Genomic DNA, 113490 nt, shown 5'->3' with positions numbered 1-113490 from the left:
GCCCGCGCCGAGCCCGACGGTCACACCATGCTGTGCTCGATCTCGACCACTTACATCATGAACCGCGTGGTGATGAAGAATCCCGGCTACGACATGGACAAGGATCTGACGCTCGTCAGCGTCATTCCCGGCGCCGGCCTGTTGCTGGTGGCCAATCCGAAGACCGGGGTCAAGACGCTGGAGGATTTCGTCGCCTTCGCGCGCAAGAGCGGCAAGGTGAACTTCGGCACCTACAGCGCGGGCTCGGCCCCGCACATGACGATCAACGAGCTCAACAAGCAGTACGGCCTCAACATCGAGCCGATCCATTACCGCGGCGAGGCGCCGATGTGGACCGGGATGCTCGAAGGCACGCTCGATGTCGCGATGGGAAGCTACACGGCGGCACAGTCGGTCCTGCAAAGCGACCGCGGCACCGTGTTCGCGGTGCATTCGAAGAAGGTCGACGCGATCCCCACCGTCAAGACCCTCCCGGAACAGGGCGCGACCTCGAAATTCTTCACCGTGAGCGGCTTTTCGGGTTGGGCCGTGCCCAAGGCAACGCCGCAAGCCGTCGTCGACCGCCTGGCGGAGCTCTGCGTCGCGGCCAACAACGATCCGAAAGTGAAAGAGGTACTCGCCACCTTCGTGCTCGAGCCCGCCATCGGCTTCAAGGAGACCAACGAACTGTATCAGCGCGAACTGCCGGTCTGGATCGAGAGCGCGAAATCACTCGGCCTCGAACCGGCCTGAGCCTCGAGGCGCGGCGCGCAGGCCCTCCTTCCCGGCCGGCTTCCGACCAAAGCCTAGTGCCGGAAGTGCAATTTCACGCTATGATTGCGCGCCACCGCCGGAAGCCCCTCCTGGGGCGGACAATTAGGGCCGATCGCATGACACCGGATGCAGTCGCCGTCGCCGTTATGGTCATCCTGCTTTTTCCGATGGGCTATTTCACGCTGGCATCGCCCGCCTTCCTGCTGGTGAAGCTCGATATAAGGCCGGTCGCGCTGTTGCTGCGCGGCATGTTCAACGCCCATTTTCTGGTGATGCGCGTTGCCGGAATCGTCGCGACGCTGGCTTTGCTGCTCGACGGCCGCCCGCTCGCCGCGATCGGCGTCGGCCTGCTTGCAGCTCTTGCGATTGGCGGGCGCCGCTGGTTCATGCAGCGGATGGACGAGCAGCTCAACGCCGGCGAAGCCGGCGATACCGATGCCGCGGGTCGGCTGCGGCGGCTGCATTGGAGTGGAATGCTCTGCAACGCCGTGTTGCTTGCCGCCCTGCTGGTCAGCATTCCCTACATTGCGGCATCGGCGTAACCGGCATTTGGTCGCCGGAGCGGCGTGATCGCCAGGGCGGCTGCGGCGCCCGCCTAATGCTCGCCCGAACTCGCGACGCCCTGCTGCGCCTTGTGGATCGAGGACGGCACCACGCCAAAGTATTTCCGGAATACCCGGCTGAAATGCGATGAGCTGGAGAAGCCCCAGGAGAACGCGACGTCGGTGATGGTCTTGCCGGCGTGAGCCTCGAGCTCCTGGCGGCAGTTCTGCAAGCGCGCCTGCCAGATGTAGTCGCTCACCGTGGTGCCGCGTTCCGAGAACAACATGTGCAGATAGCGCTTGGAGCAGCCGAGTTCGGCGGAGATCTGGTCGATGCACAGATCCGGATCGCGCAGGTGCTCGCGGATGAAGAACTGCGCGCGCACATACATCGCTTCGGGCCCGACCCGGTCGAACATCGTGTCGGCTTCGCGCAGCGGCAGCAACAGCAGGTCAATCAGCGAATCGGCGACGCCGACCGCGCTGTTCGCCGACAGCTTTGCCGCTTCGTCGAAGGTCGCGTGGACGAAATCGTGGGCGATCCGCCCCGTGCCTGTCTTCGCCGACAGCTTGCATGCGGGCATCCGCTGCGACGGGAATCCGCGGTCTCGCAGCAGCGCCTTCGGCACGATCACCACGTCGTGACGGGTGAAGGCCGGGCTGATGATCGAATGCGGACAGGAGACGTCATAGGCGATGATGTCGCCGGGGTTGATCTCGATGTGGCGGCCTTCTTGTTCAAAATAGGACACGCCGTAGGTCTGGAAGTGAATCTTGATGTAGGGGTGCTCATTGGCCTTGGCGCGCGCCAGCGTGTGCGCGAGGCGATGCTGGCTCACCTCGATCTGACAGAGCTTGAGGCGCGAGACGCTCGTGTAGTCGATGCGGCCTTCGAGCGACGAGGCCTCCAGCGGATCGACGTCGAAATGCCCACACAGGCTCGTCAGCCCGTCGATCCAGCTCTGGATCTGGCGCTTCGGCGTCATGCCGGTCGTCGAGAGCGTGTGAATGGTGTCGGACATTAATCCAGCCACTGGTTGATCCGGAATTCGACGCGAATCGCGACCAGCGCTGTCGGAGCCCTCGGCCGTGATTGCGTGACGTTTACCTCGAATTTGAGCGGTCTTTTGGCACGAGCGCCATCGTTCCATTGCCACCCTTGAAAGTTAATCCTCCGCCTTAGTTGCAGCGCCGTCAAGGGGAACCTGAGCGTTGAGAGCGGCCGCGATGCCGCGCGGAAGCCGCTGAATTCGCTACTGCAAAATCAAATTCTTTTCCGCCGTGCGCTGTCGAGCAAACCGGCTTCTCTCTTGGGCAAGTTTCCCGGTGACGAAGTCGTTAGGGATTGCGGCAGGAACAACAAGAACGGGCCGCTCCTGCACGTGGACCCGTGGCTCTCATCAGGAGGAGGAAACAGCACAGCATCGTTTCTGGTCCCAATCGTGACCGCCCTGCACGAGCAGACGCCGGACGAAAAGCCCGGTGAATCGATATTGCTACGGAAACAATAAACGAGACCAACGGAGGAATGACTATGCGCAAGGTGCTACTGGCGACCTTACTCGGCTCAGCGGCGGCGCTCGCCGTCGGGAGCGCCTCAGCCAATGATGAAGTGCTCAAGATGTCGCAGAACCCGAAAGACTGGGTGATGCCGACCGGCGATTACGCCAATACCCGTTATTCCAAGCTCAACCAGATCAACGCACAAAACGTAGGCAAGCTCCAGGTGGCCTGGACCTTCTCGACCGGCGTGCTGCGCGGCCACGAAGGCGGCCCGCTGATCATCGGCAACATGATGTACGTCCACACGCCCTTCCCGAACAAGGTCTACGCCATTGACCTTTCGCAGGAGAACAAGATCGTCTGGAAGTACGAGCCGAAGCAGGACCCGAACGTCATCCCGGTGATGTGCTGCGACACGGTTAACCGCGGCCTTGCCTACGGCGACGGCAAGATCTTCCTGCATCAGGCCGACACCACCCTCGTCGCGCTCGATGTCAAGACCGGTCAGGTCGCATGGACCGCCAAGAACGGCGATCCCAGCAAGGGCGAGACCGGCACCTCGGCCCCGATGGTCATCAAGGACAAGGTGATGATCGGCATCTCGGGCGGCGAGTTCGGCGTGCAGGCCCATATGTCGGCCTACGACATCAAGACCGGCAAGCTGGCCTGGCGCGGCTATTCGGAAGGACCGGACGACCAGATCCTGGTCGACGCGGAGAAGACCACCGCGCTCGGCAAGCCTGTCGGCAAGGATTCGAGCCTCAAGACCTGGCAAGGCGATCAGTGGAAGATCGGCGGCGGCGCGACCTGGGGCTGGATCTCCTACGATCCCGAGCTGAACCTGCTCTATTACGGCTCGGGCAACCCCTCGACCTGGAATCCGAAGCAGCGTCCCGGCGACAACAAATGGTCGATGACGATCTGGGCGCGCAACCCGGACACCGGCCAGGCCAAGTGGGTCTATCAGATGACGCCCCACGACGAGTGGGACTATGACGGCGTCAACGAGATGATTCTCTCGGATCAGTCGATCAACGGCCAGCCGCGCAAGCTGCTGACGCACTTCGATCGTAACGGCCTCGGCTATACGCTCGACCGCGCCACCGGTGAGCTGCTGGTCGCCGAAAAGTACGATCCGAAGGTGAACTGGACCTCCGGCGTCGACATGGACAAGAACTCGCCGACCTATGGTCGTCCGAAGGTGCTCGACGCAGCTTCGACCGACAAGGCGGGCGAGGACCACAACGTGAAGGGCATCTGCCCGGCCGCGCTCGGCACGAAGGACGAGCAGCCGGCAGCCTACTCGCCGGACACGCAGCTGTTCTACGTTCCGACCAACCACGTCTGCATGGACTACGAGCCGTTCAAGGTGAGCTACACCGCGGGCCAGCCCTATGTGGGTGCGACGCTCTCGATGTATCCGCCGCAGGGTGAAAGCCACATGGGCAATTTCATCGCCTGGGACGGCAAGACCGGCAAGATCGTCTGGTCGAACAAGGAGCAGTTCTCGGTCTGGTCGGGTGCGCTCGCAACCGCCGGCGGCGTGGTGTTCTACGGCACGCTCGAAGGCTACCTGAAGGCGGTCGACGCCAAGACCGGCAAGGAGCTCTACAAGTTCAAGACTCCCTCCGGCATCATCGGCAACGTCACCACCTATGAGAACGGCGGCAAGCAATACGTCGCAGTGCTCTCCGGCGTCGGCGGCTGGGCCGGCATCGGTCTGGCGGCCGGTCTGACCGATCCGACCGCAGGTCTCGGCGCAGTCGGTGGCTACGCAGCCCTCAGCAACTACACGGCACTCGGCGGCACGCTGACCGTGTTCTCGCTGCCGAACTAGGCCCATCATCATCGCTCCGGCGCGTGGATCAAGTCCACGCGCCGGCTCGTCTCCCCCGGGCTCCTTCGAGGATAAATCTCTTGCGTAAAATCTGCTCTGTCATTGCTGCGACGATCTTGGTTGCGTCCGGAGGAATTGCGTTCGCGGACGGTCCGGGCGACCCGACCGCCGTGAAGAAGGAAGACGACGGAAAGTGGCTCGATAAAGAGGGAACACCGACCTACAAGATTTCGGCGGACGGCACCGTGGACTGGTTCACCTATTCCGGATACCGCCGCTATCACTCCGACTGCCACGTCTGCCACGGGCCCGACGGCATGGGCTCCACCTACGCGCCGGCGCTCAAGGATTCCGTGAAGTCGATGAGCTATGGCGACTTCCTCGGCGTGGTCGCCTCCGGTCGCAAGAACGTCTCGACCGCGCAGGAGAACGTCATGCCGGCCTTCGGCGATAACCCGAACGTCGCCTGCTACATGGACGATCTGTACGTCTATCTGCGCGCCCGCTCCACTGAAGCGTGGGGCCGGCAGCGCCCCTCCAAGAAGGAGGAGAAGACAGAGGCCTACACCAAGGCGGAAGACGCCTGCATGGGCAAGAAGTGAACGCTACTGGGATTGCCGAGACGACCTCTTGGCGCCCGATGAGAATCTGAGGAGTTTACGATGAAGACACGTGCCGCCGTCGCTTTCGAGGCCAAGAAGCCGCTCGAGATCGTCGAGCTCGATCTGGAAGGTCCGAAGGCCGGCGAAGTCCTGGTCGAGATCAAGGCGACGGGCATCTGCCATACCGACGCCTATACGCTCGACGGCTTCGACAGCGAGGGAATCTTCCCGTCGATCCTGGGCCACGAGGGCGCGGGCATCATCCGCGAGATCGGCCCCGGCGTGAGCTCGGTGAAGCCGGGTGACCACGTCATCCCGCTCTACACGCCGGAATGCCGGCAGTGCAAAAGCTGCCTCAGCCGGAAGACCAATCTCTGCACCGCGATCCGCGCGACGCAGGGCAAGGGCGTGATGCCCGACGGCACCAGCCGCTTCTCCTACAAGGGCAAGCCGGTCTACCACTACATGGGCTGCTCGACCTTCTCGAACTTCACCGTGCTGCCGGAGATCGCGGTCGCCAAGATCCGCGAGGATGCTCCCTTCGACAAGAGCTGCTACATCGGCTGCGGCGTCACGACCGGCGTCGGCGCCGTCGTCAACACCGCGAAAGTCGAGCCCGGCTCCAACGTGGTCGTGTTCGGCCTCGGCGGCATCGGCCTCAACGTGATTCAGGGCGCCAAGATGGCCGGCGCCGACAAGATCATCGGCGTCGACATCAACGATGCCAAGGAGGACTGGGGCCGCAGGTTCGGCATGACCGAATTCGTCAATCCCAAGAAGGTCACCGGCGACATCGTCCAGCATCTCGTCGGCCTCACCGACGGCGGCGCCGACTACACCTTCGATTGCACCGGCAACACCACGGTGATGCGCCAGGCGCTGGAAGCCTGTCATCGCGGCTGGGGCACCTCGATCATCATCGGCGTTGCCGAGTCCGGCAAGGAGATCGCCACCCGCCCGTTCCAGCTCGTCACCGGGCGCAACTGGCGCGGCACCGCCTTCGGCGGCGCGCGCGGCCGCACCGACGTGCCGAAGATCGTCGACTGGTACATGAACGGAAAGATCCAGATCGATCCGATGATCACCCACGTGCTCAAGCTCGAGGAGATCAACAAGGGCTTTGACCTCATGCACGAGGGCAAATCCATCCGTTCAGTCGTCGTGTTCTAGCTCGAAACCGTCACCCCAAGGAGGATCGACCCATGACTGTTGCACTCCATCCCTCGATCGACAACGGCCTCAAACAGGGCAGCGGCAGCTTTGCCGGCGGCACGCTCGTCTGCAAATGCAGCGATCATCCGGTCAAGGTCGGCATCAAGGGCGACGTCGCCCACAATCATGCCTGTGGCTGCACCAAATGCTGGAAGCCGCAGGGCGCGAACTTCTCGGTCGTTGCCGTGGTTCCGCGCCAGAACGTCACCGTGCTCGAGAACGGCGACAAGCTCCAGATCGTCGATCCTTCCGCAGTGATCCAGCGCCACGCCTGCAAGGCCTGCGGCACCCACATGTACGGCCGGATCGAGAACAAGGGCCACCCGTTCTACGGTCTCGATTTCGTCCATCCCGAGCTGTTCCAGGAGCAGGGCTCGCAGGCGCCGCAATTCGCCGCCTTCGTCTCCTCCGTGATCGAATCCGGCGTGAAGCCGGAGCAGATGGCGGGCATTCGTTCGCGGCTGAAGGAAATCGGGCTCGAGCCCTATGATTGCTTATCGCCGGCCCTGATGGATGCGATCGCGACCCACGTCGCCAAAGCCAAGGCCGCCTAGCAAGGCCCCCTGAGCTGGCCAGGCCACCGAGCTTCGGCCAGACCTCCCCGTGCTCGCTGGCGTCGACCTCCGCCAGCGAGCCGGATCGGTCCGCGCTTCAGGACCAATGCGGCGATGCCGCCGCCTCTGCAACCGACGCGTCGACGAGGGTGACGAGCTCCCTCAGTCCTGGTCTCTGAATGACTGCGCAGCGCCGCCAACTTCCCTCTCGAAGTTCCGGCCCCTGCGTTTCTCCCTCCCTCGACTGAGGCATCCTGCTTCGTCCGTGCAGTCTTTCTGGCGGACGAAGCCTTTTTCATCGCAGCCCCGTTTGCGAACGCGACTCCACGCAGCGCGCTGACGCGCCCTGCTTTTGACAAACCATCGATGCAGACTTTTCCCCGTGAGAACACTCGGCTGTGAACGCCGAGCAGGCGCGATCCCGTTACGATCGCGCCGTCACGATGCCGCGCGAATACAATCAATCAAGAACAAAGAACGGGAGGTATCGAACACATCCGATCAACGAGATTCGCCTTCCTGCCCGCTGCCGGGATCTGCCCGTGCAGGAGCGTGGGCCGGGATGCGACGCAACTGGCACTGCGCCGACAGGCGTCGGCGCGTTTTGAATTTGGCATGCTTATGAAGAGCGAGTGATGATCATGATCAAGGTGAAGATCAACGGCCAGGAACAGAGCTGGGACGGCGACCCGGATCTCCCGCTACTCTGGTTCCTGCGTGACGAGGCCGGGCTGACCGGCACCAAGTTCGGCTGCGGCCAGGCCCTGTGCGGCTCCTGCACCGTCATCGTCGACAAGGAGGCGGTGCGCTCCTGCATCACGTCGATCAACGACGTTGCCGGACGCGAGGTCACCACGATCGAGGGGCTGCATCCGAACGGCGACCATCCGGTGCAAAAGGCTTGGCGCCAGGTCAACGTGCCGCAATGCGGCTTCTGCCAGGCCGGCCAGATCATGCAGGCCGCCGCACTTCTGATGGACAACCCCAAGCCCTCGCACGACCAGATCCGCCAGGCGATGTCCGGCAACATCTGCCGGTGCGGCTGCTACCAGCGCATCGAGAACGCGGTCCATCTCGCATCGACGGGAGTGTGACATGAATTTCATCGACAATCCCCGCAAGCTTCGCGGTTTCGAGAAGCACGTCAGGGTCGAGAAGGTCTCGCGCCGCAGCATCCTGAAGGGGCTCGGCGTCACCGGCGGCTTCGTGCTCGCCGCCCCCGTGATGTCGCGCCAGGCGCTGGCCTATGAAACCGGTGCCGGCAAGATGCCGCACGGCGTCGTGGTCGATCCGCGCGTTTTCGTCTCGGTCGCCCCTGATGGTATCGTCACCATCGTCGGGCACCGCTCGGAAATGGGCACCGGCGTACGCACCAGCCTGCCGTTGATCGTGGCCGAGGAGATGGAAGCCGACTGGTCCAGGGTCAAGGTGCAGCAGGCCCATGGCGACGAGGTCAAGTTCGGCAACCAGGACACCGACGGCTCGCGCAGCACGCGTCACTATCTGATCCCGATGCGCCAGATCGGCGCCTCCGCCCGCACCATGCTGGAGCAGGCCGCGGCGAAGCGCTGGGGCGTGCCGGCGACCGAGGTCAAGGCCGTCAATCACGAGGTCGTCCACAGCGCCAGCGGCCGCAAGCTCGGTTTCGGCGAGCTCGCAACTGATGCCGCCAAGGAATCAGTGCCCGCACTCGAAGGCCTCAAGCTGAAGGACCCCAAGGATTTCCGCTACCTGACCAAAGGCCAGATCGGCATCGTCGATCTCCACGACATCACCACCGGCAAGGCGCGTTACGGCGCAGATGTGCGCCTGCCCGGCATGAAATATGCCGTGATCGCACGCCCGCCGGTGACCGGCGGCAAGCTCGTCTCGTTCGATCCGGACGCGGCACTCAAGGTCCCCGGCGTCGAGAAGGTGATGAAGGTTCAAGGCTGGCCGTGGCCGTCCAAGTTCCAGCCGCTCGGCGGCGTCGCCGTGATCGCGCGCAACACCGGCGCGGCGATCAAGGGCCGGGATGCGCTGAAGCTGACCTGGGACGACGGCGCCAACGCCAAATACGACTCGGTCGCCTACCGCAAGGAACTCGAGGAGGCCTCGCGCAAGCCGGGCCTCGTCGTGCGCAAGGAGGGCGATGCGGATGCCGCCCTGAAGAGCGCCGAGAAGGTGATCGTCGGCGAGTACTACATCCCGCATCTTGCCCATGTCAGCATGGAGCCGCCGGTGGCGGTCGCCGACGTCAAGGGCGACAAGGCCGAGATCTGGGCGCCGGTGCAGAGCCCCGGCGGCACCCGCGACGACGTCGCCAAGACGCTCGGCATTCCCGAGGGCAACGTCACCGTCAATGTCACCCTGCTCGGCGGCGGCTTCGGCCGCAAGTCGAAATGCGACTTTGCGCTCGAGGCTGCCCTGCTGTCGAAGGAGCTCGGCGCGCCGGTGAAGGTGCAATGGACGCGGGAGGACGACATTCGTAACGGCTTCCTGCATACGGTCTCGGCCGAGCGGATCGAGGCCGGCCTCGACAAGAACGGCAAGGTGATCGCATGGCGCCACCGCAGCGTGGCTCCCAGCATCGCCTCGACCTTCGCGGCCGGCACCGTGCACCAGGCACCGTTCGAGGTCGGCATGGGCCTCGCGGACATGCCGTTCGAGATCGCCAACATCTCCTGCGAGAATCCGGAAGCCGCCGCGCATACCCGCATCGGCTGGTTCCGCTCGGTCTCCAACATCCCGCGCGCCTTCGCGGTGCAGTCGATGGTCGGCGAGATCGCGCAGGCGACGGGGCGCGACCAGAAGGACATGCTGCTCGAGCTGATCGGCTCGCCCCGCATCGTCAAGCCGAACGTGAAGGACCTCTGGAACTACGGCGAGCCCCAGGACAGCTACCCGATCGACACCGCGCGCCTGCGCAAGGTGGTCGAGCTGGTCGCCGAGAAGGGCGAATGGGGCCGGAAGGTGCCGAAGGGCCACGGCCTCGGCATCGCCGTGCACCGCAGCTTCGTCAGCTACATCGCGACCATCGTCGAGGTCGCCGTCGACGACAAGGGCAAGCTGTCGGTGCCAAGGGTCGACACCGCGATCGATTGCGGCACCTATGTCAATCCCGAACGCATCGCCTCGCAGATCGAGGGCGCTGCGATCATGGGGCTGAGCCTCGCCAAATACGGTGAGATCAGCTTCAAGGACGGCAAGGTACAGCAGAAGAATTTTGACGACTTCCAGGTCGTCAGGATCGACGAATCGCCTGCGGTGACCAACGTCTACATCGTGCCGCCCGGACCCGACATGCCGCCGAGCGGCGTCGGCGAGCCCGGCGTTCCGCCATTCGCGCCGGCCCTGATCAACGCGATCTTCGCGGCGACGGGAAAACGTATCCGCTCGCTTCCGATCGGCAAGCAATTGGAGGCGTAAGACGAAAGAGAAGCGCGAGACGGAACACAAACCTTCTCGCGCCGTTTCCATCGATCTGACAGGAGCAGATCGATGACCAACATCTCAAGGGCGCTCGCAGTCTCGCTGTCGGGCGCCTTTCTTGTGACGGCCTCCGGCGCATTCGCCCAAGGCAATACGACGCCGCCGACCACGGCCACGCGCCCGACCACGCCCGACCAGAACTCGTTGCCAAACGCCAACGCCCCGCCCGCCTCGACCACCCAGACCACCGGACAGCACAATCCCGATCCAAAGGTTCAGGAGATGAACCAGAAGGAAAAGGACAAGGTCGATCGTCAGGGAAAGTAGGCTGCTCACGCGCCGTCATGGCCGGGCTCGCCCCGGCCATCCACGGCCTTCGCGGCGCTGAAGCGGCTTCGGCCGCGCAGGCGGGACAAGCCCGGACATGACGACGAGTACGCGCACGGGCAATCCATCCCGAACACTAGAATGCGGCGGACGCCGCCGTCCGCCGCATTCGCCACCCCCTGCTGCTCCGCTATCTTCGATCCGCCCGCGGAGCTACTTCTTCAGTGCGAACACCCAGATGACGCCGCCTTGCGGCACATTGGCTTCGATGCCGATGTTGTTGGTCACCAGCGCGTCCTGGATCCGTTGCGCGTCCACGCCCCATCCCGACTGAATCGCGATGTATTGGGTGCCGTCGATCTCATAGGACACCGGCATGCCCATGATGCCGGAGTTGGTCTTCTGCTCCCAGAGGAGCTCGCCGGTCTTGGCGTTGAAGGCGCGGAAGTTGCGGTCGTTGGTGCCACCGACGAAGATGAGATCGCCCGCAGTCGCCGTCACCGAGCCGAACAGCTGCGATTTCGGGAAGTTGTGCTGCCACACCTTCTTGCCCGTCGCGGGATCCCAAGCCTGCAGCTCGCCGAAATGATCCGCGCCCGGCTTCGTCTTCAGGCCGATGTCCTCCGGCTTGGTGCCGAGCCAGAGCTCGCCCGGCTTGAGCGCGACCTTCTCGCCGGTGAACCCGCCGCAGAAGTTCTCGTTGGCAGGCACATAGACGAGGCCGGTCTTCTGGCTGTAGGCCGCCGACGGCCAGTCCTTGCCGCCCCACAGCGACGGACAGAACTCGACGCGCTTGCCGATCACCGGCTTGTGCGCGGGATCGACGATGGGCTTGCCGCTCTCGGGTTCGATACCCTTCCAGACGTCGGTGGAGACGAACGGCCAGCCGGCGACATAGTTGATCTTGGTCGGTGTGCGTTCGAGCACCCAGAAGATCGCGTCGCGGCCCGGATGGACCAGGCTCTTGATGTTGCGGCCGTCGCGCTGCAGGTCGATCAGCATCGGCGCCTCGACCTCATCCCAGTCCCAGGAATCGTTCTGGTGATACTGGTGATGGGTCTTGATCTTGCCGGTGTTGGGATCGAGCGCGAGCACCGAGGAGGTGTAGAGATTGTCGCCGGGATGGGTCTCGCCGGGCCATGGCGCGGCGTTGCCGACGCCCCAATAGATCGTCTTGGTCTCCTTGTCGTAATTGCCAGTCATCCAGGCCGAACCGCCGCCGTTCTTCCAGTCGTCGCCCTGCCAGGTCTCATGGCCTGGCTCGCCTTCGCCCGGAATGGTGAAGGTGCGCCACAGCTCCTTGCCGTCCTTGGCGTCATAGGCGGCGACATAGCCGCGCACGCCGAACTCGCCGCCGGAGCCGCCGACGATCACCTTGCCGTCGACGATCAACGGCATCAGGGTCATGTACTGGCCCTTCTTGTAGTCCTGCACCTTGGTGTCCCACACCACCTTGCCGGTCTTGGCATCGAGCGCGACGACGTGGTCGTCCGTCGTGGCGAGGAAGAGCTTGTCCTCCCAGAGGCCGACGCCGCGGCTGGTCGGATGCAGCTGGAACAGATCGTCGGGGAGCTGCCGCTTGTAACGCCAGTATTCGTCGCCGGTCTTGGCATTCAGCGCGATGACCTGCCCCATCGGGGTCGCCACGAACATCACGCCGTTGTTGACGATCGGCGGCGCCTCGTGGCCTTCGACGACGCCGGTGGCGAAAGTCCAGACCGGCGTGAGGTTCTTCACGTTGGACGTATTGATCTGCTCGAGCGGGCTGTAGCCGTGGCCATCATAGGTGCGCCGATAGAGCATCCAGTTGCTCGGCTCCGGATTTTCCAGCCGCTGCGCCGTGACCGGCGAATAGCTCTCGATCGGGCCAGCCATTGCGGCGGTCGAAACGAGGCAGGTGAAGGCGACGAAGCCGGACAGGTAGAATTGCTTCCTGATCATGGAAGTGTTCATGGACGTTCCCCTTTTTTCATCCGTTTGAATTCTTGTGTTGAATTCTTGTCGTTCGTCCCGTCGTCCGCCGTCGGCGGATACGACCTCTCGTGACGCGGGCTTAGGGCCCGCACCGTCCGTCATCCTGGCTGCGCGCCACCTACCTTTCCGATGAAATTGCCGGCGACGCTGAGCGATCCGTCAGCGAGCGCGAGCGGCAGCGCCGCGAGCCGCCGCGGCGCCGGTCCGAACACGACCTGTGCGCCCGCGCGAGGATCGTATTCGGAGTTGTGGCACATGCACTTGAACACCTCCTTGTCGCCGACATCGCTCTTCACCCAGGCGGTGACGGGACAGCCGGCATGCGCGCAGATCGCGGAATAGGCGATGATGCCGTCGACGGCGCGCGCGGCGGTCTTCTCGTCGAGCTCGGCGGGATCGAGCCGGATGATCAGGATCTCGTTGAGCCGGGAGGCACTGCGCACCACCGATGTCTTGGGATCCTTTGGCCAGGCATGCACCGGCGGTCCGCCGGCCGGCAGGTCGGCCGCGGTGATCAGTTTTCCTTCCTTGTCGCCTTCGGAGAAGACGAGCACATCGCCCTTCTGGGGCCGTTCGTCGGAGCCGGGCGGATCCTCATCCGCGCGCGCCTGTGCGGAGCAACCGAGGCAGGCGGTGGCGGCGAGCGCGCCGAGCAGCACGGTTCGCCGCGTCTGCTCACTGCATGCATCAGCGTTTGGTTCCGTGGAGCTCGCGGACGATGAGGAGTCGGTCGTGAACGATGCGCGGGACATGTTCGCAAGCAGGCGCTGGAACTCTGCCAAAAACAAGGCGAAGAATTGGCGCCGCAATGCATCAATATGGCTTTGCTCGTTTTGATTGAGCAAGGCTGAATACAATCAAACGCGTTTTCGCGATTTCAACGTCACGCGGCGCGATCGGCATGATGATTTTGCAGATCAGACCGATGATGTCGGAATTGGTGCAGCGCGCTATTCGTCGCGCTGCGCAAACGCGACGCGATATGCTTGCACACTCTGCAGGCAGTCGGTCGGCATCAGGACCTGAGCACGTGACGCGGCGCGGCGATAGAACCGGCAACGGTTGCGGACGCCATCTCGAAGCTGTCGGCGATGCGGCGCGCCTTGTCGATGAACAATGCTGCGGCCGGCGGCGGGCAGACCTCGCGCGCGGTCTGCTCGAACAGATCGAGCCAGCGGTCGAAATGGCCGCCGACCAGACTCAGCGGCAGATGCGCCCGCATCGGCGAGCCGTGATAGCGGCCGCTCATCAGCACGACCGAGGACCAGAAATCCTTGAGCTTGGCGAGATGCTCGTCCCAGTTCTGCACGGCGGCGAACACCGGTCCCAGCTGGGCGTCTTCGCGTACCCGTCCGTAGAAGCGGGTGACGAGTTCCCCGATCATCTCCTCGGTGATCCCGGTGCGCTCGATCGCATCCTGGGTCAACAGGTTCCGCCGTGCGGCCGCCGCCTCGCGCTCGGCCTTCAGTCGATCCGACATATTTCTCTTCGCCCGTTTCGTCTTCCCCTCTCCCCCTGTGGAAGAGGGTGGCTCGCCGCATAGCGGCGAGACGGGTGAGGGGTATCTCTCCGCTCACGCCTCAAGCATTTGAGCCTGCGGAACCAACCCCTCATCCGGCGCTTCGCGCCACCTTCTCCCACAAGGGGGAGAAGGAAGGACACCTGCGTCCATGCTGAGACAATTCGCTACGTCCGTCTTTGTCGCAGCGCAAATGACAAGATCAGGCGCCGTAGCTGTAAAAGCCCTGCCCGGTCTTGCGGCCGAGATGGCCGGCATCGACCATTTCCTTCAGCAGCGGCGCTGGCCGATATTTAGGATCGTTGAAGCCCTTGTAAAAGACCTCCATCACCGAAAGCATGGTGTCGAGCCCGACGAGATCGGCCAGAGCCAGCGGCCCGATCGGATGGTTGCAGCCGAGCTTCATGCCGGCGTCGATCTCTTCCGCGGTCGCAATCCCCTCCTGGAGCGCGAAGATCGCCTCGTTGATCATCGGGCACAGGATGCGGTTGACGGCAAAGCCCGGGCTGTTCTTGGCGGTGATCGCCACCTTGCCGACGCGCTGGGCGAAATCGAGCGCCTTAGCGTGAGTGTCGTCCGAGGTCTGCAGGCCGCGGATCAGTTCCAGCAGTGCCATCACCGGCACCGGGTTGAAGAAGTGCATGCCGATGAAGCGGTCGGGACGGTCGGTCGCGGCAGCAAGCTTGGTGATGGAGATCGACGAGGTGTTGGTCGCGACCAGCGTGCGCGGCGACAAGCTGGCGCAGAGGTCCTTCAGGATCTTGACCTTGAGCTCCTCGTTCTCGGTCGCGGCCTCGATGACCAGGTCGCAATCCGACAGCTTCGCCCGGTCGGTGGTGCCGGTGATGCGCTTGAGCGTGGCGTCGCGATCGGCTGCCGACATCTTCTCCTTCTTGACCAGGCGCTCGAGGCTGCCGCCAACGGTCGAAAGCCCGCGGTTCACGGCCGCATCGGAAATGTCGACCATCACGACTGAGAGCCCGGCCGCCGCGCAGATCTGCGCGATGCCGTTCCCCATGGTCCCTGCCCCGATGATGCCAACGGTCTGGATCATTGCCTCTTATCCTTCATCCTTGCGAGCGTGCCAGGCCGGCCCCGCCCATTGTTCCTGCACCAGGGTCTAGCACCGCCGCCAGGCGGCAGCGACCCGATCCTTCCCCTTCCTTAAAGCATCCATGGCGGGAATAAAGCCGCCTTTCGGCCGCGAACGGGCCCCGTTTGGGCGTTTGGCAGGCGGTTCGCCCCTGAATTTGCTCCGGCTCTCTGCCGGTGCCCGCAACGAACGGCCGCCACCGGCGCGCTTCCGATCGCCATCGACCTACACCGATCGGACGATGCGGCCCCCACCGACGCGATGTAATTGATGCACCCAGCCCACCGCGAATGCCTCGCAGCTCTCTTGTGACATAGCCCACATCAGCAGCGGGGCTCGCCCGTTAGCATCGTGACCATGAAAAAACACATCAAGCTCCCCGTCATCCTCACCGCCCTCGTCGTCGCAACGCAGGGCCTGGCAGCGGAGATCAAGGGCGCCGGCTCGACCTTCGTTTCGCCCGTGATGGCGAAATGGACCGACGCGTACAAGGCGCAGACCGGAAACATCGTCAGCTATCAAGCGGTCGGCTCCGGCATCGGCCTCAACCTGATCAAGAAGGAAGCCGTCGATTTCGGCACCAGCGATATGCCGCTCGAGCCGAAGGAGCTCGACAGGCTCGGGCTGATGCAATTTCCGATCGTGATCGGAGGCGTCGTCCCGGTGGTCCATGTTGACGGCATCAAGCCCGGCCAGCTCCGCTTCACCGGCCAGCTGCTCGCCGACATCTACCTTGGCAAGCTCAAATCCTGGAACGATCCGGCCATTGGCGCGATCAACCCTGATATCAGCCTGCCCAACGCGCCGATCACGGTAATTCACCGGGTCGACGGCTCCGGCACGACGTTCAACTGGTCGAATTATCTGTCGAAGGTCAGCCCGCAATGGAAGGCGAGCGTGGGTGAAGGCACCTCGGTCGAGTGGCCGCTTGGCCTCGGCGGCCGAGGCAATGACGGCGTCGCCTCACTCGTCAGCCTGGTCCCCGGCGCGATCGGCTATCTCGAATACACCTACGCGCTGCAACGGCTCGACCGGATTTCCTTTGGGATCGTGCAGAACAGTGCCGGCAATTTCGTCGTGCCCGACGGCGCATCGTTCCAGGCCGCGGCCGCGAGCGCGGACTGGAAGGCGGAGAAGGATTTCCATCTCGTGCTCACCAACGCGCCCGGTCAAGACGCCTACCCGATCACGGCGACGACCTTCGTGCTGATGCCGAAGGCGCCGAAATATCCGGAGCGCTCCGCAGCCGCCATCGACTTCGTCCGCTGGTCGCTCGGGAGCGGCAAATCCCAGGCCGAGACGCTCAACTACGTCCCGCTCCCACACACCCTGGTCGATCAGGTCGAACGCTATTGGCAGCAGAGCCTTAGAGTCACCCCGACGGTCTCGGCTTCGACGAGCGTCGTCAAGCGCTGAAGCCGAACGCGACCAGGCTAAATTCAGTTTTCAAACCGCTCCATGTGAGTATGTTGTGATCGGCCTGCCGGCGGGAAACCTTCCCAAGCGGCAGGCGGAGCCACCAGGTGCTTTGCACCAGAATCCTCGCAGGGAATTTTTCGTGCATAGCCTTCGCAGTCCCGACCCCGACGCTCCCGAGGCACTCCCGCTGGCGCCGACGTCCCGACGCGGATGAACGACTTCGCCCGATCCATTGGCGCTGCGTTCACGCTGATCGGCGAAGCCGACGCCGAGCTGCTTGGCATCGTCGCATTGTCGGTTCGCGTCAGCCTGACCGCGAGCGTCATTGCCCTCATGATCGGCGCACCGATCGGGGCCCTGCTCGCGATCACGCGTTTCCGCGGGCGGCAGGTGATCATCGTGCTGACCAATGCGCTGCTCGGCCTTCCGCCGGTCGTGGTCGGGCTCGCGCTCTATCTTTTCCTGTCGCGGTCGGGCCCGCTCGGGGCGGCCGGACTGCTGTTCACGCCGGCCGCCATGATCATCGCGCAGACGCTGCTCGCCACGCCGATCGTGGTGGCGCTGGTGCACCGGCCCGCGAGCCTGCTGTGGGCGGAGTATGGCGACCTCGCACGGATCGACGGCCTGTCGGCCCTGCGCAGCATGGCGCTGCTGTTCGCGCTCGGCCGCACCTCGCTGCTGACGGCCTTTCTCGCGGCGTTCGGGCGCGCCATCGCGGAAGTCGGCGCCATCATCATCGTCGGCGGCAACATCCGCGGCTTCACCCGGACTATGACGACCGCGATTGCGCTGGAGACCAGCAAGGGCGACCTGCCGCTGGCGCTCGGACTCGGACTGATCCTGCTCGCGCTGAGCGTGGCGGTGTCGACGATCGCCTTCCTGCTAGTGGGACGCGTTGGGGAAAAATAGCTGCTCGCCCCCGACCTTGTAGCCGGCGATCGCCTCCTGCCCCTTCGACGAGACCAGCCAGTCGACGAAGGCCTGCCCGTCCTTCGCCTTCACGTTCGGGTGCTTTTCGGGATTCACCAGCATGACGCCGTATTGATTGAAAAGCCGCTTGTCCCCCTCGGTCAGGACGGCGAGCTCGCCGCGATTCTTGAACGACAGCCAGGTGCCGCGGTCCGACAACAGATAGGCGTTCGACGACGAGGCCATGTTCAGCGCCGGGCCCATGCCCTGGCCGATCTCGCGGTACCAGCTGTCCTTGCCGGCACCGAGATCAACGCCGGCCTCTTTCCACAACCTCAGCTCGGCCGCGTGCGTGCCGGACTTGTCGCCGCGCGAAATGAACGGCGCCTTCGCCGCCGCGATCTTGCGCAGCGCATCCGTGACGTCCTTGCCGCCGGCGATCTTGGCGGGATCGCTCTTTGGGCCGATGATGATGAAGTCGTTGTACATGACGTCGAAGCGCTTCACGCCCTGCCCTTCCGACATGAACTTGTCCTCGGCAGGCCTGTCATGGACGAAGACGACATCGGCATCGCCGCGCCGGCCGATGTCCAGCGCCTGGCCGGTGCCAACGGCGACGACCTTCACGCCGATGCCTTCGGCCTTCGTGAACAACGGCAGCAGATGGCCGAACAGGCCTGATTGTTCCGTCGAGGTGGTCGAAGCGACCGTGATGGTGCGATCCTGTGCGGACGCGACGGTGGACCAGAGCAGAAGCGCTCCGATGGCGATAATCTTCCTCATGCGGCATTCCCGGACAAACAATGACGGTCCTGAATAGCCCGTGGCGACGAAAACGGGAACCCCGACGTAAGGCCGCATAGAGTTGAGCGAGCGGCTACAAAGCGGCAGGAACGTCGCTGGCGCAGCCGGATTATCTGGGATGTAAAGTCAAGGAGAATCCAATGAAGAAGCTCATCTTGGCATCGGCATGCATCATGGCGCTGGCGACCGGTGGCGCCATCGCGCAGACACAACCGGCTCCCGGCGCCTCCAGCCAAAGCGACGTCGGCCCCTCGTCGCGAGGCCCCGCCACCAAGGGCATGACGACCGGACGTTCGTCGAACATGCAGAATGAGGCCAGCGACAGCAAGGGTGCGCAGCAACCATCGGCCGGCGGCACCAACACCAACAACATGGGCAGCCAGGCCGGCGGCAGCTCAGGCTCCGGCGGTGGTGCCGGCTCCGGCAAATAGTCGGAAGGTCGAGGATCCCGGGAGGGGACCGTCGTCCCCTCCCACGGACCGGCAGGGGTCGATCAACGGCCTGGACAATATCTCATCACGCGGCGGACGCCCTGCGACTCCGGTTCCTTCATCCAATCGATCTTCCAGGCCAGCCAAAGCTTGTCGTCGTCGACGACATAGGCAAACGTCGATGTCGAAAAGCCTCTGGGATTGCGAACCGTGACCTCACCGCAGACCACCTCGATCGCGCGGCCCTCGGGATCGGATGCAGGACTGGTCCAGGAGATGTGGATCTCCGCATTGGGCGGAATGAGGTGAGCGGCGATTTTCGGCGTGAGATCGTCCGCGAGCACCGGCGCGCCCATGCTAGCGGCGAAGACCGCGGCAAGACAAATCTTGTGGATCACGTTCACTCTCCTTCCGTTTCGGAAAGAGCGTGCCTGCTTCGGCGCGGCTGCACTGTGGTGGCGGTCACGTTGGTCGGCCAAACCGTGGCCTTTGCGACGATCGCCGCCTTGCCATGACGGCTGACACGTCACTCGCCGACTTACGCGACGAATGCGCGGATGTTCTGCAATTGATCTCACCTAGATTGACAGGGATGTGACGGCCGGGGCAGTTTTTCATATTGCTGGCGAATCAGCGATTGCCTCACGCCGAGTACCTCTTGGACAACTCCTAGTGCTTTCGAGACTGATATCGTTGCTGCGCCGCATCCCCGCGGTGAAATGGGCATTCACCCGGCTTCGGCCTGAGCCGCATAGCGGCAGCATCGACGTCACGCCGGTCGCCGCAGACGTCTCGCCCATCAACGCCGAAGCCCCTGTCGCCGAAGTCGTTGTCGCCGAAGACGTCGCGGAATCCGCTTCGACTCAACTTGCCGAAATCAGCACGACTTCGGCGCAGGACGAGGCCGGGGACGAGGTTCGCTCCACCCAGGATGATACCGCGATCTCCATCATCGCGGAGAGCCCGCCGGCAGCACCAACCGACGCCGTCGCCAGCGACAATGTCTCACGGGAGATCCCGTCCGACATCGCGCCGGTCGTCGAGGAGGCTTCGGCCGCCGAGATCGAAACTGCGGCCGAAGACGCTCACGAACCCGCGATCAGCCACGATCCTGTCGTTGAGACCCCGGCGAAAGTCGAGGCCGCCGACGCGGAGCCGGTCGCCGTCGAGGTTGTCGGCGAATCGGTGGACGCCGCCGAACTCGTGGTCGGCAGCGAGCCACCTCCCGCGCCCCCGACTGACGCCGAGCCCATTGTTGCGGAAGACGCACCGCCATCGTCCACCGATGTCGAGATCGCTCCGACTGACGTCCCTGCGCTCGTCGTCAGTGACAATCGCACCCCTGACATCATCGAGGATACTGAGCCAACCGCTGGCACGCCGCGCGTTACGTCCGCCGCTGCCGAAGTTCTGGTCGAGCCTGCCTCTGAGGATCATTTCGACGGCGATCCCTTGCCGAACGACGCGGTGGCCATCGAGCCGGCAGCCGCGGATGTTGCTGCGCCCGTCGCGGCGGTTGTCGTGGAGCAAGGTTCCACTGATGCGGCCAGCGTCGTCACGGACATCGCGCCGGTTCCGGCGCTGGTGTCGCCGGCTCCGGAAATCCGCAGCCCGCCGAAAGTTCGCGCGAGACCCGCGGAGCCTGCCGATCGCGCCGCGCTGATCCGGCAGCGCTGGGCGGAAAGCGGGATCAGGATGTGGAATCCTCGGCTTCACGGCACTGGCGAAGCCACCCTGAACATCCAGGGCAGCATCGGGCTGCTGCCGCCCGCGGCCGGCGAAACCATGCCGCGCTACGACAAGCTGGAATTCAAGATGCTCGGCGGACAGATCGTCTGCGAGGGCGTCATCGTCGAGGCCCCAGCGCAGGCGAGCAACCGCAGTTTCACGCAGCTCGCCGAGCCTGGGAAACTCGAGCGAGTCCGCGAACCGGCGCGGGAACGCCAGGCCGCTCTCGCCTGATCCTTTCGCCTGCAGCGACCGCCGCGACGTGCTAGGTTGACATCCCGACATGGGAGATCGCCTATGCGCACGAGCTCGTTGCTTCTGGTCGTGATCGCCGCCCTCTGTGTCTCGCAAGCCGCGGTTGCGGCGCCCGGCAAGCGGTCGCGCCACCCGCATGCGACGGCCCCCGCCACCGATCCGGCCGCGTCCTACAAGGCCGTCCGGCTGTCCTCCTCGCGCGGCGAGACGATCCTCAACACGCCCGGCCAGACCACCGTGCTGACGCGAGAGGTTCTCGACGACAAGAACGCGACGAGCCTCAGGGACGCCATGCACTCGACCGCCGGCGTGACGATCGGGCGCTAACGGTCCCGCGCGGCTTTCAGCCGACACGCCGTTGTTCCTGCAACACACCTGAAATTTTCCGCGCGCGAAGCAGTTGCCCGTAATGGCGGCCGCGACGTAACTTGCGCACCGGCCGGTGCCACATCCGTGCCTGATCAAAACGACAAGAACAATCCGGGAGACAAACTATGAAGAACCTGACGGCCGCGCTGTGCGCACTGGCCTTGTTCGCAACGGGCGCGCAAGCGCAGACCCTCAAGGATTTCCTCGCCACGGTCATGCAGAAGTGGACAGCGCCGTTCGAGCCGTTCCAGCTCATCGGCAACATCTACTATGTCGGGACCGAGGGTATCGCCGTCTACGTCATCAAGACATCGCAAGGCCTGATCCTGATGGACACGGCGATGCCCCAGTCCACCGGCACGATCAAGGACAGCATCACAAAGCTCGGCTTCAAGGTTGCCGATATCAAGATCATCCTGAACTCGCACGCGCATATCGATCACACCGGTGGTTTCGCCGAGCTCAAGAAGGAGACCGGTGCACAGCTCGTGGCCGGCGAGCGCGACAAGCCGCTGCTCGAAGGCGGCTACTATCCCGGCGACGAGAAAAACGAGGACCTGGCCTTCCCGCCGGTGAAGGTCGACCGTGTCGTGAAGGAGGGCGACACGGTGACGCTCGGCGACACCACGCTGATTGCACATGCAACGCCCGGCCATTCGCCGGGCTGCACGAGCTGGGAGATGACCGTCAAGGACGGCGATCAGAGCCGCGAGGTGCTGTTCTTCTGCAGCGGCACGGTGGCACTTAACAGGCTGGTCGGCCAGCCGACCTATCCCGGCATCATCGACGATTACCGCGCGACCTACGCCAAGGTGAAAGCGATGAAGGTCGACGTCCTGCTCGGGCCGCATCCTGAGGTCTATGGCATGCAGGCCAAGCGTGCACAGATGAAGGACGGCGCGCCGAACCCGTTCGTCAAACCGGGCGAGCTCGCAACCTACGCGTCCGGCCTGTCGGAGGAGTTCGACAAGCAACTCGCCAAGCAGACCGCGGCGCTGGAAAAGAAGTAGCGACCATCGGAGGCTGTCTTTCACCTCTCCCCATTGCATCGGGGAGAGGTGCGGCATGACGCTGCGCCGACGCGCATGGTTAGCAGAACGTGGCCAAGGCTTTGCAGGACTTTGCGGTCGATGCGCCCGCTTGCGCGACAGCTTATCGTTAACGCGGCCTCACCAGTGCGCGCGACCGGAGACATTTCCGGTCGCGCGCAATCTGCTCTGGCCTTCGGCGCGAGATCGATCTAACGCGCCCTTTACCCCCGCCGTGCAAGATCGCCCGCGTTTTTCAGGGGATCCGGGGCTCGTATTTCAATGCCTGTTGCCGATTTGAAGTCTCATCTTGCCGCCGCAATCCGGTTGTTTCGCGTTCCCGCAGATAACCCGGATCTGATGCGGGCGCAGTTCGACGCTTTCTCCAAGCAAGTCCCGCTGCTCTACTTCATCCTCATGAGCAACACGATCGCCGTCGCCTACACCTATGTGAACGTGGCGCCGAACTGGCTGACGATGATCGTGCCGACTGTGTTGACCGTGCTCGCAGGCTTGCGGACCTATTGGTGGCTGCGCCAGCGTCACCTCGTACGCAGCGACGCCGACATCCTGCGCAATCTGCGCGCCACCAACTGGCTGACGCTGCCGATCGGCGCCGGCTTCACAGCCTGGTCCTTCGCGCTCTACCCTTACGGCGATCCGTTCGCCAAGAGCCAGGTCGCCTTCTACATGGCGGTCACCGTGATCGGCTGCATCTTCTCGCTGATGCATCTGCGCTCCGCGGCGTTGATCGTGACGCTGATCGTCGACATACCCTATGTGCTGTTCTTCTTCGCGACGGGCGAGCCGACGCTGAAGGCGATCGCCGTCAACAACCTCCTGGTTTCCGGCGCGATGGTGACGGTGCTGTTCATCTATTACCGCGATTTCGCCGATCTCGTTGCCAGCCGCAAATCGCTGCTCGCGCAACAGGCGGCGACGCAGGCGCTCTCGGACGAGAACTTCCGCCTCGCCAATCTCGATTCCCTCACCGAGCTGCCGAACCGCCGCCGCTTCTTCGCCGAACTGTCGAGCGCCTTTGCCGACGCCGAGCGCAGGCATGTCCGCGTCGCGGTCGGAATCATCGACCTCGACGGCTTCAAGCCGATCAACGACAATTACGGCCACTCGGTCGGCGACCGGGTCCTGATCGAGGCCGGCCGGCGCATCCGCGAGGTTTGCGAGGGCTTTGGCCCGCAACGGGTGGAATTCGCCCGGCTTGGCGGTGACGAGTTCGGCCTCGTCGTCTGCGGTGACCCCGAGGATGCGGACCTCACGCGGCTCGGCGAGCGCATCGGGAGTAAGGTCAAGCTGCCCTACCAGCTCGACACCGCCCATACCGGGCTGTCCTGCTCGATCGGTTTCGCAGTTTTCCCGGACTCCGCGACGACGTCGGAAGCGCTCTACGAATGTGCCGACTACGCGCTGTACCATGCCAAGCGTCATCAGCGCGGCCGCACCGTGACCTTCTCCAGCGAGCTCGAGGCCGAGATCCGCAGTCGCGGCGTGATCGAAAACCTGTTGCGCACCTCCGATTTCGGCGCCGAGATGGAGCTGGTCTTCCAGCCGATCGTCGATGCCATGAGCGAGCACACCTCGGGTTTCGAGACGCTGGCGCGCTGGCACAGCCCCCGCCTCGGTTGGGTCTCTCCCGCCGACTTCATTCCCGCGGCCGAGCGCATCGGCCTGATCCGCCCTTTGACCCAGGCGCTGCTGGCGCGCGCGCTCGCCACGGCCAGGACCTGGCCCGACGACATCCGCCTGTCGTTCAACCTGTCCGCTCACGACGTCTGTGCCGCCGAGGGCATATTGCCGCTGATCTCGATCATCGAGAAAAGCGGTCTGTCGCCGCACCGGATTGACTTCGAGATCACCGAGACGGCCGTCACCTTCGATTTCGTTCGCGCGCAGCAGTCGATCGCAACGCTGAAGGCGATGGGCTGCGGCATTTCGCTGGACGATTTCGGCACCGGCTATTCGTCATTGAGCCACGTACACCGTTTGCCGCTCGACAAGATCAAGGTGGACCGCAGCTTCGTCGCCGAGATCAACGAAAATCCGGTGAGTCACAAGATCATCAAATCGCTTGCGGGCCTCTGCGACGACATGGAGATCGCCTGCGTCGCCGAGGGCGTCGAGACCCGCGCCCAGCTCGACAGCCTGCGCCGGCTCGGCTGCGATTTCATCCAGGGCTACTATTTCGCAAAGCCCATGCCGGCCGATGCGATCGCCGACTATCTGGCGGATGAACGCCAGCGCCTCGACGGCGGCGGAGCCAAGGTCGTGGCCTGAAGCGCGACGAAATTTAGTCATCGCGCTTTAGTCTATTTTCTGCGCACGATCTTTCCGGCAAACCGCTTCGCACTTTTCGGGATCATGCTTTCGTATCACACCGCGCAGTAGCGTTCCTGGACGTCCTTGTCCGCGAGCAGCGCCGCTGCGCTGCTCTGGTGCACGACCTCGCCCTGGTCGATGATCACGGCCCGGTCGGCGAGCCGCAGCGCCCATTCGACGTTCTGCTCGACCAGCAGCAGGGTCTTGCCCTCGTCGCGCAGGCGACGGAACAGCACGCCCATCTCCTCGACGAGCACGGGCATGATGCCCTCCGAGGGCTCGTCCAGCAGGATCATCTTGGGCTTTGCGATCAGCGCCCGCGCGATCGCCAGCATCTGCTGCTCGCCGCCGGAGAGCGTGACGCCCTCCTGGTCGAGCCGCTCCTTCAGGCGCGGGAAGGTTTCGGCGATCTCGTCAATCGCGGCTCGTTCCTCGATATCGCTGCCGGCCGCGACGAGGCCGAGCCGGAGGTTCTCGCGTACGGTCAGCCCGGGAACGATGCGCCGCTCCTCGGGCACGTAAGCGAGGCCAAGGTGGAAGCGCTGATGGGCGCGCAGCGGCAGAACCTGCTTGCCGGCAAAGCGCACGCGGCCCGTCGCCTTGGGCATCAGGCCCATCACGGCCCGCAAGGTCGTGGTCTTGCCGGCGCCATTGCGGCCGACCAGGGCGACCACCTCGCCCTCCTTCACATGCAGCGAGATGCCGTGCAGGACGTGGCTCGCGCCGTACCAGGCGTGCAGGTTCTCGATGTCGAGCAATGCCGTCTCAGCCATAGCCTTCACTCTGTCCGAGATAGACCCGGCGGACGTCCGGGTTGCTCCTGATTTCCTCCGGCGCGCCGTCCGCGAGCAGCCGGCCGTGGTGCAGCACCACGACACGCTTGGACAGGCCCAGCACCATCTTCATCTTGTGCTCGACCAGCAGCACGGTGCGCTTGTCGGCGAGCCGCTCCAGCAGCGCGACCATGTCCTTGGTCTCTTCCGGCCCCATGCCGGCGGTCGGCTCGTCCAGCAGCAGTAATTCCGGCTCCGAGACCAGGGCGATCGCGATCTCCAGGGCGCGCTGCTGGCCGTGCGCCAGGAATTTTGCCAGTTCGTTCCGCCTGCCGAGCAATCCGACCGCCTCGAGCGCAGCATCGGCACGCGCATGCAGCTCGGACAGCCGGGCGCGGTTGCGCCAGATGTCGTAACTCACGGTCAGCGCCTGCGCCGCGACCCGCACGTTCTCATGCACCGACAGGTCGGGAAAGATGTTCGTGATTTGGTAGGAGCGCGAGATGCCCTGGTGCACGAAGCGGTGCTGCGGCAGGCCGTTCAGCTCCCGGCCCCTGAAATGCAGCTTGCCGGACGTCGGCGTCAGCGCGCCGGAGAGGATGTTGAAGAACGTGCTCTTGCCGGCGCCGTTCGGCCCGATGATCGAGGTGAGCTGGCCGGCAGCGAACGACACGGTGATGCCTTCGAGCGCGACGAAACCGCCAAAGCGTTTGCCGATCCCTTCGGCGCGAAGCAGTTCACTGCTCATCGCCGCGCCTTTCCGATGCCGAGCACATCGAGCAGCGTGCCCCAGATGCCCTTGGGCAGGAACAGCACGAACAGCACGAAGATCGGGCCGACGAAGATCTGCCAATGCGGCGTCCACAGCGAGATGACATCCTCCAGGATCAGGAAGCTCGCCGCGCCGACGAAGGGTCCGAAGAAGCTGCGCGCACCGCCGAGCAGCACCATCATCACGATCATGCCGGAGGTCTGGTAATGCAGGATGTCGAGCGGCACGATCGACAGATGCAGCGCCAGCATGCAGCCGCCGAGCGAGGAGATCGCGCCCGACAGCATGAACACGACCAGCTTGCTGCGCTCGACGTCGTAGCCGCAGGCCCGCGCCCGCTGCTCGTTCTCGCGGATCGCCTCGATGACGGCGCCGAACGGCGAGTTCAGGATGCGCGACTGGACCCACATCGCCAAGCCTGCGAAGGCCATCAGCACGTAGTATTTGTTGACGGGATCGAGGAAGTTGACCTGCAGGCCGAACAGGTTGACGCGGTCGACGGTGAAGCCGCGCAGGCCGTTCTCGCCGCCGGTGAACGAGGCGGCCTGGAGCGCCACGTAATAGACGAGCTGAGCCAGCGCCAGCGTCACCATGGAGAAATAGATGCCGCGGGTGCGCGTCGAGACGATACCGATCAGGGCGGCAAGACAGGTGCTGAGCAGCACGGCGATCGGCACGGCCACAAACCAGGGCACGCCGTAGCGGCCGATCGCAATGCCGGTGAAGTAGGCCCCCGCGCCGAAGAACGCCGCCTGGCCGAACGACAGCAGGCCGGTGTAGCCGAACAGCAGATTGTAGCCCACCACCACGACGCCGTAGATCAGGACGTTGACCGCCAGCGCCTTGGACGGCAGCAGCCACGGCAATACAGCCAGCACGGCGATCGAGAGCAGTACGCGGTGATCGAGAATCCGGTCGAGCCCGCTCGTGGCAGGCCTGGCGAGAACCTCGCCGCTCGAAGGGCGCGTCACGCCGTCCTCCCTCTCACGCCGAACAGGCCTTGCGGGCGGATCAGCAGCACCACAGCCATCAGCGCGAACATGACGATGGTCGCCATTTCGGGCGCGAACAGCGCCACCAGGCTGATGGAAACGCCGACCATGAGCCCGGCCACAACCGCGCCGACGATCGAACCGAGGCCACCGATCACGGTGACGACGAAGGCCTCGGCGAGCACCAGCGACCCCATTTCCGGATTGACGCTGCGCATGGGCCCTGCGAGCACGCCACCCAGCGCGGCAAGGCCGACGCCGAGGCCGAAGATCGCGAGCCAGACCCGGCCGATGTCGACACCGAGCACCTGCATGATGGTGGGATCGCGCGCACCCGCACGCACGATCAGGCCGATCCGGGTCTTCTCCAGCGTCAGCCAGAGCGCCAGCAGCACCACAGCCACCAGCACGATGACGAACAGGCGGTAGCGCGGGAAGAAGCCGACGCCGAGATCCAGCACGCCGATCAGCTGCGGCGGGGTTGGAAAGGGAATGCCGTCGCTGCCGAACACGATGCGCACGCCCTCAACCAGGATGTAGCTGAGGCCGAAGGTGAGCAGCAGCGGATCGTCGATGGAACGTCCATAGAGCCTGCGGATCAGGACGAACTCGATCAGCATGCCGAAGGCGCCGATCAAAATAGGCGCAAGCAGCAGGCCCCACCAGAAGCTGCCGGTGAGCGAGGCCAGATAGAGCCCTGCATAGGCCCCGATCATGAACAGCGCGCCATGAGCGAAATTCACCACCCCGAGCATGCCGAACACGATCGTGAGGCCGAGCGCAGTGATCACCAGGACCGACCCAAGGGCGATCCCGGAGAGAAGCTGCATGATGATCAGCGACAGGTCCATCGTGCAGTCTTAAGTGGCGTGGCCGAGCTCGCTGCAGGTCCGCAGCATGTCGTCGGAGCCGGCCTCGTTGGCGAGAATGGCGAACAGATCGTTCTCGCCAGCCATCGCCGACTTCTTCTTGGACTCCAGCACCAGCACCGACTGCACCGACTGATGGTCGCATTTGCGGTAATGCTGCGGGCCCTTGGTCAGATCGTATTGCAGCTTCTCCAGGGCATCAACGACCTTGTCGGTATCCGTGCCGCCGGCCGTCTGCATGGCGGCCAGCAGGGATCCGACGCCGGAATAGCCGTAGGCGCCGTAATCGGTCGGGATCGCGCCGCCATTGGTGGCCTTGAACGCCGCGTTGAAGGCGGCCGCCGACTTGCTCTGCGCTTCCAAGCCCCAATAGTAATTGGCGCCGCCCACTACGCGTTCGAACACGTCGGGGCCGACCGCGAGGCGCTGGTTGTGCAGGATCACGGGCACGACGATCTTCATCTGCTGCTTCACACCGAAATCCACGGCTTGCTTGATCGCGTTGGCCTGGTCGCGGCCGAAATTGGAGATGCACAGCACGTCCGGCCGCATCGACATCAGGCGCGGCATGAACGTGGAGTAGTCGGCGGCGCCGAACGGATGCAGGATCTCGCCGACATTGTCAGCACCGATCGCCGCCTGCGCGCGCTTGAAGCCGCGCAGCATCTCGTGACCATAGGCATAGTCGGCAACGAGATGAGCGACCTTCATGCCCTTCTTCAGGGTCTGCCGCGCCACCGCTGCGGTCGTCATGTGCGGATTGAGCGCCTCATGGAAGGTGTATTTGCTGAAATCCTTGGCTTCGTTGATGGTGTCGGACTGGCTGATCGAGACGTAGATCACGCCGCGAGCGCGGGTGACCTCGTTGACCGCGAGCTGCACGGCGCTGGAGAGCGCGCCGACGACGGCATGGACCTTGTCCTTCTCGATCAGCTCCAGCGTGCGCGTCGCGGCCTCGCCGGCATTGAGCTTGTCGTCACGTACCAGGAGCTCGACCTTGCGGCCGCCGATGCCGCCCTTGTCGTTGACGAGCTTGACCGCGAGCTCGGCGCATTTGACCTGATCGCGCGCTTCCGCGGCGAACGGACCGGTCAGCGGCGTCGGAAAGCCGATGCGGATCGTCTCGTCGGCCGCGCGGCCAATCCGGGGCATGGCGAGCAGGGCTGCGCTGGCCGAGAGGCCGGCGAGCGCGCTGCGGCGGGTTATCTTCGACGTCGAACCGGATTTGGGCATGATGTCCTCCAATGTCTTTTTCAATTGTCTCTTCTAGAAGCGCTTCAGGGCTTTCAGGACTTTTGCGGGCGTGATCGGGATCGAATTGATCGTGGCATCGAACGGCGCGAGCGCGTCGTTGACGGCGTTGAGCACGCAAGCGGACGCCGCCGCGGTGCCGGCCTCGCCGACGCCCTTGGCGCCGAGCTCGGTGTCGGCGGTCGGCGTCTCGACATGGGCGATGACGATGTCGGGCATCTCCATCGGCATCGGCACGAGGTAATCGGCGAGCGAGCCGTTGATGAGCTGACCGGTGTCGCTGTAGCGGCATTCCTCGAACAGCGCCGCACCAAGCCCCTGCACGATACCGCCGCGGAGCTGCTCGTCCACCAGCATCGGATTGATGACGCGGCCGCAATCCTCGACGATGAAATGCTTCAGGAGCTTGATGAAGCCGGTCTCGACATCGACCTCCAGCGAACAGCCCTGGATGCCGTTGGTGAAGGCAAAGGGATAGCCCTGCGGCGCGAAATGGTGGCTGACGGTGAGCTGCGCCTGCGTGCCTGGCGGTAGCGTGTCGGAGCGGAAATAGGCGATGCGCGCGATCTCGGCGATCGGCAGGCGCGGCTTGCGCGTCGCGGCATCCACGACCTCGCCGTCGGCGATGTCGAGCGCGGGCGGCTGTTCCTGCAGAATGAGCGCCGCAATCTCCAGGATGTTGCGCTTGAGGGCGCGCGCGGCCTGCAGCGCGGTCTCGCCGCCGATGCCGGCGCCGCGGCAGGCCCAGGTGGCGCCGCCATGCGGGGTGACCTCGGTGTCGCCGGTGATGACCTTGACGTGGCCCTGCGCGATACCGAGTTGGTCGGCCACGATCTGGCTGATGATAGCTTCAGTACCCTGCCCCTGCTCGGTGACCGAAATCATGCAGCGAACTTCGCCGGAGGGTGTCAGGCTGAGAATCGCGCCATCCTGCGAGGAGATGCGCGCGCCGCCCACGCCGTAGAACGCCGGGCTCGGATTGGTGATCTCGACGAAAGTCGCAATGCCGATGCCGCGATAGATGCCGCGCTTGCGCAGCTCCGCCCGTTCGGCGCGCAGCGCGTCGTAATCCATCAGCTCGTGCAGGCGCTTCAGGCAGGCCTGATGCGACAACGCCTCAAAGCGGTAACCGGTCGGCGAGGTCTGAGGATAGGCATCGTCGGGGATGACGTTCTGCGCACGGATGGCAAAGGTATCGAGGCCGAGCTTGCTCGCTGCCATGTCCATCAGCCGCTCGGTAACGGCGCAGGCGATGGGATGGCCCACGGCTCGATACTGGCTGGTCTGCACCTTGTTCTGGAAGATCACCTCCAGCGTGGCGCGATAGTTCCTGAAGCGATAGGGCGCGCCGATCAGGCGGATCACCTGGTTGCCCTCGACCACGCTGGTGCGTGGATAGGTCGAGAACGCACCGATCGCGGTCATGTCAAGCACATCCATCGCCAGGATCTCACCCTTGGCATCGAGCGCCATGCGAGCGCGCACGCGATGGTCGCGGGCGTGGATATCGGAGACGAAGGACTCCATGCGATCGGCAACGTATTTCACGGGCCGGCCGAGCAGGATCGAGAGGCCGACCACCGCCATGTCCTCGTGATAGACATGCAGCTTCATCCCGAAGGAGCCGCCGATATCGGTCGCGATCACCCGGACGCGGGCCTCCGGAATGCCGTAATGGCGCGAATAGAGGTCCTGAAACTGATACGGGGTCTGCGTGGCGTGATGCACGGTGAGCGCGCCGGCGGCAGGATCGTAATCCGCGACGATCGCGCGCGGCTCGAGCGTCACCGCAGTATGGCGGCCGAACGTGAATTCTTCTTCCACGACGACGTGTGCGGCATGCGCAAAGGCATCGTCCACAGTGCCGCTGTCGAGCTGGCTTCGGAAGCAGGTGTTGTTGGCACTGCCGGGATTGACCAGTGGACCGCCCGCGACGCGCGCGCTGTCGATATCGACGACGACGGGGAGGTCTTCGTAATCGATCTCGATCAGCTCCAGCGCATCTTCGGCGATCGCCCGGCTCTCGGCGACGACCGCGACCACGGCCTGCCCGGCCCAGACCACGCGATCAAGCGGCAGCGGCCATTGCGGCGCGGAGATCATGCCCTTGAAATGGTCGAGCGTTCCTGTCCACGGCGTGCAGATCCTTGCGAGATCCTCGCCGGTGGCGACGAGGTGAACGCCTTCGACCGCGCGCGCCGGCTCAGTATTGATCGATACGATTTTCGCATGCGCATGCGGGCTGCGCAGGAACGCGGCATGGAGCATGCGGGGTAGCTTGAGATCGCTAACATAGCGCCCGCGCCCGGCCAGCAAGCGCTTGGCGTTCGGGCGCGGCACCGAACGGCCGATATAGGAATTCGGGCGATCGAGCGAGGTCAGCGCGCTCATGTCGCCCCTCCGCCTTCGCTGCGCGCCTTGGCGACGGCATCGATGGCATCGACGATCGCCTCGTAGCCGGTGCAGCGACAGTAATTGCCGGACAGCGCGTCGCGGATCTCGTCACGGCTCGGCTGCGTCATCCGCGACAGCAGCTCCTGCGCGTTGACCAGCATGCCCGGCGTGCAGAAGCCGCATTGCAGCGCATTGCGTCGGTGGAATTCGGCCTGGAGGTCGGCGAGCACACCGCTCTCGGTGAGCCCCTCGATCGTGTTGATCGTCGTGCCATCGGCCTGCACCGCGTAAACCAGGCAGGAATGCACGGCGCGGCCATCGATCTGCACCAGGCAGGCCCCGCAGGCGCCCATCTCGCAGCCGGCATGCGTGCCCGTCAGCTCGAGCTTGTCGCGCAGGCAATCGACCAGCGTGTCACGCGGCGCGACCTCGCAGGCGACCTTGCGCCCGTTGACGACGAAGCGCACCCGCACCGTCTCGTCGGCTTCGGTCAGCAGGCTATCGTCGAAGCCGCTCATGCGCCCGCCCCAAGACGTCCGAGCAGGCGGCCAAGCAAGACGCGGGCGAGATGCAGCCGCATCGCCGGTGGCACCTCGTCGCTCTCGGGCGGCACGAGATCACCTTCGAGCGCGCCTTGCGCGGCGGCGATACGCTCCGCATCGAGACGCGCGCCGATCAGGGCGCGCTCCGCCCCCTTCACTCGCGTCGGCGTATTGCCGACGGAGAAGAACGAGATGCGGATGTCGTCGACGCGCTCGCCCGTGCACGTCGCCATGATCCCGCAGCCGACCAGCGCGTAGTCGCCGCGCCGCCGTGCCAGTTCGTCGAAGGCAAAGCGCTGGTCGGCCTTGAGCAGTGGGACGTAGATTGCAGTGATCAGTTCACCCGGCTCCAACGCCGTCTCGAACAGGTCGATGAAAAAATCGTCGGCCTTGACGCGCCGGCGGCCTGAGGGGCCGACGATCTCGATCTCGGCATCCAGCGCCAAGGTCATCGCGGGAAATTCGGACGCCGGATCCGCCAGCGCGACGCTGCCGCCGAAGGTGCCACGGTTGCGGATCGCGGGATGGGCGACGAACGGCGCCGCGGCATGCAAGAGCGGCGCAAACTCGGCGATCAACGGCTCGCTCAGCATCTCGCAATGGCGCGTCAGGGCGCCGATGCGCAAATGGCCGCCTTCGCGCCTGACGCCGCGCAGCTCGTCGATGTGGGTGATGTCGATCAGGAGCCGCGGCGCCTGCAGCCGCAGCGACAGCGCCGGCACGAGGCTCTGGCCGCCGGCAATGAAACGCGCATCCTCCCCGGCGCGCGCATGAGTGTCCAACGCCTGGTCGATCGTCGCCGCACGAAAATAGCTGAAAGCCCTCGCCTTCACTGCCGTTTCCCCGAGATCCATCGGCGCATCAGCCGGGATGCCAGATTTGTAACCATCTGGTCTCAAAATCCTGACACGCCTCCCGAGGCCGGTCAACAGGAAATGACCATTTGGTCACAAAAGCGGCTTGGGCTATGAAGGCTTGAGACGTGCGATTCAGCGACGAGATGGCCCGAAAACCCCAGAAAACTTTGAGGCGACCGGTTCGCAAGCGAACCGAGACAGGTAGCAAGTCCGCGCCAAAGCGTCGCAACATGCGCGCGGCCGACCGCGAGCGCGCAATCGTGGAGGAAGCGATCCGCTTCTTCGCCGAGCGTGGCTTCGAAGGGCAGACCCGCGAGCTGGCCAAGCGCATGGGCATCACGCATTCGGCGATCTATCGCCACTTCCCCAGCAAGGAGGCGCTGATCGAGCGCGTCTACCAGGAGGTCTATCTCAGCCGCTGGTCGCCCGATTGGGGGCCGATGATCCGCGACCGCTCGCAATCGCTGGAAGGGCGGCTGACGCGCTTCTATCTCGACTATGTCGAGCGCGTGTTCGAGTACAATTGGGTGCGGATCTTCGTGTTCTCCGGCATGAAGTCGTTCGGCATCACCGGCCGCTATCTCGATATCGTCCGCCGCGAGATCATCGAGCCGGCGGCAGCCGAGCTGCGCCATGAGTTGAGGCTGCCCGACGCGAAGGCACACGCATTGAGTGAGCGCGAGACCGAGCTGTTCTGGGGCCTGCACGGCCGCATCTTCTATCTCGCCATCCGCAAGTTCATCTACGAAACACCGATCCCGCCCGATCTCGACGCCATCGTCCGTGACGCCGTCCAGACCTTCATGGACGGCGCGAAGACGACGATGCCGAAGCTCTTGGTGAGCGGCTAGCTACTTCGCAAGGCTCGGCAGATCGAGCCCCTTGTCGCGGGCGCAGTCGATCGCGATGTCGTAACCGGCATCCGCATGACGCATGACGCCGCTGGCGGGATCGTTCCAGAGCACGCGCTCGATGCGCTTCGCAGCCTCGGGCGTACCATCGGCGACGATGACCATGCCGGCATGCTGGGAATAGCCGATGCCGACGCCGCCGCCGTGATGCAGCGAGACCCAGGTCGCGCCGCTCGCGCAATTGAGCAGCGCGTTGAGCAAGGGCCAGTCCGACACCGCGTCCGATCCGTCCTTCATCGCCTCGGTCTCGCGGTTGGGGCTTGCGACCGAACCGCTGTCGAGATGATCGCGGCCGATCACGATGGGCGCCTTCAGCTCACCGCGCGCCACCATCTCGTTGAAGGCAAGGCCGAGGCGATGACGATCGCCGAGGCCGACCCAGCAGATCCGCGCGGGCAGGCCTTGGAACTTGATGCGCTCCTTGGCCATGTCGAGCCAGTTGTGCAGATGCTTGTCGTTGGGCATCAGCTCCTTGACCTTGGCGTCGGTCTTGAAGATGTCCTCGGAATCGCCTGACAGCGCGGCCCAGCGGAACGGCCCGACGCCACGGCAGAACAGGGGACGGATATAAGCGGGCACGAAGCCGGGGAAATCGAAGGCGTTCTTCAGGCCCATGTCCTGCGCCATCTGGCGAATGTTGTTGCCGTAGTCGAGCGTCGGGATGCCCTGCGCGTGGAAATCCAGCATCGCCTGGACATGCTCGACCATCGACATCTTCGAGGCGCGCTCGACCGCTTTCGGATCAGACGCGCGCTTGGCTTCCCACTCGGCGAGCGTCCAGCCCTTCGGCAAGTAGCCGTTGATCGGATCATGCGCGCTGGTCTGGTCGGTGACGATGTCGGGCTTGACGCCGCGGCGCACCAGCTCCGGGAAAATCTCGGCGGCGTTGCCGAGCAGGCCGACCGAGACGGCCTTCTTCGTCTTCGCGGCCTCCGCCATGATCGCGAGCGCCTCGTCGAGCGTTGCGGCCTGGCGGTCGAGATAGCCGGTGCGTAGCCGCATCTCGATGCGGCTCGGCTGGCATTCGACCGCGAGCATCGAAGCCCCCGCCATGGTCGCCGCCAGCGGCTGCGCGCCGCCCATGCCGCCGAGCCCTGCGGTCAGAATCCATTTGCCGGCGAGGCTGCCGCCATAATGGCGCCGCCCAACCTCGCCGAAGGTCTCATAGGTGCCCTGCACGATGCCCTGGCTGCCGATATAGATCCAGGAGCCCGCCGTCATCTGGCCGAACATCATCAGGCCCTGGCGATCGAGCTCGTTGAAATGATCGAGCGTCGCCCAATGCGGCACGATGTTGGAGTTCGCGATCAGCACGCGCGGCGCATCGGCATGGGTGCGGAATACGCCGACCGGCTTGCCGGACTGCACCAGCAGCGTCTGGTCGGCTTCGAGCTTGCGCAAGGCCGCAACGATCCGGTCAAAGCTCTCCCAATCGCGCGCGGCGCGGCCGATGCCGCCATAGACCACGAGCTCGCTCGGGCGCTCGGCAACATCAGGATCGAGGTTGTTCATCAGCATGCGCAAAGGCGCTTCCGTCAGCCAGCTCTTGGCGCTGATGTCGCTGCCGCGAGGGGCGCGGATGGTGCGGTCGTTGTCCAGTCGGCGGTTCATGCGGACCTCTCAATCAAGTCTCGGAAACGGATCGGATGGCAGCGCTGTGAGTGCGGCCGCCGGCAGCGCGTCGGCTTCGACCAGTGCGGCGGCCCTGGCGAGATCGCCGGCCATGTAACGGTCGGCGCCGAGTGCAGGCACCTGCTCGCGCAATGCGGCGATGACGGCAATGAGCGGCGCGCTGGTCGCATGCGGCGCGCGGAGCGTAATGCCTTGGGCGGCGACCAGCAGCTCGATGCCGAGGATGGCGGCGAGATTGTCGGCCATGTCGGAAAGGCGCCGCGCGGCGTGCGCCGCCATCGAGACGTGATCTTCCTGGTTGGCGCTGGTCGGCGTCGAGTCGATCGAGCAGGCGAGCGCCCGCTGCTTGTTCTCGGCATAGAGCGCGGCGGCCGTCACCTCGGCGATCATGAAGCCGGAATTGATGCCGGGATCGGGAGTGAGGAACGGCGGCAGGCCGAAATTGAGTGCGGGATCGACCAGCGTCGCAATGCGCCGCTCGCTAATCGCGCCGATCTCGGATAGCGCCAGCGCAATCGCATCGGCGGCAAACGCCACCGGCTCGGCGTGGAAATTGCCGCCGGAGACGATCTCACCGGTCTCGACCAGCACCAACGGATTGTCGGTGACCGCGTTGGCCTCGACGATCAGCGTGCGGGCAGCCTGCGTGATCAGATCGAGCGCCGCGCCCGCGACCTGCGGCTGGCAGCGCAGGCAATAAGGATCCTGCACGCGCTCGTCGCCATCGAGATGCGACAGGCGGATGTCGCTGCCCTCCAGCAACGCCGTAAGCGTCGCCGCCGCGGCGATCTGACCGGCATGGCCGCGCAGCGCCTGAATTTCAGGACGGAATGGCGCCGTCGAGGCCATCGCCGCATCGACCGACAGTGCACCGGTGACGAGCGCGGCACGCGCGAGGCCAAAGGCGCGCAGCACGCCTGATATTGCGTAGGCCGTCGAGAACTGCGTACCGTTGATCAGCGCGAGGCCTTCCTTGGGACCGAGCGTCAGCGGCACGAGGCGGGCCGCGGCGAGCGCCTCCTGGCCGGATACAATCTTGCCGTCAACGATCGCCTGCCCCTCGCCGATCATCACCGCGGTCATGTGCGCAAGCGGCGCGAGATCGCCGGAGGCGCCGACCGAGCCTTGCTGCGGCACCAGCGGATACACGCCTTGCGCCAACATGCCCTGCAACTGCTCGATCACCGCGCGGCGCACGCCGGAGGCGCCACGTCCGAGCGAGACGATCTTCAATGCCATCATCAGGCGGACGATCGGCTGCGGCGTCACAGGGCCGACGCCGCAGCAATGCGACACGATCAGGTTGCGTTGAAGCAGCGCGGTCTGGTCGGGTGGGATGCGCTTCGAGGCGAGCTTCCCGAACCCGGTGTTGATGCCGTAGACCGGAGCATCGGCTTGCGCAGCCTTCGCGACAATCGCCGCGGCTGCGTCCACGCGCGACCAGAACGAGGAATCGAGGACGACAGGCGCTCCTGCAAGCACACGCGCGAGATCGTCGAGGCTGACCGTTCCCGGCTTGACGACGATCGCTGCGCCCTGCTCCATCACTGGCCCCTCCACACCCGGCGATGCAGCGGATTGAAGCCGATGCGGTAAACCAGTTCAGCGGGCCGTTCGATGTCCCAGATCGCGAGGTCGCACCATTTGCCGGCTTCCAGCGTACCGGTCTCGTTCAGCACGCCGAGCGCCCGCGCGCCTTCACGGGTCACGCCGGCAAGGCACTCGGCCACATTCATCCGGAACAGCGTCGCGCCCATGTTCATGGTGAGCAGCAGCGAGGTCAGCGGCGAGCTGCCGGGATTGCAGTCGGTGGCGAGCGCCATGTGCACGCCATGCCTGCGAAATGCCTCGACCGGCGGCTTCTGCGTCTCGCGAATGAAGTAGAAGGCGCCGGGCAGCAGCACGGCCACAGTGCCGGCCTGCGCCATCGCGGCCGCGCCGGCGTCGTCGGTATGCTCCAAGTGATCGGCCGACAGCGCCGAGAATTTTGCGGCGAGCGCTGCGCCGCCGAGATTCGAGAGCTGGTCGGCATGCAGCTTGACCGGCAGGCCAAGCCCTCTCGCCGTCTCGAACACGCGCGCCGTCTGTTCGGCCGAGAACGCTATGCCCTCCATGAAGGCATCGACGGCATCGGCAAGGCCGGCCTTCGCGACCGCAGGCAGCATCTCTTTGCAGACGAGAGCGATGTAGCGCTCCTTGTCGCCATCAGCCTCCGGCGGCAGGGCGTGGGCTCCGAGAAACGACGTGCGGATTGCAACCGGCCGCTGACGACCGATGCTTCGCGCGGCTGAAAGCTGCCGCATCTCTGTCTCGGTATCCAGGCCATAGCCGGACTTAATCTCGACGGTGGTGGCACCCTCGCCGATCAGTGCATCGAGCCGCGGCAGCGCGCTGGCGACGAGTTCGGCCTCGCTTGCCTTGCGTGTCGCGGCCACCGTCGAGACGATGCCGCCGCCGGCGCGTGCGATCTCCTCGTAGCTTGCACCCTTGAGCCGCAGCTCGTATTCGTGCGCGCGGTTGCCGCCATAGACCAGATGGGTGTGGCAGTCGACGAGCCCCGGCGTGATCCAGCGCCCCTGGCAATCGATCCGCTCGACGGCGTCCGCATCCGCCGGGAAATCTGCTTCTGCTCCGGCGTGAACGATACGGCCGCCGCGCGCAGCGATCACACCCTGCTCGATCGCGCCGAAATCAGGACGATCCGCCCGCATCGTGGCGAGGCGGGCATTGTGCCAGATCCGGTCGAAGCGCTCTGCCATGCAACGGTCCCTTCGCGGATGTCCCTGCGCCCTGGGATGCTTGACTTATATGTCTAGACATATAATCGTAAGGCGGTTCTGTCCAGCCGGCGTGTCATCAATCATGTCCCGACTGCATTTCGCCTCCGCGCTCCTGCCCTCGGGCTGGGCCAATGACGTGCAGGTGGTAATCACCGCCGGCGCGATCGCGGAGGTGACTGCGGGCGTACAGCCTGCCGCCGGCGGCGAGCGTCACGCCATCGCGCTTCCGGGACTTGCGAGCCTGCACAGCCACGCCTTCCAGCGCGGCATGGCGGGCCTCGCCGAGCTGCGCGGGGACAACACCGATACGTTCTGGACCTGGCGCGAGACGATGTACCGCTTCGCGCTGGCGATGACGCCGGACGATGTCGCCGCCGTCGCCACCCTGCTTTATGTCGAGATGCTGGAGCAGGGTTTTACCCGCGTCGGCGAATTCCATTATCTGCATCACGATCGCGACGGCTCGCACTATTCCGATATCGCCGAGATGGCCGCGCGCATCGCGCAGGCGGCTGAGGCGTCCGGCATTGCGCTGACGCTGCTGCCGAGTTTCTACGCGCACGGCTCCTTTGGCGGCGCCGCGCCGCATGCCGGCCAGCGGCGCTTCATCTGCTCGGTCGATCAGTTCGCCGCGCTGATGACGGCCTCGCGCAAGGCGATCAGCACATTGCCCGGCGCGAATATCGGCATCGCGCCGCACAGCCTGCGCGCGGTGACGCCGGACGAGCTTGCGGCAATCATTCCGCTGGCGGAAGGCGGGCCGGTGCATATTCATGCCGCCGAGCAGGTCAGGGAAGTCGAGGATTGCCTGGCCTGGTCGGGACGACGGCCGGTGCAATGGCTGCTGCAGCACGCGCGGGTCGACCGGCGCTGGTGCCTCATTCACGCAACCCACATGACGGAAGCGGAAGTCGGCGCATTCGGCAAGGCCGGCGCGGTCGCCGGCCTCTGCCCCATCACCGAGGCAAGCCTCGGCGATGGCATCTTTCCCGCCCGTGAATTTCTCGCGGCCGGCGGCGCGTTCGGTGTCGGTACCGATTCCAACGTATTGGTCGGCGTCGCCGACGAATTGCGCCAGCTCGAATACGGCCAGCGGCTCAAGCACCGCGAGCGCAACGTGCTCTCCGCCGGCGCAGGCCGCTCGACCGGACGCACGCTGTACGATCACGCGCTCGCGGGCGGCGCACAGGCGCTGGCGCAGGAGATGGTCGGGCTCACGCCCGGCGCACGTGCCGACATCGTCACGCTCGACGCAGCGCATCCCTCGCTGGCGGGGCGTCGGGGCGATGCCACCATCGACGGCTGGATCTTTGCCGCGGGCAGCGGCGCGATCGATTGCGTCTGGGCCGGCGGCCGCAAGGTGGTCGAGGGCGGTCAGCATGGATTGCGCCAAGCCGCACGCGAGCACTTCAACGCGGCGGTACGGAGGCTCGTTGCATGAGCCTCGTCACCGATGCCGCCGACAAGCCGACACTCTACAAGCGCATTCGCGCCGATATCGAGCGGCGCATCCTCACCGGCGAATGGCCGCCCGGGCATCGCATTCCCTTCGAGCACGAGCTGGTCGCGCGTTACGGCTGCTCGCGCATGACCGTGAACAAGGCGCTGTCCGAGCTGGCGCAGGCCGATCTGATCGAGCGGCGGCGCCGCGCCGGCTCCTTCGTGCGCCGGCCGCAGCATCAGTCCGCCGTTCTGCAGATTACCGACATCCGCGCCGAGATCACCGCGCTCGGACGCGCTTACGGTTATGAGCTGATCCACCGCAAGCTGCGCACCGCCACCTCCGCCGACCGTGACCGGCTCGGCGTCAAAAAGGCCGGCAAGGTGGTCGCGATCACCTGCCGGCACAGCGCCGACAACGTGCCGTTCGCCGTCGAGGACAGGCTGATCGATCTGTCGTCCGTACCTGATGCCGCGACCGCGGACTTCTCGCGCGAGCCGCCCGGCTCGTGGCTGCTTCACCACGTCCCATGGACGGAGGCCGAGCACACGATCAGCGCCATCGTCGCGGACGATCACACGGCGGGCGCACTCGCGATCGCCGTCGGCGCGCCCTGTCTCGTGATCGACCGTTACACCTGGCGCAGCGCGCGCACGATCACCGCCGTGCGCCTGCTCTATCCCGGTGACTCTCACCGCCTTGTCGCGCGATTCAAGGGAGGCTGAGTGGCTATGTCGGCACAAATCGTGCAACGCTTCATGAAGAGACCAACAGGACGTCAATCCATCGATCGGCAGAGGACGACAATCATGCGTAGTTCGACGATATTTGCGACAATCATTGCTCTTGCGGCCGCCACTCCCGTGCTCGCCGACGACGTCAAGGTCGGTGTCGGCATCTCCGGATGGACCGGGTTTGCGCCGCTGACGCTGGCGAAGGAGGCGGGCATCTTCAAGAAGAACGGCCTCGACGTCACCATTAAGAAGATTCCGCAGAAGGACCGCCATCTCGCCGTCGCCTCCGGCGACATCCAGTGCGCGGCGACGACGGTCGAGACCTGGATTTCCTGGAACGCCAACGGCGTTGCGACCAAGCAGATCTTCCAGCTCGACAAGAGCTTCGGCGCCGACGGCATGGCCGTGCGCAACGACGTCGCCGCGATCAAGGACCTCAAGGGCAAGACCGTCGCCGCCTCAGCGCCCGGCACCTCGCCGTATTTCGCGCTGGCCTGGATGCTCAAGAAGAACGGCCTCACCGTGAAGGACGTCACCGTCGTCAACCTGGAGCCGGCCGCGGCCGCGCAGGCCTTCGTCTCCGGCCAGAACGATGCCGCCATGACCTATGAGCCCTATCTGTCGACGGTGCGCGCCGCGCCGGACAAAGGCAAGATCATCGCGACCACGCTCGACTATCCGATGGTGATGGACACCTTCGGCTGCACGCCGAAATTCCTGACCGAGAACCCGAAAGCCGCGAAGGCCCTCGCCGACAGCTATTTCGAGGCGCTCGACATGATCGCCAAGGACCAGGCCAAGGCCTATGAGATCATGGGTGCCGACGTGAAGCAGACCGGCGAGCAGTTCGCCAACTCGGCGAAATATCTGCGCTGGCAGGACAAGGCCGCCAACCAGAAGTTCTTCGCCGGCGACTTCCTGACCTTCAACAAGGAGGCCGCCGAGCTGCTGCTCGAGATCGGCATCATCAAGGCCGCGCCGAAGGTCGAGGACCTCTTCGACGCCAGCTTCATCAAGTAAGTCACCCAGGAGCTGCCGGCCTCGTCTCACGGCGGGGCCGGCAATTTCGTTCACTGCCCGGATAGATCGTCGATGCGTCCCCTGGACCCTGTTACATCGAAGCAGCGCTTGGCTTACGGCCTTGCGTTCTTCGTCGTGTTCGTTGCCTTGTGGTCGTGGGCGACCTTCGGCGGCCATGTGTCGAAAGTGTTTCTCGCCAACCCGCTCACCATGGTGCAGGAGGGCGTCGACCTGATCACCAAGCAGGGCTTCCTGTACGACATCGGCATGACGATCTGGCGCGTCGTCGGCGGTTTTGTGCTCGCCGCGATCATCGCGGTTCCGCTCGGACTGCTGATGGGCGCCTACAAGCCGGTCGAAGCGTTCCTCGAGCCGTTCGTCTCTTTCGCGCGCTATCTGCCCGCCTCCGCCTTCATTCCGCTTCTGATCCTGTGGGCCGGGATCGGCGAATTGCAAAAACTGCTCGTCATCTTCATCGGCTCGGTGTTTCAGGTCATTTTGATGGTCGCGGTGACCGTCGGCGCCACGCGGCGCGACCTGGTCGAGGCCGCCTATACGCTCGGCGCCAGCGACCGCGGCATCATCCGCCGGGTGCTGCTGCCCTCCTCCGCGCCCGAGATCGCGGAAATCCTGCGGCTGGTGCTGGGCTGGGCCTGGACCTATGTCATCGTCGCCGAGCTGATCGGCTCGTCCTCGGGCATCGGTCACATGATCACCGACAGCCAGGCGCTACTCAACACCGGCCAGATCATCTTCGGCATCATCGTGATCGGGCTGATCGGCCTGCTCTCGGACTTCATGTTCAAGGCCTTCAACGCCTGGCTGTTTCCGTGGAGGCTCGCATGACGATCCTCAAGGTCGAGCAGGTCTCGCGCACCTTCCCGGCGCGCCACGGCAACGCGCCGACCAAGGCACTGGAGCCGACCGACCTCACCATCGGCAACAACGACTTCGTCACCATCCTCGGCCCCTCCGGCTGCGGCAAGTCCACGCTGCTGCGGATCGTCGCCGGCCTCGACCGCCCGACCAGCGGGCGCGTCACGCTCGACGGACGCGAAGTGACGGGCCCCGGCGCCGATCGCGGCATGGTGTTCCAGTCCTACACGCTGTTTCCCTGGCTCACCGTGCGAGAGAACATCGCCTTCGGCCTGCGCGAGCGCGGCGTGTCCGAGGCGGAGCGCAACAAAATCGCGGACGCCTTCATCCGCCAGGTCGGATTGTCCGGCTTCGAGAATCATTGGCCGAAGCAGCTCTCCGGCGGCATGCAGCAGCGCACCGCCATCGCGCGCGCGCTCGCCAACGATCCGAAAATCCTGCTGCTCGACGAGCCGTTCGGCGCGCTCGACAACCAGACCCGCGCCTTGATGCAGGAGATGCTGCTGGCCATCTGGGAGCGCGACCAGAAGACCGTGCTGTTCGTGACTCACGACATCGAGGAGGCGATCTTCCTCGGCAGCCGCGTCATCGTCATGAGCGCGCGCCCAGGCCGCATCAAGGCCGAGATTACCGTGGACCTGCCGCATCCGCGCTCCTACAAGATCAAGACCACGCCCGAGTTCGTCCAGCTCAAGGAACGGCTGGTCGAGGAGATCCGCACCGAGGCGCTGAAGGTTGCCGAACATGCCTGACACCATGCCGCGCGCCGATGGAAAGCGCGTTCTCGCCGATCTCAATGCGCTGCGCGCCATCGGCGCTTACAAGACCGGCGTGCACAAGCCGACCTTCTCCGAGCCGCACAGGCTTTCGCTGGACTGGCTCGTACGCAAGCTGCCCGATGCCGGTCTCTCCGCGACAATCGACGGCATCGGCAACGTCTTTGGCACGAGCACGAAGGCCGGGCCCAAGCTGCTGGCTGGATCGCACCTGGAGAGCCAGAATTACGCCGGCTGGCTCGATGGCCCGCTCGGCGTCGTCTATGCGCTCGAAGCCGCCCGCGTGCTCAACGCCGATCCCTCGCTGAAAGGCGCGGTCGAAGTCGCGGCGTGGTGCGACGAGGAGGGACATTTCGGTCATTTCCTCGGCTCGCGCTCCTATGTCGGGCAGGTGACTGAAGCCGACATCGACGCCGCGCGCGACCGCACCAGCGGCCGCACCATGCGCGATGCGCTCGCCGAGATGGGCCTTGCGGGCCGGCCGCGCATCGGCGCCGAGCCGGGCCGCCACGTCGGATATCTCGAAGCGCATATCGAGCAGGGCGACACGCTCGAAAGCGGCAGGCTCGCGATCGGTGTCGTGACCTCCATTGTCGGCATCTGGCAATACCAGATCAATTTCGCCGGCGAGCAGAACCATGCCGGCACCACGCGCATGTCCGTGCGCAAGGATGCAGGGCTGGCGCTCGCCAAATTCTGCGTCGCGATCGACGAGCGTTTTCCGGCCGCCTGCGGCCCGCGCACGGTCTGGACCACCGGGCGCATCACGCTCGACCCGGGCGCGCCGAGCATCATTCCGGGCGGCGCCGAAATGCTGTTCCAGATCCGCGACGACGATCCTTCGGTCATTGCCCGGCTGGAGCAGCTGCTGCGGGCCATGGCGAATGATGCCAGCGCGAACGGTCCCTGCACCGTCACCGTCGAAAAGCTGCGCACCGGCGCGCCTGCCATGATGAACCCTGGCTTTCAGGATGCGATCGACGCCGCAAGCCGGGCGCTGGCCGGTGGGCGATCCATTCGCATGCCCAGCGGGGCCGGCCACGATGCGCAGATGCTGGCGACCGTCATGCCCGCCGCCATGCTGTTCGTGCCGTCGATCGGCGGCATCAGCCATCACTGGACCGAGAACACCGCCGATGCCGATATCGTCACCGGCGCGGAGGTCTTCGTCGATGCCTGCCGGCGGATCCTCGGGGGCTAACGCCCGTTTTCTTGAGCATGATTTTTCGGAAAACCGCTGAACACTTTTCCGGATCGTGCTCTAGAACGACGTCCCCCCGCCGAACCTGAACTCCTGGACGACGTCGTATTTGCCCTTCGTGATCGGCACGGCATAGTCGAAGCGGAGCGGCCCGAACGGCGAGGCCCAGATCAGGCCGACGCCGACCGACGATCGCACCGTGCTGCCGTCGTCATATTGCAATCCGCAGGTCGGGCACGCCTTGGTGTTGACTTCGCCGGTGGCCGACCACGACGTCGGCCCCTGATAGCCCCACAGCGAGCCGGCATCGGCGTAGACCGCGCCCTTGAGGCCGACTTCCTTGGGCAGGAACCAGAACGGCATCTGCAGCTCCGCCGACGCGCCCCAATATTTCGTGCCGCCGAGCGCATCGCCGCTGGAGCCGTAGTTGTAGTAGGTGATGTCGCGCGGCCCGATGCCGTTCGAGGCGAAGCCGCGCACCAGGCTCGGCCCCATCTGGAAGTGATCCAGCATGCGCAGATCCTGGTTGCCGAGCTTGCTGAGCAGGCCGCCCTGGAGGTGAATCACGCTGACGATCTCGGAGACGAGCGGCGTGTAGTATTTGGTGTCCAGCACGGTCTTCAGATAGGTGACGTCGCCGCCGACTCCGGCGAAGTCCTGCCGGAAATCGACCAGCAACCCGTCCGTCGGGTTCTTGGTGTTATCGAGCGTGTTGTAGTTCAGCGTGTAGCCGAGCGCCGAGGTCCAGGTCGCGCCGTTCGCCAGCTCCTTTCGAACCGGCAGACTCGACTCGCCGTCGCCGTAGCAGCCATAGCCATAGACTCCCGAGCTCGTGGAATTGGTCGGGTCCGCACCGCCCAGGACGTTCTGGATGTAGGCCGGCGTCGGATTATAGGCCAGCGAGGCGTTCGACGCGTTGTTGTTGCAATTGTTGTAGGCGCTGGCGAGCGTGATGCTCTGCTGGTAGAGCGAATAGCGAAGCTGGAGCGAGAGGTCCTCCCGCAAGGCAAGGCCGATGCGCGGGGAGAAGCCCAGCGTGGTCACGCCGTAGCTCGTATAGCTGTTCGACTTCTGCTCTTTCCAATAGGTGTCGAATCCGAGCGCCATCCGGTAGCCGAGCAGATAAGGCTCGACGAAGGACAACGATACGCCGCGTGAATATTGGCCGTAGCTGACCGATGCCTTGGCGTAGAGCCCGCGGCCCAGCAGGTTGCGCTCGGAGATCGAGACTTCCGCCAGCGCGCCGTCGGTGGTGGAGTAGCCGCCCGAGATCGAGAAGTCGCCGGTCGATTTCTCTTCCATGTCAACGATCAAAATGACGCGATCGCTGGAGGAGCCGGGCTCGGTGACGATCTTGACGCTCTTGAAGTAGTCGAGATTCTTCAGCCGTCGCTCGGCGCGATCGACCAGCGCGCGATTGTAGGCATCGCCTTCCGAGAGATCGAATTCGCGGCGGATCACGTAATCGCGGGTGCGGGTGTTGCCGCGCAGATTGATGCGCTCGATATAGGTGCGCGGGCCCTCGTCGATGTTGAACACCACGGAGACGGTGTGCGCCTCGAAATTCCGGTCGCCGCCGGGACGAACCACGGCAAAGGCATAGCCGCGGCGCGAGGCCTCGATCTGCATCTCTTCGGTCGATTTCTCGACCAACTCGACGTTGTAGAGCGAGCCTGCGCTGACGCGCGAATAGGTGCGGAGCGAGCCCGTGTCGAAGTTGGGAATGCTGGAGCGGAAGTCGACGGAGCCGATGCGATATTGAGCACCTTCCTCGATCTTGAAGGTCACCAGAAAGCCCTTCTTCTCCGGATCGTATTCGGTGAGCGCGGCGACAACCTGGACGTCGGCGTAACCGTTCTTGAGATAGAAGCGGCGGATCAGATCGCGGTCGGCCTCGACGCGATCGGGATCGTAGATGTCGTTGTTGCCGAGGAAGCTGAGCAGGTTGCTCTCGTGCGTCTTGATGATGTCGCGCAGGCGCGAGGCCGAGAACGCGCTATTGCCGACGAACTCGACCGACTTGACCGAGGTCTTGGCACCCTCCTCGACCGTGAAGACGAGGTCGACGCGGTTGTTCGGCTGTTCGATGATTTCGGGCGTGACGCGGACATCGTAACGGCCGGAGCGCCGGTAGATTTCGGCGATGCGCAGCGTGTCGGACTGCACCAGCGCCCGCGAGAATGATCCGCGCGGCTTGGACTGGATCTCCCCCGAGAGCTGCTCGTCCTTGATCTTCTTGTTGCCCTCGAATGCGATACGGCCGATCACGGCGTTTTCGACCACCGACACCACGATGCGGCCGCCGGCCTGATTGACCTTCACGTCCTGGAACAGGCCGGTCGCGATCAGCGCCTTGAGCCCGTCATCGACGGCGGATTGATCGAGACGCCCGCCCGGGCCGGGCTTGAAATAGGAGCGGACCGTCTCGGCCTCCACGCGGCGATTGCCTTCGACGACGATCGATTGCATCGCCTGCGCCGCCACCGGCCGCGGCAACAGCGCAAGCGTGAGTGAACTTGCAATCGATACAGCACTCATCGCCACGACGATCAGCCCGGCCCGCAAAAACGACATTCCACACCTCAACGATACCTCGCCTGCTCTGAAACGAGACGGCTGTGGCCGCGGTGTGGCCTGGAGATTGCTGCATTGTTTCCGGTCGTTGAATTTGATTGGTCGATCGGACGCGTGAGCAGCGCGACCGCAATGACCGCGCGCGTTGTGAGCGGCGACCGAGCCGCCTCGAAGCGGCCGCGCGGTCGCTTTGCCCATGCAGCAGCCCAGCAACATCGCGCAACGCCGGGATTCTTTACAGGCTCTCAAGTCGGTGCGAGAGGCGGCCGTGTCAGGAAATTCGCACAGGATGTTGTTCGATGAACGCGCATGTAACGACCCGAGCAGTGCTGGCCGCCCTCCTGGCCTCGACCCTCATCGCCCATCCCGCCACAGCCGGCAAGCGCGAGCCGCGAGCGGCCCGGGACGCGGTTTACGAGTACGGCCCGCGCGGCCCCAATCGTTCCTACCAATCCGGTCCGCGCACGCGCATCTATGTCAGCAAGCGATCGTGGCTCGACGGCGGGACCGAGGTGCTCCCCGGCGAGCGCAAGTTTACCGACTATGCCTTTCCGCCCGGCGCCTCCTTCGCACGCAGCAACAACAATCGGCCGCTCGACCGGCAGCCGCTGAGCCCCGACTCCGATCTGGGCGGATTTGCGCAGCGAATTCCGATTTCGTGGTGAGAGGTGTCCCGATAAAAGCGCAAGGCGCTTGAGCGTTGCGGCGCAGAGCCGGACCCACGAAGCAGAGCGTACCATCGCCGGCCTCCGTCGCTCGCTCAAATCGCAGACATGCCCTCGCGATCTCGCGGTGGATTTCACCCGAGCTTTGCTTCGTCTTTCGTCCCTCTTGAGCCAAGAGGGTGCAGGGAAGACCGGGTGCTGACATCGCACCCGCGGTCCGCTGCGCGAAATGCACACGCAGAGAAGACCGCACAGCAGCATACAGGTGGTGCCGATCACTCGGCCTTCCCTGCGCGATGGTCGGACGGCTTATGCCGTGCTCTCCCGGGAGCCGAACTTTCCTTTGGCCTCCCTCGCCGTTCGAATTGGATGATGCCGTCCACCCGGTTGGGCTCGCGCACATCTTCGAACGGCTTGACCGTAGCAACGACGGCCAGGACCACACGGTTTTGCCGTACGCACGGCCCGCCATTTCGCCGCAGTATTTCCAGCCCTGTCGACGGAGCTGAAAACTTACAGGCGAGACGAAGCCTAGCAGCGCCGTTCGTCTGCACGCGGGTGTCGAGCTCACAGGGACTACCCGCCCTGCCCGCACCTCTCATGCCGACGCTGCCGCGTCCACCGCAAGCCCGGCTCGCGATCAAGACGACCTCGAGATCGCCCCTCTTGGTGAGCCGGGATGGGCGACACATACGCCAAAACCGAATTTCGGTAAAGTGGAATATTTTTAGCGAGACGGATTGACAGGGGCCGACACAGGCGCGGACGCGTAGCCCGGATGGTGCGCCAGCGCAATCCGCGACGGGGCCGAACACGGCGAGCGGCCCCGGATTGCGCCTTCGCTCCACCCGGGCCACGGGCTATGGGACGTCAGCTGTTCCGCCGCGCCGAGACGTCTGGCAATACCTGTTTACATTCAGCAACATTCCGGCTGCCGAAAGGCCACGATCGGCCGGCTAGTGGCGGTCGCCCTCGCTCTCCCCCAGAGGACCGCAAATCTCCCCGGACCGAGGTCCATGGATTTCAGCCGATTTGATGCCGCCAAACGTGTTCGTCGCAAGTCCCCCGCCATTTGCCAATGAGGCTCATCCTCCAAAGCCTGCGCCGTTGCGCAGCCGCAGGTCGCGCGCCGGATTGGCCTGCGCCGCGCTGTTGCTGGGCGCGACATTGGCCGGCTGCGCTGTCGGCCCGGATTACGCTGGCCCGCCCCGACTCGCCTTGCCCTCGCACTGGAGCGCCGGCACCGCCCCGCACCGGGACACCGGCAAGCTCGATCGCTGGTGGCTGCGCTTGCGCGATCCCCTGCTCAACCGGCTGATCGAACAGGCCGTCGAAGCCAATCCCGACGTTGCGAAGGCAAAAGCCGTCGTGCGCGAGGCGCGCGCTACGCTGCAACAGACGGCGGCAGGCCTGTTTCCGTCCGTGAGCGGCTCGGCGTCGGTGACCGACAACAAGACCAGCGGGACCTCCGCCTCGGCCGTCGCCGACACAGCGCCCTACACGCTGCACCAGGGAAGCTTCGATTCGAGCTGGGAGCTCGACCTGTTCGGCGGCACGCAACGGAGCATCGAAGCGGCGGTGGGCGGTCAGCAATCGGCGGAGGAGGATCTGCGCAACAGCCTCGTCACGCTGATCGGCGACGTTGCCGCTTACTACGTCGAGGCGCGTGGCTACCAGTCGCGGATCGCGCTGGCGCGCCAAACATCGGTCTCTCAGCGCGACACCGAAAAGCTGACCCGCAGCAAATACGAGGCCGGCAGCGGCAACGCTGTCGATCTCGCCAAGGCCACCGCGCAAGCCGCGAGCACGGAAGCCAACGTCCCTGGCGCTCGCGGCCGACATCCATCGGCTGGGAATCCTGCTTGGGCGACCGCCCGACGGCGTCGCCTCGTTGATGGCCCGGTCCGCGCCCGTGCCGGCGCCGCGCATGCCCCTGCCCGCCGGGCTGCCCGCCGATCTCCTGATGAGCCGCCCCGATGTCGCCAGCGCGGAGCGCAAGCTGGCGCAGGCGACCGCCAAGATCGGCCAGGCCGAGGCCGACCGCTATCCGGCGGTGTCGCTGACCGGCTCGGTCGGCACCTCCGCGATACGCGCCGGCGATCTCGCCAAATATTCGAGCCTGAGCTGGTCGGTCGGGCCCTCGATCACCGTGCCGGTGTTCGACGCAGGCAAGCGCCTGGCCACCGTCAGGATTGCGGAGGCGCAACGCGATCAGGCGTTCGCCACGTTCCATTCGACCCTGCTCACCGCACTCGAGGACGTCGAGAACGCCCTGGTCTCGCTGTCGCGCGAACGCGTCCGTGCCACCAAGCTGTCGGAAGCGGCCAGGAACTACCGCGAAGCCGCACGGCTGTCGCGATCGCTGTTCGAGACCGGCAGCGCCAGCTTCATCGACGTGCTGGACGCCGAGCGTTCGCTCTATTCCGCCGAGGATTCGCTGATCCAGAGCAAGGTGTCGGCAGCCAAGTACTACATTGCGCTGGCAAAGGCGCTCGGCGGCGGCTGGTCCGATCCGGACGACGTGTCGAGGCCGATCATCGTCGACACCAACACGGGACCTCACTTGCGAGAGGCGCAGAAGTGACCGAGATCATCACCGCCAAACGCCTGAAGATCGGCGCGGCGATCGTTGCCGTCGTAACTGCCGGCGTGGTCGCAGCCACGCGCGTTCCGGGAACGTCGAGCAAGGCGCAGTCCTACATCACCGCGCCGGTCACCGTCAGCGATCTGCGCGAGGAGGTGCTCGCGAGCGGCACGCTGAAGCCGGCGCGCCTCACCGCTGTCGGCGCACAAGTGTCGGGACGGATCACCGCCCTCAACGTCCGCGTCGGCGACACCGTCAAGGCCGGCGACGTCATCGCCCAGATCGACCCCGTCACCAAGCAGAACGATCTGCGCAGCTCCGAGGCGTCGCTGAAGAACTACCGTGCGCAGAAGGTCGAGTAGGAGGCCGCGCTGGTTCTGGCCGAGGCGAACCTCGCGCGCCAGCAGGCGACGTTGGCGCAACGCGCCACCTCCCGCAGCGATTTCGACAGCGCGGATTCGACCGTGCGGCAGACCCGCGCCCAGATCGCCGCGCTCGAAGCCCTGATCGTAGGGGCTGAAGCCAGCGTCGAGACCGCGCGCGTCAACCTCGACTACACCCGCATCACCGCGCCGATCGACGGCACGGTGCTTGCCACCGTGGTGCAGGAAGGACAGACGGTCAACGCCGTCCAGTCCGCGCCCACCATCGTCGTGCTCGGCCAGCTCGGGACGATGACCGTACGCGCGGAGATTTCCGAGGCCGACATCGTCAAGGTCAAGCCGGGGCAATCGCTCTACTTCACCATCCTCGGCGACCAGGACCATCGCTACGAGGCCAAGCTGGAGCAGATCGAGCCGGCGCCCGAATCGATCAAGAGCGACGCCAGCTTCTCCTCGACCACCACGTCGGGATCGAGCACGAGTTCGAGTTCATCGAGTTCCACCAGCACCGCCATCTACTACATCGGCGTTTTCAACGTCCCCAACACCGAGCTCTCGCTGCGGACCTACATGACCGCCGAGGTGCACATCATCACCGGCGAGGCCAAGCGCGTGAAGGTCATCCCCGCGCTCGCGCTGATCCGGAAATCCGACGGCCGCAGTACCGTCCGCACCCTCAATACGAGGGGTGACGTCAGCGAGCGCGAGGTCAAGACCGGACTCAACGATCGCACGACAGTCGAGATCACGTCCGGCCTCGACGAAGGCGAGCGGGTCGTCACCGGAGAGGCCAACGAGCAGACCGCATCGCGCAGCGTGTTGGGCGGCCCGCCCGGAGGTCTCTGACATGGCCGATCCGATCATCGCAATCGAGAACGTTCGGCGGGAGTTCGCGACCGGCGACGTCAGCGTGGTCGCGCTCGACGATATCTCGCTGAGCATCCGGCCCGGCGAGCTGGTGGCGATCGTCGGCTCGTCCGGATCGGGCAAATCGACGCTGCTCAATATCCTCGGCTGCCTCGACCGCCCCAGCTCCGGCACCTACCGCGTCGCCGGCCAGAACGCCTCCGAGCTCGACGCCGATGCGCTGGCGGCGCTGCGCCGCGAGCATTTCGGCTTCATCTTCCAGCGCTATCATCTGCTCGGCGACCTCTCTGCCGGCGAGAATGTCGAGATCCCCGCGATCTATGCCGGAATGAAGGTCCGCGACCGCCGTGCGCGAGCCGAGCAACTCCTCGCAAGACTCGGCGTCAACGACCGGCGAGGCCATCGCCCGAACCAGCTCTCGGGCGGACAGCAGCAGCGCGTCTCGATCGCTCGGGCGCTGATCAACGATGCCGAGGTCATCCTGGCGGACGAGCCCACCGGCGCGCTCGACCGGCGCAGCGGCGAGGAGGTCCTGAAGATCCTGGAGGAGCTGCACCGCGAGGGGAGGACGATCATCATCGTCACCCACGATGCCGATGTTGCCGCACGGGCCGAGCGCGTCATCGAGCTGCGGGACGGCAAGATCGTCTCCGATCGCCGCACCGGAACAACGGACACCCCGGAGCGGCCCGTCACGGTAGCGCGGACGCCGTGGGGCAACGGCCCGGGCTGGCCCGCCGCGTTGCGGCGCCTGCGCGAGGCCTCGCGGATGGCGCTGGTTGCGATGACCGCGCACCGGCTCCGCGCCTTCCTCACCATGCTCGGCATCATCATCGGCATCGCCGCGGTGTCGTCCGTGGTCGCGCTCGGCAACGCATCACAGCGCAAGGTGCTGTCCGACATTTCGAACCTCGGCACCAACACGGTCGAGGTGTTTCCAGGCAAGGATTTCGGCGACGCGCGGGCGAGCAAGATCAAGACGCTGGTGCTGGACGACGCCCGCGCGCTCGACCGGCAGGCCTTCATTGCGGGGGTCACGCCGACGGTTTCGACCAGCACCACGGTGCGGTATCGCGGCAACGAGTCCAACGTGCTGGTGAACGGCGTCGGCGAGAGCTATTTCAAGGTCAAAGGTGCCAAGCTCGCGAAGGGCCGTTTGTTCGACACCGAGGCGACCCGCAACATCGAGCGGCAGGCCGTCATCGACGACAATACCCGCAAGACGTTCTTCGCCGACGACCAGACCGCAGGCGTCGGCCGCGTGATCTGGCTCGGCAAGGTGCCGTGCCGCATCGTCGGCGTGATCGCCCAGCAGCAGGGCGGGTTCGGCTCGAACCAGAACCTGTCGGTCTACCTGCCCTACACCACCGTGCAGGCCCAGTTCACGGGCGATCGTTCGCTGCGCAGCATTCTGCTGCGGATCAGCGACGATATCTCGACCAATCTGGCGCAGGACGCGGTGACGACGCTGCTGACGCAGCGGCACAACACCAGGGATTTCGTCATCCTCAACACCGACGACATCCGCCGCACCATCACTAGCACGACGCAGACGCTGGCGTTCCTGGTGGCGGCGATCGCGGTGATCTCGCTGGTCGTGGGCGGCATTGGCGTCATGAACATCATGCTGGTCTCCGTCTCGGAGCGGATCGGCGAGATCGGCGTGCGCATGGCGGTCGGCGCCAGGCGCAGCGACATCCTCCAGCAATTCCTGGTGGAGGCGACCCTGATTTCATCCATCGGCGGCATCGCCGGCATCGTCGTCGCGGTGCTGCTCGGGCTCGCCGTCAACGTTGCCGTGCCGGGCTTCCAGGTCAGCTATTCGACGTTCTCGATCGGCGCAGCGTTCCTGACCTCGACCGGGATCGGGGTCGCCTTCGGCTTCTTCCCCGCCCGCCGCGCCGCGTTCCTCGACCCCGTGGTGGCGCTGAGCCGCGACTGACCCTAGGATTGCCCATGACCGCAGTGCTTCGGACGGGAGATCCGTCTGCAAATCGACCAACGACCGGCGCCCCCGATGCGATTTCAATCATGACCAGCGGCAGCCCGAGCATCCTGATCGTTGAGGACGACAAGCCGACCCGCGAACTCATCTCGCGTTATCTGCGCGATCACGACTTCTCGGTCGACGCGGTCGCGAACGGCAAGGAGATGGACCGCCATCTCTCCCACGACCGGGTCGACCTGATCGTGCTCGACCTGATGCTGCCCGGCGAGGACGGCCTGAGCCTCTGCCGCCGCCTGCGGATGGACTCCACGACGCCGGTCATCATCCTCACCGCGAGGGGCGAGGATCTCGACCGGATCCTCGGCCTCGAAATGGGCGCCGACGACTATCTGGCAAAGCCGTTCAACCCGCGCGAGCTTCTCGCCAGGATCAACGCGGTGCTGCGCCGGCGATCAAGCGGCCTCGCCGCCGGCTCCGCCCCTGCCCGTCTCAAGTTCCAGGGCTGGACCATCGATCTCCGCTTGCGCGAGTTGCGCGACCCGCAAGGCGCGCAGGTGCCGCTGACCAGTGCCGAGTTCGATCTGCTGCAGGCCTTCTGCGAGCGGGCAGGACGCGTTCTCACCCGCGACAATTTGCTGAGCATGACGCGCGGCCGTTCCGGCGGAAGCTTCGGCCGCAGCATCGACGTGCTGGTCAGCCGGCTGCGCCGCAAGCTCGACCGCACAGAAGGCTCATCCATGATCAAGACCGTCCGCATCGGCGGCTACGTCTTCACGCCGCTGGTGGAGGAAGCATGAGCCGCGCCGCCGATATCGTCGCGCTGTTCAGCTTCAGGCGGATCAGCGGCCAGATCGCCGCCTTGATCCTGGGATCGCTGATCCTGATCCACGTCCTGATTGCCGGGTATTTTCTCCTCAACCAGCCGAAACTGCTGGCGGACACGCCGCTGGAGCAGATCGAGCTGATCGTGCGGATGATCGCCAACACGCCGAAAGCCGAGCGCGCGCTCGTCCTCGACAGCGTCAGCCGAACCTTTCCAGCGCTCAAGCTCCAATTGCGAGACGGCGGCTCGGCCTCCACCACGCCGCAGTCGATGCGAACGTCACTGACCATTCCTTCCGCACTCGGGGTCAAGGCCGAGCTCGTTCGCGGCAGCGGCGCGGACGACGAGCGCGTCTGGTTCCACCTTCCGGGCGACGACGTGCTCGAAGCCGCGATCGGATCGCCCAAGATGCCGGCCTTCGTCAGCGGTCTCTGGACCTCGACGCTGCTGTTCCTCGTGGCGAGCCTGACGCTGCTCGGCGTCTGGGCCGGTCGCGCACTCTCCTCGCCCCTGTCGGCCTTCGCGCGCGCGGCGGAGGATTTCAGCCTGAGCCCGTCCTCCGCGCCGCTGCCCGAAAACGGACCGGAGGAGATCAGGTCCGCGGCGAGAGCGCTCAACCGGATGCGCGATCGCATCGCCACGCTGATGAACGACAGAACCCGCATGCTGGCGGCCATCAGCCATGATCTACGCACGCCGATCACGCGTCTGCGGCTGCGTTCGGAATATATCGAGGATCCGGCACAACGCACGCAGACCGTGCGCGACCTCGACCAGATGCAGTCGATGCTGGAATCGGTGCTGTCGCTCCTGCGCAGCGAGAGCCCGGTCAAGCCGACGCTGGTGGACGTCGCGGCGCTGCTTCAAATGGTTTGCGAGCAGTTTTCGGATTCCGGATTTGCCGTGACCTATTCCGGCCCGAACAGGGCCGCCTTCGTCCTGCGGCCCGACGAAATCACCCGCGCGGTCACCAACCTCGTCGAGAATGCAACGCGCTTCGGAACCCAAATCGACGTCGCGCTGACGACGGTCGAGGACCGGCTCGTCATCGACGTCTCCGACGACGGGCCCGGCATTCCCGACGAGAACAAGGCGGCGATGCTGGAGCCCTTTGTGCGCGGAGAGGAAGCCCGCACCATGGACGAGGCGGCCGGATTCGGTCTCGGCCTCTCGATCGCGCAGGCGATCGTGACGGCGCATGACGGAACGCTCGAACTGCTCGACAACGCGCCGAAGGGCCTGCGCGTCCGCCTGCGGCTTTCGCGGGCTGCCCGCGACGATGCGGAAGCGCCGCGGACATAAAGCTGCGGCATTTGTCGGGCTTGTCGGTCATCCCGCCTCTGCTTCCCCCTGGAGTTCCCATGTCTTCTGCCGACCGGCCGGCGACGCGCCTTGCGACACGGCTTGCCTTCCTCGTCGCGGGCTTCGGCATCGCGTGCTGGGCGCCGCTGGTGCCGTTCGCGAAGACGCGGCTGGGCGTCGATGACGGCGTGCTCGGGCTGCTGCTGCTCAGCCTCGGCATCGGCTCCGTCGTCGCGATGCTGCTCACGGGAATCGTGAGCGCGCGCTACGGCAGCAGGCCGATCATCCTGGCGGGCGGGTTCGGCCTGGCGCTGGTGCTGCCTTTGCTCGCGGTCGCGAGCTCGCCCGCGACGCTGGCGCTGGCCCTGTTCGCATTCGGCGCCGCGCTCGGCTCGATCGACGTCGCCATGAACATCCACGCCGTGGAGGTGGAGCGCGCCGCAGCTCGCCCGCTGATGTCCGGCTTCCACGCGCTGTTCAGCATCGGGGGCTTCGCCGGATCCGCGCTGATGACGGCGCTGCTGTCGCTGCAATTCGGCACGCTCGCCTGCACGCTGATCTGCTCGGCCCTGATGCTGATCGCGATGGTCGTGACCTGGCCGCGCCTGCTGCGCAACGCGCAGGCGCAGGATGGCCCGCTGTTCGTGCTGCCGCACGGATCGGTACTGCTGCTCGCGCTGCTCGGCGCCATCACCTTCCTGGTCGAGGGCGCGATGCTCGATTGGGGCGCGCTGCTCGTGATCGGCGCGGGCCTCGTCACCGAGGCGCAGGGCGGAGCCGGCTACATCGTGTTCTCGATCGCGATGACGATGGGCCGGCTCGGCGGCGACGCCGTCGTTGCGCGCATCGGGGACCGCGCGACATTGCTGTGGGGCAGCCTGATCGCGATCGCAGGCTTTGTGGTCCTGCTGACCGCGCCGGTTGCGGCGGTCGCGATCACCGGATTCCTGCTGATCGGGTTCGGCGCGTCGAACCTCGTACCGGTACTCTTCCGCCGGGCGGCCCGGCAAACGGTGATGCCGACCGGCCTTGCGGTCGCCGCGATCACGACCGCGGGCTATGCAGGAATCCTGATCGGCCCTGCGGGCGTCGGCTTCGTCGCGCATTTGGGCGGATTGCCGATGGCGTTCTGGCTGCTGGCTGCGCTGATGGGTCTCGTCACGCTGACGGCGCGTGTCGTCACGGCGGATTCGCGCCAGACCGCCGCGAGCTAACCCCTTCCATCTCAAGCATGATTCACGGGGCCGCCGCCGACCCAAGCCATCCACGCAGGTCTGTCAGCCATGCGGCTTTCGGCCGGTTTACTGGACGCCTCGTTCTGCTAGACCACAATAAAATACCTTTTGACTCCCTCGCGGGGGCAATGGCACGTGCCAGCTGATAGTAACCAAGACTCGGTCGTTTCATTCGGGCCATTTCGGCTGTTTCCAAAATCCCGACTCCTGGAGAAGGAGGGAGAGCCGCTTCACGTCGGCGGCCGTGCGCTCGATATCCTGATCCTGCTGGCCGAGCGTCCCGGCGAAGTCATCGACAAGAGAGAGCTGGTCAAGCGCATCTGGGCCGATGTGAATGTCGACGAGGGTAGCCTGCGCTTCCATGTCGCAGCGCTGCGCAAGGTGCTCGGCGACACCGGCAAGTCGGCCCGCTATGTCCTCAACGTGCCGGGGCGCGGCTATTGCTTTGTCGCGCCGTCCACTCAAGCGGCGCCGCAGGTCGCCGCGCCTGTCGCCGCCGACATCAGTCCGCCCCGCTCGTTGCCCGCTCCGCTCGCGAAGATGATCGGCCGCGAGGAGATCGTCGAGAAGATCTCGAACGGCCTGACGCTGCATCGCTTCATGACCCTGGTCGGCCCGGGCGGCATCGGCAAGACCGTCGTTGCCGTCACGGTCGGGCATCGACGCGCGGCGGATTTCGGCGGGCGCGTCTTCTTCGTCGATTTCGGTCCGCTGCGCGACGCCGGCCATGTCACGACCACCATCGCCTCCGTGCTCGGGCTGACGGTCAGCTCGGAAGATCCGACGCCGGCGATCCTGACATTCCTGAAGAGCGGACCGACCCTGCTGATCGTCGACGGTTGCGAGCATGTGCTGGACACGCTGGCGCCGATCGTCGAGCACATCGTTCGCGAGGCGCCGCAGCTTCGCGTTCTCGCAACCAGCCGCGAGTCGTTCCGAAGCGAGGGCGAGCGGATCTTCCGGCTGTTTCCGCTGGATTGTCCCCCCGAGCGCGAGAATCTCGACGTCGCCGAGGTTCTGGCCTATCTCGCCGCCCAGCTCTTCGTCGAGCGCATCGCGCAGAGCTCCGGGCCGTTCCAGCTCAGCGCCGAAGAGGCGCCGCTCGTGGCGAACATCTGCCGGCGCCTCGACGGCATTGCCCTGGCGATCGAGCTCGCGGCGGGCCGTGTCGATGCGTATGGCATCGCCGGCACGGCCTCCCTGCTCGACAGCCGCTTTTCGCTGCAATGGCGCGGGCGGCGCACGGCGGTCCCGCGGCACCAGACGCTCGCGGCCGCCCTCGACTGGAGCTATGACCTGCTGCCGCCGGCGGAAAGCGCCATCTTGCGACGATTGTCGGTGTTCGCCGGGCCGTTCGCGCCGGAGGCCGCCGCCGCGGTCGCGTCCGGCGACGGCCTCGGCACTTCGGAGACACTGGAGGCGATTGACAGCCTGGTCGCCAAATCGCTGATCTCGCCATCCGGCTCGCGAGCGCTGCGTTATCGCCTGCTCGACACCACGCGCACCTACGCACTCGGCAAGCTGCGCGAGCTCGGTGAAGTCGGGCAGTTCGCGCGGCGCCATGCCGAGCATTTTCGCGATGTCTTCGAGCACGCGGGCGCCGATACCGCGACGCCGCTGCCGGAATGGCAGAGCGCCCATGGTGGGGAGGTGGACAATCTGCGCGCCGCGCTGGACTGGGCCTTCGGGCCCGACGGCGATGCCAAGCTCGGCATCGCGCTGACGGCGACCGCGGTGCCCCTGTGGGTGCGCCTTTCGCTGTTCGCCGAATGCCGCGAGCGCTGCAGGACGGCATTGGCGGCGCTGGGCGAGGACCGCGGCAACGACCGCGTCCGCATGCAGCTGCTGTCCGCGCTCGGCTGGTCGCTGATGTATGGCGAGGGCCGCGCGCGCGAGGCGCGCCCGATCCTCGAGACGACGCTCGAAATCGCCGAGCGCCTCGACGACAAGGATTTCCGGCTGCGCGCGCTCTGGGGCTTGTGCATCGACCAGTTCAACAACGGGCAGTTCGGCAAGGCCCGTGCGCTCGCCGACCGTTTTGCGAACGCGGCTGCAAACTCGCCCGACACCACCGATCTCATGCTGGGCGACCGCCTGATGGCCGTCGCGCTGCATTATCTCGGCGACCAGAACGAGGCGCGCCAGCGGATCGACCGGGTCAACGCCTCGCTGCATGTGCTGGTAGCCAAGCCGAAAATCTTTCCGCTCGATCTCAGGATATCGACGCAATATTTTCGCGCCCGCATCCTGTGGCTGCAGGGCTTCGCCGATCAGGCCCAGGCGCTCGCGGCTGAGAACATCTGGGAAGGCCGGGCCAACGGCCATGCGCTGACCTTCTGCAGCGTGCTGGGCCAGGCGGCCTGCCCGATCGCGTTCTGGTCCGGCGATTTCGATGCCGCGGAGCGCCACGGCGCCGAACTGCTCGAGCACACCGAACGCCACGCCATCCGGCTGTGGAGCCTGTGGGCCCGGGCCTTCAACGCCGCGGTCACGGCCAGGCGCGGCGACATCGCGACCGGCCTGCCGCTATTGCGCGAAGAGCTCAATCGCGCCGGCGATGCGCGCTTCCTGCCGCGCTTTCTTCCGCTGCTCGGCGAGCTCGCCGCATGTTGCCTGGAGGCCGGCGAGGTCAACCGTGGCCTCGAGATGATCGAGGACGCCCTCGCCCGTTGCAACGACCGGCAGGAGCTTTGGTATCTGCCGGAGCTGATCCGCATCAAGGCCGAGCTGATGCTCGCAAGCGCGCGGCACTCGGGAGAGGCCGAGGCGCGCTTTCGCGAAGCGATCGACATTGCCGTCCGGCAGGGCGCGCGCTTCTGGCAGCTGCGCGCTGCAACCAGTCTCGCGCGGCTCTTGATGGACGCAGGCCGCGGCCCGGAGGCTCATGCGGCTCTCGGTAAGGCCTCTGACGGGTTTAGCGAGGGCAAGGAGATCGCCGACCTGCGCGCGGCCCGCGCGTTGATGAGGCAACTCAGGAACTGACGCCGCTTACCTCTCCCGCTTGCGGGAGAGGGAGTGCACTTCCGGCGCGTCAGCGATCAAGTCTTCGTCGTTTGCGTTTCACTCTCCCACCGCGGCCGCGCGGCGGGGCAGCTTCCAGCCGGGCCTAATGAAGTGGCAGGTGTAGCCGTCCGGATAACGTTCGAGATAGTCCTGATGCTCCGGCTCGGCCTCCCAGAAGTCGCGAGCGGGCGCGAGCTCGGTCACTACCTTTCCCGGCCAGAGGCGTGAGGCCTCGACGTCGGCGATGGTGTCTTCGGCGATCTTCTTCTGCTCATCGCTCGTGTAGAAGATCGCCGAGCGGTAGCTGGTGCCGAGATCATTGCCCTGGCGATTGAGCGTGGTGGGATCGTGGATCTGGAAGAAGAATTCCAGCATGGTCCGGAAACTGGTTCTTGCGGGATCGAACATGATCTCGATCGCCTCGGCGTGGCCTTCGTGGTTGCGATAGGTTGCGTTCTTCACCTGTCCGCCGGTGTAGCCGACGCGGGTGGAGACCACGCCCGGCTGCTTGCGGATGAGGTCCTGCATGCCCCAGAAGCACCCTCCGGCCAAAACTGCGCGTTCCGTCGTCATATCTCCGCTCCCGATTGATTGCTCGGTCCGTTCCATATCCGTAACATAGGCTCTCGGCCGCCCGGCCGAAAGCCATGCTGTTCATGCGTGCCCAGGCGCGTCCCGGAGCCGGTGGGACCGCGATGCTCGCCTTAAGCCAGCTTGGCGTCGAGCGTGATCGCTGCGTTGAGCACTTTCGACACCGGGCAGTTTTTCTCGGCCTCGCCGGCGATCCTGGCAAAGCCGGCATCGTCGAGGTTCGGCACCTTCGCGCGCAGCGTCAGCGCGGATTTGCTGATCTTGAAGCCTTTGCCTTCAGGCTCGAGGGTCACGGCCGCTTCTGTCGAGAGCTCGTCCGGCGTGAATCCCGCCATTTGCAGGCCGAAAGCCAGCGCCATCGTAAAGCAACCCGCATGGGCTGCCGCGATCAACTCCTCGGGGTTGGTCCCCTTCTCATTCTCGAAACGCGTCTTGAACGAATAGGGCGTCTGAGTGAGCACGCCGGATTCGCTGGTCAGATGGCCGGTTCCATCGCGACCGGTGCCTTTCCAGACGGCCGTTGCTTTGCGGATCATGTCGGTTCTCCCTGTAAGATTTCAGTATTCGCCTCCCTACCGGAGCAAGGCGACATTGGCGTGGCGGGCGAGGAACGCTGCGCCTTCAGCTCGGCAGCGGTTGGCCGGCCTGCTCGCGCACAACGTAGTCGGCGTACCATTCCGCCCAGCTCTCATCATGTCCACCGGTCCGCCGCTCATGTTCGCCATGCGCTGCCGCCGCCCTGCGGAGTGCAGCCGCCAATTCCGTCTGCGAAGCGAATGTCGTAGCCCTGCCTGCGACGCGTCCCGGCAGTCGCGTTGTCACCTCCTGGAACAGCCAACCGTTGCCATCGGGATCGCTGAACGAGGCAAACGAGCTGTAGCTGCCGCGGTTGGGGTCGGCGCCACTGAGCCGAACACTGCCGAACAGGTACGGCTCGTCCGGCCCGGCGTGAACATCGCCGGCACCGTGGAATGGCGCGCTGACCTCGACACCGCGGTCGAGCAGATCCCGTCGTGCCGCCTCCAGATCGGAGACGATCAGGTAGAGCCCTCGCACCGAGCCGGGTGCGGCGGCCGTCACATTGGTTCCGAAGATCACCGAGCAGGCCGAGCCAGGCGGGGTGAACTGGATCACACGCCAATCGTTTCCAGAAGTGAAGTCGGCGTCCAGCCGCCAGCCAAGGCGCGCGTAGAACGCCTTGGCGCGATCGACATTGGACACGGGGATCACAACGACTTCGAGCTTCCAGTCGGCGCTGGGCGATGTCGAGAGTTCGGGATGGATTCCGAGAGTGGTCATGTCGAGCTCCCCGTCAGCGTGTTCTTCATGCGATGGTGGAACTCCCGCAGCACGAGCTCCCAATCACGACACTGCTCGTCGAGATTGCCAACGAATTGAGATCGAACGACACCGTCGTTCGCTGGAGGGCCGATTCCGGACCCCGCTGGAAGTGCGATTCAACTCGAAGGCTATTGTGGATGCATCGCGCGCATCTGGCGCGTTAGACGTTGCAAGATTCTGTTATGATCGGCGTCGACCCGGCCGGCCCGCTCGCCCCGCCCGTCGCGAGGGACCAGGAGGGCCTTGCGGGGCGCGCCGTCAGATCGGCGCATCAAATCTGCCGAGCGGCCTGAATTGAGAGCATCTTCAACAAGATACCACCGCGCTCCCGGCTCGCAAGTCCTAACACATTCTAACACGCCAAGCCGCATGGGCGCCGCCATGGTGGAGACATTGCTCGGTGGACATGGCGGGACATGGCGCTTCTAGACGATGTGATCGATGCCAGCGGCGGAATGGCACGCTGGAACAGCTTGAGCCGTTTCACGCTCCACCTTTCCATCGGCGGAACGTTGTTCGCCGACGCCGGACATGCCCGGGAATTCAAGGACGTGACGGCGGAAGGCTCGACCCGGACACAATCGCTCCGCTTCACCGGCATCACCGGGGGCGAACGCTCCGGCTCTTTTCAACCCGACGCGATCACCATCGAGAACCTGGATGGTGAGGTCCTGCAGTCCTGGAGCAACCCCGGCCTTGCGTTCGCCGAGGTCGGCCCGCCCGCGCTTGCGGATGAACTCTATCTCGTCTTCTTCTGCGGTGTCGCGATCTGGAGTTATCTGACGACGCCGTTCCTGCTTGCGCGCCCCGATGTCGTGATCGAGGAGCTGTCGCCCTGGCAGGAAAGCGCCGAAACCTGGCGCCGGCTGCGCGCGCAATTCCCGGCGCACCTGGCCATGCTGGCGTCCGAGCAGATCCTTTATTTCGACGAGAGCGCCCTGCAGCGGCGCATGGATCACGATCTGTTCGGGATGAAGATCGCACATTCCTCCTGGGCCCATGACGGCTTCGGCGGCATCGTGGTCCCGACGCTTCGACGCATTCAGACCCTGCGGCCGGACGGAACCGTGATCGCCAAGCCCGTGCTCATGGACGTCGAAATCTTCGATGCCGTGTTCGAATGACGGGTTGGATGGATCTGCGAGCACAGGCGTCACTGCGGCGGGCTGTCGCACCCGGACGCACAAGATCTAACAGAACCTCATCACCCCTAACGGGAGTCCTGGCTGGTTCACCTCTATCCTTCGAGCATGGAAAGCATTGGTTGCACGCTGCCGGGGGTCGCAAGTAATTGCAACGCAGGAAAGGACGAGCGATGTCGAACAATCTGCAGGCGGCACATGCTGACGGCCCGGCCGGCCCACGGATGGAATCGCCGCGCGTCAGGGTCAATGCCTTGCCGAAATGGCGGCTGCGGCGCGTCGAGCACTACATCGCCGAACATTTCGGCCGCTGCATCAGTCTGTCCGAGCTCGCCAATGTCGCGGGCCTGTCCAGGATGCATTTTGCGGCACAATTTCGCACCGCGACCGGCTACCGTCCCCGCGAATATCTGCTGCATCGCCGGACCGAGCATGCGCAGACATTGCTCGCCACCACCGAGCGGCCATTGGCGGAGATCGCACTCGCCGTCGGCTTTAGCACGCAGGCGCATTTTTCGACCGTCTTCAAGCGCATCAGCGGCGAGTCTCCGGCGCGCTGGCGTCTCGCCAACAAGGGCAAACGGATCGCGGTCGAAGCGCGCCGTCCTTCCCCGGAGAGCAACTGGGTCGCTGGTGCTCCCTACGCCGGATCGAACGCGCGGATCGGCGGCAGATTGCCGGTGAACTTCTCCACTTCGACCGTCGTCAGCTGACCGGTGCAGCCCTGCGCCAGGGATGAGGTGCCGACGTCGCGGGTGAGCACGTTGGGATTGCCGTGAACGCAGAGTGGCGCCTCGTCTTCGGGATCCATCGGATCGTACCAGGCGCCGGTCGGAAGCTGCACGACGCCGGCCGCGATGCCGTCGGTGACGTGGACCGCGGCAAGGCAGGCGCCGCGCGCGTTGAACAGGCGGATGATGTCGCCGTCCTTGATGCCGCGCGCGTCCGCATCGACCGGGTTCATGCGCGCGACCTCACGGCCGCGATGCTTCGAGCTAAGCGAATGGCCGCCGAAATCGAGCTGGCTGTGCAGGCGCGTCGCCGGCTGGTTGGCGACGAGGAAGCACGGCGCGCCGGGCTTCGGCATGTCGGTCTTCTCCAGCCAGACCGGATGTCCCGGACAATCCGCATCGCCGTGGCCCGCGATCTTGGCCGAGAAGACCTCGATGCGGCCGCTCGGCGTCGGCAGCGCGTGATTGACGGGATCTTCGCGGAAGCGGCGCAGCCGGCCGCCGTCGTCGGGCTGCTGCGGCACGATGAGGCTGCCGCGCGCCCAGAATTCGTCGAAGCTCGGCGCTTCCAGCCCGCGCTTGGCGAGCGAGGCGCGGGTCGGCTCGTAGAGATGCTTCAGCCATTGCCGCGACGTACGCCCCTCGGTGAAGGGCTCGTGCGCCCCCAGGCGCTCGGCGAGATCGGCGAAGATATCGTAATCGTCGCGCGCCAGCCCGAACGGCTCGGCGATCCGGTGCATGGCGACCATGAGGGGATCATTGGTGGAATAGCCGATGTCCTCGCGCTCCAGCGTCATCGTCGCGGGCAGCACGATGTCGGCGTGCCGCGCCGTGGCGGTCCAGGCCAGCTCATGCACGACGAACGTATCGAGCTGCGCAAACGCCTTGCGCAGGCGGTTGATGTCCTGGTGGTGATGGAAGGGGTTGCCGCCAGCCCAATAGACGAGGCGGATATCCGGATAGGTGCGGGTCTCGCCATTGTAGCGATAGGTGGTGCCGGGATTGAGCAGCATGTCGGCGATGCGCGCCACTGGAATGAAATCGGCAACGCCGTTGCGGCCCTGCCCGAGCGTCGGTCCCGGCACGTCGTTGACGCGGCGGCCGTAATAGCCGATCGCGCCGAGCGAATAGGCGTAGCCGCCGCCGGCAAGGCCGATCTGGCCGAGCGCTGCCGCCAGCACCATGCCCATCCACACCGGCTGCTCGCCATGCTCGGCGCGCTGCAGCGAATGCGAGACGGTGATCAGCGCGCGCTTACCGGCAGCGCGGCGGGCCAGCTTGCGGATGGTATCCGCATCGACGCCGCAAATCGCGGCGGCCCAGTCGGCGTGCTTGGGCTGGCCATCGGTTTCGCCGGTGAGATAGCGCAGGAAGACCGGCCAGCCTTCGGTGTAGCGATCGAGGAAGGCCTGGTCGTGCAGACCTTCGCTGACCAGCGTGTGGACGATGCCGAGCATCAGGGCAGTGTCGGTGCCGGGTACGCAGGTCATCCATTCGGCGCCGGCTTCAACGGGAAGATCCTCGCGCAGCGGGCTGATCAGGACAAACTCGCAGCCGCGCTTGCGCGCCGCCGCCATGGCGCCGCGCTCGACATGCTTGCTGATGGAGCCGCCGGCCACCATGGAGTTCTTCAGCGCCATGCCGCCGAAGGCCAGCACGATCTCAGTCTCGGCCGCGATCTGCTCCCAGGTGACGTTGCGCTTGGTGATGTCCTCATAGCCCGCCAGAATCTGCGGCAGCAGCACAGAGGACGCCCCCGAAGAGTAAGAGTTGACCGATCGCACGTAGCCGCCCATCGCGATGTTGAGGAAGCGATGCACCTGGCTCTGGGCGTGATGGAAGCGGCCGGCGCTCGACCAGCCATAGGAGCCGCCGAACACCGCGCCGGGACCGCGCGTATCGCGGATGCGGCCGAGCTCGTCGCCGAGCAGGTCGAGAGCCTTCTCCCAGCTCACCGGGACGAACTCGTCGCGACCGCGGCGATCGTCGGGGCCCGGCCCGCGCTCGAGCCAGCCGCGCCGGATGGCCGGCTGGGCGATGCGCGCCTGGTGGCGGAGCGCACCGGGAAAATTGTCGATGATACCGTTCGGATCGGGGTCCCCCGCATAGGCCCTGACCTCGAGACCATCAGCGCCCTGACGCGCAGAAAACACGCCCCAATGCGAGGTGTGCGGCCGGAAGCCGTCGGACAGGTCAAGACCGGGGTCGGGGAAGCCAATCGTATCGTCCATCGCGTATTCCTCGTTCCGGCACGTGGCGCCAGTATACCGATCCCGCCCGGGATGTCGCCGAGATCAGCGCTGACGGAAACGCCGGGCTGTCGTGCGCGAACATGGGATGGTGACCATCGCCGGATCAGGCGGCGCCGATTCGCGGACAGTGCGCCGGAAATGTGCGATATCTCGCTCCTCTCACAGCGACAACGGACACCTCATGATCAAACGCGATTTGCCGGACGTAGCGGAGATTCACGCAGTGGTCGAGCACAATGGTGGCTTTACATCGGAGGCATCGTCCCGGAGGACACCAGCCTCGACATGTCGGGACAGGCCAAGGACGTGCTCACCCAATTGACGCGGCTCTTAAAGGATCTCGGGTCCGATCCACACAGCGTCTTGCAGGTGACGATCTACATGACAGATCTGAAGGAGAAGGCAGAGTTCAACGCGGTCTGGAAGGCGGACTTCGCGGAAGTTGATCTGCCGGCTCGCGCCACAATCGGCGTGGCCGATCTCGGTCCGGGCGTCAAGCTCGAGATGACCGTGATCGCCGCCATGCCATAGCGGCGCGCACCAACGCCCGCCTCCGGGCCGCGCCGGCATCATCCACGAGCGCAGCAATCGACCAGCAACTGCCAGATCCGCTGTGCTTCACTCCTCTGGTGCCCCTCCGGCACCTTCTCGGAGTTGGACTGGCCAAATGCGGCGATGGCGTGCGCCTGGCGCGGCACGATCCATCGTTCCGAGATCGGGTCGTACCATTTTCCGATGTTCACCTCAGTCACGGCGATCAACTCACAGATTTGATCAACGGTTGGCGATGCGCCTGCCGCGGCTTCATTCGAGCCATTTGGCGACGCGCCACCTCAGTTTACCAATCATGAGCTGGCGCGTTCGTTCCGATTGCCTGCATCATCCTGGCCGGGCCGGATGAAGCGTGCGCGGATGCCGCTCGTGCAGCAGCCGGGCGAGCTCCTCACGCTCGGTCTCGCGTCCCTTCATGGCGGTCTCGAACAGCGCCTCCTGGATGTCGCGAGGCATGTCGCCCCACACGTCCATCGCCGCGCGCCCGAGCAAGCCCGCAAGATGATCACTGCCATTGTTCATTCGGCCCTCCTCGTCAGCACACGGAAATGGAACAGCTAGGGCCGGCTAGCGTTCCAGTGTCATCATTGTGAAAAGGAGGCGTCTTTTATGGGATTCTTCACGAAGGACATCAAAACGATGGAAGACCTGTTGCTGCACGGGCTGCAGGACATCTATTACGCGGAGCAGCAGATCCTGAAGGCGCTGCCCAAGATGATCGACAAGGCGACCAACAGGGATCTCGCCGCCGGGCTGAAAGCTCATCTGGACGAAACCAACAAGCAGGTCGAGCGGCTCAACAAGGTTTTCGCCAAGCTCGGCAAGGAGCCGAGCGGCACGCAGTGCCCGGCCATCGACGGCCTGATCGAGGAAGCCGACGCGACCGCCGGCGAGATCGAGGACAAGGCCGTGCTCGATGCGGCGATCGTCGCCAACGCGCAGGCCGTGGAGCACTACGAGATGTGTCGCTACGGCACACTGATCGCCTGGGCGGAAGAGCTCGGCCACGACGACATCGTGCGCTTCCTCACCACCAATCTGAACGAGGAGAAGGCGGCCAACACCAAGCTGAACACGGTGGCGCTCCGCAAGGGCGTCAACGCCAAGGCGTCCAACGCCGCCTGATCGAGATTCGCCGATTGCGAGATGGCGGCCCGGCTTGCCGGCGCCGCCACCTGCTTCTCAGATGAACGGTTTCCCGCCGGTGACGGCGAGCGTGGCTCCCGACGTGTAGCTCGAGAGCGGATCGGCCAGCATGACATAGGCGGTCGCGAGCTCGGCCGGCTGGCCTGCGCGCTGCATCGGGACCTGCTTGCCGAAATTCTTGACCCTTTCCTCCGACATGGTCGAAGGGATCAGCGGCGTCCAGATCGGACCCGGGGCCACGGCGTTGACCCGAATGCCCTTCTCGGCCAGCATCTGGGCAAGGCCGCCCGTGAAATTCTGGATGGCGCCCTTGGTCGTGGCGTAGGCCAGCAGCGTCGGGTTCGGCATGTCCGAGTTCACCGACGCCGTGTTGATGATCGCAGCGCCCGGCCGCATGTGCGGCACGGCGGCCTTGGTCAGATAGAACATGGCGTGGATGTTAGTTGCGAACGTCAGCTGCCACTCCTCGTCGCTGATATCCCCGATGTCCTTGAACGTGGCCTGATGCGCCGCATTGTTGACGAGGATATCGATGCCGCCGAACTCCTCCACGGTGCGGCGCACGATGGAGCGGCAGTGCTCGGGCTCAGAGATGTCGCCGGGAATCAGGACGACCTTGCGCCCTTCCCGCTCCACCAGCGCCTTGACCTCGGCCGCATCCTCGTCCTCGTTCAGATAGGAGATGACGATGTCGGCGCCTTCCCGGGCGTAGGCGATCGCCACGGCTCGACCGATGCCGCTGTCGCCGCCGGTGATGAGCGCCTTCTTCCCGGCCAGACGTCCCGAGCCTCGATAGCTCTCCTCGCCGTGATCGGGACGTGGCTTCATCGCACGCGTCGAACCGGGCATCGGCTGCTGCTGCGACGGATAAGGCGGTCTTGGATAGTCGGTCATGAAGCGGCTCCAGCAATGTGCTCCGCTAACAGGGGCCTGCCGGAAGCGTTCCTGTGACCGCACTGCTGCAGCGCGGAACCATTTGCGCCGCAGCATTCGAAAATGAGACTGCCCGTCAAGCCGGGCGAGGCCCTCACGCATGCACCGCGGGCGACTTCGGTTAGCTTCCTTTCAAAGCCGCGGGCCTTCGAGAGCCAGCCTTCGAAAGTCACGGGGCGCCGCACCGCCCGGTGCGGCAATAATCGACGACACAGGGAGGAGCACAATGTCGAAATGCAGCATAGGACTGCTCGCGCTGAGCAGCCTGTTTCTTTCAAGCGCGGCGATCGCCCAGGAGAAGATCAAGGTGGGCGTGACCGCGACCCTCGAAGGCACCTACACGGTGCTCGGCGAGGACGGCATGCGCGGCCACCAGACCGCGCTCAACGTGTTGGGCAAGAAGATCGGCGACAAGGAGCTCGAATTCATCGTCGCCTCGACCGACGCGACGCCGGACTCCGCCGTGCGCGCCGTGCGAAAATTGATCGAGCAGGACAAGGTGCAAATCCTGCTGTCGCCGCTCTCCGGCGACGAGGGCATTGCGGTGAAGAACTTCGCCAAGACCCATCCGGAGCTGACCTTCATCAACGCCGCATCGGGCGCGCAGGAAACGACCTATGTCGACCCTGCCCCGAACTTCTTCCGTTACAACATGGATGGCGCACAGTGGCAGGTGGGCCTCGGCAAATACGCCTATGACGAGAAGAAATATCGCAAGATCGCAACCGTCGGCGAGGACTATTCCTTCATCTACACCCAGGTGTTCGGCCTCGTGCTCGAGTTCTGCGGCGCCGGCGGACAGGTCACCAACCGGCAATGGGTGCCGCTCGGCACCAAGGATTTCGCTTCGGTGATCGCCGCTCTGCCCGACGATGTCGATGCGATCTATCTCGGCCTCGGCGGCGCGGACGCCGTCAACTTCCTCAACCAGTATCAGCAGGCCGGCGGCAAGGCGCATCTGATGGGCGGCTCCATCATGATCGACCAGACCATCCTGTCGTCCAAGGGCAACGCCAAAAACGCCCTGATCGGCACCATCGCGGCGAGCGGTCAGGCCGACACCTGGGAGGATCCGGGCTGGCAGAAATTCGTGAAGGCCTATCAGGACGCCTTCCCGCCCAACAAGCGCTTCCCAAGCCCGTCGCTGCTGGCCACCAATTATTACGGCTCGACGATGGCGCTGATTCTGGCCCTGCGTGAGGTCAACGGCGATCTCAGCAACAATCAGTCGAAGTTCAAGGCTGCGCTGGCGAAAATCGAGATCGACGCGCCGAACGGCAAGATCAAGCTCGATTCCAACCGCCAGGCGATCGGCACCAACTTCGTCACCGAAGTCGTGGATGACGGCAAGGGCGCGCTGTTCAGCAAGGTCGTGAAGGTGATCCCGAACGTGAACCAGACGCTGGGCTATGATCCCGCCGTGTTCTCCAAGATCGGGTTGCCGAGCCGCACCGTGCCGGAATGTAAGAAATACTGACGCATCGCGACTGCCACCACGCAAGTGGGGGGAGCGACTTGCTGACGCGGTCGCTCTCCGCTCTTGCAATCTCGGCGGCGTTGTTGAACGCTGGCCGAAAAGACAAGAACATTCGGGAGGGGAAGGCATGAGCCGTGCGCTCGCCGTCTTCCACGGCCGGTTCGGTCGGGCGACGGTTTATCAGTTGAACCGCCCTTTCAATATCCACGCCCATCGTGAAGGTCATCTGATCTTCCATGTCGGCGGCATGCCCGCATGCATCGACGTTTGCGAGGGGCACTACGATCTCGACGAGACGACCGTCGTCGCGGTCAATCCCTGGGAACCGCACAATTTCCTGCCCGCCGACATGGAGGGCGGCGCGATCTTCTTCGTGCTCTATGTCAATGCCGAATGGTTCGCGCCCGATGCCTCCGGCACCCACCGGCTGCGCTTCGGCCGCACCCAGTTCAAGCGCACGCCGGCCCTCGACAAGCATATCAGGCGGACCGCCGCGCTCGTTTGCGGCGCACCATCGCTCTCCAGCCTGGATTCCGAGCTGCGGCGGCTGATCGACATCTGTTACGACGAAAGCTGGCAGCAGGCCGAGATCGCGCGCGATCCACGCGCAAATGGATCCGTTACCGATTTCCGCGTGCGCAAATGCATCAAGATGATGTCGGAAAGCCCCGGCGCGGAGATCGAGCTCGACACCATCGCACGGGAATCCGGCCTGTCGCGGCCGCACTTCTACCGCTTGTTCCGCGTCCAGACCGGCGTGACGCCGAACCTCTATCTCAACACGCTGATCATGGAACAGGCGCTCGAAGCGCTGGTGGCAAGCGAGACGCCGATCGCCGATATCGGCTTCGATCTCGGCTTCTCCTCGCAGAGCGGCTTCACCCGTTTCTTCGCCGCCAATGTCGGGATGGCCCCGACCGACTACCGCCGCGCGGCCAAGATCTTGCGCGCCTGATATCCGCGCGAAAAGATACTCACGATCAAACGTTCCCCTCCGAGCCTCGCTAGGATGCCGGCAACGCGGTCCCGAAAGAGGATCGCGAGTCCAGGGAGGACGTGCGTCCATGGCGAGGTGTGCAGCCGCTGCGAGGCTGTCTGACCTGCATTCAGAGGACGGCGCGGAGCGCTACGGCCTGACTGCTGCCTCTCCCCGCTTGCGGGGAAAGGGTTGGGGTGAGGCGGAGCTTCCGCGCGGACGGCGGCAGTTCGACAGGTGGAGCGTCCCCCTCACCCGGATTGCGCTCGCGCGCAATCCGACCTCTCCGCGCAAGCGGGGCGAGGTCAAGACAGGGGGCTCGTCATGAGCCGCTTTGTCGAACGCCATCCCGCCTGGGCGCTGATCGTGATCATCGCGATTGCCGTCGCGCTCTGGCTGATCTTCGCGGTCTGGCCGCCGGGCCTCGAAGAGGCCGTCGGCCGCAAGCGCGTCTTCCTCAATGCCGTCTTCAACGGCATCACGCTCGGCGGACTCTACTTCCTCGTCGCCAGCGGCTTCACGCTGATCTTCGGCCTGATGCGCAACGTCAACCTGGCGCACGGCTCGCTGTATCTGTTCGGCGGCTATGTCGGCTATGCCATCAGCTCGGCGACCGGCTCGTGGATCCTCAGCTTCATCGCTGCCTTCATCCTCACCGCCGTGGTTGGCGTGCTGCTCCAGGTGATCGTGTTCCGCCGGATGGAGGGACAGGATCTCAGGCAGACCATGGTGACGATCGGCCTGTCGATCGTGTTCGCCGACCTCATGCTGTGGGCCTGCGGCGGTGACTTCTACCAGATCCAGACGCCGAACTGGCTGATCGGCCCCATCGAGTTGCCGCTGATCACGGCGGTCAAATCCTCGGGCGAGCCGGTGTATCTCAGATACCCCATGGTGCGGCTGGTGATCTTCGCGGCGTCCGTGATCATCGGTGTTGCGATGTGGCTCGCGCTCAATCGCACCCGCATCGGCATGATCATCCGCGCCGGCGTCGACGACCGCGATATCCTCGCCGCGACCGGTGTCCGGATCCAGCTCGTCTTCGTAGCCGTGTTCGCGTTCGGCGCGGGGCTGGCGGGCATCGCCGGCGTCGTCGGCGGCACCTTCCAGTCGCTGTCGCCCGGCGAGGACATCCGCTTCCTGCTTGCCTCCCTGGTGGTCGTGATCGTCGGCGGCATGGGCTCGATCCCGGGCGCCGCGCTCGGCGCGCTGATCATCGGCCTCGCCGAGCAGCTCGGCTCGGTCTACATCCCGACCTATGCCATCGTCGTGACCTTCCTGATCATGGTGCTGGTGCTGGCGATCCGGCCGCAAGGCCTGTTGGCGAGGCGCTGACATGTCGCTCACCCACGATGCCCGCATTGCCGGTCGCCCCGCCACGATGGCGCAACGCGCGGCGCGGACATGGCCGGAGTTCAGCAATCCCGCCGCCTGGATCGTCGCGCTCATTCTCGTCATCATGCCGCTGATCGCCAACGGCTTCTTCCTGATCGAGATCTTCGCCTCCACATTGATTCTCGGGACCATGGCGCTGAGCCTGATGTTCCTTGCCGGCTATGGCGGCATGGTCAGCCTGATGCAGCTCACCATCGCGGGCTTCTCGGCCTACATGGTCGCGGTGTTCGGCGTCAGCGGCAACGCCAATATCAGCCTGGGCTGGCCGTGGTGGCTCGCGGTCCCCATGGCGCTGGCGCTGGCGACCGCCTTCGGCACGCTCGGCGGCGCGCTCGCGGTACGCACCGAAGGCATCTACACCATCATGATCACGCTGGCGATCGGAGCTGCCTTCTACTATTTCACCAACCAGAACTGGGCGATCTTCAACGGCCACACCGGCATCAACAATGTGGCCACGCCGCACTTCTGGGGCGTGAACTGGCGCGCCGACATTCCCTTCTATTACATCGTGCTCGCGGTCGCCGCGCTCTGCTACTTCGCGGTCGAGTATCTCTCGCGCGCACCCTTCGGCCTTGCGCTGCAGGGCGTGCGCGACAATCCGCGCCGCATGGCGGCGCTCGGGTTCAACGTCAATGCGCACCGCGTCGCCGCCTATGCCTTCGCCTCTTTCGTGGCCGCCCTCGCCGGCGTGCTCCAGGTCTGGAACTATCGCCAGATCTCGCCGGGCTCGGTCAGCGTCGGGGCCTGCATCGACGTGCTGATCATCGCCGTCGTCGGCGGCATCACGCGCCCGATCGGTCCCTTCATCGGCGCGCTGATCTTCGTGCTGCTGCGCACATTCGCGCTCGACGTTCTGATCAAGCTCGGGCTCGACGGAAACCGGTTCCGGCTGCTGATCGGGCTCGGCTTCCTCGCCATCGTGTTCTGGTCCTCGGACGGCGTCATCGGCCTGTGGCAGCGCTGGCGCCAGAGCCAGCGGGGCGCTGCAGATCGACCGGGCGGAGGACGCGGCCATGGATAGCGTCGCGCAGCGCCTCTCGGCCGTCGGCGCCGGCGCCGCGCTGGAGCTGCGCGGCGTGACGCGGCTGTTCGGCGCACTGGCGGCGCTGACCGACATCACCATCACCGTGCGTCCCGGCGAGCGGCGCGCCGTGCTCGGCTCCAACGGTGCCGGCAAGACCACGCTGTTCAACTGCATCACAGGCGATTTCCCGCCCTCCTCCGGCACCATCCGTTTCTTCGGCGAGGACGTCACGCACTTCCCGCCCTACGAACGCATCCGCCGCGGGCTGCGCCGCACCTACCAGATCTCGGCGCTGTTCCCCGGCCTCACCGTGCAGGACAATGTCTATCTCGCCTGCCGTGGCGTCTCGCGCGGGCGCTTCTCGTTCCTGCGGCCGGGGCAGAACGACGCCTTGATGCATGCGGCCGACAACCTCGTGCAGGCCGTGCATCTGTCCGCCGTGAAGGACCAGCGCGTGGCCGAGCTCGCGCACGGCCAGCAGCGCCAGCTCGAGATTGCGCTGGCGCTCGCCGGTGCCCCGCGCTTCGTGCTGTTCGACGAGCCGGCCGCCGGCCTGTCGCCGACCGAACGGACTGAGCTGATCGAGATCCTGACCTCGCTGCCGGCGCATATCGGCTACATCATCATCGAGCACGACATGGACGTGGCGCTCCGCGTCGTCGAGAGCGTCACGATGATGCACAACGGCCGCATCTTCAAGGAGGGCCTGCCGGAAGAGATTCAGTCCGACCCCGAAGTGCAGGAGCTTTATCTCGGAGGCGGCCATGAATGAGCCCCGCCGCTCCGCCGCCGCGCTCGAGGTCCGCGGCCTCGACGTCTATTACGGCCATTCGCACGCGCTGCAAGGCGTCGACCTCACGCTAGAGAGCGGCGTGTTCTCCGTCGTCGGCCGCAACGGCATGGGCAAGACCACGCTGTGCAAGGCGATCATGGGGCTGGTGAGCGTGAGCGGCGGCTCGATCCGCGTTCGCGGCGAGGACGTCACGCGGCGGCCGTCGGCCCAGATCGCCCGGCTCGGTGTCGGCTATGTGCCGCAGGGCCGCCGGCTCTGGCGCTCGCTCAGCGTCGACGAGCATCTGCAGCTTGCCGGCGGGATGCGCTCGGGCCCCTGGACCGTCGAGCGCATCTACGACACCTTCCCGCGCCTTGCCGAACGCAAGGGTCACGGCGGCGGCCAGCTCTCCGGCGGCGAGCAGCAGATGCTGGCGATCTCGCGCGCGCTGCTCACCAATCCGCATCTGCTCATCATGGACGAGCCGACCGAGGGGCTCGCGCCCGTCATCGTCGCGCAGGTCGAGGAGATGCTGCTGCGGCTTGGCGAAGACGGCGACATGTCCGTGCTCGTGATCGAGCAGAACATCGGCGTCGCCACCGCGATCTCGCGCAACGTCGCGATCATGGTCAACGGCCGCATCAACCGCATCATCGAGTCCGCCCGGCTCGCCGCCGACCGCGAGCTGCAGCAGCGCCTGCTCGGCGTCGGGCTTCACGCCGAGCTCGAGCCGGACCTCGACGTCGCCGCGTCCGGCACCGAAGCCAAACCGGCGCCCGCTCCGCGCCGCGACCGGCCGATCCGCATCTACATCTCCAACCCGACGCTGCCGACGCGGTGGTCGCAGCCGGTGCCGATCGCCCGCATCGAGGCGGCGGCGCGCACGCTCTCGACCCAGGTCGCGCGGCTCGACGAGACCGCGCGGCGTAAGCGCGAGCCGGTGGCGGCGCAGACAGCCGGCCCGCCTGTCATACTGGTCGTCGGCACGCTCGACACCAAGGGCGTGGAGCTGCGCTTCCTCCGCGACATCATCGCCGAAAGCGGCCTGCGCACGCGCCTCGTCGACGTCTCGACCAGCGGCAGGCATTCCAGCTGCGATGTTTCCGCGCAGGAGATCGCCCTGAACCACGGCCGCGGCGGCTCCGCCGTGTTCGGCCCGGATCGCGGCGCTGCCGTGACGGCGATGGCCGATGCGTTCGCCAATTGGCTGCGGCGCCAAGGCAACGTCGCCGGCGTGATCTCGGCCGGCGGCTCGGGCGCGGCCTCGCTGGTTGCCCCGGGCATGCGCGCGCTCCCCATCGGCGTGCCCAAGCTGATCATCTCCTCCGTCGCGTCCGGCGACGTCGGCCCCTATGTCGGCCCCGCCGATATCACGATGATGTATTCCGTCACCGACGTGCAGGGGCTGAACTCGATCTCGCGCGCGGTGCTGGCCAACGGCGCCAACGCGATCGCCGGCATGGTCAAGGCACGGCTCGATGCGCGCACGTCGACCGCCCGCGAGGCCGGTGGCTTGCCCTCGGTCGGCATCACCATGTTCGGTGTGACGACGCCGGCGGTGCAGAAGATCGCCGCCGAGCTGCACGAGGATTTCGAGTGCCTGGTCTTCCATGCCACCGGCGTCGGCGGCCGTTCCATGGAGAAGCTCGTGGAGTCCGGCCAGCTAGCCGCAATCATCGACCTCACCACGACCGAGGTCTGCGACCTCCTGATGGGCGGCGTGTTCCCGGCGACGGAGGACCGCTTCGGCGCGATCATCCGCAGCCGGCTGCCTTATGTCGGTTCGGTCGGTGCGCTCGACATGGTCAATTTCGGCGCGCCCGACACCATTCCCGAACGCTACCGCGGGCGTAAATTCCACGTCCACAATCCGCAGGTGACGTTGATGCGGACGAGCGTCGAGGAGAACGAGCGCATGGGCCGCTGGATCGCCGAGCGGCTCAACCAGATGGACGGCCCCGTGCGCTTCTTCCTGCCCGAGGGCGGCGTCTCCGCGCTCGATGCGCGGGGCCAGCCGTTCTGGGATCCGGACGCTGACGCGGCGCTGTTCCGCACGCTCGAGCGCGATGTGCGGCAGACCGGCAACCGGCAGCTCATCCGCACGCCCAAGAACATCAACGATCCCGAGTTCGCCGCCACTGTCGTCAGCGCGTTCCGAACCCTGTTCGGCCGCACCGGCGCACGGCGGAGACTAGCGAGGTGACCGATGGCCCGGTTTGAACGCGCTGCCCTTCTGAAACGGTTTCGCGACATGGCGCGTCGCGGCGAGCCGATCGTCGGCGGTGGCGCCGGCACGGGGCTCTCCGCGAAATGCGAAGAGGCCGGCGGCGTCGATCTCATCGTGATCTACAATTCCGGCCGTTATCGCATGGCCGGCCGCGGCTCGCTCGCGGGCCTGATGGCATATGGCGATGCCAACGCCATCGTGGTCGAGATGGCGAGCGAAGTGCTGCCCGTGGTCACCCGGACGCCGGTGCTCGCGGGCGTCAACGGCACCGATCCGTTCCGCGACATGGACGTGTTCCTCGACCAGTTGAAGGCTCTCGGATTTGCGGGCGTCCAGAACTTTCCGACCGTCGGCCTGATCGACGGCACGTTCCGTGCCAATCTCGAAGAGACCGGCATGTCCTATGCCCTCGAGATCGACATGATCGCGAAAGCGCATGACAAGGATATGCTGACGACGCCCTATGTGTTCAGCGAGAAGGAGGCCGCCGCGATGGCGATCGCCGGCGCCGACATCGTCGTCTGTCACATGGGACTGACGACCGGCGGCACGATCGGCGCTCAGACCGCATTGCAGCTCGAGGACTGTCCGGCACAGATCGACACCTGGGCCTCCGCCGCGCTCAGCGTCAATCCTGACATCCTGGTGCTGGCGCATGGCGGCCCGATCGCGGATCCCGCGGATGCCGATTTCATCATGAAGAACACCCGCCATTGCCACGGCTTCTACGGCGCGTCCTCGATGGAGCGGCTGCCCGTGGAACGGGCGCTGACGGAGCAGGTACGTCAATTCAAGGCGATCGGCGCGCGATAACGCCGGAAGGGTTCGAGGGAGGAAAAGATGTCGGGGATGTTGGTCGGTGAATTGATCCTCTGGCTGATCGTCGCGATCGTCGTGATCGTGGTCGGCGTCTATATCGTGAACTGGCTCTACCATCGTTCCTCCAAGGAGACCTCGTTCGTCCGAACCGGCTTCCTCGGCGAACGCGTGGTGATCAATGGCGGCGCCTTCGTGCTGCCCTTCATCCACGATTACACGCCCGTCAACATGAACGTGTTGCCGATGGGCATCGTCCGCTCCCGGCAGGATGCCGTGATCACCCGTGACCGCATGCGCGTCGACATCGAGGCCGACTTCTATGTCCGCGTACAGCCGACCCGCGAAGCGGTCTCGATCGCCGCGGCCACGCTCGGCCGCCGCACCCTGGAGCCCGGGCAGTTGCACGCGCTGCTCGCCGGCAAATTCATCTCCGCGATCCGCTCGGTTGCTTCCGAAATGACCATGGAAGAGATGCACGAGCGGCGCGGCGACTATGTCGCGCGGGTCAAGACCGAAGCGGCCGAGGCCCTCGCCCAGAACGGCCTCGAACTGGAATCCGTCGCCATCACCGATCTCGACCAGACCGACCTCGAATTCTTCAACCCGTCGAACCGGTTCGACGCCGAAGGTCTGACCCAGCTGATGCAGGACATCGAGGCCAGGCGGAAGCTACGCAACGACATCGAGCAGGACTCGATGATCAAGATCCGCACCCGCAATCTGGAGGCTGAGCGGCAGGCCCTCGAGATCGAGCGCGAGAGCGAAACCGCGCGGCTGGAACAGGAGCGCGACATCGAGATGCGCCGCGCCCTGCAGCGCACGGAAGTCGCCCGTGAACGTGCACTGCGCGAGACCGAGGCCGAACAGGCCCAGATCTCCGCCCGCGAGACCATCGAGCGCGCCCGCATCGCCAATGACCAGGCCATCGCCGAGGCCCGCATCGCCTCCGAGCGGGAAACCCGCCAGAAGGAGATCGAGCGGACGCGGACCATCGAGGAGAAGGAGCTGCTGGCACGGGAGGAGATCGAGAAGACCAGGATCGCCAACCAGCGTTCGATCGACACCACGCGGATTGCGTCAGAGCGCGAGGTGCGCCAGCGCGAGATCGAGCGCATGCGCACGATCGAAGAAGCCGAGATCGCGGCTCGCGAAGCCATCGAGAAGGCGCGGATCCAGCAAGACCGCGTCGTGACCGACGCCCGTATCGCCAACGAGGAGGAGACGCGGCGCCGCGAGATCGAGCGCACGCGCGCCGTCGACGAAGCCGAGATCGCCGCCCGCGAGGCCACCGAGAAGGCCCGCATAGCCCAGACGCTGATCGTCAATGTCGAGCGCATTTCCTCGGACGAGCGCACCCGCGCGCTGGAGATCCAGCAGGTGCGCACCATCCAGGAGGCCGAGATCGAGGCACAGCGCGCCGTGGAAGCCGCCCGCATCGCCCGTGAGCGGACGCTCGCCGCCGAGCGCATCGCCGCCGAGCAGAACACGCGGCAGCTGGAGATCGAGCGCAACCAGGCGCTGGACGTCGCCGGCATTACCGCCCGCGAGACCACCGAGGCCAGCCGCATCGCCCAGGAGGAGCGCGTGCGCTCGCTGGAGATCGCCCGCAACCGCGCCGTCGAGGAGGCCGATATCGCCTCCCGCGAGGCGATCGAGGCGGCCCGCATCGCCCAGGAGAAGGCGGTTGCGGCCGAACGCATCCAGGCCGAGCGCGACACCCGCGCGCTGGAAATCGAGCGCACCGGTGTCCTCGAGGCGGCCGAGCTGAAGCGGCGCGACGCCATCGAGCGCCAGCGTATTACCGTCGATCTGGCGCTGGAGGCCGAGCGCATCAACTCCTCGAAGAAGCGCGAGGTGCTCAACATCGAGCAGAAGAAGGCGATCGAGATCGCCGACGAGGACCGCGTCATCGCGCTATCGACCAAGAAGTCCGAGCGAATCGATGCCGACCGCCAGGTCCGGCAGGCCGAGATCGTCGCGCGCAAGGAGGTCGAGACCACGGACGTCTCGCGCGAGCAGGCGCTGGAAGCGGCCCGCATCGAGCGCCGCCGCGCCATCGAGCAGCTCGAGGTCGCCCGCGTGCAATCCCTGCAGGAGGCCGAGATCGCCTCCCGCGAGGAGGTCGAGCGCGCCCGCATCGCATCCGACCGGGGCCTGGATGAAGCCCGCGTCGGCCGCGAGCGCGAGCTGCGCAAGCTCGAGGTCAATCGCGAGAAGGAGGTCGAGACCGTCCTGATGGAGAAGGCGATCGCCATCCATCTCAAATCTCTGGAAGAGTCTGCCGCCAAGGCGTCGGCCGAGGAAGCGCGGATGCGCGCGACCGAAGCAACCGAGCGCGTCATCACGGCGCGCGAGAGCGAGATCGCCAAGCGGCGCAGGACCGTCGAGGTGATGCTCGCCGAGAAGCAGGCCGAAGAGACCCGCATCGCAGCCGAGGCCGAGCGGGTGCGCGCCGCCGTCGAGGCCGAGGCGCAGCGGATGCTCAACGAGGCCGAGAACGTGCTGACCGACCAGGCGCGCTACTCGCTGTTCCGCAGAAAGCTGCTCGACCGGATCGAGGGCATCGTGCGCGAGAGCGTCAAGCCGATGGAGAAGATCGAAGGCATCCGCATCCTCCAGGTCGACGGCCTCAACGGCAACGGGAATGGCGGCAATGGCGGCCGCAGCGCCACCGACGAGGTGATCGATTCCGCCCTGCGCTACCGCGTCCAGGCGCCGCTGATCGATTCCATCCTGGCGGACATCGGCGTCGAGGGCGGCAGCCTTGCCAAGATGCCGGGCCTGATCCGCGAAGCCCGCGACATGCAGGGCATCAAGGAGTCCGCGCGCAAGAGCGGCGGAGGTGGCGGCGGTGACAAGCCGGCGGCCACGCCGCCTGCGGCCGAGGGCGGCGAGCCGCCGGCCGAGCGCGGGCCGCGGAAGAAGAGCTGAGGTCGCACCATGGCTCGCGTCTACGTCTCCACCGTCGTCAACGCCCGCAACGACCGCGTCTGGGCGCGGGTGCGCGATTTCAACGGCCTGCCGAACTGGCATCCGGCGATCGCTGAAAGCCGCATCGAGGGCGGCGAGCCCGCGGACAAGATCGGGTGTGTGCGCGATTTCCGCCTGCGCAACGGCGACCGCATTCGCGAGAAGCTGCTCGGCCTCTCCGACTACGACATGTTCTGCACCTATTCGATCCTGGAATCTCCGATGGGCGTCGAGAACTACGTCGCGACCCTGCGGCTGACGCCGGTCACCGACGGCGACCAGACCTTTGTGGAATGGACCGCGGAATTCGACTGCGCGCCGGAACGGGAGACGGAGCTCGTGAGCAATATCGGCGGCGGCGTGTTCCAGGGCGGGTTCGACGCGCTCAAGCGCGTGTTTGGAGGCTAGCCGTGCCGCACATCGTCAAGAGCACGATCCTGGATACGCCGACCGACGCGGTGTGGAGCGTGCTGCGCGATTTCAACGGGCATGACCGCTGGCATCCGGCGGTCGCGACCTCCTCAATCGAACGCGCGCAATCCTCCGACAAGATCGGTTGCGTCAGGCGATTCAAGCTGAACGACGGCTCCGAGCTGCGCGAGCAATTGTTGGCGCTGTCGGACCTGGAACAATCCTTCAGCTATTGCCTGCTCGATACGCCGGTCCCGATGTTCAACTACGTCGCCCATGTCCGCCTGCTGCCGGTCACGGATGGTGACCGCACCTTCTGGCATTGGGAGTCCCGCTTCACCACGAAGCCCGAGGACAAGGACCGCATCACCCACATGGTCGCCGAAGACATCTATCAGGCGGGCTTCGAGGCAATCCGCCGCCATCTGAAGGAGGCCGCATAGATGGCCGTGACAGTGAAGACTTTTACGAGCGCCAGCGAAGCCGCGGGCGCGCTGTCCTCGGACCGCAGCGCGCGCTATCTCGGCGGCGGCACGCTGGTGATGCGCGCGCTGAACGAGGGCGATGTGTCGGTCTCGACAATCGTCCGCGCGCAGGATCAAGCTCTCGCCCGGATCGATGCTTCTGGCCCCCGCGTCACGCTCGGTGCCGGCGTCACCTTTGCGCGCGTTCTCGCCGAACGCGACCTCGCCTTCCTGCATGCGCCTGCCCGCTCGATCGGCGGCCCGGCCGTGCGCAACATGGGCACAATCGGCGGCAACCTCTTTGCGCCAAGTCCCTATGGCGATTTCACCGTCGCGCTGCTGGCGCTGGATGCGACGGTGGCCGTCGCCGGCGGCTTCGGCGCACGCGACGTCCCGATCGAAGAGTTTTTGCAGGCGCGCGACCGGCAGAGCGGGACGTTGGTGCTGTCGGTGTCCTGCACCCGGCCTGCCAGCGCCGAAGCTTTCCGCTATCGCAAGATCGCGCGCATCAAGCCGAAAGGCGGCTCGGTCATCACGCTGGCCGCGCATCTGCCGATCAGCGGCGGCCGGATCGCGGGCGCCCGGATCGCGCTGGGATCGATGGCGCCGACCCAGATCCGCGCCCGTGCCGCCGAGCGCGCGCTCGAAGGGCGTTCGCTCGATGCTGCGACCATCGCCGCCGCCGCATCCGCGGCCACCGAAGGAACCTCGCCATCCGACAACGCGCTCGGCAGCGCCTGGTATCGCCGCGAGATCGTCGGCGTGCATCTGCGGCGCCTGCTGTCGGGACAGGAATAGAGCCATGGCCAAGATCCCCCTGCAATTTCGCCACAACGGCCGCGACGTCGCGATCTTCGTCGACGGCGGCACCAATCTGCTGGTCGCGCTGCGCGAGCTTATCGGCGACATGACGCCGAAATTCGGCTGCGGCCAGGGCGGCTGCGGCACGTGCAGCGTGCTGGTCGACGGCGAGCTCCACCTCTCCTGCCTGACGCTCGCCGAAACGGTCGCAGGCCGGTCGGTCGAGACGCTCGACGGCATGAAGCAGGGCCCGAACCTGCATCCGCTGCAACGCGCCTTTGCCGACAATTTTGCTGCCCAATGCGGCTATTGCACACCGGGGATGCTGATGGCCGCCAAGGCGCTGCTCGACCGCAATCCGTCGCCCAGCCGCGACGAGGTGATCGAGGCCATCTCCGGCAACATCTGCCGCTGCACCGGCTACGAGCCGATCATCAATGCCATCCTCGCCGCCGCCGGCGGCCGGGTCAGCGCCTGAGGTCAACCATGCTGGAACTGCGCAAGGACATCTTCGCCGACGAGCGCGACGACAACCTCAAGGAAATCGGCAAGGGCACCCAGCGTCAGGACATGCTCGGCCATGTCACGGGCACGTCGAGCTACTTCAACGACCACAAGCTGCAGGGCATGCTGCACCTGAAGGTCGTGCGCTCGACACAGGCCCACGCACGGCTGCGCCGTATCGACACCACCGAGGCCGAGCGGTCGGCCGGCGTACGCCGGATCATCCGCGGCACCGACGTGCCGGTCAATCTCAACACGCTTCTGAGCCTGATCAATTTCGGCAAGGACGACGAGCCGTCGCTGGCGGTCGACAAGGTCCGCTACAAGGGCGAGCCCATCGTAGCGATCGTCGCCGACAGCGAGCGCGAGGCCTTCGAGGCCATCGCGAAGGTCAAGGTCGACTATGAACCGCTGCCGGCCGTGTTCGACGTCGAGGATGCGCTCAAGCCCGGCGCGCCCGTGGTCAACGAGACCTATCCGAAGAACGCCTTTATCTATCACGACGTCTACGACCACCAGCGCCTGCGCTTCGGCGATGCCGACGCGGCGCTCGCGGGCGCGGACCACGTGCTGGAACAGCGCTATCAGATGTCGCCGATCGAGCATGCGCCGACCGAGACCAACGGTGCCATCGCTGCGCCTGACACCAACGGCCGCTACGTCGTCTATACCTCGACGCAGGCGCTGTTCTTCTCGGTCGACACCTGCGCCAAGATTTTGGACGTGCCGTCCAACACCTTCCACTTCATCGGCGGCACCGTCGGCGGCGGCTTCGGCGGCAAGGTGGATACCTTGACTGAGCCGCTCGCCATCCTCGGCGCCATGCTGACCGGGCGTCCCGTCCGCTACGTGTTCGGGCGCGAGGAGGAGATGCAATATGGTCCGCCGCGCGGCGCCGAACGCATCTACATCAAGGACGGCGTGATGCGCGACGGCCGCATCGTCGCCCGCAAGATCCGGGCCTATTTCGACAGCGGTGCCTATACAAGGCTGTCCAGCTACGCCGCGGTGAAATGCGCCGCGCATCTGCCGGGCCCTTACACCATCCCGAACGTCTATGGCGACGTCTACTGCGTCTTCACCAACCGCACGCCTGCCACCGCCATGCGCGGCTTCGGCGTCACGGCGATGGACTTTGCCATCGAGTGCCAGATGGACAAGCTCGCGAACCTCGTCGGCATGGACCCGATGGAGTTTCGCATCCTCAACGCCTATCGCGACGGCGACATGAAAGCGCACCGGCGCGAGGCCAAGAACACCGCGCTGATCGAATGCGTCCAGGTCGCGGCCGAAAAGGCCAAATGGCCGATCCGTGACGAGTTCAGACGCGCCTCCTCGCGCAAGGACGGCGGCGGCAGCCGCGCCGCAATCCCGCCGACGCCGACGGACTCTTCGCGCGCACGTCCAGCCGCGCCGGTCCAGCAGCGCACCAGCTACGACCGGCTGCCACCAACCGTCACGCGGGAACCGCCGCGCGATCCGCCCCCGCCGGCGCCGCCGCCTCCCCCGCCGCGCCCGGCCGCGCCATCGCACGGCGCGACGCGGTTCTCGTCCGTGTTCGGCACCAGGAGACGCTGAGATGACCAGGCATCGCGGACGCGGCATGGCGTCGATCAACTATCCCATCGGCATGAATCTCGGCGGCGATCCGAGCCAGGCGCTGGTGCATTCCAATCCCAGCGGCAAGTTCACGGTGGCGCTGTCGTCGATCGACCTCGGCCAGGGCATGAAATCGGTGACGCGGCAGATCTGCGCCGAGACGCTCGGCGTGCCCGTCGAGGACGTCTATGTCGACACCGCCGATTCCGACACCGGTCCGCACTGCATGGGCTCGTTTGCCTCGCGCGGCACCCACCGCGTCGGCAACGCCGTGATGGCCGCCGCCCGCGAGGCGCGCGGCGTGATGATGGAGGCCGCGGCCGAGGAGTTGGAGGTCAACGCGGCCGATCTCGAAACCGACGGCCGCGGCAACATCCACGTCAAGGGCGCGCCGCACCGTTCGATCTCGACCAAGGACGTCGCGATTGCCGCACAGTTCAAGCAGGGCAAGACGATCTCGGGACGCGGCATCTTCCTCGTTCCGCTCTCCAACGTCGATCCTGAAACCGGCGAGATGTCGCCGGCGACCTGCTACGCCCATGCCTGCCTCGTCGCCGAGGTCGAGGTCGACGACGAGACCGGCGAGGTCGCGATGGTGCGCATGGACTCCGCCTATGAACTCGGCCGCGCGCTCAACCCGCGCCTGGTCGAGCAGCAGCTGGTCGGCGGCGCCTGGATGGGCGTCAGCCACGCGCTCTACGAGACCCCGGAGCCCTATTATCCCGATCCCGTGCATGGGCCGCGCGACTTCGTCGAATATCTGATGCCCGGCCCCGGCGACATCTGCCCGCATGACATCGCCGTGCTCGAGCGTCCGGCGCCCGATGGTCCCTTCGGGGCCAAGGGGCCCGGTGAGATGTGCGCCAACCCGGTGCTGCCGGCCGTTGCGAACGCGATCTTCAACGCCGTCGGCGTCCGCATCGACGACCTCCCGATCACGCCCGAAAAGGTGTTGCGCGCGATCAAGAGCCAGGGCGGCGCGCGGCCGCAGGCCCGGCGTTAGAGGATTGGGCCGTGGCGGTTCGCAGCAACATCGTCGGCATCGACAGCCCGGAGGCGCTGGAGAAAGCGCTGCGCGCGGCCTATTACCTCGCCGACGAGGGCCTTGCGACGTCAGCCTATCTCGGCCTCGCGCTGGGCAAGCCGCTGCTGCTGGAAGGCGCGCCGGGCGTCGGCAAGACGGAGGCGGCCAAGGCGATCGCCGCCGTGCTCGGCCGCCGCCTGATCCGCCTGCAATGCTACGAGGGCATCGACGCCTCTGCCGCGCTCTATGAGTGGAACTATCCGCGCCAGATGCTGGCGATCCGCCAGGCCGGCGACGAAAGCATCGACATCTACGGCGAGACCTTCCTGATCGAGCGTCCCATGCTGGCCGCGCTGCGCGCGCCGGATTCCACCGTGCTCCTGATCGACGAAATCGACCGGGCCGACCAGGAGTTCGAGGCCTTCCTGCTCGAATTCCTCTCCGACTTCCAGATCTCCATTCCGGAGCGCGGCACGGTGCGCGCGGCCGAACGCCCCGTGGTCGTGCTGACGTCGAACCGGACGCGCGATCTGCACGAGGCGCTGCGCCGCCGCTGCGTCTATCACTGGATCGACTATCCGACCGCGGAGCGCGAGGCGCGCATCATCATGATGCGCGCCTCCAGCGTCGCCGAGGCCACCGCCCGCGCCGTCGTCGCAGCGGTGGAGAAGCTGCGGCGCGAGCCCCTCAGCAAGGCGCCCGGCATCGCCGAAGCCGTCGACTGGGCGGAGGCCGCGACGCTCCTCAACAAGGGCGGCGCACGCTGGCCGGATGCGTTCAAGCGGTCGATCGGCGTGGCGCTGAAGGACGAGGAGGATCTGCATTTCATCTCGCCGCGGCTCGATGCCATGCTGGCGGAGGCGACCGCATGAGCACCGAACCGCAGCTGCCGCGCGCCGCCCGCATCTTCGTCGCCTTTGTCCCGCTGCTGCGGGCGAACGGCTTTGCCGTGGCGCCGGAGCAGACCACGACATTCCTTGCCGCCGTCGAGCTGCTCGGCCCGCGCACCATCGAGCACGTCAGGCAAGCCGCCCTGGCGACGCTGGCGCCGCCACCCGAGCGGCGCGCGACCTTCGACCGGCTGTTCGATCTGCACTTCCGCGGCAGCGAGGCCATTGCGCGCGACGACGAGGGGGAGGACGACGAGACGGTCCGGCTTCAGGAAGAGGGCCGCGGCGACGAGGAGCCGCTGCTGTCCGATGAGGCCAGCGAGTCCGGCCTGACTGCAACCCGTACCGAGGCGCTGGTCGAGCGCCGCTTTGGACCGGCCGCGGGCACAGACGCCCTGCGCCGCCTGGCGCGGGAGGCGCCACGACGCCTGCCCCGGCGGCGCGGCCATCGCCGCATGCGCGCCCGGCGCGGGCCGTTTGCCGATCTGCGCCGTACTTTACGCGACTCTGTCCGCAGCGACGGCGAGATGTTGCGGCTCGGTCACATGAAGCGGCGGCAGCGCCCACGCAAGTTCCTGCTGCTGGTCGACGTCTCCGGCTCGATGAAAAGCCGCACCGAGGAGAACATGAAGCTGGCGCATGCGCTGGTGCAGGCGGCGCCCAATGTCGAGGTGTTCACCTTCGGCACGCGGCTGACGCGCGTCACCCGCCCGTTGCGGCTGAAGCGCCGCGAGCAGGCGATGAACGCCGCCGCGCATCTGGTCAGCGACTGGGACGGCGGCACCCGCATCGGCGACGCGCTCCAGGCCTTCCTCGCCGTGCCTCGCTTCGGCGGCTATGCCCGCGGCGCCGCTGTCGTGATCGTCTCGGACGGGCTGGAGCGCGGCGAACCCGATGCGCTGCGCGATGCGGTCGCAAAGCTGTCGCGGCGGGCCTGGCGCCTGAGTTGGCTGACGCCCCTGGCGACGAGCCCCGGCTTCCGCCCGCAGACCGAGGCGCTGATCGCCATCGAGCGCTTCGTCGATGACCTCGAAGATGGCGGATCGAGCGCGTCGATCGTCGCGCATATTCTGGCGCTGGGACGAAGGAGAGCGGCGTGACCGATATTGTCGACGGCCATCATCACATCTGGCGGCAGGCCGACCTGCCCTGGCTGATCGGCCCGATGCAACCGCGCATCTTCGGACCTTACGAGCCGATCCGGCGCGATTATCCGATTGCCGAATATCTCGACGACCTCAAAGGCACCGGTGTCACCCGATCGGTCTATGTCCAGACCAACTGGGCCAACGACCGCTTTGAGGACGAGGCCGCCTGGGTGCAGCAGACCGCGGACGAACACGGCTGGCCGCACGCGATCGTCGCCTACGCCAATTTTGCCGTGGATGACGTCCGCCCGCAGCTCGACCGCCTGAAGCGCTACCCGTTGGTGCGCGGCGTGCGCATGCAGCTGCACTGGCACGAGAATCCGCTCTACCGCTTTGCCGCACGTGCCGATCTCTGCGCCGATCCGATGATCCAGCGTAACGTCGCCCGCCTCGCCGACTATGGCTGGAGTTTTGACCTTCAGGTCTTCACGCCGCAGATGCCGGACGCCGCGGCACTCGCCGAAGCCTGCCCCGGGGTGACCTTCATCCTCCAGCACGCCGGGATGCTCGAAGACCTCTCGCCCGCGGGACGCGCGGCCTGGCGTGCCGGCATGGCCCGGCTCGCGGCCTGTCCCAACGTGGTCTCCAAGCTTTCCGGGCTCGGCACCTTCATCCATCGCAATGATCCCGCGCACATCGCCGCCGTGCTCGCAGACACCGTCGCGATCTTCGGCGCCGAGCGCTGCCTGTTCGGCTCCAACTTTCCGATCGAGAAATTGTGGACCAGCTATCGCGATCTCGTTGAGGCCTTTCGCGCCGCCGCCGCTCCGTTCAGCGCCGAGCAGCAGGACGCCATCTTCAGGACGACCGCAACGCGCGTCTACCGGCTTTGACAGACAAGAAACAGATCAGGGAGGGCAACGAATGGCGCTGGAGATCAAGATCCTGGACTACGGCGATATCGAGCTGGAATCGAGCTTTCTGGTGCTCGGCCGCGACTGCGGCCGCACCCGCCGCGTCCTCACCCTCGGCTTTTTGATCCTCGGCGGGAAATATCCTGTCGTGGTCGACACTGGCTACCGCTCCAACCAGATCATGGAGACGCTGGGCATGCGCGGGCTGCAGTACCACGAGAACATGATCGAGAACCAGCTCGCGCGCCACGGCGTGCGCATGGGCGACGTCCGCTTCGTCTGCCATACCCATCTGCACATCGACCATGCCGGCAAGGACGATCTGTTTCCGATGAACACGACCGTCGTGCTCAACCGCAAGGAGCTCGAATATTCGGTGTCCGGCCTGATGCATCCGCAATATCCGGCGCCCGACATCAAGCATTTGATCGATCGGCTGCACACCAAGAGCGCGCTGCGCTTCCTCGACCTCGAGATCACCGGTCCCATCGAGCTGATGCCCGGCGTCTATTGCGACGCCGCCAATGCCCATACCGAAGGCTCGATGAACGTCATCGTCGAGACCGCCGATGGCATCGCCACCATCTGCGGCGACGTGATCTACGACTTCAACGACCAGATCGTGACGCCCTTCAACGAGATCCACGATTGGGAGCCGCGGACCACCGGCAACCACGGCACCAGCAAGCGCGCGGAGAAGGCCTCGATCAAGAAGCTGCTGAGCAATTCACGCTATCTGTTGCCGGTGCACGACCGTCCCGCCAAGATCGAAGGCGGCAACGTCATCGGACGCCTGCACGACCAGGTCCCCGGCCCGATCGTGCAATCGCTGCCGGCACGCAACTGGTTCCCAGCGTAACGCGACTCGAGGATCGACCGATGACCCACGTCACCTTGCGAAGCGAATTTGAGGCGCTGATCGACCCCTATGCCCCGGTCGCGCAGGTCGGTACGGGTTTCGACTTCACGGAAGGGCCGGTCTGGCATCCGGTCGATCACTACCTCCTGTTCTCGGACATGCCCGGCGACGTGCGCCGGCGCTGGGATGCGCGGCGCGGCGTCGCCGAGGTCAAGCGCCCCTCGAACAAATGCAACGGCATGACCTACGATGCCGAGCTCAACCTCATCGTCTGCGAGCACGCGACATCATCGCTGATCCGCGAGCGGCCGGACGGGCGGCGCGAGGTGCTGGCGTCGCATTTTGGGGGGCAGGAGCTGAACAGCCCGAATGACGTCTGCGTGCACTCGTCCGGCGCGATCTATTTCTCGGACCCCTGGTACGGCCGGATGCCGGTCTACGGTGTCGAGCGGCCGCGCCAGCTCGGCTTCCAGGGCGTCTATCGCGTCGTCCCCGGCAGCGAGCCGAAGCTCGTCGTCGAGCGAAACCTGTTCGACCAGCCGAACGGGCTGTGCTTCTCGCCCGACGAGAAGCTGCTCTATGTCAACGACACCGTGCAGGCGCTGATCCGCGTCTTCGACGTCAATGCCGACGGCTCGCTCTCGAATGCCCGGGTGTTCGCAAGCGGCATCAAGTCCGAGCTGGAGCCGGGCCTGCCCGACGGCATGAAGTGCGACCAGCACGGCAATGTCTGGGTCACCGCGCCCGGAGGCGTCTGGGTCTATTCGCCGCGCAGCGAGCTGCTCGGCAAGGTGCGCGTGGCCGAGCTGGTCGCCAACCTCGCCTGGGGCGGGCCGGATTTCCGCACGCTGTACCTGACCTCGACCCATTCGGTCTATGCGATCCCGACCAAGGTCGGCCCGCGGCACGAGCCCTATATGAGCGGGCGGCGAAGCGGCGGCGGCGCGACCGCAAGCGCCGCCCCGCAGGCGCCCATCCTCGCCGACGGCGAGATGCGGCTCGATCCCCAGCGCTGCGCCATGATCATCCAGGACCTGCAGAACGACGTCATCATGGACGGCGGCGCCTTCGCCGAATCAGGCGCGCCCGGCCACGCCAAGCAGCAGCATGTCGTCGAGAATGTCCGCCGCCTTGCGGAGACCGCCCGCGCGCGGGGTGTCGCCATCATCCATGTCTGGTTCGTCGTCGAGCCAGGCGCGCCCGGCGTGACGCTGAATGCGCCGCTGTTCGAAGGGCTGGTCGACAGCAAGGCGATGGTGCGCGGAAGCTGGGGCGTTGCGCCCGTCTCCGGCCTCGAGCCGCGGCCCGGCGACTTCGTCGTGGAGAAGATGCGCATGAGCGCGTGGGAGGGCACGCGGCTGGAGACAATCCTGAAGGCGACCGGGCGCGACATGATCATCAACACCGGCGCCTGGACCAACATGTCGGTGGAGCACACCGCCCGCACCGGTGCCGACAAAGGCTACTTCATGATCGTGCCGGAGGATTGCTGCTCGACCATGAATGCGGACTGGCACGCCGCCTCGATCAACTTTGCCATGCAGAACGTCGCCATCGTCACCCGGGCGGATGCCGTCATCCGGGCGTTGGGATGACCCGTGGCCAAGCTCCTGCATCTGTCCTGCTCGCCCCGCGCCGACTCCGTCTCGAGCGCCGGCGCGCGCGTCTTCCTTGACGGCTTCCGTCAGGCCCGGCCGGACTGGGACATCGATGTCGTCGACCTCTGGCGGGAGCGGATGCCGGAATTCGCAGGTCCCATCGTCGAGGCCAAATATGCACGGATGAACGGACAGGCCTTCAACGACGCGGAGCGTGACAGCTTTGCCGAGGCCGAGCGAATGGCGACCCGCTTCGCGCTCGCCGATCGCGTGCTGATCTCGACGCCGATGTGGAATTTCGGCATCCCCTACAAGCTCAAGCAATGGTTCGACATCGTCGTCCAGCCCGGGCTGACCTTTCGCTTCGACCCATCGCAGGGCTATCTCCCGTTGCTGAAGGACCGGCCGACGCTGGTGATTCTCGCCAGCGGCAGCGACTTCGCCACCGGCATGAATCGCGGCCGCATCGACATGGCAACGCCCTATTTGCGGGACATCCTGCGCTTCATTGGGATCGACAATGTCCGTTTCGTGCCGATCGGGCCAACCACCGGACCGCAGCAGCCGATCGAGGTTGCGCGGGACAGAGCGCACCGACGTCTGGCCGCGATGGCCACGAGCTTCTGATGCACCGGCATCGCTCTGTCCTCTTACGCCGCCGAGCCTTGCGCATCCCCTGATCGGGCCTGACGATAGAGGTGACCTGGCTCGGCCCACAGGAACCCATTCGAGAACGGCACGCCGCGATAAGCCGCCGCAAGGCGGCGGTTGCCGCCATCGAAATCCTCGCGGCCGTCGAGCACGTCGCGAAAGATCCTGGCGATCTCGACCATGTCGCAATCCTGCGGCGACAGGCGCAACGAGCGAACGTTGCTCTCGCGCAGGAGGCCGGCCTCGCCCAGCAGATTGGCGCAGCTGTGAGACAGGGTCTGCACGCCGTTGACGGTGAGGAACTCCTGCTGCCCCAGCGTGTTCAGCAGCAGTCCATCCGGATCCTTCTCGCAGACGAAGCGACAATTGTCCTTGGCGAGCTTGTGGAGGCGCGCATGATAGCAGCGCGCGGAGATGGCAAGCGGCACCCTGCCGAACGCGAACACCTCGGTGATGACATCGGGGATTGCCTTCGCGATCGCCGCGATCGAAGCCAGCGGCAGCTCCGGCGGCAGGCAGATGCGCCTCGCCCCGTGCGCGGCGTGAAAGGCCGCGCTGGCTTCGTTGTAGATGTTGACGAAGGGCCCGATGGCGTGCGCCCGGCCCGCGAGCGTCCTGAGACAGGTCAGATCATTCACCTCGACCAGTGCGCCTTCGGCCGAAGCGAGCTCTTCGGTCTGGCGGCGCTCGCGCCGCAGCGAGACCAGGATCAGCGAGCCGAGCAGCACCTCTTTGCCTGCGTTTTGCAGCCGTTCGACCACGGCCGGGATGTGGTCTGCAAAGAACGGCGATCGCTTCGAGCAGACGATCTCGCCGACCGATACGACATCGACAGGCGCCTCGTCGGCGATACGGAAATAGAAGTCGCGCCAGCGTTCCGGCGCCCAATTGTACAAAACTGGACCGAGGCTGAGTTGCATCTTCCGGACCTCACATAGTCGAAACGATTAGCGCCAATTCTTGCGATAGGCGCCGAGCGTGGAGGCCTGCCCTTCTGTGAACGGCTTCAGGCTTGCGATGTCGGCCTCGCTCCCGCTTTCCAGCGCCGCGAGTGCATGGCGGAAATGGCGCACCACGCTTTCGACATAGGCCCGGCCGCGCTGGCGGCCCTCGATCTTGAGCGCGGTGACGCCGGCATCGCGCAAACCCCGAAGCAAGGTCGTGGCATCTAGGCTGACGGGATCCTCAAAGATGTAACCGGCGCCCTGCGCGGTCGAGAAGCGGCCCTTGCACAGCGTCGGATAGCCCGCGGGCTCACTCGCGGCGAACCGGTTGATGGTGAAGCCGCCCAAGCTCGACTTCGTCCCGTCCGCGCTCTGTTCGTAGGTCACGTGGCTCGGCGGCGAGCAGACGCCCTGCATGTTCGGCGACTTTCCGGTCGCATAGGACGACAGCGAGCAGCGCCCCTCCGCCATCACGCAGAGCCCGCCGAACACGAATACCTCGGTCTCGCAGGCGGACTCGCGGGTGATCTCGGCAATCTCGGGCACGCTCAGGACACGCGGCAGCACGACGCGCCGCGCCCCGAAATTTTCGGCGTAGAAGGCGATGGCATCCGGGTTCGCGGCGGCGGCCTGAACCGAGACGTGCAGACGCTGGTTCGGATGGCGCCGCGCGGTGTAATCCATCAAGCCGATGTCGGCGAGGATCAGAGCGTCGGCTCCGGCGCTCACCGCATCGTCCACCGCGCGATGCCAGATGTCGACGGCGGAGGCGCGCGGGAAGGTGTTGATGGCCACCAGGACCCGCGCGCCGCGGCTATGCGCCAGCGCGATGCTCTTGCGCATCTCGTCGCGGCTGAAATTCAATCCCGGAAAGTTGCGCGCATTGGTCTCGTCGGAGAAGCCGCAATAGATCGCGTCGGCGCCGGCATCGATGGCGCTCTTCAGCGCAGCCGGCGTTCCGGCGGGACAGATCAGTTCCATCATCTCGATGACTCGCCTTGGCCGGATGAGCCGATCATACGGCCAAGGGCGGCCGCGAAGGCGCGCCTCGCCGGCGCGCCCAGCGGGCCAAACAACGAGGACACTTCAGTAGCGAGATCGAGCTGGGCGTCGTCGATCGCATTGCGCAACGCCAGCACCGCCTCGACATCGCCCTCGACGACGAGCTCGCGCGAGAACATCAAGGCATCGCCATCGACCCTGCCTTCGAGCAGGGCCAGGAGATTGGCAAGCGAGGCGGAGATCCGCGCGTCCAGGCCTTTCGGCAGCTCGCGCACGACGGACAGGCGCGGCGGCCTCGCCTCGACCACGAAGGCAAAGGGCAGATCGATCGGCTTGATCCCGAACCGCGCGCGCGCGTGATCGCCGAGCCGGTCGAACATTGCAGGATTGCGCCGGTGGATCCGCTGCAGGACGCCGCCGAGAACGAGCTGCAACGGCAGCAGAGGTAGCGGACGCATGGCAATTGCGACGAGCGGCGGAATCGTCGGCAATTGGCCGGGCGATGCGGCGGACGGATCATTCATGGCCCACATCTGGACGGATTGCACGCCGCTGTATTTGAGCGGGAACAATGAAGACCGAAAACAACACGGCTAGCTGTGATTTTTTGGGAGCTTGTCCAGTTGCAGCGTGATGTGCCGCGCTTTCGCGACTTGTCCGACTTCCTGCGCTTCATCGAGAGCCGGGGACAGTTGCGACGCATTCGCGAGAAGGTCTCCGTCGTCCACGAGATCACGGAAATCCACCGGCGTGTGCTTGAGGTACACGGACCGGCATTATTGTTCGAGCAGCCGGTCAGGGCCGATGGCCGCCCCTCGCAGATGCCGCTCCTCACCAATCTGTTCGGGACGGTCGAGCGGATCGCATGGGGCATGGGAATCGCGCCCGACCGTCTCGAAGAGCTTGGCGTGCTGATGGCCGAGCTCCGCGCGCCGCGACCGCCGAACAGCATCAGGGATGTCTTCGACAAGCTTCCGCTCGCCCGCGCCGCGCTGGCGACGCGTCCGCGCACGCGCGCAGGCGCGCCGGTGCAGGATTGCGTCACGATGGGGCCCGACATCGATCTCGCGCGATTGCCGGTCCAGATCTGCTGGCCCGGCGAGCCGGCGCCGCTGATCACCTGGCCGCTCGTGATCACCGTGCCGCCGGAATCCGCGACGGCCGACCAGGAGGAGAATGTCGGCGTCTACCGCATGCAGGTGCTCGGCCGCGATCGCGCCATCATCCGCTGGCTCGCGCATCGCGGCGGCGCCCGGCATCACCAGCAATGGAAGGCGATCGGGCGCGACATGCCGGTCGCGATCGTCATCGGTGCCGACCCCGCCACCATCCTGGCCGCGGTGCTGCCGCTGCCCGAGACCATGTCGGAGCTGCGCTTCGCCGGCATCCTGCGCGGCGAGCGGCCCGACCTCGCGCCATGCCTCACCGTCCCGCTCGCGATCCCGGCCGAGGCCGAGATCGTCATCGAGGGCTTCGTCTCCGCGACCGAAACCGCGCCCGAGGGTCCGTATGGCGATCACACCGGGTACTATAATTCCGTCGAGGAATTCCCGGTGATGCGCGTGACGGCGATCACCACCAGGCGGCAGCCCGTCTACCTCTCGACCTTCACGGGCCGGCCGCCGGACGAGCCGTCGCGGATCGGCGAGGCGCTCAATCGCCTGTTCGTTCCGCTGATCCGTCAGCAATTCCCTGAGGTGACCGATTGCTGGCTGCCGCCGGAGGCCTGCTCCTACCGGATCGCGGTCGCGGCGATCAAGAAGCGCTATCCCGGACAAGCGCGGCGGCTGATGCTGGGTCTGTGGTCGATGCTGCCGCAGTTCAGCTACACAAAGCTCCTGATCGTGGTCGACGACGATATCGACGTCCGCGATTGGCAGGCCGTGATGTGGGCCGTCTCGACGCGCAGCGATGCCTCGCGCGACCTCGTGACCCTCACCGACACGCCGATCGACTATCTCGACTTCGCCTCGCCGAAATCGGGGCTTGGCGGCAAGCTCGGCATCGACGCCACCACCAAGATCCCACCGGAGACGGATCGCGAATGGGGCGTTCCGCTGGCCATGGATCCTGCCGTGGTCGCGCGCATCGATGCGATGTGGGCTACACTCGGCCTGTCCACCACGGCGCGCGCCCCGGCCCTCTCATGAGCGGGCGGCAAGGCATCATCGTCGGCATCAGCGGCGCCTCGGGCGCCGCGATCGGCATGCGCATCGTCGAATTGCTGGCCGACAATCCGGATTACGCGGTGCATCTCGTGGTCTCGCCCGCGGCCGAACGAACCTTGAACGAAGAAGTGGGCAGCAATGCGCTGGCGCGGCTGCGCGCGCTCGCCTTCCGCGACCATTCTCATTCGGACATCGGGGCCGCGATCGCCAGCGGCTCTTATCCGGTCGCGGGTATGATCGTGGCGCCGTGCTCGATCCGTACGCTCTCGGCGATCGCCTGGGGGCAGCTCGACAACCTCCTGGCCCGCGCGGCCGACGTGCAGCTCAAGGAACGGCGCCGGCTGGTGTTGCTGGTCCGCGAGAGCCCGCTGCATCTCGGCCATTTGCGCAGCATGCTGCAGGCGACCGAGATCGGCGCGATCATTGCCCCGCCGATGCCGGCCTTCTATCTAAGACCACAGTCGATGGACGAGGTGATCGACCAGATCGCCGCCCGGGCGATCAACCTGCTCGACCTCGCGAGGCTGCGCGCACCCGCAAAGATCTGGTCCGGCCCCGGCTCCGAAGGCGAGTAGCCAGCGCAGTCGCCTCGCCAGCTCAATTCACCTCGGCAAAGCCGAGCGACGACCTGACGCCCGGCGAGATCATCGAGGGTTGCCAGGGCGGCTCGAACGTCATGGTGACATCGACCGAGTCCACTCCCGGAACGAGGCATGCGCTGCTCGCGACCCCCTCCTTGAGGAAGGACGCGGCGGGACAGCCGCGTGTCGTCGCCGTCATGGTGATGTGCGCGGCGCCGCCGTCGACCTGGACATCATAGATGAAGCCGAGGTCGACGATGTTGTGCCCGAGCTCCGGATCGATCACCACCTTCAGCGCCTGCTTTATCCTGGCGACGAGATCCTCATCATGGAAGGTCATGCGTGCACCCTCACCGTCAGTTGATAGGAATCCTTTTGCGGCGTGAAGTCGCCGCGCCATTGATGGCCGCGCTTCTCCAGCTCCCGAAACAGGAAGACCGGTTCGCGACTGAGCAGGGCGTGGAGCGTCTGGCCCGGCGCGAGCCGTTCCAGGGCAGCCAGAATGCGCACCATCGGCTCCGGCGGATCGAGGTCGCGATTGTCGAGATGAACCGCCGGCTCCGGCCAATCGTCGTCGCTCGCGGCAGCGGAGGCCGGTTCAGCTGTTCCGACCGAGCCATCGTCCGGCATAAAGCGGATCTCCCATTCGCCGCCTTCCAGCTCGGCCTCGCGATGAGCAAAGCCCTTGCTCGCCATGACGTCGAACAGAGGAACCGGCTTGAAGGGAGCATAGAGCCGCAGCCCCTCTCCGGGTTCGAGCCGTTCGAGCGCGGCCATGATGATCGAGAACGGCTCGCCGCCTGCCCGCAGGATCGGCCGGACATCGACGTCGACGAATGCGGTCATGGCAATCTCCATTCAGTTCCGTGAGACCAGAAGATGAGGCATTGCGGCTCCGGTCGGCAGGCGCAGCGGCTCCGCCACGTCCGCAAGCCGCCGGGCCCTGATGAACTCCTCGCTCAGGCCGAGCGTCGCAAGCGTCACCACCGCGACGGCGATGCGGAAGCCGAGTGCCGTGTCGAACAGGAGCATCAACGTCGCCGTCCAGCTTCCGGCAAAGAACAGTACGAACCATTTCAACGCGCGGCGCTCGGCAACGAGATCCTGGACGCGCGGCGTCGGCGCTCTGCCCATCACCGGGCCGTAGGTCTCGAGCCAGGTCAGGAACGGCACGATCTTGTAGAGATTGGCAAGCACGAGGCCGGTGAGCCAGCCGAACGCGACGAGAAAGACCAGCGCCCCGACATGGGATGAGAAAGCACCGGTCGCAAGAAGCGTGGCGCCCAGCATTGCGGCGGCGGCGAGACTCGCCAGCGCAACGAGGCTCATGCCCGTGTTGAGCTCGAGCGCACGACGTTTGCGGGTCCTGTACAGGCTGAGCACGTCGCGACCGTAGGCGGCCAGCGACAGCAGCGCTGCCGCTCCTGCAAGCAGAAGCGCCACATTCAGCCCGGTCATGCGCCCGAGCGCAAGCACGCCGCCGACAAGTCCGACCGCCAGCGCGGCGATGCCGGCAAGCCAGGCCAGCCGGCCGAGCCGCGCATCGCCGTCGGGCGCGAGCATGAACATCGCAAGCAGGCGATAGCTGACGCCCATGGCCGTGAATGTCAGCCATCCACCAAGCCCCGCAATCGCGTGGATCGGAACGCCGGACACCAGCAGGTCCGGCCATTGCGCCCCGATGGCGGTTCCGGACAGCACCAGCGAGAACAGGCCGCCGAATGTCGCCGTGACACAGATGCAGGCAAGCCCACCCGCGACGAACCGCGCCGGTCCGGGCAAGGGACGGGCCGACCACAGCGTCATGCCGAGATTGGCAACGACCAGAGCGAAACCTGCGGTCAACAGGCCAGCGCCAAGGGGAAGCAGCAAGGGCGGCCCGTTGAAGTGCCCGCCTAGAACCAGAAAGCCTGCGAGCAGGACCGTCAGCCCCAGCGTCAGCAGCGCGAGAGCCGGCAGCGTCCAGCGCTCTGCATAGAGCGGCCTTGCGACCAGCACCGGCACGAATTGGAACAGCGCGCCACACAGGACCGTGCTCAACCAGCCGATACTGATCATGTGGACGATGACGAGCGTATCCGGGCCGCCGATATCGTGGTTCGGAAAGCCGAATCCGATGACGATCAGCGCTTCTGCAAGCAGCAGCCATGCGATTGCGACCGCGAAGTAACTGATGGCCCATTTACAAAGGCTGGTTCCGATCACGAATTGCTTCCCATCGTCCGCGCACGAAATCCCGTGTCGGCACTCGAGAACGGTAAGCGGCTGCAGTCGCGGCCACTTTGTCGAGGCGCAAACTGCGATGCCATTCACGACAATGGGAAATCGCATTTGAACATTCAGCAGAAGTTGTCATGCCCGAGCTTGTCCCGGCTGCGCGGCCGAAGCCGCTTCGGCGCGGCAAGGGCCCGGGCACCCACGTTCTTTGTGCTGCGTGGCAAGGCGTGGACGCCCGGGACAAGCCCGGCCATGACGCCGTGGGTACTGGCGCCCTTTCGCGACAAACCAAGGGCGCGATACCCCGGGGAACGCGGAAGGATTGATTCAGCGCAAGAGCGCTGCCCGCGGCGCTGATATTCAAGACGTTCAATCAGCAGGGAATGGTCGGATGACGCTGAAGAATTGGTGCGCCGTTCTCACGATTTCGGTGGGCGCGATCACATCCGCGATTGCTCAATCCGACTTTCCGCCCTCCGCGAGCGCGAAACAAGAAGCGCCTCGCCTCGTCGAGGTCATGAGCATGGCACAGCTTGAGCATCTCAAGCTGTGGTATGCAGGCAAGGCGAAGAACTGGGACCTGGCCGCGTATGAGTTGCGGCAGCTGACGAATAGCTTGGCCGAAGCAGCCATTTTCTACCCGGCGGTGCCCGTCAGCAACGTGACCACGATGAAGGAGCCGCTGCTGTCGATCGCCGACGCGATCGCGGCGGGCGACGATCGCAAGTTCGCCGCTTCCATGCGCGTGCTGACCGACGGCTGCAATGCTTGTCACGGCTCGATGGGCCGCGGCTTCATTGCCATCGCCGTTCCAACCGGCGGGCAACCGCCCGCCAATCAGATATTTCCGCCGTCGGGAAACAGCCGCAAGCATTGATGCGGCCAGCCCGCTCGCGATGATCGTTGCTCTTGGTGTCTGCCTCGTGACGGTGTGAGCATGCCGGCCGGGGGCTGGATTGCGTTGCATCAATCCGGAAATCGAGCAGCCCCGTACCCTGGTTTCGCCCAAGTGTCAGCGACCGCCGAGCCCATCCATGATCGAACGATTTAGCCCGGCCAAGCCCTTGGCTGCAACGTTCTGGCAAATGCCAAAGGACGAGCTCTATCGCGCGCTCGGCTCCGGCCCGGAAGGCCTGTCACGCATCGAAGCCGACCGACGGCTGGCGATCGTCGGCGCAAACCGCGTCGACGCCTCCCAAGGCCGGTCGGCCCTGCGCAAGCTCGGCCAACGGCTCTGGAATCCGCTGGTTGCCATACTGCTGGCGGCGGCGCTCGTATCCGGGTTGAGCGGCGATATCGGCAGCTTTGCCATCATCGCAACCGTGCTGTCCCTGTCCATCACGCTCGATATCGTCCAGGAGCATCGCGCGGAGCTCACCGCCGAAGCGTTGCGGGAATCGGTTGCCATCCAGGCTGACGTTGTCAGGGACGGCAAGGATGCGACGATTTCGGTGACGGCTCTCGTCCCGGGGGACGTCGTGAAGCTCCGTATCGGCGATTTGATACCGGCCGACGGCATCGTTCTCGAGGCGCAGGATCTGCAGGTCAATGAAGCCCTGATGACAGGCGAGCCGTTCCCGGCGTTCAAGACGGACGGCGCCTGCTCCGCGTCATTGCCGGCGGACGCCACGAACGCCCTGTTCGCGGGAACCAGTACCGTCGGCGGAAGCGGCAAGATGTTGGTCGTGACGACGGGAGGCCGGACGCGCTTTGGCGCGATCGCCTCGGCAATGGCCGCCAACTCACCACCCACGGCTCTCGAGCAAGGTGTCCGCAGGCTCGGACTTCTGATCCTTCGGCTGACACTCTTCCTCACTCTCTTCGTGCTGATGGCTCATCTCGTCGCGCAACGTAACGCAATGGAGTCCTTCCTCTTCGCCGTCGCGCTCGCCGTCGGCTTGACGCCCGAACTGCTGCCGATGGTGATGACGGTGACCCTCGCCCGCGGCGCGCTGCGCATGGCGAAGCGAAAGGTTATCGTCAAGCGGTTGTCCGCGATCCACGATCTGGGGGCGATGGACACGCTTTGTGTCGACAAGACCGGCACGCTCACGGAAGCCAGGATCACCCTGGCGGCGCATATCGAGCCGCAGGGGCGATCCAGCGACCGCGTTCTGAGCCTCGCCCGCCTGAACAGCACGTTCCAGGCCGGCGTGAGAAGCCCGCTCGATGACGCGATCCTGTCAGCGAGCCGCGATGATCTCGACGGCTGGGTTCGGCTCTCGGAAGTCCCGTTCGACTTCGAGCGGCGCTGCCTGTCCGTTCTAGCGGTACGCAACGGCGAGCAGACGCTGATCGCCAAAGGGGCGCCGGAATCCATCCTGTCGCGCTGCGTTGCCGTGGAAATCGATGGTCTGGCTCATCCGCTCGACGCCGCCTGGCAACAGAAGATGGCCGACATCCAGGCGCGCTATGCCGGCGACGGCTTCCGGCTCCTTGCCGTCGCCATCAAATCCATTCCGGCCGGCCAGCAGACCATTGCCGTCAGCGACGAGACCCATCTGACCCTGATCGGCTTTTGTGCCTTCGCCGACCCGCCGAAGCAGGATGCAGCCTCGGCGATCGACGCGCTCAGCTCGCTCGGCGTGACCATCAAGATCATTTCGGGTGACCATGGCGCAGTGGTCGCGCACGTCGCGCGATCCGTCGGCCTCAGAGCGGACCGGATCATGACCGGCGCCGAGATCTCCGAGCTCACCGATGCCGCGCTGGTTACCCGCGTCGATGACATCGACCTTTTTGCCCGGATCGACCCCGATCAGAAACGACGGATCATCGCCGCGCTCCGGCACCGCAATCACGTCGTCGGTTTCATGGGGGACGGCGTCAATGACGCCCCCGCGCTCCACGCCGCCCATGTCGGCATATCCGTCACGGGCGCGACCGAGGTCGCCCGCGCGGCCGCCGACATGATCTTGCTGGCGCCGGACCTGTCCGTGCTCGCGGCCGGCGTGCGCGAAGGGCGCAGGACGTTTGCCAACATCCTGAAATATGTCCGGATGGGAACGAGCTCGAATTTCGGCAACATGCTGTCGATGGCGCTCGCCTCGATCATCCTTCCCTTCCTGCCGTTGCTGCCGCTGCAGATCCTCTTGAACAATCTGATCTACGATCTCTCCGAAATCGGCATCCCCTTCGATGACGTCGACCCTGAAGACGTTGCCGGGCCCGAATCCTGGGACATGGCAAGCATCCTCCGCTTCACCATCATCATGGGAATAGTGTCGTCCCTGTTCGACGCGATCACCTTCGCCGTTCTCCTCAAGCTGTTCGATGCGGATGCGCCGATGTTTCAAACCGGATGGTTCCTGGAATCGATCACGACCCAGATCCTGGTGATCTTCGTGATCCGGTCTCGCAAACTGCCGTGGCGCGCGAACCGCCCGCACAACATCCTGATCGCGACATCTCTCGGCGCCCTGATTGCCGGCGTGGCGCTTACGCTTGGCCCGTGGGGAGGCGCATTCGGCTTTACCGGGCTTTCCGCAGGACTTATGGCGACGATCATCGCCATTGCCATTGCCTATCTGATCTCGGCGAACATCGCCAAACGGCTGGCAATCGCAGTTCCGCAACGCCTGAGATAATAGTCAGGTCGCGTCCGGATAGATCTGCTCGCGGTGGACTTCCCGGCCGCTCTCGTCGATGACGACGATCCGGAGGTCGGGGTGGCCTTTGGGCTTATTCCTCCGCACCTTGTCGGCCAGGCTCTTGCTGTGCACGATGGCGGCGCCATCGCTCACAAGCTCCAATCCGGACCTGTCGCGAACAGGGACCCCATCCTTCATATCGAAATAGTATGTGGGCATGAACTCATTCCCGCGTTTCACGCGGCTCGGTTGACGTCATCATCCCAGAGGCGAAGCTGCCGAGGCGGGATGCAAGTGGCACCCCCTGGGAACCGCATTCTAATGAACTAGCCGGGTCAAAATCTTGAGCCGGATCAAAAGCGGGAACTTTCAGCAAGGGCCCCGCTTCAAGCCCGTCCTACGCGGCATCATGGCAGCGACTTCCCGCTGTCGCATGTCCATCTGACGGAGAAGGTTTTTTCCCCTCCCACCGCCGCCGCGGTAACATTCAACAGTCAGCGTACCGGAGCGTGCGCACTGCCCGCGATGCGCGACGTTACGGCAGATTGTCCCTCAGGAAAATGTCGATGCGGATGCGTTCCTGGTCGGGGCTGATGGGCTCGCCCGAACAATGCGCGAGCAGGATGCGCGCCGCAGACCGTGCCTCGTGCCCGGGATCCTGGTTGATGATGGCATCGAGCGTGCCGCGGACCAGGAACCGCCGCGTGTGCTGAGTGAGCTCGTGGGTGATCCAGACCACCTCGCGTGCGCGGCCGGAGGCCTCGAGCGCATCGGCGATGCCGCGGTTTCCGGCGCCACAGCAATAGATGCCGCGAAGATCGGCATGGTGCGCGAGCAGCGCGGCGGTGAGCTCCCGCGTCCGCTCGCTGTCGTCGCGGCCTTCGATGACCGGGAGCGCGACCAGGCTTGGATATTCGCTGGACAGGATCTGGTGGAAGCCGAACTGCCGCTCGGTATGATCGCGCAGCGACAACGATCCCGCGATCACGGCGACCGTTCCCTCGCGCCCGGCCAGGAAACGTCCCATCAGCGTTGCGGCAGTCCGCCCCGCGGCCGGGTTGTCGATACCGACATAATGCAGGCGGCGCGAACTCGGCGCGTCCGACACCAGCGTGACCACGGCGACCCCGCGCGCGGTGAGCTCGTCGATGGCGGCGCGCACCCTGGGATGGTCCAGCGCGATGACGGCGACGCCCTGATAGGCCGGCGACAGGTTTTCGAGCGCGCCCGCCAGCACATCCGGATCGAACACGTCGACATGGAGGATATCGATGAAGCCGCGTTGACCGGCGAGCCACTCCGCGGTGCGCTGGACCTGCTCGGTCAGATTGGTCATGAAGCTGTTGCTGCCGGTCGGCAGCACGAAGGCGAAGCGAAAACTCTGCCCGCGCGCCAGTCGGGCGGCCGCTAAGTCCGCGCGGTAGCCGAGCTTGGCGACGGCGGCCTCGACACGCGCAACGGTCTTGGCGCGGACGCCCTCGCGCCGGTTGACGACTCGATCGACGGTCGCAAGCGAAACGCCCGCCGCGCGCGCGACGTCCTCCAGCGTGGCGCGAACGGCTGGCTGCATCGCGCCAGCCGTCATTCGCGCGCCGCCCACAGCATGCCGCGGGTCATCAACGTCCGGATCTCGGGCACGTCGAGCTCGTAGGCACGGTGGCCGAGCGAGGAATAGAACACCCTGCCCGCGCCGTAACGCTTCTTCCAGACCACCGGCATCACCACGCCGTCGATCCAGGGCGCGTGCTCGCCCGTGAAAGTGGTCGTCGCTAGGACCTCGTTGGCGGGGTCAACATGCATGTAATATTGCTCGGAACGATGCTCGAAACTCTTCAGGCCCTTCATGATGGGGTCGTCCGGCTTCGTCAAGTCGACCTTGTAGTCGATGATGTTGCCGGGATGCGCAACCCACTGCCCGCCGCACAGGAACTGATAGTCCACGGAATCGCGGAACGCATCGCACATGCCGCCATGGTGACCGGCAAGCCCGACGCCGCCACGCACCGCCGCACAGAGATTGAGCGCGTCTGCCTTCTCGATCTTCGACATCGTGTAGATCGGGATGATCAGCGACAGATCATGGATCGCGGGATCGCCGAATGCCTCTGTCGTGGTCTCGATCCGGACCTCGAAACCTTCCGCCTTCAGCCAGCCGCGGATCATCGAGGCGCACAAATCGGGATCGTGTCCCGGCCAGCCGCCCCATACAATCAATGCCTTGCGCATGGTCATTCCCTCAGTCGATCTGTCCGGTTTCACGTCCGGCCGGCAGAATCGCCGGCCGCTCGACGCGGCTCTCGATCTTGACACGCCGCCCTTCGTCGGCGGAGGTCTGGAACGCCTCCATCACCTCCAGCACGTGGAAAGCCAGTGCGCCGCTGGCGCGATGCGGGCGGTTGTTCAGGATCGCGGCGGCCATGTCGGCGACACCGATGGAGCGGAACTCGCCTTCGACATGGCCGTGCGTCAGCGGCACCGTCTCGAATTCGCCGCCGGTCTTCGCAACCTGCACCTCGCCGCCGAAGCGGTTCGGGTCCGGCACCAGCATGCTGCCCTTGTCGCCATAGATCTCGATCGGCGCGTGCCGGTGCTTCGGCACGTCGAAGCTCATGGTGATCGAGACCACCGCTCCATTCTCGAATTCGAGCGTGCCCGCGACGTGGGTCGACACCTCGACCGGGATCAAGCTGCCGTTCGTCGGCTGGCTCGTGACCAGACGCTCCGATCGCGGGCGCGCGGTCGAGCCCATCACGCTCGCGACCGGCCCCAGGAGCTGCACGAGATCGGTGATGTAATACGGGCCCATGTCGAGCATCGGTCCGCCGCCGCGCAAGTAGTAGAAGCCGGGCGCCGGATGCCAGCGCTCATGGCCGGGACAGCCGAAGAAGGCGCTGCCGGCGACGGGGGTGCCGATCGCGCCGTCGTCGATCAGCTTGCGCGCGGTCTGGTGCCCGCCGCCGAGGAAGGTGTCGGGCGCGCAGCCGACGCGAAGGTTTTTCTGCGCGGCGAGATCCATCACCTTGCGGGCTTCCGCGACGTTGATACCAAGCGGCTTCTCGGAATGAACGTGCTTGCCGGCGTTCAGCACAGCCAAGCTGATATCGGTGTGGGCGAGCGGCACGGTGAGATTGACGACGATCTCGACGTCGTCGCGCTTGAGCAGCTGATCGACCCGCATCGCCGGCAGCCCGAAGGCCGCGCCCTGCCGCTCCGCCACGTCGCTGCGCATGTCGGCGAGCGCCCTCACCTCCATGACCGGGAAGCGCTGCGCTGCCTTGAGGTAGGCGGTGCTGATCACACCGCAGCCGATGATTCCGACGCCGACTTTTCTCATTGTGCTCTCCGTGAAGTCCCGCTCACCCCTTGACGGCGCCTGCCGTGAGGCCGGCGACGATATGCTTCTGTGCCAGCAGAAACAGAATGATCGTCGGCAGGATGGTGAGCGTGATGAAGGCCAGGATCAGGTGCCATTCGGACGAATACTCGCCCTGGTAAATCATGATGCCGAGCGGCCAGGGATAGAGCGCGTCGGTGTTGAGCATCACCAGTGGCAGCAGATAGGCGTTCCAGCTGTTGACGAAGGTGATGGTGCCGACGGTCGCCAAGATCGGCCGCGACAACGGCAATGTCACGTAGCGGAAGAATTTGATGTAGCTGCAGCCGTCGACCAGCGCGGCCTCGAGCAGCTCATAGGGAATATCCCTGAAGAAGCGCCGCAGCAGCAGCACGCTCATGGCAAGGCTAAAGGCGACCTGCGGCAGCGCGACGCCGAAATAGGTATCGAGCAATCCGAGATCGCGCACCTTGATGAACAGCGGCAGCACGGCCGTTGCGGCCGGAAACAGCAGGCCGAGCGTCAAATAGCTCAGCAGCATCGAGCTGCCGAAGAATCTGACGTGGGCGAAGGTGAACGCCGCCATCGAGGCGACGATCAAGGTCAAGGTCACGGTGAGGGTCGAGATGATCAGCGAGTTGCGCAGCAGCTGCCAGTAGCGGGCCGAGAACAGGATGTCGGCATAGTTCTGCCATTCCCAGTGCGTGGGCCAGCCGAACGGATTGACGCGCAACTCGCCGAGCGATTTGAAGCCGCCGAGCAGGGTCGCGAGCAGCGGCACCAGCACGAAGACGGCAACAACGGCGAGGAACGCCGCCTTGAACAGCACGGCCGGATCGAACGGCGCGCGGGTGGTCTCGGCCCTACTCATCGCGCATGAACCATCGCTTGTAGGTGAAGGCAAAGGTCACGCAAATCACGAACAGGATGACGCCGATGGCGCTGCCGTAGCCGACGCGCATCCGCGAAATGCCGTTGTTGTAGAGGAAGCTGACCATCGTGTTGGAGGAATCCGCCGGTCCTCCGCGCGTCAGCGGCATCACGAGATCGAACAGCTGCAATGAGCCGACGATCGCGAAGAACACGGAGAGCCGGATCGTCGGATAAAGCAGGGGGATGACGACATGGCGCAGCGCCTGCGTTCGCGTTGCGCCGTCGATCCGGGCCGCCTCGACCAGGCTCTTGTCGAGGCCCTGGAGTGCCGCGATGAACAACATCATGTGGAAGCCGAAATATTTCCACACGATCACGATCAGCACCGCCAGCATCGCGGTGTCGGTCGAGGCGAGCAGATGCGGCGGCTCGGCGCCGAAGCTGCGCCAGATCGAGGCGACGAGGCCGTAGTCGCCGTCATAGACGAAGGAGAAGATCAGCCCGGTCGCGATCTCGGCGAGGATATAGGGCATGAAGAACAGCATGCGCAGCGCCACGGCTCCGCGAAAGCGTTCCGCGAGCATCAAAGCCAGCGTCAGCGCGAGCGGCAGCTGGATCGCGAGCGAGACCGCGATGATCAGCCCGTTGTTGCGCAGCGCGAGCCAGAAGGCGCGCGTCTCCAGCACGAAACGGTAATTGTCCAGGCCGATCCAGTTGGTGGGTTTGCCGAACCCGTTCCAGTTGAACGCCGAGTACCAGGCGGCCTCGCCGATCGGCAAGACCACGAACAGCGTGAACAGCAGCAGCGCCGGCGGCAGGAACAGGATGAGGACCGTGAAGCGGCCGTCCCAGCTCGGGCCGCGGACCGCAAGCGGCGAGAACGACGGCTTCGCAACGCCCATCGCCGGCACGCTTGCGATGCGTCGTTCCACCGTCAGTTACCCTGCTTCCACGCCGCTTCGATCGCTTTCGCGGCGTCCTGCGGGCTCATGCTGCCGCCGGCGATCTCCGCAGTGACGTCGTTGACGACGCGGCCGACCGAGGGGCCGAGACTCTGGTCATAGAAGTTCTGGTGGTAGTTCGACTTCGCGAGATTGGCCGCGATCAGCTTCATGAATGAATTGTTGAGACCGGCGTCCGCGCCCTGCACCACCGGGATGATGAAGTTGCCCGCCGCAAGCCGCGTCTGCACGTCCTTCGAGACGAAGTATTTCAGGAAATCGACGGCTTCTTTCGGCGAGCCCTTGGTGATCAGCCAGCCGGTGATGCCGCCAAGCGTATCCGTCGGCGCACCCTTGCCGCCCGATACGACCGGGAAATCGAACCAGCAGATCTTGTCTTCGGACAGACCCGTCTTGTCGGCGGCGAGCGCGCGCTGCAGATGATAGACGGTGGAAATCGCCAAGGTCATCGCCGCCTTGCCGTCGCCGAAATAGCCGACGGCCTGCGGGTTCTTGAAGCCGAGGAAGCCGTTCTGGAACGGCTGGAGATCGACCAGCTGCTTGAACAGCTCGCCCGATTTCTGGAAGGTCTCGCCGGCGAAGCCGCCGTTCTCGCCCTTCAACGCCGCATCGAAGGCCGGCTTGCCGCCGATGCGCACCGCAAGATGGGTCCAGTAGAAATGCAGCGGCCATTTGTCCGCGCCGCCGACCACGATCGGCGTGACGCCGGCCGCCTTGAGTGTCTTCACCGCGGCGAGCAGATCGTCCCAGCTCTTGATGGCGGCGGGATCGACCTTGGCCTTGGCCATCAGCTCCTTGTTGCAGAGGAAGCCGACCTGCGACAACGCGGTGGGCAGGCCATAGACGCGGCCATTGCTCGTGAACGCAGCGAGCGCAGCCGGGGTGAGGCTGTCGCTGTAGCCCTTCACCTGGTCGGTGATGTCATCGAGCACGCCGGCCTCGATCTGCGTCTTCAGCACACCGCCGGCCCAGCTGTAGATGATGTTCGGCCGGTCCTTGGATTGCAGGATGGTCGGCAGCTTGGCCTTGTAGGCCTCGTTCTCGAGGAACTGCATCTCGACCTTCACGCCGGGATGCGACGCCTCATAGGCGCGCGCAACTTCCTCCCAGAGCTTCACCTGGACGGGGTTGGCTTCGATGTGGAGCCATTTGACGGTCGTATCGGCTGCAGCGATTTGGGCGCCAAGCAGGCATGCGGCAGCGGCGAGTCCCAGCTTCCCGAGCAGTCTCATCACATCCTCCCAGCCGATCTTATTCTTTGACTGCAATTCTGCCTTCAATTTTTGAGGTACGCAACTAAAATTCTGACCTATGCACCTCATGGACGGACTGGCTAAGGTCTGGTCAAGAGTCGGGACGGCCCACCGCGCCACCCGCAAATGACTGGGAGGTGCCCATGGCCGCCATCTATTCCGACCTCGCCGGCAAGGTCGTGCTCGTCACCGGAGGTGCGGCGGGCATTGGCGCTGCGATCGTGCGGCGCTTCGCGGAGCAGAAATCCAAGGTCGTGTTCTTCGACATCAAGATCGACGAGGGCCAGCGCCTGGCGCGCGAGCTGTCCGATCAGGGACTGTCGGCGCATTTCCAACATGTCGACCTCACCGACATCCCCGCGCTGCGCGCCGGCGTCGTGGAGGCACGCAAGGCGCACGGCGCGATCAACATCCTGATCAACAACGCCGCGCATGACGAACGGCACAAGACCGAGGAGATGACGCCCGAATATTGGGACGACCGCATCGCGGTGAACCTGAAGCACCAATTCTTCGCGTCGCAAGCCGTGCTGCCGGACATGAAGGCCGCCAATGGCGGCGCCATCGTCAATTTCGGCTCGGTGTCGTGGATTGCAGGCCAGGGCGGCATGGCCGCCTACACCGCCAGCAAATCAGGCGTGATCGGATTGACGCGCTCGCTGGCCCGCGATTACGGCCCCTACAATATCCGCGTCAACGCGATCGCGCCCGGCTGGATCATGACCGAGCGGCAGCTCGAGAAATGGATGACGCCGGCCGGCGAGATCGAGCTGCAGCAGCGGCAGTGCCTGAAGCGCCGGCTGGTGCCGGACGAGGTCGCGAAGGTCACCGTCTTCCTCGCCTCGGACGAAGCTTCCGCCTGCACTGCCCAGCACTACATCGTCGATGGCGGCTGGGTGTGAGATGCTTTGAGAATGGTGGGCGCACAAAAGCTGTCGACTTTCAGCGAAACCGCCAACTCTCGTGCCGCCGGCGCCGATGCTATTCCTTGTTCTCGTCAAGGAGCCTGGCCACACGACGCAAGCCGAGCAGATAACCCTGGGTGCCAAAGCCTGCGATGATCCCATCAGCCCGTTTGGAGACGAACGAATGATGGCGGAATTCCTCGCGCCTGTGCACGTTGGAAATGTGCACCTCGATCACGGTCCCCTCGAACGTGTTCAGGGCATCCAGGATGGCGACCGACGTATGGGTGAAAGCCGCAGGATTCATCACGATGCCGGCAGCCGTCTCGCGCGCCTCGTGAATCCAGTCGATCAGCTCGTATTCCCTATTGGATTGATGAAAGCGAATTTCCAGGCCAAGCTCCCTGGCCAGCGCCCGGCAATCCCGCTCCACGTCCGCAAGCGTCTCGTGACCATAGATGTGGGGCTGACGCTTGCCGAGCAGATTGAGATTTGGCCCGTTCAGGACGTAGACGAGACGACTCATACAACAACTCCGTTCAGTGATGGGCGAGGATTTCGCCAAGAAACTGCCTGGTGCGGGCGTGCTGTGGATTGCGGAAGAAAGCGTCAGGCGCGTCTTCTTCGATGATCTGACCTTCAGCCATGAAGATCACACGGTCGGCAACCTGGCGGGCAAAGCCCATCTCGTGGGTGACGCAAATCATGGTCATGCCGTCGTTGGCGAGGCCGATCATCGTGTCGAGCACCTCCTTGACCATTTCGGGATCGAGAGCCGAGGTCGGCTCGTCAAACAACATTACTTTCGGTTGCATGCAGAGCGCACGCGCAATCGCGACACGCTGTTGCTGGCCGCCGGAAAGCTGAGCCGGATATTTCTCGGCCTGGTCACCGATACGGACGCGCTCGAGGTATTTTCGCGCGGTCGCTTCGGCCTCGGTTTTGCTGAGGCGGCGCGCGCGAATGGGCGCGAGCGTGCAGTTCTGCAAGACCGTCATATGCGGGAAAAGATTGAAGCTCTGAAAGACCATGCCGACGTCCTGGCGTACGACATCGATGGCCCTGATGCTGTCGTCCAGCCGATGACCGTTCACCACGATGCTGCCCTGCTGGATCGGCTCGAGGCGGTTGATGCAGCGGATCAGCGTCGACTTTCCCGAGCCGGACGGACCACAGAGCACGATCTTTTGGCCCTTGCGCACGGTGAGATCAACGTCGCGCAAAGCCTGGTACCCGCCGTACCACTTCTGCACGCCCTTCATTTCGATCAGGTTCTGGTCTTGCATGCCGGCCTCCGCTCTCGGGCGGCGGCCAACGCGGATCGCGCGTCGGCCGCTCGCAGTGGCTATTGGACGGTGAAGGGAACGCCGGGGACGGAGTCCGGAAAGACCGGGACCGGGACCTTCATCCATTTGGCGTAGAAGGCGGCCAGTTTTCCGTTCGACTTGATCTCGTCGATGAACTTGTTGGCCGTCTCATTCCACTCCTTCTCGCCCAGGCGCGTGCAGGCGCCGTTGTACAGAGCTGTGAAGTGCAGCTTGGGTTCGAAACCAAGTTCGGGCTTTGCGGCGTTCAGACGCTGCGGATAGAACAGGTTCGCACCGACGGCCTGGACCTGGCCGGAGAGCAGCGCCTGGATGGTGGCCGCGTCATCGTCGAATCTGCGGATTTCGGTTCCGGACGGCGCGTTGTTGGTCACCTGGGTGTCCTGCGTGGAGGACCTCGGAACGCCAATGACGTACTTGCCCATGTCGGCATTGCCGGTGATCGGCGTCGCCTGGGCGGCGACGAGCGTGATCTCATTGGCGACATACGGCTTGGAATATTGCACCGCCTTCGCGCGCTCGGGCAGCATGGCCATGGTTGCGAACAGAATGTCGACGCGGCCTGTGGTCAGAGCCGGAATGCGATTGGCCACCGCCAGCGGGACGAACTCGGCCTTGACGCCGAGATATTCAGCGAAGGCGCGCCCCATGTCGGCATCGATGCCATCCTGCTTTCCTGAGCTGTCGACATAGCCCCAGGGCGGATTATCCCCCTGAATGCCGATGACGACGACGCCCTTCTTCTTCACGTCTTGCAGTGTCCCCGCCTGCGATTTGCCAGCGATGGCGAGAGCCGCCAATGCCAATAGCGCGAGCTTGAGCTGGCGACGATTGGATGAAAACAACATGAGTATCTCCTCCTGGTGATGGTTATTTGTAGAGTAAGTGCGCCGCTACTATCTTTGACTGGCCAGGGCGAGCCTGGCCTCCATCCGACCGCCCCACCACGAGAGTGGCCAGCAGACGACGAAGTACATCGCGCCGACCACGCCGAAGACCAGCAACGGCTGGAAGGTCTGGTTCGACACGATTTGACCGGCGCGAGCGAGCTCGATGAAGCCGACGATGGCGGCGAGCGAGGTGCCCTTGATGAGCTGCACGAGATAGCCGATGGTCGCCGGCAGTGAGATGCGGATCGCCTGCGGCAGCACGATGTCCCGCATCCGCGACGAATAGTGCAGTCCCAGCGCCATCGCCGCTTCGGTCTGGCCGCGCGGCACGGCCTGTATCGCGCCGCGCCAGATCTCGCCAAGGAAGGCCGAGGCATTCACGGTGAAACCGATTGCCACCGCGGCGAAGGCATCGAGCTTCAGCCCGGTCAGCGCCAATCCGTAATACACGACGAAAAGCTGCAGCAGCAGCGGGGTGCCCTGAAATATCCCGATGTAGATGCGGGTGCCCCATTCCACGCCCCTGTGGCCACAGGTGCGCAGCAACGCGACGGCGAGCCCCGCCGTACAGCCGCCCGCAAACGCGACCAGCGTGAGCAGCACCGTCCATTGCAACCCACGCAGCAGGAAGCCGAACTCGGGAAGACCAAAATGCGGTGTCATGCTGGCCTCCCTCAGCGTGTCGGATATGAGAAGAAGCGGTGAGAGACGACCGCAAAGCCCAGCATCAAGAGCCAGGAGATCGCGAGGTAGAGGACGGTGACGGAGAAATAGACCTCGAAGCTGCGGAAGGTGTCGCTCTCGATGCGCTGTGCAACCGACGTCAGTTCGTAGGCGGACACAGCCGAACAGATCGACGATGTCAGTGTCAGCATGATGAACTGGCCCGTCAGCGAGGGGTAGATCGCGCGAAGCGCGGGCTTGAGCACGATGAAACGGAACACCTGCCCTTTGTGCAATCCGAGCGCGTAACCGGCCTCCACCTGCCCCTTGTGAATGGACTGTACCCCGCCGCGGATGATCTCGATGGCGTAGGCGCCGCCATTGATGCCGAGCGCGATTATGGCGGTCGCTGTCGGATTGAGCTTCAGTCCAATGAGCGGCAGGGCGAAGAACAGGAAGAAGATCTGCACCAGGAAAGGTGTATTGCGCACGACCTCGACGAAGCCGATCACGAGACCACGCAGCCACGCCGCCTTCGAATCGCGTGCCGCGACGCCTCCGACGCCGATCAGCATCGCCAGCGTCATTCCGGCGAACGCCAGGCTCAACGTACCCACGCAACCCCACAGCAGTGCGGGCATTGCATGCCAAACCACCGAGAAATCGAGCGTGTAGCCCATCCTTACGTTTCCTCTCGGGCGTTGTACGTGCCGCTCACCCATCGGCCGGGTGTCACCCTCCCAGGGACGCGAAAGTCGCGAAGAAGACGTCTGGATCGGGTGAGATGCCGGTGAACAGGCGAAATGCTTCGGTGCCCTGGAAGATCGCCATGCCACCGCCATCGACGGTGCGGCAGCCGAGGGCACGCGCCGCACGCAGCAAGGATGTTTCCAGCGGGAAATAGACGATCTCGACGACCCACAGATCGGGTCGCAGCAGGGCCGTCGGCAGCGGTGTGCCCGGATACTTGTCCATGCCGATCGGCGTCGCGTTGACAATTCCGTCAGCGGCGGCCACGGCGGCTGCAACATCCTGGCCGGCCCTCAAGCGCCCTTCTGCAAATCGGGGGGACAAGCCCTCGACCACGCCCTGCGCCTTGGCGAAGTCGACGTCGATGATGGTCAGCTCCTGCACGCCGAGCTTCATCAGCGCGAAGGCCACGGCCGCGCCCGCACCGCCCGCGCCGAACTGGACGACACGGCCGAGCGGCGCACCTTGCATGTTGCGGCGAAAGTTCTCGGCAAACCCGAACCAGTCCGTGTTGTGGCCGGTCATCCGACTATTCCGGATGACCACGGTATTCACCGCGCCGAGCGCTTCTGCATCCGGCGAGAGCGCGTCCAGCAGGGGGAGAATTGCCTGCTTGCAGGGATGGGTCACGTTCAAACCATCGTAACCCATGCGCTTTGCGGCCGTGAGCAATTCGGGCAAGGCTTCGATGCCGAGCTTCAGCTCGGTCAGGTCGATCGTCTTGTAGAGATACCGGATTCCAGCGGCATCAGCGGCCGCTTCATGCATGGGCGGCGTGCGCGACGCCGCGATGCCGCTGCCGATCAGGCCGACGAGAAAGTTGGACTTCGGATGCATGTTCGGCATCGCCCGTCAGCTCAATGGGACAGTCAATTCGGCGATCACCTGAGCCGTGCCCGGTCGAACGCCGCGCCACCAGGAAAACGCTTCCGCTGCCTGCTCGACCAGCATGCCGACGCCGTCGGCGAGCTTGGCGACGCCTTCCGCGCGAGCCGCCTGCAGAAAGGGAGTCAATCCTTTGCCGTAGGCAAGTTCATATGCCAGTTCCGCGCCGCGCAAGACATTGCGTG

102 protein-coding genes and 4 pseudogenes (2 of these 106 only partly in view) are annotated in these 113490 nt (G+C 65.4%); 60 read left to right on the top strand and 46 right to left on the bottom strand.

The window, feature by feature from the left end:
- Nucleotides 1-732 carry the 3' portion of a tripartite tricarboxylate transporter substrate binding protein gene (locus RPS27_RS22530; RefSeq protein ID WP_313754434.1) on the top strand. 258 nt of this gene lie to the left of the window's left edge, so 732 of the gene's 990 nt are visible here — the last part of the coding sequence; its start codon lies beyond the left edge, outside the window; the stop codon is at nucleotides 730-732.
- Between the two features lie 137 nt (nucleotides 733-869).
- Nucleotides 870-1295: a hypothetical protein gene (locus RPS27_RS22525; protein ID WP_194408408.1), complete on the top strand. Its 426-nt coding sequence runs from the start codon at nucleotides 870-872 to the stop codon at nucleotides 1293-1295.
- Between the two features lie 53 nt (nucleotides 1296-1348).
- On the opposite strand, the gene RPS27_RS22520 is transcribed toward RPS27_RS22525, so the two are convergent.
- Nucleotides 1349-2317: a helix-turn-helix domain-containing protein gene (locus tag RPS27_RS22520; protein ID WP_194403582.1), complete on the bottom strand. Its 969-nt coding sequence runs from the start codon at nucleotides 2315-2317 to the stop codon at nucleotides 1349-1351.
- Nucleotides 2318-2829: 512 nt separating this feature from the next.
- Here RPS27_RS22520 and xoxF5 point away from each other — a divergent pair.
- From xoxF5 to RPS27_RS22485, 7 genes are all read left to right on the top strand, one after another.
- Nucleotides 2830-4635 carry a lanthanide-dependent methanol dehydrogenase XoxF5 gene (xoxF5, locus tag RPS27_RS22515; protein ID WP_212069216.1) on the top strand — a complete coding sequence of 602 codons (1806 nt, stop codon included), beginning with the start codon at nucleotides 2830-2832 and terminating at the stop codon, nucleotides 4633-4635.
- Nucleotides 4636-4715: 80 nt separating this feature from the next.
- On the top strand, nucleotides 4716-5237 hold the full coding sequence (locus tag RPS27_RS22510) for a c-type cytochrome, methanol metabolism-related (RefSeq protein WP_211416521.1): 522 nt from the start codon (nucleotides 4716-4718) through the stop codon (nucleotides 5235-5237).
- Between the two features lie 60 nt (nucleotides 5238-5297).
- On the top strand, nucleotides 5298-6407 hold the full coding sequence (locus tag RPS27_RS22505; RefSeq protein ID WP_194403583.1) for an S-(hydroxymethyl)glutathione dehydrogenase/class III alcohol dehydrogenase: 1110 nt from the start codon (nucleotides 5298-5300) through the stop codon (nucleotides 6405-6407).
- A gap of 32 nt (nucleotides 6408-6439) precedes the next feature.
- Nucleotides 6440-7003, top strand: a complete 564-nt coding sequence (gene gfa / locus RPS27_RS22500; RefSeq protein ID WP_194403584.1) for an S-(hydroxymethyl)glutathione synthase — start codon at nucleotides 6440-6442, stop codon at nucleotides 7001-7003.
- Nucleotides 7004-7644: 641 nt separating this feature from the next.
- Nucleotides 7645-8097, top strand: a complete 453-nt coding sequence (locus RPS27_RS22495) for a (2Fe-2S)-binding protein (RefSeq protein WP_194408411.1) — start codon at nucleotides 7645-7647, stop codon at nucleotides 8095-8097.
- A 1-nt stretch (nucleotide 8098) separates the two neighbouring features.
- On the top strand, nucleotides 8099-10411 hold the full coding sequence (locus RPS27_RS22490; protein ID WP_211416520.1) for a molybdopterin cofactor-binding domain-containing protein: 2313 nt from the start codon (nucleotides 8099-8101) through the stop codon (nucleotides 10409-10411).
- A gap of 72 nt (nucleotides 10412-10483) precedes the next feature.
- Nucleotides 10484-10741: a hypothetical protein gene (locus RPS27_RS22485; protein WP_194403586.1), complete on the top strand. Its 258-nt coding sequence runs from the start codon at nucleotides 10484-10486 to the stop codon at nucleotides 10739-10741.
- Nucleotides 10742-10954: 213 nt separating this feature from the next.
- Here the strand turns inward: RPS27_RS22485 and RPS27_RS22480 are convergent, their stop codons facing one another.
- The 4 genes from RPS27_RS22480 to RPS27_RS22465 all read right to left on the bottom strand — a co-directional run bounded on the left by RPS27_RS22480 (nucleotide 10955) and on the right by RPS27_RS22465 (nucleotide 15288).
- Nucleotides 10955-12682 carry a methanol/ethanol family PQQ-dependent dehydrogenase gene (locus RPS27_RS22480; protein WP_313754571.1) on the bottom strand — a complete coding sequence of 576 codons (1728 nt, stop codon included), beginning with the start codon at nucleotides 12680-12682 and terminating at the stop codon, nucleotides 10955-10957.
- A gap of 131 nt (nucleotides 12683-12813) precedes the next feature.
- Entirely contained in the window at nucleotides 12814-13467 is a 654-nt protein-coding gene (locus tag RPS27_RS22475) for a ubiquinol-cytochrome c reductase iron-sulfur subunit (protein ID WP_313754433.1), read from the bottom strand.
- 263 nt (nucleotides 13468-13730) lie between these two features.
- Nucleotides 13731-14195, bottom strand: coding sequence for a group III truncated hemoglobin (locus tag RPS27_RS22470; protein ID WP_211416518.1), 465 nt, complete (start codon nucleotides 14193-14195; stop codon nucleotides 13731-13733).
- A gap of 241 nt (nucleotides 14196-14436) precedes the next feature.
- Entirely contained in the window at nucleotides 14437-15288 is an 852-nt protein-coding gene (locus RPS27_RS22465) for a 3-hydroxybutyryl-CoA dehydrogenase (protein WP_194403590.1), read from the bottom strand.
- A gap of 396 nt (nucleotides 15289-15684) precedes the next feature.
- Between RPS27_RS22465 and pstS the strand changes: the two genes are divergently transcribed.
- Both pstS and RPS27_RS22455 read left to right on the top strand, forming a co-directional pair.
- A complete protein-coding gene (gene pstS, locus RPS27_RS22460) occupies nucleotides 15685-16743 on the top strand; it encodes a phosphate ABC transporter substrate-binding protein PstS (RefSeq protein ID WP_313754432.1) in 1059 nt (352 codons plus the stop codon).
- Nucleotides 16744-16956: 213 nt separating this feature from the next.
- Nucleotides 16957-17655 (top strand): ABC transporter permease, encoded by a 699-nt coding sequence (locus tag RPS27_RS22455; protein WP_211416516.1) that lies wholly within the window; start codon nucleotides 16957-16959, stop codon nucleotides 17653-17655.
- Here RPS27_RS22455 and RPS27_RS22450 read toward each other — a convergent pair.
- On the bottom strand, nucleotides 17629-18438 hold the full coding sequence (locus tag RPS27_RS22450) for a substrate-binding domain-containing protein (RefSeq protein WP_211416515.1): 810 nt from the start codon (nucleotides 18436-18438) through the stop codon (nucleotides 17629-17631). The genes RPS27_RS22455 and RPS27_RS22450 overlap by 27 nt on opposite strands.
- Nucleotides 18439-18599: 161 nt before the next feature.
- Here RPS27_RS22450 and RPS27_RS22445 point away from each other — a divergent pair, with 161 nt between their 5' ends.
- The gene (locus tag RPS27_RS22445) at nucleotides 18600-18890 is read left to right on the top strand and encodes a hypothetical protein (protein WP_313754431.1); all 291 of its coding nucleotides are present in this window, start codon (nucleotides 18600-18602) and stop codon (nucleotides 18888-18890) included.
- 62 nt (nucleotides 18891-18952) lie between these two features.
- On the opposite strand, the gene RPS27_RS22440 is transcribed toward RPS27_RS22445, so the two are convergent.
- Nucleotides 18953-19288: a hypothetical protein gene (locus tag RPS27_RS22440; protein WP_211416513.1), complete on the bottom strand. Its 336-nt coding sequence runs from the start codon at nucleotides 19286-19288 to the stop codon at nucleotides 18953-18955.
- 295 nt (nucleotides 19289-19583) lie between these two features.
- Here RPS27_RS22440 and RPS27_RS22435 point away from each other — a divergent pair, with 295 nt between their 5' ends.
- From RPS27_RS22435 to RPS27_RS22420, 4 genes are all read left to right on the top strand, one after another.
- Nucleotides 19584-20852 (top strand): hypothetical protein, encoded by a 1269-nt coding sequence (locus RPS27_RS22435; protein ID WP_313754430.1) that lies wholly within the window; start codon nucleotides 19584-19586, stop codon nucleotides 20850-20852.
- A gap of 63 nt (nucleotides 20853-20915) precedes the next feature.
- The gene (locus tag RPS27_RS22430) at nucleotides 20916-21200 is read left to right on the top strand and encodes a Plug domain-containing protein (protein ID WP_313754429.1); all 285 of its coding nucleotides are present in this window, start codon (nucleotides 20916-20918) and stop codon (nucleotides 21198-21200) included.
- 167 nt (nucleotides 21201-21367) lie between these two features.
- Complete coding sequence (blaBJP, locus tag RPS27_RS22425) at nucleotides 21368-22252, top strand: BJP family subclass B3 metallo-beta-lactamase (RefSeq protein WP_313754428.1); 885 nt, start codon at nucleotides 21368-21370, stop codon at nucleotides 22250-22252.
- 300 nt (nucleotides 22253-22552) lie between these two features.
- The gene (locus tag RPS27_RS22420) at nucleotides 22553-24562 is read left to right on the top strand and encodes an EAL domain-containing protein (protein WP_313754427.1); all 2010 of its coding nucleotides are present in this window, start codon (nucleotides 22553-22555) and stop codon (nucleotides 24560-24562) included.
- A 95-nt stretch (nucleotides 24563-24657) separates the two neighbouring features.
- Here the strand turns inward: RPS27_RS22420 and RPS27_RS22415 are convergent, their stop codons facing one another.
- The 8 genes from RPS27_RS22415 to RPS27_RS22380 are packed head-to-tail and all read right to left on the bottom strand — an operon-like array spanning nucleotide 24658 to nucleotide 33030.
- A complete protein-coding gene (locus tag RPS27_RS22415; RefSeq protein ID WP_211416508.1) occupies nucleotides 24658-25377 on the bottom strand; it encodes an ABC transporter ATP-binding protein in 720 nt (239 codons plus the stop codon).
- Complete coding sequence (locus RPS27_RS22410) at nucleotides 25370-26125, bottom strand: ABC transporter ATP-binding protein (protein WP_285807448.1); 756 nt, start codon at nucleotides 26123-26125, stop codon at nucleotides 25370-25372. The genes RPS27_RS22415 and RPS27_RS22410 overlap by 8 nt, the downstream gene beginning before the upstream one ends.
- On the bottom strand, nucleotides 26122-27120 hold the full coding sequence (locus RPS27_RS22405) for a branched-chain amino acid ABC transporter permease (protein WP_313754426.1): 999 nt from the start codon (nucleotides 27118-27120) through the stop codon (nucleotides 26122-26124). The genes RPS27_RS22410 and RPS27_RS22405 overlap by 4 nt, the downstream gene beginning before the upstream one ends.
- Nucleotides 27117-27992: a branched-chain amino acid ABC transporter permease gene (locus RPS27_RS22400; protein ID WP_313754425.1), complete on the bottom strand. Its 876-nt coding sequence runs from the start codon at nucleotides 27990-27992 to the stop codon at nucleotides 27117-27119. The genes RPS27_RS22405 and RPS27_RS22400 overlap by 4 nt, the downstream gene beginning before the upstream one ends.
- A gap of 9 nt (nucleotides 27993-28001) precedes the next feature.
- Entirely contained in the window at nucleotides 28002-29243 is a 1242-nt protein-coding gene (locus tag RPS27_RS22395) for an ABC transporter substrate-binding protein (protein WP_313754424.1), read from the bottom strand.
- Between the two features lie 33 nt (nucleotides 29244-29276).
- A complete protein-coding gene (locus RPS27_RS22390) occupies nucleotides 29277-31652 on the bottom strand; it encodes a xanthine dehydrogenase family protein molybdopterin-binding subunit (RefSeq protein WP_313754423.1) in 2376 nt (791 codons plus the stop codon).
- Entirely contained in the window at nucleotides 31649-32173 is a 525-nt protein-coding gene (locus tag RPS27_RS22385) for a (2Fe-2S)-binding protein (protein WP_313754422.1), read from the bottom strand. Before RPS27_RS22385 ends, RPS27_RS22390 begins: the two co-directional genes overlap by 4 nt.
- Entirely contained in the window at nucleotides 32170-33030 is an 861-nt protein-coding gene (locus RPS27_RS22380; protein WP_313754421.1) for a xanthine dehydrogenase family protein subunit M, read from the bottom strand. Before RPS27_RS22380 ends, RPS27_RS22385 begins: the two co-directional genes overlap by 4 nt.
- A gap of 254 nt (nucleotides 33031-33284) precedes the next feature.
- Between RPS27_RS22380 and RPS27_RS22375 the strand changes: the two genes are divergently transcribed.
- Nucleotides 33285-33905 (top strand): TetR/AcrR family transcriptional regulator, encoded by a 621-nt coding sequence (locus RPS27_RS22375; RefSeq protein WP_313754420.1) that lies wholly within the window; start codon nucleotides 33285-33287, stop codon nucleotides 33903-33905.
- On the opposite strand, the gene hutU is transcribed toward RPS27_RS22375, so the two are convergent.
- Genes hutU through hutI form a run of 3 tightly spaced genes read right to left on the bottom strand, consistent with a single transcriptional unit; the run spans nucleotide 33906 to nucleotide 38356 of the window.
- Nucleotides 33906-35576: a urocanate hydratase gene (hutU, locus tag RPS27_RS22370; protein ID WP_313754419.1), complete on the bottom strand. Its 1671-nt coding sequence runs from the start codon at nucleotides 35574-35576 to the stop codon at nucleotides 33906-33908. It lies immediately after the preceding gene.
- Nucleotides 35577-35585: 9 nt separating this feature from the next.
- Nucleotides 35586-37145 (bottom strand): histidine ammonia-lyase, encoded by a 1560-nt coding sequence (gene hutH / locus RPS27_RS22365; RefSeq protein WP_313754418.1) that lies wholly within the window; start codon nucleotides 37143-37145, stop codon nucleotides 35586-35588.
- Nucleotides 37142-38356, bottom strand: coding sequence for an imidazolonepropionase (gene hutI, locus RPS27_RS22360; protein WP_313754417.1), 1215 nt, complete (start codon nucleotides 38354-38356; stop codon nucleotides 37142-37144). Before hutI ends, hutH begins: the two co-directional genes overlap by 4 nt.
- A 103-nt stretch (nucleotides 38357-38459) precedes the next feature.
- On the opposite strand from hutI, the gene RPS27_RS22355 reads away from it, so the two are divergent.
- From RPS27_RS22355 to RPS27_RS22330, 6 genes are all read left to right on the top strand, one after another.
- The gene (locus tag RPS27_RS22355; protein WP_313754416.1) at nucleotides 38460-39818 is read left to right on the top strand and encodes a formimidoylglutamate deiminase; all 1359 of its coding nucleotides are present in this window, start codon (nucleotides 38460-38462) and stop codon (nucleotides 39816-39818) included.
- Nucleotides 39815-40543 carry a histidine utilization repressor gene (gene hutC, locus RPS27_RS22350; RefSeq protein ID WP_211416497.1) on the top strand — a complete coding sequence of 243 codons (729 nt, stop codon included), beginning with the start codon at nucleotides 39815-39817 and terminating at the stop codon, nucleotides 40541-40543. Before RPS27_RS22355 ends, hutC begins: the two co-directional genes overlap by 4 nt.
- An 84-nt stretch (nucleotides 40544-40627) precedes the next feature.
- Nucleotides 40628-41572: an ABC transporter substrate-binding protein gene (locus tag RPS27_RS22345; protein ID WP_211416496.1), complete on the top strand. Its 945-nt coding sequence runs from the start codon at nucleotides 40628-40630 to the stop codon at nucleotides 41570-41572.
- A 72-nt stretch (nucleotides 41573-41644) separates the two neighbouring features.
- On the top strand, nucleotides 41645-42418 hold the full coding sequence (locus tag RPS27_RS22340; protein WP_063202669.1) for an ABC transporter permease: 774 nt from the start codon (nucleotides 41645-41647) through the stop codon (nucleotides 42416-42418).
- Nucleotides 42415-43200, top strand: a complete 786-nt coding sequence (locus RPS27_RS22335; RefSeq protein ID WP_211416495.1) for an ABC transporter ATP-binding protein — start codon at nucleotides 42415-42417, stop codon at nucleotides 43198-43200. The genes RPS27_RS22340 and RPS27_RS22335 overlap by 4 nt, the downstream gene beginning before the upstream one ends.
- Nucleotides 43193-44425 carry a Zn-dependent hydrolase gene (locus RPS27_RS22330; protein WP_313754415.1) on the top strand — a complete coding sequence of 411 codons (1233 nt, stop codon included), beginning with the start codon at nucleotides 43193-43195 and terminating at the stop codon, nucleotides 44423-44425. Before RPS27_RS22335 ends, RPS27_RS22330 begins: the two co-directional genes overlap by 8 nt.
- Nucleotides 44426-44485: 60 nt before the next feature.
- Here the strand turns inward: RPS27_RS22330 and bamA are convergent, their stop codons facing one another.
- A complete protein-coding gene (gene bamA / locus RPS27_RS22325) occupies nucleotides 44486-46963 on the bottom strand; it encodes an outer membrane protein assembly factor BamA (RefSeq protein WP_409517563.1) in 2478 nt (825 codons plus the stop codon).
- Nucleotides 46964-47298: 335 nt separating this feature from the next.
- Here bamA and RPS27_RS22320 point away from each other — a divergent pair, with 335 nt between their 5' ends.
- From RPS27_RS22320 to RPS27_RS22280, 8 genes and pseudogenes are all read left to right on the top strand, one after another.
- Nucleotides 47299-47664: a hypothetical protein gene (locus RPS27_RS22320; protein ID WP_211416492.1), complete on the top strand. Its 366-nt coding sequence runs from the start codon at nucleotides 47299-47301 to the stop codon at nucleotides 47662-47664.
- Nucleotides 47665-48699: 1035 nt separating this feature from the next.
- A pseudogene (locus RPS27_RS39755) lies at nucleotides 48700-50248 on the top strand (efflux transporter outer membrane subunit).
- Nucleotides 50245-51477: pseudogene (locus RPS27_RS22305) on the top strand (efflux RND transporter periplasmic adaptor subunit). Before RPS27_RS39755 ends, RPS27_RS22305 begins: the two co-directional pseudogenes overlap by 4 nt.
- A 1-nt stretch (nucleotide 51478) precedes the next feature.
- Nucleotides 51479-53440 carry a MacB family efflux pump subunit gene (locus RPS27_RS22300; RefSeq protein ID WP_313754413.1) on the top strand — a complete coding sequence of 654 codons (1962 nt, stop codon included), beginning with the start codon at nucleotides 51479-51481 and terminating at the stop codon, nucleotides 53438-53440.
- A gap of 89 nt (nucleotides 53441-53529) precedes the next feature.
- Nucleotides 53530-54243 (top strand): response regulator, encoded by a 714-nt coding sequence (locus tag RPS27_RS22295; protein WP_313754412.1) that lies wholly within the window; start codon nucleotides 53530-53532, stop codon nucleotides 54241-54243.
- Nucleotides 54240-55571 (top strand): ATP-binding protein, encoded by a 1332-nt coding sequence (locus RPS27_RS22290; protein WP_313754411.1) that lies wholly within the window; start codon nucleotides 54240-54242, stop codon nucleotides 55569-55571. The genes RPS27_RS22295 and RPS27_RS22290 overlap by 4 nt, the downstream gene beginning before the upstream one ends.
- Nucleotides 55572-55630: 59 nt before the next feature.
- The gene (locus tag RPS27_RS22285; protein ID WP_313754410.1) at nucleotides 55631-56785 is read left to right on the top strand and encodes an MFS transporter; all 1155 of its coding nucleotides are present in this window, start codon (nucleotides 55631-55633) and stop codon (nucleotides 56783-56785) included.
- A gap of 156 nt (nucleotides 56786-56941) precedes the next feature.
- Nucleotides 56942-59788: a winged helix-turn-helix domain-containing protein gene (locus RPS27_RS22280; RefSeq protein WP_313754409.1), complete on the top strand. Its 2847-nt coding sequence runs from the start codon at nucleotides 56942-56944 to the stop codon at nucleotides 59786-59788.
- A gap of 78 nt (nucleotides 59789-59866) precedes the next feature.
- On the opposite strand, the gene msrA is transcribed toward RPS27_RS22280, so the two are convergent.
- From msrA to RPS27_RS22265, 3 genes are all read right to left on the bottom strand, one after another.
- Nucleotides 59867-60382 carry a peptide-methionine (S)-S-oxide reductase MsrA gene (gene msrA, locus RPS27_RS22275; protein ID WP_313754408.1) on the bottom strand — a complete coding sequence of 172 codons (516 nt, stop codon included), beginning with the start codon at nucleotides 60380-60382 and terminating at the stop codon, nucleotides 59867-59869.
- Between the two features lie 131 nt (nucleotides 60383-60513).
- A complete protein-coding gene (locus tag RPS27_RS22270) occupies nucleotides 60514-60936 on the bottom strand; it encodes an OsmC family protein (RefSeq protein WP_211416483.1) in 423 nt (140 codons plus the stop codon).
- Between the two features lie 85 nt (nucleotides 60937-61021).
- Complete coding sequence (locus RPS27_RS22265) at nucleotides 61022-61699, bottom strand: VOC family protein (RefSeq protein ID WP_211416482.1); 678 nt, start codon at nucleotides 61697-61699, stop codon at nucleotides 61022-61024.
- A gap of 458 nt (nucleotides 61700-62157) precedes the next feature.
- Here RPS27_RS22265 and RPS27_RS22260 point away from each other — a divergent pair, with 458 nt between their 5' ends.
- Both RPS27_RS22260 and RPS27_RS22255 read left to right on the top strand, forming a co-directional pair.
- Complete coding sequence (locus RPS27_RS22260; protein ID WP_313754407.1) at nucleotides 62158-62865, top strand: hypothetical protein; 708 nt, start codon at nucleotides 62158-62160, stop codon at nucleotides 62863-62865.
- Between the two features lie 239 nt (nucleotides 62866-63104).
- A pseudogene (locus tag RPS27_RS22255) lies at nucleotides 63105-63596 on the top strand (helix-turn-helix domain-containing protein); the annotation flags it as partial.
- Here the strand turns inward: RPS27_RS22255 and RPS27_RS22250 are convergent.
- The gene (locus tag RPS27_RS22250; RefSeq protein ID WP_313754406.1) at nucleotides 63524-65845 is read right to left on the bottom strand and encodes a molybdopterin guanine dinucleotide-containing S/N-oxide reductase; all 2322 of its coding nucleotides are present in this window, start codon (nucleotides 65843-65845) and stop codon (nucleotides 63524-63526) included. The pseudogene RPS27_RS22255 and the gene RPS27_RS22250 sit on opposite strands and share 73 nt — an antisense overlap.
- A gap of 202 nt (nucleotides 65846-66047) precedes the next feature.
- On the opposite strand from RPS27_RS22250, the pseudogene RPS27_RS22245 reads away from it, so the two are divergent.
- Nucleotides 66048-66397 (top strand): annotated as a pseudogene (locus RPS27_RS22245) (RidA family protein).
- A 38-nt stretch (nucleotides 66398-66435) separates the two neighbouring features.
- Here RPS27_RS22245 and RPS27_RS22240 read toward each other — a convergent pair.
- Together RPS27_RS22240 and RPS27_RS22235 are read right to left on the bottom strand one after the other, a co-directional pair.
- Nucleotides 66436-66618 carry a hypothetical protein gene (locus tag RPS27_RS22240; protein WP_211416624.1) on the bottom strand — a complete coding sequence of 61 codons (183 nt, stop codon included), beginning with the start codon at nucleotides 66616-66618 and terminating at the stop codon, nucleotides 66436-66438.
- Between the two features lie 127 nt (nucleotides 66619-66745).
- Nucleotides 66746-66940, bottom strand: a complete 195-nt coding sequence (locus RPS27_RS22235) for a hypothetical protein (protein ID WP_194403629.1) — start codon at nucleotides 66938-66940, stop codon at nucleotides 66746-66748.
- An 87-nt stretch (nucleotides 66941-67027) separates the two neighbouring features.
- Between RPS27_RS22235 and RPS27_RS22230 the strand changes: the two genes are divergently transcribed.
- Nucleotides 67028-67543 carry a ferritin-like domain-containing protein gene (locus RPS27_RS22230; protein WP_194403630.1) on the top strand — a complete coding sequence of 172 codons (516 nt, stop codon included), beginning with the start codon at nucleotides 67028-67030 and terminating at the stop codon, nucleotides 67541-67543.
- A 57-nt stretch (nucleotides 67544-67600) separates the two neighbouring features.
- Here RPS27_RS22230 and RPS27_RS22225 read toward each other — a convergent pair whose 3' ends face one another.
- Nucleotides 67601-68458: an SDR family oxidoreductase gene (locus RPS27_RS22225; protein ID WP_211416477.1), complete on the bottom strand. Its 858-nt coding sequence runs from the start codon at nucleotides 68456-68458 to the stop codon at nucleotides 67601-67603.
- Nucleotides 68459-68723: 265 nt separating this feature from the next.
- Here RPS27_RS22225 and RPS27_RS22220 point away from each other — a divergent pair, with 265 nt between their 5' ends.
- The 20 genes from RPS27_RS22220 (at nucleotide 68724) to RPS27_RS22125 (ending at nucleotide 90939) form a co-directional block, all read left to right on the top strand.
- A complete protein-coding gene (locus RPS27_RS22220) occupies nucleotides 68724-69974 on the top strand; it encodes an ABC transporter substrate-binding protein (protein WP_194403632.1) in 1251 nt (416 codons plus the stop codon).
- 127 nt (nucleotides 69975-70101) lie between these two features.
- The gene (locus RPS27_RS22215) at nucleotides 70102-70929 is read left to right on the top strand and encodes an AraC family transcriptional regulator (protein WP_313754404.1); all 828 of its coding nucleotides are present in this window, start codon (nucleotides 70102-70104) and stop codon (nucleotides 70927-70929) included.
- 345 nt (nucleotides 70930-71274) lie between these two features.
- A complete protein-coding gene (locus RPS27_RS22210) occupies nucleotides 71275-72285 on the top strand; it encodes a branched-chain amino acid ABC transporter permease (RefSeq protein WP_313754403.1) in 1011 nt (336 codons plus the stop codon).
- Nucleotide 72286: 1 nt separating this feature from the next.
- Nucleotides 72287-73369, top strand: a complete 1083-nt coding sequence (locus RPS27_RS22205; protein WP_313754402.1) for a branched-chain amino acid ABC transporter permease — start codon at nucleotides 72287-72289, stop codon at nucleotides 73367-73369.
- Nucleotides 73362-74144 (top strand): ABC transporter ATP-binding protein, encoded by a 783-nt coding sequence (locus RPS27_RS22200; protein ID WP_313754401.1) that lies wholly within the window; start codon nucleotides 73362-73364, stop codon nucleotides 74142-74144. Before RPS27_RS22205 ends, RPS27_RS22200 begins: the two co-directional genes overlap by 8 nt.
- Nucleotides 74137-76347, top strand: a complete 2211-nt coding sequence (locus tag RPS27_RS22195) for an ABC transporter permease (protein WP_313754400.1) — start codon at nucleotides 74137-74139, stop codon at nucleotides 76345-76347. The genes RPS27_RS22200 and RPS27_RS22195 overlap by 8 nt, the downstream gene beginning before the upstream one ends.
- A 3-nt stretch (nucleotides 76348-76350) precedes the next feature.
- On the top strand, nucleotides 76351-77184 hold the full coding sequence (locus RPS27_RS22190; protein WP_313754399.1) for a phosphoenolpyruvate hydrolase family protein: 834 nt from the start codon (nucleotides 76351-76353) through the stop codon (nucleotides 77182-77184).
- 27 nt (nucleotides 77185-77211) lie between these two features.
- Nucleotides 77212-80121, top strand: a complete 2910-nt coding sequence (locus RPS27_RS22185; protein WP_211416470.1) for a flotillin family protein — start codon at nucleotides 77212-77214, stop codon at nucleotides 80119-80121.
- Between the two features lie 9 nt (nucleotides 80122-80130).
- Complete coding sequence (locus tag RPS27_RS22180; RefSeq protein ID WP_128939213.1) at nucleotides 80131-80568, top strand: SRPBCC family protein; 438 nt, start codon at nucleotides 80131-80133, stop codon at nucleotides 80566-80568.
- 2 nt (nucleotides 80569-80570) lie between these two features.
- Nucleotides 80571-81014 (top strand): SRPBCC family protein, encoded by a 444-nt coding sequence (locus RPS27_RS22175; RefSeq protein ID WP_211416468.1) that lies wholly within the window; start codon nucleotides 80571-80573, stop codon nucleotides 81012-81014.
- Nucleotides 81015-81833, top strand: coding sequence for an FAD binding domain-containing protein (locus RPS27_RS22170; protein ID WP_313754398.1), 819 nt, complete (start codon nucleotides 81015-81017; stop codon nucleotides 81831-81833).
- Between the two features lie 4 nt (nucleotides 81834-81837).
- A complete protein-coding gene (locus RPS27_RS22165; protein WP_063202615.1) occupies nucleotides 81838-82314 on the top strand; it encodes a (2Fe-2S)-binding protein in 477 nt (158 codons plus the stop codon).
- Between the two features lie 8 nt (nucleotides 82315-82322).
- Nucleotides 82323-83918 carry a xanthine dehydrogenase family protein molybdopterin-binding subunit gene (locus RPS27_RS22160; RefSeq protein ID WP_259217302.1) on the top strand — a complete coding sequence of 532 codons (1596 nt, stop codon included), beginning with the start codon at nucleotides 82323-82325 and terminating at the stop codon, nucleotides 83916-83918.
- Between the two features lies 1 nt (nucleotide 83919).
- Nucleotides 83920-84942 (top strand): xanthine dehydrogenase family protein molybdopterin-binding subunit, encoded by a 1023-nt coding sequence (locus tag RPS27_RS22155; RefSeq protein WP_011086158.1) that lies wholly within the window; start codon nucleotides 83920-83922, stop codon nucleotides 84940-84942.
- Nucleotides 84943-84953: 11 nt separating this feature from the next.
- Complete coding sequence (locus RPS27_RS22150; RefSeq protein WP_194403644.1) at nucleotides 84954-85835, top strand: AAA family ATPase; 882 nt, start codon at nucleotides 84954-84956, stop codon at nucleotides 85833-85835.
- A complete protein-coding gene (locus RPS27_RS22145) occupies nucleotides 85832-86953 on the top strand; it encodes a vWA domain-containing protein (RefSeq protein ID WP_313754397.1) in 1122 nt (373 codons plus the stop codon). The genes RPS27_RS22150 and RPS27_RS22145 overlap by 4 nt, the downstream gene beginning before the upstream one ends.
- A complete protein-coding gene (locus tag RPS27_RS22140) occupies nucleotides 86950-87834 on the top strand; it encodes an amidohydrolase family protein (protein ID WP_313754396.1) in 885 nt (294 codons plus the stop codon). Before RPS27_RS22145 ends, RPS27_RS22140 begins: the two co-directional genes overlap by 4 nt.
- A gap of 31 nt (nucleotides 87835-87865) precedes the next feature.
- A complete protein-coding gene (locus RPS27_RS22135) occupies nucleotides 87866-88714 on the top strand; it encodes an N-acyl homoserine lactonase family protein (protein WP_313754395.1) in 849 nt (282 codons plus the stop codon).
- Nucleotides 88715-88734: 20 nt separating this feature from the next.
- Nucleotides 88735-90309, top strand: coding sequence for an isochorismatase family protein (locus RPS27_RS22130; RefSeq protein ID WP_313754394.1), 1575 nt, complete (start codon nucleotides 88735-88737; stop codon nucleotides 90307-90309).
- A 3-nt stretch (nucleotides 90310-90312) separates the two neighbouring features.
- A complete protein-coding gene (locus RPS27_RS22125) occupies nucleotides 90313-90939 on the top strand; it encodes an FMN-dependent NADH-azoreductase (protein WP_063202603.1) in 627 nt (208 codons plus the stop codon).
- Nucleotides 90940-90962: 23 nt separating this feature from the next.
- Here RPS27_RS22125 and RPS27_RS22120 read toward each other — a convergent pair whose 3' ends face one another.
- Genes RPS27_RS22120 through RPS27_RS22110 form a run of 3 tightly spaced genes read right to left on the bottom strand, consistent with a single transcriptional unit; the run spans nucleotide 90963 to nucleotide 93433 of the window.
- Entirely contained in the window at nucleotides 90963-91883 is a 921-nt protein-coding gene (locus tag RPS27_RS22120) for a U32 family peptidase (protein ID WP_313754393.1), read from the bottom strand.
- Between the two features lie 27 nt (nucleotides 91884-91910).
- On the bottom strand, nucleotides 91911-92888 hold the full coding sequence (locus RPS27_RS22115; protein ID WP_313754569.1) for a peptidase U32 family protein: 978 nt from the start codon (nucleotides 92886-92888) through the stop codon (nucleotides 91911-91913).
- Nucleotides 92888-93433 carry an SCP2 sterol-binding domain-containing protein gene (locus RPS27_RS22110; protein WP_313754392.1) on the bottom strand — a complete coding sequence of 182 codons (546 nt, stop codon included), beginning with the start codon at nucleotides 93431-93433 and terminating at the stop codon, nucleotides 92888-92890. The genes RPS27_RS22115 and RPS27_RS22110 overlap by 1 nt, the downstream gene beginning before the upstream one ends.
- Before the next feature lie 99 nt (nucleotides 93434-93532).
- Here RPS27_RS22110 and RPS27_RS22105 point away from each other — a divergent pair, with 99 nt between their 5' ends.
- Both RPS27_RS22105 and RPS27_RS22100 read left to right on the top strand, forming a co-directional pair.
- Entirely contained in the window at nucleotides 93533-95059 is a 1527-nt protein-coding gene (locus RPS27_RS22105) for a UbiD family decarboxylase (RefSeq protein WP_313754391.1), read from the top strand.
- Nucleotides 95056-95652 carry a UbiX family flavin prenyltransferase gene (locus RPS27_RS22100; RefSeq protein ID WP_313754390.1) on the top strand — a complete coding sequence of 199 codons (597 nt, stop codon included), beginning with the start codon at nucleotides 95056-95058 and terminating at the stop codon, nucleotides 95650-95652. The genes RPS27_RS22105 and RPS27_RS22100 overlap by 4 nt, the downstream gene beginning before the upstream one ends.
- A gap of 22 nt (nucleotides 95653-95674) precedes the next feature.
- On the opposite strand, the gene RPS27_RS22095 is transcribed toward RPS27_RS22100, so the two are convergent.
- Genes RPS27_RS22095 through RPS27_RS22085 form a run of 3 tightly spaced genes read right to left on the bottom strand, consistent with a single transcriptional unit; the run spans nucleotide 95675 to nucleotide 97863 of the window.
- Nucleotides 95675-95998 carry a metal-sulfur cluster assembly factor gene (locus RPS27_RS22095; RefSeq protein WP_313754389.1) on the bottom strand — a complete coding sequence of 108 codons (324 nt, stop codon included), beginning with the start codon at nucleotides 95996-95998 and terminating at the stop codon, nucleotides 95675-95677.
- The gene (locus RPS27_RS22090) at nucleotides 95995-96504 is read right to left on the bottom strand and encodes a DUF2249 domain-containing protein (RefSeq protein ID WP_313754388.1); all 510 of its coding nucleotides are present in this window, start codon (nucleotides 96502-96504) and stop codon (nucleotides 95995-95997) included. The genes RPS27_RS22095 and RPS27_RS22090 overlap by 4 nt, the downstream gene beginning before the upstream one ends.
- A 12-nt stretch (nucleotides 96505-96516) precedes the next feature.
- The gene (locus RPS27_RS22085) at nucleotides 96517-97863 is read right to left on the bottom strand and encodes a hypothetical protein (protein WP_313754387.1); all 1347 of its coding nucleotides are present in this window, start codon (nucleotides 97861-97863) and stop codon (nucleotides 96517-96519) included.
- Nucleotides 97864-98266: 403 nt separating this feature from the next.
- Between RPS27_RS22085 and RPS27_RS22080 the strand changes: the two genes are divergently transcribed.
- Together RPS27_RS22080 and mgtA are read left to right on the top strand one after the other, a co-directional pair.
- Nucleotides 98267-98752, top strand: a complete 486-nt coding sequence (locus tag RPS27_RS22080; protein WP_313754386.1) for a hypothetical protein — start codon at nucleotides 98267-98269, stop codon at nucleotides 98750-98752.
- A gap of 157 nt (nucleotides 98753-98909) precedes the next feature.
- Complete coding sequence (mgtA, locus tag RPS27_RS22075; RefSeq protein ID WP_313754385.1) at nucleotides 98910-101462, top strand: magnesium-translocating P-type ATPase; 2553 nt, start codon at nucleotides 98910-98912, stop codon at nucleotides 101460-101462.
- Between the two features lie 3 nt (nucleotides 101463-101465).
- Here the strand turns inward: mgtA and RPS27_RS22070 are convergent, their stop codons facing one another.
- The 7 genes from RPS27_RS22070 to RPS27_RS22040 form a co-directional block, all read right to left on the bottom strand.
- Nucleotides 101466-101684, bottom strand: coding sequence for a DUF6894 family protein (locus RPS27_RS22070; protein ID WP_194403658.1), 219 nt, complete (start codon nucleotides 101682-101684; stop codon nucleotides 101466-101468).
- Nucleotides 101685-102000: 316 nt separating this feature from the next.
- Nucleotides 102001-103050, bottom strand: coding sequence for a LacI family DNA-binding transcriptional regulator (locus RPS27_RS22065; protein ID WP_313754384.1), 1050 nt, complete (start codon nucleotides 103048-103050; stop codon nucleotides 102001-102003).
- On the bottom strand, nucleotides 103047-103691 hold the full coding sequence (locus tag RPS27_RS22060; protein ID WP_194403660.1) for a ThuA domain-containing protein: 645 nt from the start codon (nucleotides 103689-103691) through the stop codon (nucleotides 103047-103049). Before RPS27_RS22060 ends, RPS27_RS22065 begins: the two co-directional genes overlap by 4 nt.
- 10 nt (nucleotides 103692-103701) lie before the next feature.
- Nucleotides 103702-104799: a Gfo/Idh/MocA family oxidoreductase gene (locus tag RPS27_RS22055; RefSeq protein WP_313754383.1), complete on the bottom strand. Its 1098-nt coding sequence runs from the start codon at nucleotides 104797-104799 to the stop codon at nucleotides 103702-103704.
- Between the two features lie 22 nt (nucleotides 104800-104821).
- A complete protein-coding gene (locus tag RPS27_RS22050) occupies nucleotides 104822-105670 on the bottom strand; it encodes a carbohydrate ABC transporter permease (RefSeq protein WP_194403662.1) in 849 nt (282 codons plus the stop codon).
- Complete coding sequence (locus RPS27_RS22045) at nucleotides 105663-106604, bottom strand: carbohydrate ABC transporter permease (protein ID WP_194403663.1); 942 nt, start codon at nucleotides 106602-106604, stop codon at nucleotides 105663-105665. The genes RPS27_RS22050 and RPS27_RS22045 overlap by 8 nt, the downstream gene beginning before the upstream one ends.
- A 2-nt stretch (nucleotides 106605-106606) precedes the next feature.
- On the bottom strand, nucleotides 106607-107866 hold the full coding sequence (locus RPS27_RS22040) for an extracellular solute-binding protein (RefSeq protein WP_313754382.1): 1260 nt from the start codon (nucleotides 107864-107866) through the stop codon (nucleotides 106607-106609).
- Between the two features lie 164 nt (nucleotides 107867-108030).
- On the opposite strand from RPS27_RS22040, the gene RPS27_RS22035 reads away from it, so the two are divergent.
- A complete protein-coding gene (locus RPS27_RS22035) occupies nucleotides 108031-108789 on the top strand; it encodes an SDR family NAD(P)-dependent oxidoreductase (protein WP_212067511.1) in 759 nt (252 codons plus the stop codon).
- Between the two features lie 79 nt (nucleotides 108790-108868).
- On the opposite strand, the gene aroQ is transcribed toward RPS27_RS22035, so the two are convergent.
- The 7 genes in view from aroQ to aroE are tightly spaced (at most 59 nt apart) and all read right to left on the bottom strand, a layout consistent with a single transcriptional unit that may run on beyond the window.
- Nucleotides 108869-109318: a type II 3-dehydroquinate dehydratase gene (aroQ, locus tag RPS27_RS22030; RefSeq protein ID WP_313754381.1), complete on the bottom strand. Its 450-nt coding sequence runs from the start codon at nucleotides 109316-109318 to the stop codon at nucleotides 108869-108871.
- A gap of 13 nt (nucleotides 109319-109331) precedes the next feature.
- The gene (locus RPS27_RS22025) at nucleotides 109332-110078 is read right to left on the bottom strand and encodes an amino acid ABC transporter ATP-binding protein (RefSeq protein ID WP_313754380.1); all 747 of its coding nucleotides are present in this window, start codon (nucleotides 110076-110078) and stop codon (nucleotides 109332-109334) included.
- 59 nt (nucleotides 110079-110137) lie between these two features.
- A complete protein-coding gene (locus tag RPS27_RS22020; RefSeq protein ID WP_313754379.1) occupies nucleotides 110138-110965 on the bottom strand; it encodes a transporter substrate-binding domain-containing protein in 828 nt (275 codons plus the stop codon).
- Nucleotides 110966-111013: 48 nt separating this feature from the next.
- Nucleotides 111014-111670 (bottom strand): amino acid ABC transporter permease, encoded by a 657-nt coding sequence (locus RPS27_RS22015; RefSeq protein ID WP_313754378.1) that lies wholly within the window; start codon nucleotides 111668-111670, stop codon nucleotides 111014-111016.
- A gap of 11 nt (nucleotides 111671-111681) precedes the next feature.
- The gene (locus tag RPS27_RS22010; RefSeq protein ID WP_313754377.1) at nucleotides 111682-112350 is read right to left on the bottom strand and encodes an amino acid ABC transporter permease; all 669 of its coding nucleotides are present in this window, start codon (nucleotides 112348-112350) and stop codon (nucleotides 111682-111684) included.
- 52 nt (nucleotides 112351-112402) lie between these two features.
- Nucleotides 112403-113257: a shikimate dehydrogenase gene (locus RPS27_RS22005; protein WP_313754568.1), complete on the bottom strand. Its 855-nt coding sequence runs from the start codon at nucleotides 113255-113257 to the stop codon at nucleotides 112403-112405.
- Nucleotides 113258-113272: 15 nt separating this feature from the next.
- A protein-coding gene (aroE, locus tag RPS27_RS22000; RefSeq protein WP_313754376.1) for a shikimate dehydrogenase crosses the window boundary here: on the bottom strand, nucleotides 113273-113490 show its end. The gene runs 610 nt beyond the window's last position; 218 of the gene's 828 nt are visible here — the last part of the coding sequence; the start codon falls outside the window, past its right edge; it ends in the stop codon at nucleotides 113273-113275.

The organism is Bradyrhizobium sp. WYCCWR 12699, from assembly GCF_032144035.1.
Taxonomy (GTDB): domain Bacteria; phylum Pseudomonadota; class Alphaproteobacteria; order Rhizobiales; family Xanthobacteraceae; genus Bradyrhizobium.
This window is presented reverse-complemented; position numbering and strand designations above follow the sequence as displayed.

What these genes read in the sequence shown, in the direction of transcription:
- RPS27_RS22525 (WP_194408408.1), top strand. Translation starts at nt 870, where the DNA reads ATGACACCGGATGCAGTCGCCGTCGCCGTTATGGTCATCCTGCTTTTT.
- RPS27_RS22520 (WP_194403582.1), bottom strand. Translation starts at nt 2,317, where the DNA reads ATGTCCGACACCATTCACACGCTCTCGACGACCGGCATGACGCCGAAG.
- xoxF5 (WP_212069216.1), top strand. Translation starts at nt 2,830, where the DNA reads ATGCGCAAGGTGCTACTGGCGACCTTACTCGGCTCAGCGGCGGCGCTC.
- RPS27_RS22505 (WP_194403583.1), top strand. Translation starts at nt 5,298, where the DNA reads ATGAAGACACGTGCCGCCGTCGCTTTCGAGGCCAAGAAGCCGCTCGAG.
- gfa (WP_194403584.1), top strand. Translation starts at nt 6,440, where the DNA reads ATGACTGTTGCACTCCATCCCTCGATCGACAACGGCCTCAAACAGGGC.
- RPS27_RS22495 (WP_194408411.1), top strand. Translation starts at nt 7,645, where the DNA reads ATGATCAAGGTGAAGATCAACGGCCAGGAACAGAGCTGGGACGGCGAC.
- RPS27_RS22490 (WP_211416520.1), top strand. Translation starts at nt 8,099, where the DNA reads ATGAATTTCATCGACAATCCCCGCAAGCTTCGCGGTTTCGAGAAGCAC.
- RPS27_RS22485 (WP_194403586.1), top strand. Translation starts at nt 10,484, where the DNA reads ATGACCAACATCTCAAGGGCGCTCGCAGTCTCGCTGTCGGGCGCCTTT.
- RPS27_RS22480 (WP_313754571.1), bottom strand. Translation starts at nt 12,682, where the DNA reads ATGATCAGGAAGCAATTCTACCTGTCCGGCTTCGTCGCCTTCACCTGC.
- RPS27_RS22475 (WP_313754433.1), bottom strand. Translation starts at nt 13,467, where the DNA reads ATGTCCCGCGCATCGTTCACGACCGACTCCTCATCGTCCGCGAGCTCC.
- RPS27_RS22470 (WP_211416518.1), bottom strand. Translation starts at nt 14,195, where the DNA reads ATGTCGGATCGACTGAAGGCCGAGCGCGAGGCGGCGGCCGCACGGCGG.
- RPS27_RS22465 (WP_194403590.1), bottom strand. Translation starts at nt 15,288, where the DNA reads ATGATCCAGACCGTTGGCATCATCGGGGCAGGGACCATGGGGAACGGC.
- pstS (WP_313754432.1), top strand. Translation starts at nt 15,685, where the DNA reads ATGAAAAAACACATCAAGCTCCCCGTCATCCTCACCGCCCTCGTCGTC.
- RPS27_RS22455 (WP_211416516.1), top strand. Translation starts at nt 16,957, where the DNA reads ATGAACGACTTCGCCCGATCCATTGGCGCTGCGTTCACGCTGATCGGC.
- RPS27_RS22450 (WP_211416515.1), bottom strand. Translation starts at nt 18,438, where the DNA reads ATGAGGAAGATTATCGCCATCGGAGCGCTTCTGCTCTGGTCCACCGTC.
- RPS27_RS22445 (WP_313754431.1), top strand. Translation starts at nt 18,600, where the DNA reads ATGAAGAAGCTCATCTTGGCATCGGCATGCATCATGGCGCTGGCGACC.
- RPS27_RS22430 (WP_313754429.1), top strand. Translation starts at nt 20,916, where the DNA reads ATGCGCACGAGCTCGTTGCTTCTGGTCGTGATCGCCGCCCTCTGTGTC.
- blaBJP (WP_313754428.1), top strand. Translation starts at nt 21,368, where the DNA reads ATGAAGAACCTGACGGCCGCGCTGTGCGCACTGGCCTTGTTCGCAACG.
- RPS27_RS22420 (WP_313754427.1), top strand. Translation starts at nt 22,553, where the DNA reads ATGCCTGTTGCCGATTTGAAGTCTCATCTTGCCGCCGCAATCCGGTTG.
- RPS27_RS22415 (WP_211416508.1), bottom strand. Translation starts at nt 25,377, where the DNA reads ATGGCTGAGACGGCATTGCTCGACATCGAGAACCTGCACGCCTGGTAC.
- RPS27_RS22410 (WP_285807448.1), bottom strand. Translation starts at nt 26,125, where the DNA reads ATGAGCAGTGAACTGCTTCGCGCCGAAGGGATCGGCAAACGCTTTGGC.
- RPS27_RS22400 (WP_313754425.1), bottom strand. Translation starts at nt 27,992, where the DNA reads ATGGACCTGTCGCTGATCATCATGCAGCTTCTCTCCGGGATCGCCCTT.
- RPS27_RS22395 (WP_313754424.1), bottom strand. Translation starts at nt 29,243, where the DNA reads ATGCCCAAATCCGGTTCGACGTCGAAGATAACCCGCCGCAGCGCGCTC.
- RPS27_RS22390 (WP_313754423.1), bottom strand. Translation starts at nt 31,652, where the DNA reads ATGAGCGCGCTGACCTCGCTCGATCGCCCGAATTCCTATATCGGCCGT.
- RPS27_RS22385 (WP_313754422.1), bottom strand. Translation starts at nt 32,173, where the DNA reads ATGAGCGGCTTCGACGATAGCCTGCTGACCGAAGCCGACGAGACGGTG.
- RPS27_RS22375 (WP_313754420.1), top strand. Translation starts at nt 33,285, where the DNA reads ATGCGCGCGGCCGACCGCGAGCGCGCAATCGTGGAGGAAGCGATCCGC.
- hutU (WP_313754419.1), bottom strand. Translation starts at nt 35,576, where the DNA reads ATGAACCGCCGACTGGACAACGACCGCACCATCCGCGCCCCTCGCGGC.
- hutI (WP_313754417.1), bottom strand. Translation starts at nt 38,356, where the DNA reads ATGGCAGAGCGCTTCGACCGGATCTGGCACAATGCCCGCCTCGCCACG.
- RPS27_RS22355 (WP_313754416.1), top strand. Translation starts at nt 38,460, where the DNA reads ATGTCCCGACTGCATTTCGCCTCCGCGCTCCTGCCCTCGGGCTGGGCC.
- hutC (WP_211416497.1), top strand. Translation starts at nt 39,815, where the DNA reads ATGAGCCTCGTCACCGATGCCGCCGACAAGCCGACACTCTACAAGCGC.
- RPS27_RS22345 (WP_211416496.1), top strand. Translation starts at nt 40,628, where the DNA reads ATGCGTAGTTCGACGATATTTGCGACAATCATTGCTCTTGCGGCCGCC.
- RPS27_RS22340 (WP_063202669.1), top strand. Translation starts at nt 41,645, where the DNA reads ATGCGTCCCCTGGACCCTGTTACATCGAAGCAGCGCTTGGCTTACGGC.
- RPS27_RS22335 (WP_211416495.1), top strand. Translation starts at nt 42,415, where the DNA reads ATGACGATCCTCAAGGTCGAGCAGGTCTCGCGCACCTTCCCGGCGCGC.
- RPS27_RS22330 (WP_313754415.1), top strand. Translation starts at nt 43,193, where the DNA reads ATGCCTGACACCATGCCGCGCGCCGATGGAAAGCGCGTTCTCGCCGAT.
- bamA (WP_409517563.1), bottom strand. Translation starts at nt 46,963, where the DNA reads ATGAGTGCTGTATCGATTGCAAGTTCACTCACGCTTGCGCTGTTGCCG.
- RPS27_RS22320 (WP_211416492.1), top strand. Translation starts at nt 47,299, where the DNA reads ATGAACGCGCATGTAACGACCCGAGCAGTGCTGGCCGCCCTCCTGGCC.
- RPS27_RS22300 (WP_313754413.1), top strand. Translation starts at nt 51,479, where the DNA reads ATGGCCGATCCGATCATCGCAATCGAGAACGTTCGGCGGGAGTTCGCG.
- RPS27_RS22295 (WP_313754412.1), top strand. Translation starts at nt 53,530, where the DNA reads ATGACCAGCGGCAGCCCGAGCATCCTGATCGTTGAGGACGACAAGCCG.
- RPS27_RS22290 (WP_313754411.1), top strand. Translation starts at nt 54,240, where the DNA reads ATGAGCCGCGCCGCCGATATCGTCGCGCTGTTCAGCTTCAGGCGGATC.
- RPS27_RS22285 (WP_313754410.1), top strand. Translation starts at nt 55,631, where the DNA reads ATGTCTTCTGCCGACCGGCCGGCGACGCGCCTTGCGACACGGCTTGCC.
- msrA (WP_313754408.1), bottom strand. Translation starts at nt 60,382, where the DNA reads ATGACGACGGAACGCGCAGTTTTGGCCGGAGGGTGCTTCTGGGGCATG.
- RPS27_RS22270 (WP_211416483.1), bottom strand. Translation starts at nt 60,936, where the DNA reads ATGATCCGCAAAGCAACGGCCGTCTGGAAAGGCACCGGTCGCGATGGA.
- RPS27_RS22265 (WP_211416482.1), bottom strand. Translation starts at nt 61,699, where the DNA reads ATGACCACTCTCGGAATCCATCCCGAACTCTCGACATCGCCCAGCGCC.
- RPS27_RS22260 (WP_313754407.1), top strand. Translation starts at nt 62,158, where the DNA reads ATGGCGCTTCTAGACGATGTGATCGATGCCAGCGGCGGAATGGCACGC.
- RPS27_RS22250 (WP_313754406.1), bottom strand. Translation starts at nt 65,845, where the DNA reads ATGGACGATACGATTGGCTTCCCCGACCCCGGTCTTGACCTGTCCGAC.
- RPS27_RS22235 (WP_194403629.1), bottom strand. Translation starts at nt 66,940, where the DNA reads ATGAACAATGGCAGTGATCATCTTGCGGGCTTGCTCGGGCGCGCGGCG.
- RPS27_RS22230 (WP_194403630.1), top strand. Translation starts at nt 67,028, where the DNA reads ATGGGATTCTTCACGAAGGACATCAAAACGATGGAAGACCTGTTGCTG.
- RPS27_RS22225 (WP_211416477.1), bottom strand. Translation starts at nt 68,458, where the DNA reads ATGACCGACTATCCAAGACCGCCTTATCCGTCGCAGCAGCAGCCGATG.
- RPS27_RS22220 (WP_194403632.1), top strand. Translation starts at nt 68,724, where the DNA reads ATGTCGAAATGCAGCATAGGACTGCTCGCGCTGAGCAGCCTGTTTCTT.
- RPS27_RS22215 (WP_313754404.1), top strand. Translation starts at nt 70,102, where the DNA reads ATGAGCCGTGCGCTCGCCGTCTTCCACGGCCGGTTCGGTCGGGCGACG.
- RPS27_RS22210 (WP_313754403.1), top strand. Translation starts at nt 71,275, where the DNA reads ATGAGCCGCTTTGTCGAACGCCATCCCGCCTGGGCGCTGATCGTGATC.
- RPS27_RS22205 (WP_313754402.1), top strand. Translation starts at nt 72,287, where the DNA reads ATGTCGCTCACCCACGATGCCCGCATTGCCGGTCGCCCCGCCACGATG.
- RPS27_RS22200 (WP_313754401.1), top strand. Translation starts at nt 73,362, where the DNA reads ATGGATAGCGTCGCGCAGCGCCTCTCGGCCGTCGGCGCCGGCGCCGCG.
- RPS27_RS22195 (WP_313754400.1), top strand. Translation starts at nt 74,137, where the DNA reads ATGAATGAGCCCCGCCGCTCCGCCGCCGCGCTCGAGGTCCGCGGCCTC.
- RPS27_RS22190 (WP_313754399.1), top strand. Translation starts at nt 76,351, where the DNA reads ATGGCCCGGTTTGAACGCGCTGCCCTTCTGAAACGGTTTCGCGACATG.
- RPS27_RS22185 (WP_211416470.1), top strand. Translation starts at nt 77,212, where the DNA reads ATGTCGGGGATGTTGGTCGGTGAATTGATCCTCTGGCTGATCGTCGCG.
- RPS27_RS22180 (WP_128939213.1), top strand. Translation starts at nt 80,131, where the DNA reads ATGGCTCGCGTCTACGTCTCCACCGTCGTCAACGCCCGCAACGACCGC.
- RPS27_RS22170 (WP_313754398.1), top strand. Translation starts at nt 81,015, where the DNA reads ATGGCCGTGACAGTGAAGACTTTTACGAGCGCCAGCGAAGCCGCGGGC.
- RPS27_RS22165 (WP_063202615.1), top strand. Translation starts at nt 81,838, where the DNA reads ATGGCCAAGATCCCCCTGCAATTTCGCCACAACGGCCGCGACGTCGCG.
- RPS27_RS22160 (WP_259217302.1), top strand. Translation starts at nt 82,323, where the DNA reads ATGCTGGAACTGCGCAAGGACATCTTCGCCGACGAGCGCGACGACAAC.
- RPS27_RS22155 (WP_011086158.1), top strand. Translation starts at nt 83,920, where the DNA reads ATGACCAGGCATCGCGGACGCGGCATGGCGTCGATCAACTATCCCATC.
- RPS27_RS22145 (WP_313754397.1), top strand. Translation starts at nt 85,832, where the DNA reads ATGAGCACCGAACCGCAGCTGCCGCGCGCCGCCCGCATCTTCGTCGCC.
- RPS27_RS22135 (WP_313754395.1), top strand. Translation starts at nt 87,866, where the DNA reads ATGGCGCTGGAGATCAAGATCCTGGACTACGGCGATATCGAGCTGGAA.
- RPS27_RS22130 (WP_313754394.1), top strand. Translation starts at nt 88,735, where the DNA reads ATGACCCACGTCACCTTGCGAAGCGAATTTGAGGCGCTGATCGACCCC.
- RPS27_RS22120 (WP_313754393.1), bottom strand. Translation starts at nt 91,883, where the DNA reads ATGCAACTCAGCCTCGGTCCAGTTTTGTACAATTGGGCGCCGGAACGC.
- RPS27_RS22115 (WP_313754569.1), bottom strand. Translation starts at nt 92,888, where the DNA reads ATGGAACTGATCTGTCCCGCCGGAACGCCGGCTGCGCTGAAGAGCGCC.
- RPS27_RS22110 (WP_313754392.1), bottom strand. Translation starts at nt 93,433, where the DNA reads ATGAATGATCCGTCCGCCGCATCGCCCGGCCAATTGCCGACGATTCCG.
- RPS27_RS22100 (WP_313754390.1), top strand. Translation starts at nt 95,056, where the DNA reads ATGAGCGGGCGGCAAGGCATCATCGTCGGCATCAGCGGCGCCTCGGGC.
- RPS27_RS22095 (WP_313754389.1), bottom strand. Translation starts at nt 95,998, where the DNA reads ATGACCTTCCATGATGAGGATCTCGTCGCCAGGATAAAGCAGGCGCTG.
- RPS27_RS22090 (WP_313754388.1), bottom strand. Translation starts at nt 96,504, where the DNA reads ATGACCGCATTCGTCGACGTCGATGTCCGGCCGATCCTGCGGGCAGGC.
- RPS27_RS22080 (WP_313754386.1), top strand. Translation starts at nt 98,267, where the DNA reads ATGACGCTGAAGAATTGGTGCGCCGTTCTCACGATTTCGGTGGGCGCG.
- mgtA (WP_313754385.1), top strand. Translation starts at nt 98,910, where the DNA reads ATGATCGAACGATTTAGCCCGGCCAAGCCCTTGGCTGCAACGTTCTGG.
- RPS27_RS22070 (WP_194403658.1), bottom strand. Translation starts at nt 101,684, where the DNA reads ATGCCCACATACTATTTCGATATGAAGGATGGGGTCCCTGTTCGCGAC.
- RPS27_RS22065 (WP_313754384.1), bottom strand. Translation starts at nt 103,050, where the DNA reads ATGACGGCTGGCGCGATGCAGCCAGCCGTTCGCGCCACGCTGGAGGAC.
- RPS27_RS22060 (WP_194403660.1), bottom strand. Translation starts at nt 103,691, where the DNA reads ATGCGCAAGGCATTGATTGTATGGGGCGGCTGGCCGGGACACGATCCC.
- RPS27_RS22055 (WP_313754383.1), bottom strand. Translation starts at nt 104,799, where the DNA reads ATGAGAAAAGTCGGCGTCGGAATCATCGGCTGCGGTGTGATCAGCACC.
- RPS27_RS22050 (WP_194403662.1), bottom strand. Translation starts at nt 105,670, where the DNA reads ATGAGTAGGGCCGAGACCACCCGCGCGCCGTTCGATCCGGCCGTGCTG.
- RPS27_RS22040 (WP_313754382.1), bottom strand. Translation starts at nt 107,866, where the DNA reads ATGAGACTGCTCGGGAAGCTGGGACTCGCCGCTGCCGCATGCCTGCTT.
- RPS27_RS22035 (WP_212067511.1), top strand. Translation starts at nt 108,031, where the DNA reads ATGGCCGCCATCTATTCCGACCTCGCCGGCAAGGTCGTGCTCGTCACC.
- aroQ (WP_313754381.1), bottom strand. Translation starts at nt 109,318, where the DNA reads ATGAGTCGTCTCGTCTACGTCCTGAACGGGCCAAATCTCAATCTGCTC.
- RPS27_RS22025 (WP_313754380.1), bottom strand. Translation starts at nt 110,078, where the DNA reads ATGCAAGACCAGAACCTGATCGAAATGAAGGGCGTGCAGAAGTGGTAC.
- RPS27_RS22020 (WP_313754379.1), bottom strand. Translation starts at nt 110,965, where the DNA reads ATGTTGTTTTCATCCAATCGTCGCCAGCTCAAGCTCGCGCTATTGGCA.
- RPS27_RS22015 (WP_313754378.1), bottom strand. Translation starts at nt 111,670, where the DNA reads ATGACACCGCATTTTGGTCTTCCCGAGTTCGGCTTCCTGCTGCGTGGG.
- RPS27_RS22010 (WP_313754377.1), bottom strand. Translation starts at nt 112,350, where the DNA reads ATGGGCTACACGCTCGATTTCTCGGTGGTTTGGCATGCAATGCCCGCA.
- RPS27_RS22005 (WP_313754568.1), bottom strand. Translation starts at nt 113,257, where the DNA reads ATGCATCCGAAGTCCAACTTTCTCGTCGGCCTGATCGGCAGCGGCATC.